96 protein-coding genes, 3 tRNA genes, 1 other RNA gene and 3 pseudogenes (2 of these 103 only partly in view) are annotated in these 115,343 nt (G+C 70.2%); 60 read left to right on the top strand and 43 right to left on the bottom strand.

The features are described from left to right. From ACQUSR_RS15130 to ACQUSR_RS15120, 3 genes are all read left to right on the top strand, one after another. Positions 1–454 carry the 3' portion of a VOC family protein gene (locus ACQUSR_RS15130; protein WP_431047604.1) on the top strand. The gene continues 386 nt to the left of window position 1, outside the view, so 454 of the gene's 840 nt are visible here — the last part of the coding sequence; its start codon lies off the left edge, out of view; it ends in the stop codon at positions 452–454. Between the two features lie 76 nt (positions 455–530). After that, a complete protein-coding gene (locus ACQUSR_RS15125) occupies positions 531–1,412 on the top strand; it encodes a GNAT family N-acetyltransferase (RefSeq protein WP_431043086.1) in 882 nt (293 codons plus the stop codon). 71 nt (positions 1,413–1,483) lie between these two features. Then, positions 1,484–2,725 (top strand): glycosyltransferase, encoded by a 1,242-nt coding sequence (locus ACQUSR_RS15120; RefSeq protein ID WP_431043085.1) that lies wholly within the window; start codon positions 1,484–1,486, stop codon positions 2,723–2,725. A 138-nt stretch (positions 2,726–2,863) separates the two neighbouring features. Here ACQUSR_RS15120 and ACQUSR_RS15115 read toward each other — a convergent pair whose 3' ends face one another. Further along, the gene (locus tag ACQUSR_RS15115; protein ID WP_431043084.1) at positions 2,864–4,279 is read right to left on the bottom strand and encodes a PLP-dependent aminotransferase family protein; all 1,416 of its coding nucleotides are present in this window, start codon (positions 4,277–4,279) and stop codon (positions 2,864–2,866) included. On the opposite strand from ACQUSR_RS15115, the gene ACQUSR_RS15110 reads away from it, so the two are divergent. Together ACQUSR_RS15110 and ACQUSR_RS15105 are read left to right on the top strand one after the other, a co-directional pair. Next, positions 4,278–5,516: an aminotransferase class V-fold PLP-dependent enzyme gene (locus ACQUSR_RS15110; RefSeq protein ID WP_431043083.1), complete on the top strand. Its 1,239-nt coding sequence runs from the start codon at positions 4,278–4,280 to the stop codon at positions 5,514–5,516. The genes ACQUSR_RS15115 and ACQUSR_RS15110 overlap by 2 nt on opposite strands. Then, positions 5,513–6,838 carry an MFS transporter gene (locus ACQUSR_RS15105; RefSeq protein ID WP_431043082.1) on the top strand — a complete coding sequence of 442 codons (1,326 nt, stop codon included), beginning with the start codon at positions 5,513–5,515 and terminating at the stop codon, positions 6,836–6,838. Before ACQUSR_RS15110 ends, ACQUSR_RS15105 begins: the two co-directional genes overlap by 4 nt. Before the next feature lie 371 nt (positions 6,839–7,209). On the opposite strand, the gene ACQUSR_RS15100 is transcribed toward ACQUSR_RS15105, so the two are convergent. The 5 genes and pseudogenes from ACQUSR_RS15100 to ACQUSR_RS15080 form a co-directional block, all read right to left on the bottom strand. Beyond that, positions 7,210–7,821 (bottom strand): hypothetical protein, encoded by a 612-nt coding sequence (locus ACQUSR_RS15100; RefSeq protein WP_431043081.1) that lies wholly within the window; start codon positions 7,819–7,821, stop codon positions 7,210–7,212. Then, positions 7,818–8,297, bottom strand: a complete 480-nt coding sequence (locus ACQUSR_RS15095; protein ID WP_431043080.1) for a hypothetical protein — start codon at positions 8,295–8,297, stop codon at positions 7,818–7,820. Before ACQUSR_RS15095 ends, ACQUSR_RS15100 begins: the two co-directional genes overlap by 4 nt. Positions 8,298–8,446: 149 nt before the next feature. Beyond that, positions 8,447–8,874 (bottom strand): annotated as a pseudogene (locus ACQUSR_RS15090) (tetratricopeptide repeat protein); the annotation flags it as partial. Between the two features lie 45 nt (positions 8,875–8,919). Continuing rightward, positions 8,920–10,092, bottom strand: coding sequence for a serine hydrolase domain-containing protein (locus ACQUSR_RS15085; RefSeq protein ID WP_431043079.1), 1,173 nt, complete (start codon positions 10,090–10,092; stop codon positions 8,920–8,922). Between the two features lie 70 nt (positions 10,093–10,162). Beyond that, positions 10,163–11,506, bottom strand: coding sequence for a transcriptional regulator (locus tag ACQUSR_RS15080; protein WP_431043078.1), 1,344 nt, complete (start codon positions 11,504–11,506; stop codon positions 10,163–10,165). 248 nt (positions 11,507–11,754) lie between these two features. Between ACQUSR_RS15080 and ACQUSR_RS15075 the strand changes: the two genes are divergently transcribed. From ACQUSR_RS15075 to ACQUSR_RS15060, 4 genes are all read left to right on the top strand, one after another. Continuing rightward, on the top strand, positions 11,755–12,246 hold the full coding sequence (locus ACQUSR_RS15075; protein WP_431043077.1) for an ATP-binding protein: 492 nt from the start codon (positions 11,755–11,757) through the stop codon (positions 12,244–12,246). A gap of 208 nt (positions 12,247–12,454) precedes the next feature. Further along, the gene (locus ACQUSR_RS15070; RefSeq protein WP_431043076.1) at positions 12,455–12,622 is read left to right on the top strand and encodes a hypothetical protein; all 168 of its coding nucleotides are present in this window, start codon (positions 12,455–12,457) and stop codon (positions 12,620–12,622) included. A gap of 85 nt (positions 12,623–12,707) precedes the next feature. After that, on the top strand, positions 12,708–13,904 hold the full coding sequence (locus tag ACQUSR_RS15065) for a JmjC domain-containing protein (RefSeq protein ID WP_431043075.1): 1,197 nt from the start codon (positions 12,708–12,710) through the stop codon (positions 13,902–13,904). Beyond that, positions 13,838–14,695: an aldo/keto reductase gene (locus ACQUSR_RS15060; RefSeq protein ID WP_431043074.1), complete on the top strand. Its 858-nt coding sequence runs from the start codon at positions 13,838–13,840 to the stop codon at positions 14,693–14,695. The genes ACQUSR_RS15065 and ACQUSR_RS15060 overlap by 67 nt, the downstream gene beginning before the upstream one ends. Here ACQUSR_RS15060 and ACQUSR_RS15055 read toward each other — a convergent pair. The 5 genes and pseudogenes from ACQUSR_RS15055 to ACQUSR_RS15035 all read right to left on the bottom strand — a co-directional run bounded on the left by ACQUSR_RS15055 (position 14,683) and on the right by ACQUSR_RS15035 (position 21,309). After that, positions 14,683–15,543, bottom strand: a complete 861-nt coding sequence (locus tag ACQUSR_RS15055; RefSeq protein ID WP_431043073.1) for a hypothetical protein — start codon at positions 15,541–15,543, stop codon at positions 14,683–14,685. The genes ACQUSR_RS15060 and ACQUSR_RS15055 overlap by 13 nt on opposite strands. A 408-nt stretch (positions 15,544–15,951) precedes the next feature. After that, entirely contained in the window at positions 15,952–17,949 is a 1,998-nt protein-coding gene (locus ACQUSR_RS15050) for a hypothetical protein (RefSeq protein ID WP_431043072.1), read from the bottom strand. A gap of 204 nt (positions 17,950–18,153) precedes the next feature. Next, the gene (locus tag ACQUSR_RS15045) at positions 18,154–18,852 is read right to left on the bottom strand and encodes a hypothetical protein (RefSeq protein WP_431043071.1); all 699 of its coding nucleotides are present in this window, start codon (positions 18,850–18,852) and stop codon (positions 18,154–18,156) included. 451 nt (positions 18,853–19,303) lie between these two features. Further along, positions 19,304–20,164, bottom strand: a pseudogene (locus ACQUSR_RS15040) (mobilization protein); the annotation flags it as partial. Between the two features lie 740 nt (positions 20,165–20,904). Next, on the bottom strand, positions 20,905–21,309 hold the full coding sequence (locus ACQUSR_RS15035; RefSeq protein ID WP_431047602.1) for a very short patch repair endonuclease: 405 nt from the start codon (positions 21,307–21,309) through the stop codon (positions 20,905–20,907). Between the two features lie 149 nt (positions 21,310–21,458). Between ACQUSR_RS15035 and ACQUSR_RS15030 the strand changes: the two genes are divergently transcribed. Continuing rightward, the gene (locus ACQUSR_RS15030; protein ID WP_431043070.1) at positions 21,459–22,715 is read left to right on the top strand and encodes a DNA cytosine methyltransferase; all 1,257 of its coding nucleotides are present in this window, start codon (positions 21,459–21,461) and stop codon (positions 22,713–22,715) included. Positions 22,716–22,745: 30 nt separating this feature from the next. On the opposite strand, the gene ACQUSR_RS15025 is transcribed toward ACQUSR_RS15030, so the two are convergent. The 3 genes from ACQUSR_RS15025 to ACQUSR_RS15015 form a co-directional block, all read right to left on the bottom strand. Next, the gene (locus tag ACQUSR_RS15025) at positions 22,746–23,609 is read right to left on the bottom strand and encodes an NgoMIV family type II restriction endonuclease (protein ID WP_431043069.1); all 864 of its coding nucleotides are present in this window, start codon (positions 23,607–23,609) and stop codon (positions 22,746–22,748) included. A 13-nt stretch (positions 23,610–23,622) separates the two neighbouring features. Further along, positions 23,623–24,426, bottom strand: coding sequence for an HNH endonuclease (locus tag ACQUSR_RS15020; RefSeq protein WP_431043068.1), 804 nt, complete (start codon positions 24,424–24,426; stop codon positions 23,623–23,625). A 325-nt stretch (positions 24,427–24,751) separates the two neighbouring features. After that, a tRNA-Ser gene (locus ACQUSR_RS15015) sits at positions 24,752–24,836 on the bottom strand. Positions 24,837–24,934: 98 nt separating this feature from the next. On the opposite strand from ACQUSR_RS15015, the gene ffs reads away from it, so the two are divergent. From ffs to ACQUSR_RS14965, 10 genes are all read left to right on the top strand, one after another. Further along, an RNA gene (ffs, locus tag ACQUSR_RS15010) (signal recognition particle sRNA small type) lies at positions 24,935–25,031 on the top strand. An 86-nt stretch (positions 25,032–25,117) separates the two neighbouring features. Next, the gene (locus ACQUSR_RS15005) at positions 25,118–27,910 is read left to right on the top strand and encodes a DNA polymerase III subunit gamma and tau (protein WP_431043067.1); all 2,793 of its coding nucleotides are present in this window, start codon (positions 25,118–25,120) and stop codon (positions 27,908–27,910) included. 449 nt (positions 27,911–28,359) lie between these two features. After that, positions 28,360–28,695, top strand: a complete 336-nt coding sequence (locus ACQUSR_RS15000) for a YbaB/EbfC family nucleoid-associated protein (protein ID WP_431043066.1) — start codon at positions 28,360–28,362, stop codon at positions 28,693–28,695. Positions 28,696–28,785: 90 nt separating this feature from the next. Beyond that, the gene (gene recR / locus ACQUSR_RS14995; protein WP_431043065.1) at positions 28,786–29,385 is read left to right on the top strand and encodes a recombination mediator RecR; all 600 of its coding nucleotides are present in this window, start codon (positions 28,786–28,788) and stop codon (positions 29,383–29,385) included. Then, positions 29,378–30,046, top strand: coding sequence for a DUF5063 domain-containing protein (locus ACQUSR_RS14990; RefSeq protein ID WP_431043064.1), 669 nt, complete (start codon positions 29,378–29,380; stop codon positions 30,044–30,046). The genes recR and ACQUSR_RS14990 overlap by 8 nt, the downstream gene beginning before the upstream one ends. A 285-nt stretch (positions 30,047–30,331) precedes the next feature. Then, positions 30,332–31,603 (top strand): aspartate kinase, encoded by a 1,272-nt coding sequence (locus ACQUSR_RS14985; RefSeq protein WP_431043063.1) that lies wholly within the window; start codon positions 30,332–30,334, stop codon positions 31,601–31,603. After that, a complete protein-coding gene (locus ACQUSR_RS14980; RefSeq protein WP_431043062.1) occupies positions 31,600–32,673 on the top strand; it encodes an aspartate-semialdehyde dehydrogenase in 1,074 nt (357 codons plus the stop codon). The genes ACQUSR_RS14985 and ACQUSR_RS14980 overlap by 4 nt, the downstream gene beginning before the upstream one ends. A gap of 307 nt (positions 32,674–32,980) precedes the next feature. Further along, on the top strand, positions 32,981–33,640 hold the full coding sequence (locus tag ACQUSR_RS14975; RefSeq protein WP_431043061.1) for a SigE family RNA polymerase sigma factor: 660 nt from the start codon (positions 32,981–32,983) through the stop codon (positions 33,638–33,640). Further along, positions 33,637–34,920, top strand: coding sequence for a DUF4232 domain-containing protein (locus ACQUSR_RS14970; protein ID WP_431043060.1), 1,284 nt, complete (start codon positions 33,637–33,639; stop codon positions 34,918–34,920). The genes ACQUSR_RS14975 and ACQUSR_RS14970 overlap by 4 nt, the downstream gene beginning before the upstream one ends. A gap of 175 nt (positions 34,921–35,095) precedes the next feature. After that, positions 35,096–35,938 (top strand): SURF1 family protein, encoded by an 843-nt coding sequence (locus tag ACQUSR_RS14965; protein ID WP_431043059.1) that lies wholly within the window; start codon positions 35,096–35,098, stop codon positions 35,936–35,938. Here ACQUSR_RS14965 and ACQUSR_RS14960 read toward each other — a convergent pair. Then, positions 35,868–37,781 carry a S9 family peptidase gene (locus ACQUSR_RS14960; protein WP_431043058.1) on the bottom strand — a complete coding sequence of 638 codons (1,914 nt, stop codon included), beginning with the start codon at positions 37,779–37,781 and terminating at the stop codon, positions 35,868–35,870. The genes ACQUSR_RS14965 and ACQUSR_RS14960 overlap by 71 nt on opposite strands. A gap of 62 nt (positions 37,782–37,843) precedes the next feature. Between ACQUSR_RS14960 and ACQUSR_RS14955 the strand changes: the two genes are divergently transcribed. Then, entirely contained in the window at positions 37,844–38,674 is an 831-nt protein-coding gene (locus ACQUSR_RS14955; RefSeq protein ID WP_431043057.1) for a class I SAM-dependent methyltransferase, read from the top strand. Between the two features lie 86 nt (positions 38,675–38,760). Next, complete coding sequence (locus ACQUSR_RS14950; RefSeq protein ID WP_431043056.1) at positions 38,761–39,135, top strand: nuclear transport factor 2 family protein; 375 nt, start codon at positions 38,761–38,763, stop codon at positions 39,133–39,135. Positions 39,136–39,178: 43 nt separating this feature from the next. Here the strand turns inward: ACQUSR_RS14950 and ACQUSR_RS14945 are convergent, their stop codons facing one another. Together ACQUSR_RS14945 and ACQUSR_RS14940 are read right to left on the bottom strand one after the other, a co-directional pair. Continuing rightward, positions 39,179–40,456, bottom strand: coding sequence for a cytochrome P450 (locus ACQUSR_RS14945; RefSeq protein ID WP_431043055.1), 1,278 nt, complete (start codon positions 40,454–40,456; stop codon positions 39,179–39,181). Positions 40,457–40,640: 184 nt separating this feature from the next. Continuing rightward, on the bottom strand, positions 40,641–41,144 hold the full coding sequence (locus ACQUSR_RS14940; protein WP_431043054.1) for a carboxymuconolactone decarboxylase family protein: 504 nt from the start codon (positions 41,142–41,144) through the stop codon (positions 40,641–40,643). 134 nt (positions 41,145–41,278) lie between these two features. Here ACQUSR_RS14940 and ACQUSR_RS14935 point away from each other — a divergent pair, with 134 nt between their 5' ends. Then, a complete protein-coding gene (locus tag ACQUSR_RS14935; protein ID WP_431043053.1) occupies positions 41,279–41,917 on the top strand; it encodes a class I SAM-dependent methyltransferase in 639 nt (212 codons plus the stop codon). Positions 41,918–41,957: 40 nt separating this feature from the next. Here ACQUSR_RS14935 and ACQUSR_RS14930 read toward each other — a convergent pair whose 3' ends face one another. From ACQUSR_RS14930 to ACQUSR_RS14885, 10 genes are read right to left on the bottom strand one after another with little or no spacing between them, the layout of a single operon-like run. Next, positions 41,958–42,953, bottom strand: a complete 996-nt coding sequence (locus ACQUSR_RS14930; protein WP_431043052.1) for an aminotransferase class I/II-fold pyridoxal phosphate-dependent enzyme — start codon at positions 42,951–42,953, stop codon at positions 41,958–41,960. Next, complete coding sequence (locus ACQUSR_RS14925; RefSeq protein ID WP_431043051.1) at positions 42,953–44,323, bottom strand: nucleotidyltransferase family protein; 1,371 nt, start codon at positions 44,321–44,323, stop codon at positions 42,953–42,955. Before ACQUSR_RS14925 ends, ACQUSR_RS14930 begins: the two co-directional genes overlap by 1 nt. Beyond that, positions 44,313–44,813, bottom strand: a complete 501-nt coding sequence (locus tag ACQUSR_RS14920) for a CYTH domain-containing protein (RefSeq protein ID WP_431043050.1) — start codon at positions 44,811–44,813, stop codon at positions 44,313–44,315. The genes ACQUSR_RS14925 and ACQUSR_RS14920 overlap by 11 nt, the downstream gene beginning before the upstream one ends. Next, on the bottom strand, positions 44,810–45,487 hold the full coding sequence (locus ACQUSR_RS14915) for an HAD family hydrolase (RefSeq protein WP_431043049.1): 678 nt from the start codon (positions 45,485–45,487) through the stop codon (positions 44,810–44,812). Before ACQUSR_RS14915 ends, ACQUSR_RS14920 begins: the two co-directional genes overlap by 4 nt. A gap of 26 nt (positions 45,488–45,513) precedes the next feature. Beyond that, entirely contained in the window at positions 45,514–46,173 is a 660-nt protein-coding gene (locus ACQUSR_RS14910; RefSeq protein WP_431043048.1) for a hypothetical protein, read from the bottom strand. Beyond that, positions 46,170–46,883 carry an MOSC domain-containing protein gene (locus ACQUSR_RS14905; RefSeq protein ID WP_431043047.1) on the bottom strand — a complete coding sequence of 238 codons (714 nt, stop codon included), beginning with the start codon at positions 46,881–46,883 and terminating at the stop codon, positions 46,170–46,172. The genes ACQUSR_RS14910 and ACQUSR_RS14905 overlap by 4 nt, the downstream gene beginning before the upstream one ends. Beyond that, positions 46,880–47,827: a hypothetical protein gene (locus ACQUSR_RS14900; RefSeq protein WP_431043046.1), complete on the bottom strand. Its 948-nt coding sequence runs from the start codon at positions 47,825–47,827 to the stop codon at positions 46,880–46,882. Before ACQUSR_RS14900 ends, ACQUSR_RS14905 begins: the two co-directional genes overlap by 4 nt. A 16-nt stretch (positions 47,828–47,843) precedes the next feature. Next, positions 47,844–48,872, bottom strand: a complete 1,029-nt coding sequence (locus tag ACQUSR_RS14895) for an acetylxylan esterase (RefSeq protein WP_431043045.1) — start codon at positions 48,870–48,872, stop codon at positions 47,844–47,846. Further along, positions 48,869–49,840 (bottom strand): hypothetical protein, encoded by a 972-nt coding sequence (locus ACQUSR_RS14890; RefSeq protein ID WP_431043044.1) that lies wholly within the window; start codon positions 49,838–49,840, stop codon positions 48,869–48,871. The genes ACQUSR_RS14895 and ACQUSR_RS14890 overlap by 4 nt, the downstream gene beginning before the upstream one ends. A gap of 32 nt (positions 49,841–49,872) precedes the next feature. After that, a complete protein-coding gene (locus tag ACQUSR_RS14885; protein WP_431043043.1) occupies positions 49,873–50,760 on the bottom strand; it encodes a diiron oxygenase in 888 nt (295 codons plus the stop codon). A 721-nt stretch (positions 50,761–51,481) separates the two neighbouring features. Here ACQUSR_RS14885 and asnB point away from each other — a divergent pair. From asnB to ACQUSR_RS14845, 8 genes are all read left to right on the top strand, one after another. Beyond that, on the top strand, positions 51,482–53,698 hold the full coding sequence (gene asnB / locus ACQUSR_RS14880; RefSeq protein WP_431043042.1) for an asparagine synthase (glutamine-hydrolyzing): 2,217 nt from the start codon (positions 51,482–51,484) through the stop codon (positions 53,696–53,698). Further along, the gene (locus tag ACQUSR_RS14875; protein ID WP_431043041.1) at positions 53,695–54,486 is read left to right on the top strand and encodes a CPBP family glutamic-type intramembrane protease; all 792 of its coding nucleotides are present in this window, start codon (positions 53,695–53,697) and stop codon (positions 54,484–54,486) included. Before asnB ends, ACQUSR_RS14875 begins: the two co-directional genes overlap by 4 nt. Then, on the top strand, positions 54,479–55,255 hold the full coding sequence (locus ACQUSR_RS14870) for a hypothetical protein (RefSeq protein ID WP_431043040.1): 777 nt from the start codon (positions 54,479–54,481) through the stop codon (positions 55,253–55,255). Before ACQUSR_RS14875 ends, ACQUSR_RS14870 begins: the two co-directional genes overlap by 8 nt. Further along, positions 55,255–55,536, top strand: coding sequence for a PqqD family protein (locus ACQUSR_RS14865; RefSeq protein WP_431043039.1), 282 nt, complete (start codon positions 55,255–55,257; stop codon positions 55,534–55,536). The genes ACQUSR_RS14870 and ACQUSR_RS14865 overlap by 1 nt, the downstream gene beginning before the upstream one ends. A gap of 120 nt (positions 55,537–55,656) precedes the next feature. After that, the gene (locus ACQUSR_RS14860) at positions 55,657–56,862 is read left to right on the top strand and encodes a hypothetical protein (protein ID WP_431043038.1); all 1,206 of its coding nucleotides are present in this window, start codon (positions 55,657–55,659) and stop codon (positions 56,860–56,862) included. A 32-nt stretch (positions 56,863–56,894) separates the two neighbouring features. Further along, complete coding sequence (locus ACQUSR_RS14855) at positions 56,895–57,107, top strand: (2Fe-2S)-binding protein (RefSeq protein ID WP_431047600.1); 213 nt, start codon at positions 56,895–56,897, stop codon at positions 57,105–57,107. Between the two features lie 27 nt (positions 57,108–57,134). Next, the gene (locus tag ACQUSR_RS14850; protein ID WP_431043037.1) at positions 57,135–57,671 is read left to right on the top strand and encodes a hypothetical protein; all 537 of its coding nucleotides are present in this window, start codon (positions 57,135–57,137) and stop codon (positions 57,669–57,671) included. A gap of 9 nt (positions 57,672–57,680) precedes the next feature. Continuing rightward, positions 57,681–58,943 (top strand): MFS transporter, encoded by a 1,263-nt coding sequence (locus ACQUSR_RS14845; protein ID WP_431043036.1) that lies wholly within the window; start codon positions 57,681–57,683, stop codon positions 58,941–58,943. Between the two features lie 112 nt (positions 58,944–59,055). Here the strand turns inward: ACQUSR_RS14845 and ACQUSR_RS14840 are convergent. Further along, positions 59,056–59,129 (bottom strand) — tRNA-Pro (locus tag ACQUSR_RS14840). 95 nt (positions 59,130–59,224) lie between these two features. After that, positions 59,225–60,151, bottom strand: a complete 927-nt coding sequence (locus ACQUSR_RS14835; RefSeq protein WP_431043035.1) for a metallophosphoesterase — start codon at positions 60,149–60,151, stop codon at positions 59,225–59,227. Between the two features lie 77 nt (positions 60,152–60,228). Here ACQUSR_RS14835 and ACQUSR_RS14830 point away from each other — a divergent pair, with 77 nt between their 5' ends. After that, complete coding sequence (locus tag ACQUSR_RS14830) at positions 60,229–60,693, top strand: GatB/YqeY domain-containing protein (protein ID WP_431043034.1); 465 nt, start codon at positions 60,229–60,231, stop codon at positions 60,691–60,693. A gap of 153 nt (positions 60,694–60,846) precedes the next feature. Here ACQUSR_RS14830 and ACQUSR_RS14825 read toward each other — a convergent pair whose 3' ends face one another. Then, entirely contained in the window at positions 60,847–63,090 is a 2,244-nt protein-coding gene (locus tag ACQUSR_RS14825) for a transglycosylase domain-containing protein (RefSeq protein ID WP_431043033.1), read from the bottom strand. Positions 63,091–63,475: 385 nt separating this feature from the next. Between ACQUSR_RS14825 and ACQUSR_RS14820 the strand changes: the two genes are divergently transcribed. Continuing rightward, a complete protein-coding gene (locus tag ACQUSR_RS14820) occupies positions 63,476–63,814 on the top strand; it encodes a WhiB family transcriptional regulator (protein WP_431043032.1) in 339 nt (112 codons plus the stop codon). A gap of 11 nt (positions 63,815–63,825) precedes the next feature. Here ACQUSR_RS14820 and ACQUSR_RS14815 read toward each other — a convergent pair whose 3' ends face one another. Then, positions 63,826–65,223: an ArsA family ATPase gene (locus ACQUSR_RS14815; protein WP_431043031.1), complete on the bottom strand. Its 1,398-nt coding sequence runs from the start codon at positions 65,221–65,223 to the stop codon at positions 63,826–63,828. A gap of 108 nt (positions 65,224–65,331) precedes the next feature. Beyond that, on the bottom strand, positions 65,332–66,309 hold the full coding sequence (locus tag ACQUSR_RS14810; RefSeq protein WP_431043030.1) for an ArsA family ATPase: 978 nt from the start codon (positions 66,307–66,309) through the stop codon (positions 65,332–65,334). A 72-nt stretch (positions 66,310–66,381) separates the two neighbouring features. Between ACQUSR_RS14810 and ACQUSR_RS14805 the strand changes: the two genes are divergently transcribed. The 4 genes from ACQUSR_RS14805 (at position 66,382) to ACQUSR_RS14790 (ending at position 68,852) form a co-directional block, all read left to right on the top strand. After that, positions 66,382–66,540 carry a DUF4177 domain-containing protein gene (locus ACQUSR_RS14805; RefSeq protein WP_003967454.1) on the top strand — a complete coding sequence of 53 codons (159 nt, stop codon included), beginning with the start codon at positions 66,382–66,384 and terminating at the stop codon, positions 66,538–66,540. Then, on the top strand, positions 66,537–67,001 hold the full coding sequence (locus ACQUSR_RS14800; RefSeq protein ID WP_431043029.1) for a RidA family protein: 465 nt from the start codon (positions 66,537–66,539) through the stop codon (positions 66,999–67,001). Before ACQUSR_RS14805 ends, ACQUSR_RS14800 begins: the two co-directional genes overlap by 4 nt. Positions 67,002–67,134: 133 nt before the next feature. Beyond that, positions 67,135–68,025 carry an NUDIX hydrolase gene (locus ACQUSR_RS14795; RefSeq protein WP_431043028.1) on the top strand — a complete coding sequence of 297 codons (891 nt, stop codon included), beginning with the start codon at positions 67,135–67,137 and terminating at the stop codon, positions 68,023–68,025. After that, complete coding sequence (locus tag ACQUSR_RS14790) at positions 68,022–68,852, top strand: MBL fold metallo-hydrolase (protein ID WP_431043027.1); 831 nt, start codon at positions 68,022–68,024, stop codon at positions 68,850–68,852. Before ACQUSR_RS14795 ends, ACQUSR_RS14790 begins: the two co-directional genes overlap by 4 nt. Positions 68,853–68,969: 117 nt before the next feature. Here ACQUSR_RS14790 and ACQUSR_RS14785 read toward each other — a convergent pair whose 3' ends face one another. Then, positions 68,970–69,644, bottom strand: a complete 675-nt coding sequence (locus ACQUSR_RS14785) for a Crp/Fnr family transcriptional regulator (RefSeq protein WP_003981529.1) — start codon at positions 69,642–69,644, stop codon at positions 68,970–68,972. 226 nt (positions 69,645–69,870) lie between these two features. On the opposite strand from ACQUSR_RS14785, the gene nth reads away from it, so the two are divergent. From nth to ACQUSR_RS14770, 3 genes are read left to right on the top strand one after another with little or no spacing between them, the layout of a single operon-like run. Further along, on the top strand, positions 69,871–70,851 hold the full coding sequence (nth, locus tag ACQUSR_RS14780; RefSeq protein ID WP_431047598.1) for an endonuclease III: 981 nt from the start codon (positions 69,871–69,873) through the stop codon (positions 70,849–70,851). After that, positions 70,848–71,531 carry an NUDIX hydrolase gene (locus ACQUSR_RS14775; protein ID WP_431043026.1) on the top strand — a complete coding sequence of 228 codons (684 nt, stop codon included), beginning with the start codon at positions 70,848–70,850 and terminating at the stop codon, positions 71,529–71,531. The genes nth and ACQUSR_RS14775 overlap by 4 nt, the downstream gene beginning before the upstream one ends. 54 nt (positions 71,532–71,585) lie before the next feature. After that, positions 71,586–72,788 carry a MarP family serine protease gene (locus ACQUSR_RS14770; protein WP_431043025.1) on the top strand — a complete coding sequence of 401 codons (1,203 nt, stop codon included), beginning with the start codon at positions 71,586–71,588 and terminating at the stop codon, positions 72,786–72,788. Positions 72,789–72,828: 40 nt separating this feature from the next. On the opposite strand, the gene ACQUSR_RS14765 is transcribed toward ACQUSR_RS14770, so the two are convergent. The 7 genes from ACQUSR_RS14765 to ACQUSR_RS14735 all read right to left on the bottom strand — a co-directional run bounded on the left by ACQUSR_RS14765 (position 72,829) and on the right by ACQUSR_RS14735 (position 82,136). After that, positions 72,829–73,032 (bottom strand): hypothetical protein, encoded by a 204-nt coding sequence (locus ACQUSR_RS14765; protein ID WP_431043024.1) that lies wholly within the window; start codon positions 73,030–73,032, stop codon positions 72,829–72,831. A 139-nt stretch (positions 73,033–73,171) separates the two neighbouring features. Further along, on the bottom strand, positions 73,172–74,098 hold the full coding sequence (locus tag ACQUSR_RS14760) for an alpha/beta fold hydrolase (RefSeq protein ID WP_431043023.1): 927 nt from the start codon (positions 74,096–74,098) through the stop codon (positions 73,172–73,174). Further along, a complete protein-coding gene (locus ACQUSR_RS14755) occupies positions 74,095–74,556 on the bottom strand; it encodes a phage holin family protein (protein WP_431047596.1) in 462 nt (153 codons plus the stop codon). The genes ACQUSR_RS14760 and ACQUSR_RS14755 overlap by 4 nt, the downstream gene beginning before the upstream one ends. Before the next feature lie 42 nt (positions 74,557–74,598). Then, positions 74,599–75,990 (bottom strand): Na+/H+ antiporter NhaA, encoded by a 1,392-nt coding sequence (gene nhaA / locus ACQUSR_RS14750; RefSeq protein ID WP_431043022.1) that lies wholly within the window; start codon positions 75,988–75,990, stop codon positions 74,599–74,601. Positions 75,991–76,197: 207 nt separating this feature from the next. Further along, positions 76,198–78,183, bottom strand: a complete 1,986-nt coding sequence (gene acs / locus ACQUSR_RS14745) for an acetate--CoA ligase (protein WP_431043021.1) — start codon at positions 78,181–78,183, stop codon at positions 76,198–76,200. Positions 78,184–78,352: 169 nt separating this feature from the next. Beyond that, on the bottom strand, positions 78,353–80,602 hold the full coding sequence (locus ACQUSR_RS14740) for a bifunctional SulP family inorganic anion transporter/carbonic anhydrase (protein WP_431043020.1): 2,250 nt from the start codon (positions 80,600–80,602) through the stop codon (positions 78,353–78,355). A gap of 544 nt (positions 80,603–81,146) precedes the next feature. Next, positions 81,147–82,136, bottom strand: coding sequence for an ATP-binding protein (locus ACQUSR_RS14735; protein ID WP_431043019.1), 990 nt, complete (start codon positions 82,134–82,136; stop codon positions 81,147–81,149). Between the two features lie 101 nt (positions 82,137–82,237). On the opposite strand from ACQUSR_RS14735, the gene ACQUSR_RS14730 reads away from it, so the two are divergent. Then, positions 82,238–83,062 (top strand): oxidoreductase, encoded by an 825-nt coding sequence (locus ACQUSR_RS14730; RefSeq protein ID WP_431043018.1) that lies wholly within the window; start codon positions 82,238–82,240, stop codon positions 83,060–83,062. Positions 83,063–83,443: 381 nt separating this feature from the next. On the opposite strand, the gene ACQUSR_RS14725 is transcribed toward ACQUSR_RS14730, so the two are convergent. Next, positions 83,444–84,280 carry an HAD family hydrolase gene (locus ACQUSR_RS14725; RefSeq protein WP_431043017.1) on the bottom strand — a complete coding sequence of 279 codons (837 nt, stop codon included), beginning with the start codon at positions 84,278–84,280 and terminating at the stop codon, positions 83,444–83,446. 454 nt (positions 84,281–84,734) lie between these two features. Between ACQUSR_RS14725 and ssd the strand changes: the two genes are divergently transcribed. The 7 genes and pseudogenes from ssd to ACQUSR_RS14690 all read left to right on the top strand — a co-directional run. Then, complete coding sequence (gene ssd, locus ACQUSR_RS14720; RefSeq protein WP_431043016.1) at positions 84,735–85,844, top strand: septum site-determining protein Ssd; 1,110 nt, start codon at positions 84,735–84,737, stop codon at positions 85,842–85,844. A 5-nt stretch (positions 85,845–85,849) separates the two neighbouring features. After that, complete coding sequence (locus ACQUSR_RS14715) at positions 85,850–87,025, top strand: TadA family conjugal transfer-associated ATPase (RefSeq protein WP_431043015.1); 1,176 nt, start codon at positions 85,850–85,852, stop codon at positions 87,023–87,025. Then, positions 87,022–87,951, top strand: coding sequence for a type II secretion system F family protein (locus tag ACQUSR_RS14710; RefSeq protein ID WP_431043014.1), 930 nt, complete (start codon positions 87,022–87,024; stop codon positions 87,949–87,951). The genes ACQUSR_RS14715 and ACQUSR_RS14710 overlap by 4 nt, the downstream gene beginning before the upstream one ends. Beyond that, entirely contained in the window at positions 87,948–88,751 is an 804-nt protein-coding gene (locus ACQUSR_RS14705) for a type II secretion system F family protein (protein WP_431043013.1), read from the top strand. Before ACQUSR_RS14710 ends, ACQUSR_RS14705 begins: the two co-directional genes overlap by 4 nt. A gap of 160 nt (positions 88,752–88,911) precedes the next feature. Continuing rightward, positions 88,912–89,121, top strand: a complete 210-nt coding sequence (locus ACQUSR_RS14700) for a DUF4244 domain-containing protein (protein ID WP_431047594.1) — start codon at positions 88,912–88,914, stop codon at positions 89,119–89,121. Continuing rightward, positions 89,108–89,494 carry a TadE family type IV pilus minor pilin gene (locus ACQUSR_RS14695; protein ID WP_431043012.1) on the top strand — a complete coding sequence of 129 codons (387 nt, stop codon included), beginning with the start codon at positions 89,108–89,110 and terminating at the stop codon, positions 89,492–89,494. The genes ACQUSR_RS14700 and ACQUSR_RS14695 overlap by 14 nt, the downstream gene beginning before the upstream one ends. Continuing rightward, positions 89,491–89,805, top strand: a pseudogene (locus tag ACQUSR_RS14690) (Rv3654c family TadE-like protein); the annotation flags it as partial. The gene ACQUSR_RS14695 and the pseudogene ACQUSR_RS14690, both read left to right, overlap by 4 nt. A gap of 135 nt (positions 89,806–89,940) precedes the next feature. Here ACQUSR_RS14690 and ACQUSR_RS14685 read toward each other — a convergent pair. Further along, positions 89,941–92,394: a DEAD/DEAH box helicase gene (locus ACQUSR_RS14685; RefSeq protein ID WP_431043011.1), complete on the bottom strand. Its 2,454-nt coding sequence runs from the start codon at positions 92,392–92,394 to the stop codon at positions 89,941–89,943. A gap of 54 nt (positions 92,395–92,448) precedes the next feature. Between ACQUSR_RS14685 and bldG the strand changes: the two genes are divergently transcribed. The 11 genes from bldG (at position 92,449) to ACQUSR_RS14630 (ending at position 110,545) form a co-directional block, all read left to right on the top strand. After that, positions 92,449–92,790 (top strand): anti-sigma factor antagonist BldG, encoded by a 342-nt coding sequence (gene bldG, locus ACQUSR_RS14680; RefSeq protein ID WP_055472740.1) that lies wholly within the window; start codon positions 92,449–92,451, stop codon positions 92,788–92,790. 88 nt (positions 92,791–92,878) lie between these two features. After that, positions 92,879–93,331, top strand: a complete 453-nt coding sequence (locus ACQUSR_RS14675; RefSeq protein WP_431043010.1) for an ATP-binding protein — start codon at positions 92,879–92,881, stop codon at positions 93,329–93,331. A gap of 711 nt (positions 93,332–94,042) precedes the next feature. After that, positions 94,043–96,439 carry a sodium-translocating pyrophosphatase gene (locus tag ACQUSR_RS14670; RefSeq protein ID WP_431043009.1) on the top strand — a complete coding sequence of 799 codons (2,397 nt, stop codon included), beginning with the start codon at positions 94,043–94,045 and terminating at the stop codon, positions 96,437–96,439. 203 nt (positions 96,440–96,642) lie between these two features. Beyond that, a complete protein-coding gene (locus ACQUSR_RS14665; protein WP_431043008.1) occupies positions 96,643–97,212 on the top strand; it encodes a small secreted protein in 570 nt (189 codons plus the stop codon). 96 nt (positions 97,213–97,308) lie between these two features. Next, a complete protein-coding gene (locus tag ACQUSR_RS14660) occupies positions 97,309–98,877 on the top strand; it encodes a DUF7059 domain-containing protein (RefSeq protein ID WP_431047592.1) in 1,569 nt (522 codons plus the stop codon). Between the two features lie 117 nt (positions 98,878–98,994). After that, complete coding sequence (locus tag ACQUSR_RS14655; RefSeq protein WP_431043007.1) at positions 98,995–99,192, top strand: hypothetical protein; 198 nt, start codon at positions 98,995–98,997, stop codon at positions 99,190–99,192. Positions 99,193–99,457: 265 nt separating this feature from the next. After that, a complete protein-coding gene (gene topA, locus ACQUSR_RS14650; RefSeq protein WP_431043006.1) occupies positions 99,458–102,301 on the top strand; it encodes a type I DNA topoisomerase in 2,844 nt (947 codons plus the stop codon). A 423-nt stretch (positions 102,302–102,724) separates the two neighbouring features. Next, positions 102,725–106,786: a dTMP kinase gene (tmk, locus tag ACQUSR_RS14645; RefSeq protein WP_431043005.1), complete on the top strand. Its 4,062-nt coding sequence runs from the start codon at positions 102,725–102,727 to the stop codon at positions 106,784–106,786. Positions 106,787–107,196: 410 nt separating this feature from the next. Continuing rightward, a complete protein-coding gene (locus ACQUSR_RS14640; RefSeq protein WP_431043004.1) occupies positions 107,197–108,570 on the top strand; it encodes a DNA polymerase III subunit delta' in 1,374 nt (457 codons plus the stop codon). 243 nt (positions 108,571–108,813) lie between these two features. Further along, a complete protein-coding gene (locus ACQUSR_RS14635; RefSeq protein WP_431043003.1) occupies positions 108,814–110,355 on the top strand; it encodes an alpha/beta hydrolase in 1,542 nt (513 codons plus the stop codon). 116 nt (positions 110,356–110,471) lie between these two features. Continuing rightward, positions 110,472–110,545, top strand: a tRNA-Thr gene (locus ACQUSR_RS14630). Positions 110,546–110,673: 128 nt separating this feature from the next. Here the strand turns inward: ACQUSR_RS14630 and ACQUSR_RS14625 are convergent. After that, positions 110,674–110,850, bottom strand: coding sequence for a hypothetical protein (locus ACQUSR_RS14625; RefSeq protein WP_431043002.1), 177 nt, complete (start codon positions 110,848–110,850; stop codon positions 110,674–110,676). Positions 110,851–111,070: 220 nt separating this feature from the next. Between ACQUSR_RS14625 and ACQUSR_RS14620 the strand changes: the two genes are divergently transcribed. After that, positions 111,071–115,343 carry the 5' portion of a hypothetical protein gene (locus ACQUSR_RS14620; RefSeq protein ID WP_431043001.1) on the top strand. 122 nt of this gene lie beyond the right edge of the window, so only the first 4,273 of its 4,395 coding nucleotides appear in the window; the start codon lies at positions 111,071–111,073; the stop codon falls past the right edge of the window.

Genomic DNA, 115,343 nt, shown 5'->3' with positions numbered 1-115,343 from the left:
CGGTATCGTCGTCCAGTTCGTCGAATGGGCCGCGCCAGACGAACCTGCGGCGGACGAGCCCGCGCGGAGTGAGGAGCCCGCCATGCTCGTGATCACCCCCACCGCCGAGAACGTCACCGAGTCCCCGAACGCCCGCATGACCGGTCTGGCCGCCCCCAGCCGGGGCAGCGCGGAACTCAGCACCTGGACCGTCGCGATGGAGGCGGGCCAGACCGGCCCCGAGCACGTCATCAGCCGCGAACAGGTCTGGACGGTGACCGCCGGCGTCCTCGACGTCACCTGCGACGGCCGCACCGAGAAGATCTCGGCCGGCCAGACCTTCGTACTCCCGCCGGACGTGCTCCGCCAGGTCCACGCCCCGCAGGCGGCCGAGGCCCACGTCGCCATGCGTGCGGACGGTGTGGCCTCCGTGCCCGGCACCGAAGGCACCCGCGTCCTGCCCTGGGCCCAGTGACGGCCCGCCGCAGGACCGACCCGACCCCACGCAGGACCGACCCGACCCCACGCAATCACTTCCTGACGGAGACAGCTTGTCCCTGCGCATCACCGCCCTGACCGACCCCGAGGAGACCTCCGTCGGCCGCCGCCTGGCCTGGCTGGCCTCCGGCGCCGACGGCAGGCCCGCCGGGTACGCCTTCCTGCGCCTGTTCACCAGGGAGGGCCAGCGCCACCTCGCCGAACTGGACGTGTCGGTCCACCCCGCCGAACGGCGCGGACGGGTGGGCACCCTGCTGCTCGACGCGGCCGTCGCCGCCGCCCGCCAGGACGGCCGGAGCACCATCATCGCCCAGGCCGCGGCCGGATCCCCCGGCGCCGCCTTCCTCACCGCCGGCGGCTTCCGCGCCGCACTGGCCCTCACGTACACCCGGCTGCCGCTGACCGACGCGGACCTCCCCGCACTCACCGCCCTCGCCGAGAAGCCGCACCCCGGCTACCGGCTGACGGCGTGGGAGGGGACGGTGCCCGACGAACTCGCCAACACGTACGTGGCGTCGCGCCGAGCCATGGACGACATGCCGATGGGCGCCGTCGACTACGGCACAGTGATCTGGGACCTCGATCGGGTACGGGCGGCGGCGAGTGCCGTCTCCGCGCGCGGAGACATCCTCCACACCGTGGCGGCCGTCGACCGGTCGGACGGAGCCATCGTCGGTTTCACCGAACTGGTCGTCCCCGGCGACGGGACGGGCGACGCCCAGCACTACGGTACGGCGGTGCTGCCCGAGCACCGCGGCCGTGGCCTCGCCCGCTGGATGAAGGCCGCCTCGATCGTCGAGGCCCGCGAACGCCACCCCCGCCTCGGCGGCCTGCTGACCGACACCGCCGACAACAACCCGCACATGCGGCGCGTCAACGACGAGCTCGGCTACCTGCCGACGCACACGGCTCACGAGTACCAGCTCGGCCTGTAGGCCAACCCTCCCGGCGGTGCTCGCCGCCGGATCACCGACCTGAGCCGGAATCCGTGGAAATGGGAGTACGAATGCGTGTGTTGCTGTCGGCCTATGACTCGCGTGGGGGCGTCGAACCGCTGGTGGGACTCGCGGTGCGGTTGCGGGAGCTCGGCGCGGAGGTGCGGGTGTGCGCGCCGCCGGACGAGGAGTTCGCGAAGCGGCTGGCCGTGGTCGGCGTGGAGATGGTGCCGACCGGCCCGTCGGTGCGCGAATTGGTGACCGGGAAGACGCCGCCGTCGCCGGGGGGTGTGCCCCGGCGCGCGGCCGAGTTGGTCGCCGCGTTCCATGACAAGGTCAGCGTGGCGGCCGAGGGGTGTGACGTGCTCCTTGCGACCGGCCTCGTGCCGGCCGTGGCAGGTGTGAAATCGGTGGCCGAGAAGCTGGGCATCCGTTACGTGTACGCGAGTTACCAGCCGGTCAGTCTGCCATCGCCGCATCACCCGCCGATGCCGCGGCCGGGGCGGCCGCTCCCGTCGGACGTGACCGACAACCGAGTGCTGTGGGACCGGGACGTCCAGGACGCGCAGGCGGTGTTCGGCGAGGCGATCAACACCCATCGGGCGTCGATCGGCCTGCCCCAGTTGGACAACGTCCGCGACCACGTCTTCACCGACCAGCCGTGGCTGGCAACGGACCCGGTCCTGGCTCCGTGGCAGCAGCCGTCGGACCTCGACGTGGTGCAGACCGGCGCGTGGGTCCTACCGGACGAACGCCCGCTCCCGGCCGAGCTGGTGGCGTTCCTGGACGCCGGCAGCCCACCGGTGTACGTGGGCTTCGGCAGCATTCCCCTGCGCGATCCGGAGGGCGTCGCCCGGGTGGTCATCGAGGCGATCCGCGCGCGGGGCCGCCGTGCGGTCCTCTCCCGTGGCTGGGCCGACCTGGCCCTGATCGACGACCAGGACGACTGCTTCGTCGTCGGCGAGGTCAACCATCAGGCACTGTTCCGCCGGGCGGCCGCCGTCGTGCACCACGGCGGCGCGGGCACGACGACGACGGCCACCTGGGCCGGCGCGCCTCAGGTGGTGATACCCCAGGGGGCGGACCAGCCGTATTTCGCCGGCCGGGTGGCCGACCTGGGCATCGGCGCGGCGCACGACGGTCCCACCCCGACCTTCGAGTCCCTGTCGGCCGCGTTCAAGACGGCCCTGACCTCCGAGGCCCGCGCACGAGCGACCGCCGTGTCCGGCACGTTCCGCACCGACGGGGCGACGGTGGCCGCGAAGCTGCTGCTCGACGCCGCCGGCCAGGAAAGGCCATCCATGTCCGGGTGAACCACGCGACCACGGGACCACGCACTCCGCGTGAACCACGCGACCACACACGTCGAAGGGCCCCACCGCGAACGGTGGGGCCTTTCGACATCGTGCCCGGTGAGGCACTGGCGGAGGTGCCGATGCTTTTCATGCGCCTCACTCCTGCCCAGGGCCGAGATCCGCAAGCGCGGCTCCCAGCCGACGTACCCCCTCGGTCAGCTCGGCGTGGTCGGCGGTGGCGGCGAACCCGATACGCAGGTGAGCCGCCGGCGGTTCGGTGGCGAAGTAGCGGCTGCCGGCGCTCACGGCGACGCCGCGTTGCCGGGCGGCGCTCGTCAGTACGGTGTCGTCCACGCCGGGCGGCAGGCGAAGCCACAGGTGCAGTCCGCCTGTAGGCAGCCCGGCCAAGGTCGCGCCGGGGATCTCCTGGGTGACCGCGGCGGCCAGCACCGCGCACCGCTCCCGGAGCGCCGTGCCGAGAGACCGGACGTGCCGGTCCCAGGCCGGGGAACTGAGCACTTCCAGGGCGGCCTCCTGGAGCGGGCGGGTGACGAAGAAGTCGTCGACCAGGCGCACCGCCCGCATGCGTTCCATCACCGGTCCGCGAGCCACCAGCGCCCCGATCCGCAGGCTCGGTGCCGCGGGCTTGGTGAGTGAGGTCACGTGGATGACCGTGCCGTCGCGGTCGTCCGCCACCAGCGGCCGCGGCACCGCGCCGCCGTGTCCCAGGTGCCGCGCGAAATCGTCCTCGATCACGAACGCGCCCGAAGCGCGCGCCACATCGAGGATTTGCCCGCGCCGTTCGGGCGCCAGCACGGTGCTCGTCGGATTCTGGAACGTCGGCTGGCAGTACAGCAGCCGTGCGCCGGTCATCGCGAACGCGTCGGCCAGCATGTCGGGCCGCACGCCGTCGGCGTCGAGCGGTACCGGCACCGGTCGCAGCCCCGCGGCGCGGGCCGCGGCCAGGGCCCGGGGATAGGTGGGGGACTCCACCAGGACCGGGCTGCCGGGCCCGGCGATGGCCCGGAACGCGATCGACAGGGCGCTCTGCCCGCCGGCGGTGACCAGTACGTCCTCCGGGGCCACGCTGCCGCCGACGATCTGGGCGAACACGGTGCGCAGCGCCATCAGGCCGCCGGCCGGGGCGCGGTCCCAGGCATCCGGACGGCGTGCTGCCCGCGCCAGTGCCGCGCTCAGGGCCCGGGTGGGCTGGAGCGAGCGGTGCATATAGCCGCCGTCCATGGTGATCGTCCCGGCCGGTGGCGGTCCGAGCGGGTCGGCGATCAAGTGGGTGTCGACGGCGCGGTCGGTGAGGGCGACCGTCTGCCAGTCGGTGTCGGTGGCTCCGCCACGGAGCCGGGCGCGTTGCGCCACGTACGTCCCACTGCCCGGACGGGTCACCACCGCGCCCTCGGCGGCCAGCGCGGCGATGGCCCGCGCCACGGTCGCAGGGCCCACCCGGTACTCCTTGATCAGCTCCCGGCTGCTCGGCAGCCGGTCGCCGGGCGACAGCCGGGAGAGCAGCGTACGGAGACTGTCGGCCAACTCACCAGAAGTGCTACCGTCATTCATGTCAGATAACAATAGCGCTACTGCATCTGGTCGGGAAGCACTTCAGCTGGACATCGCCGCTCTGCGGGCCGACACCCCGGGCTGCCGGAACGTCATCCACTTCAACAACGCGGGCTGCGGACTGCTGGCCGCGCCTGTGGTGGACGCGATGGTCGGCCATCTGAACCTTGAGGCGCGGATGGGTGGTTACGAGGCGTCGGCCACCCGAGCCGCCGAAGTCCGCGAGTTCTACACAGAGATCGCCGCCCTCATCAACACCACGCCTGACAACATCGCCTTCGCGGGCAGCGCCACCCACGCCTATGCCAACGCCCTGTCCTCGATCCCGTTCGAGGCCGACGACGTCATCCTCACCACCCGCGACGACTTCGTCTCCAACCAGATCGCCTTCCTGTCCCTGCGCAAGCGTTTCGGCGTACGCATCGTCCACGCGCCCGACACACCCGAGGGCGGGGTCGATGTGGAGGCGATGGCCGCGCTGATGCGGACCCACCGCCCGCGCCTGGTGTCCGCCACCCATGTCCCCACCAACTCGGGTCTGGTCTCGCCGGTCGCCGAAATCGGCCGCCACTGCCGCGAGCTGGACCTGCTCTACCTGGTCGACGCCTGCCAGTCGGTGGGCCAGTTCGTCATCGACGTGGAAGAGATCGGCTGCGACCTCCTCACCGCCACCTGCCGCAAATTCCTCCGCGGGCCGCGCGGCTCCGGATTCCTGTACGTCTCCGATCGCGTCCTGCGTGCCGGCTACGAACCGCTGTTCATCGACATGCACGGCGCCCGCTGGACCGAGCCGGGCGGCTACGAGCCCGTAGGGACGGCGGCCCGGTTCGAGGAGTGGGAGTTCCCCTACGCCACGGTGCTCGGCAGCGCCGCCGCGACGCGCTACGCCCGCAAGGTCGGCATCGAGGCCATCGAGCAGCGCACCCCGGCGCTCGCGGCCCGGCTGCGCGACCGGCTCGAACCCATTCCGGGGGTCCGCGTGCTCGACCGCGGCCCGCGGCTCGCCGCGCTCGTCACCTTCGGAGTGGAGGGCTGGCAGCCGCAGCCGTTCAAGGCGGCCATGGACGCCCGCAGCATCAACTCGGCTCTCAGCTTCCGTGAGTTCGCTCAGTTCGACTTCGGGGACAAGGACGTCGACTGGTGTCTGCGCCTGTCGCCGCACTACTACAACACCGAGGAGGAGGTGGACCACGTCGCCGACGCGGTCGCCGACCTCGTCCGCCAGGGACGGCGATGACAGCAACGCAAACGCGCGCCACGGAGCCGTACCCGGAAAGCCCGGACAGCCTCTGGCGCAATGGCGACTTCCTCAGATTCTGGCTCGGCGAGACGCTGTCGCTCCTCGGCACCCAGGTCACCAACCTTGCCCTGCCGCTGACCGCGATCATCGCCTTCAACGCCACCGATGAGCAGGTCGGTGTCCTGCGGTTCCTGCAACTCGTCCCCTATCTCGGGCTCGCCCTGATCTTCGGGGTGTGGGTGGACCGCGCCCGGCGGCGGCGGATCATGCTCGGCGCCAACCTCGTGCGGATGATCCTGCTGGCCCTCGTGCCCGTCCTGTACTGGACGGACGAGCTCAGCCTTGTCTCGCTGCTGGTGATCGCCTGCGCCGTCGGTGTCGCCTCGGTGCTGTTCGACGTGAGCTGGATGTCCTACGTGCCCACTCTGGTGCGCGATCCCAAGCACTATGTCGAAGCCGGCGCCAAGATGGGGATGAGCTCATCGGCCGCCGACGTGGCGGGACCCGGGCTCGCCGGTGTCCTGGTCGGCGCCCTGACCGCGCCCGTGGCGCTGATCGTGGACGCGTTCTCCTATCTGGTGTCCCTGGTCTCGCTCCTGCTCATCCGCACCCCCGAGCCCCGTCCCCAACCCCCGGCCGCACGACGGCACGTGCCGACCGAACTCCGGGACGGCCTGCGCTGGGTGCTGAAGAACCCGGTCCTGCGGTCGCTGGCGCTCATCGGGTTCTGCTGCAACTTCTCCATGGTCACCGTGTGGACCATGTTCCTGCTGTACGGCACACGTGACCTGCACCTCGGCTCGACGGCCCTCGGCGGCATCTTCGCGACCGCCTCCGTGGGCGGACTGATCGGCGCGGCGATCTCCCGGAAGGTCATCCGGCGCTTCCGGCTCGGTCTCGTCTACCTCATCGCCCAGTCGGCCCTTCTCATCGGCCCGATGCTGATCGTCCTGGCCACCGGCCCCCGGCCGGTGATGGTGGGGATGTTCGTCCTCTCCTTCTTCACCACCTACCTCGGGCTCGGTGTGGCCGGCGTCATCATCGTCAGCCTGCGCCAGGCCAGCACCCCGCAGTCGATGATGGGCCGGATGACGGCGGTCTTCCGCACCCTGCTGTTCGGCGGCGGCGCACTCGGCGGCCTGTCCGCGGGTCTGCTGTCCGGCCGGATCGGCGCCCAGAGCGCGTTGACCGTGGCGGCGATCGGATCCGCCGCCGTGCTGATCGCGCTCGTCCTGTCCCCCGTGAGCCGACTCCGTGGCCTGCCATCGCCACCGGAAGAACCCGTCACGACGGCAGCGGACGGGCAGGCCGCAGGCTGAGACGGAGGAACGCGAAAGGCCCCACCGCAAGCGGTGGGGCCTTTCGCGCATCGTGCCCGGTGAGGCACTGGCGGAGGATACGAGATTCGAACTCGTGAGGGGTTGCCCCCAACACGCTTTCCAAATGTTCGGCCGGGGGTTCTGGGGCGTACGAGACCGTTCTGACCTGCGGTGGAGGAGGGACGAGTGGGGTCTCTGAACGGCGCCGTACGCGGGTGAATGCAACCAAAACTGCAACCACGGATCAGCGCGTTCTAGCTGGTCAGGGTAGCCGCCCGCCGCGGTCCCATTTGAAGCCCACTACGCGCCCAGTGGTTGTGCAGGACAGGCCGACGGACCACAAGTTGAAAGGCGCCGGGTCGAGTGCAGCCCTACCAGCCGGTCAGGTCCACGAGAAGTTCGCAGTGCGGATCGTCCGAGGCCGGCTGATGGTACTGCTCTTCCTCGATGAGGGAGGGGATTGACGCGATCAGCGCGGTAAGCGTGTCGGTCAGGCGGATGTCAGCGCCGATGATGCCTGAGTGGCCGGGATGCTGCACGTAGAGGCGCATCCGGCTGTGGCTCTTCATCAGGAAGCCGATCAGGAAGGGGTTCTCGTCTTCACCGGGGTCGGACAGGGCGCGCAGGACACTGAGCGCTTGGCCCTGTTCGGGCTCCGGGTCCAGGGTGATGTTCTCCGGGTGGAGGCGGATGAGGGTCATCCCCATGGCGTCGCTGATGTCGTCGCTGCTGTAGAGCTGAGTTCCGGACAGGACGGTACGCAGGACGCCAGGGATGTAGCCGGGGGCCACGGTGTTGAGGGGGATCTCGTAGAGGAATGTGTCGCCGCCCTCGTCGTCACCGGCGTGGACGGCGATCCGTACGGCGTCGGGGGCGGGCAGGACTCCGCGCAGGCGGCAGCCTTCGGCGACGGGTGCGTTCAGGTAGTACAGCAGCAGGCGGCTGATGGCCGCCTGCTGCTCTCGGTCTTCGAAGTGGGTCACTCGTTCATCCATGCGGGGCACTTGTTGTGCGGTTGGTTTTTGCAGAAGGCGTTGACGACGCCGATCTTCTGTCCCCTACCGGCGTCGTACCTCCTGTCCTTGGTGTAACGCGCGTACTGGACGATGACGACGAACTTGACCTGCGCCGGCCTGGGGCCGGTCCTGATAGCGACGCCATCGTATTCCAGGCGTCCGTTGTGGTCGTCGTGGTCGACCTTGCCTCGTATGGCTGCGCTGAGGATGCCACATTTGCGGATGTTGTGGCGGGAGGTGAAGTGGTGCCAGCCTAAGTCCCAAGAATTGCCATACCGGGTAACGATCTTGCGTCCCTCGGGGTCAGTCTCCTGGCAGCGGACTCTCTTATCCCAGACTGCTGGTCTGTCCGGGCCTGGTCTGGCCTGCGCGGTGGGCGCAGTCCCGGACAGCAGGGTCGCGGTGGTAAGGGCAGTAGCCGCCAGCGCGGTGAACTTCCTCATGCCGGTGATCACACCAGGGCGGGAGCACTCTTAACAGAGGACTCTGAGACAAACTGGCTTTCTGAATTCGCCAGTTAGTACTGCCACAGTTACGGTTGGTGACCGTGGCGGCGGTAGTGGCTGAGCCGGGCTCGGTGTTGGGGGCGTCGTCACCAGCGTGACCAGTGCTGGAGGTGTTCGGATTCGTGTTGGATGGCGTGGGCGGCGGCCCGGGCTAGTTCCAGCGGTCCAGCGACACTAGACCGCGAGGGTCGATCTGATGGAGGAGATGGCCTTGCGGGTGCGGTCCGAGGTCATTCCCTCCATGAGGGTGAGGGCTTGGGCCCAGGCGGCGACGGCTTCACCGGCGCAGGCTTGGGTGGCGAGGCTCTCGCCGAGGTCGGCGTGGGTGAGGGCGTGGACGCGCCTTTTCGGGGTCTCAGCGGACGAGGGCGTCGCGGCGTTGCTGCTCGGTGCCGACGTGGTCGGCGAGGTCGGTGAGCGTGCGTGCGGTGTGGCTGGCCACGGTGCTGGCGACCGGGCCGCTGACGGGGGAGAAGCTGGGCTGGGGGCCGTCGTCCCGGAGTAAGGCGTCCTCGTGTGATGCTTACGCCCTGGTCAGCTTTCTGATCCTGGCGATCAGTTACGCCAGTGCCCTCCGCACTGCGTCGACCAACGACGCCGCACGCACATCGTCGGGGCCCCCGATGATGTGGTTCATCACGTAGCCAAACGCGATCCCGTGCTCCGGGTCGGCGAAGCCGAGTGAGCCGCCTCGGCCAGTGTGGCCGAAGGCGTTCGGCCCGGTCATGGGGTCGGTCGCGGTGGGCAGCATGTATCCGGAGCTGAACCGGCTCGGCACCACCATCACCTGGTCTGCTCCGCTGGCTTGCTCCTTGGTCGCCGATGCGAGAGTTTCCGGGGTGAGCAGGCGCACGCCGTCCACCTCGCCGATCAGCGCGGCGTACATGCGCGCCAGTCCGCGCGCGGTGCCGATGCCGTTGGAGGCCGGGAGCTCCGCGGCCTGCACTTCGGGGGAGTTGAAGTCGATCTCGGCCGGGTCGGTGACCGCGTACGCCCGGTTGCTGAAGGAGTTCGGGTCGCGCCAGGCGGCGACCAGTTCGCGGAGTTCCTCGGGGATCGACTCCGGAGGTGCGGTGGTGAAGTCGACGTCCGGCTGCTGGTACACCATGCGGCTGACCCGGTCGCGTTCGCTCGCCGGCAGCCCGATGAAGAAGTCCAGCTCCAGTGGGGCGGCAATCTCGTCAGCGAAGAAGCGGCCCGGTGTGCGGCCGGACACTCGGCGGATCACCTCGCCGACCAGCCAGCCCCAGGTCCGGCCGTGATAGCCGTGCGCGGTTCCTGGAGTCCACACTGGACGCTGAGCGGCCAGTGCATCCACCATCGCCTGCCAGCCCAGCGCCTTGGCCAGCGGCACCGGTTCGTCCAGCGTGACCAAGCCGGCTTGGTGGGACAGGAGCCAGCGCACCGGGATCTCCGCCTTGCCGTTCGCGGCGAACTCCGGCCAGTACCTGGCCACCGGAGCGTCCAGGTCCAGCACGCCACGTTGGGCCAGCAGGTGTGCTGCGCTCGCGGTAGCCCCCTTCGTCGCCGAGTAGACCAGCTGTAGCGTGTCTCGCGCCCACGGACGACCGGCGTTGGGGTCGGCCACTCCACCCCACAGGTCCACCATTGGCTGCCCATCCAGATACACGCACACCGCCGCGCCTACGTCCCCGCGCTGAGCGAAGTTCGCCGCGAATGCCTCGCGTACAGGTTCGAACCCGGCCGCGACCTCACCGTCGATCGTCGTCATGCTGGCCATCCTGGCATTGCGGCTGCTCGCTCCGAGGGCGGTCTGTCTCAGCGCGCGCAACGCATGCCGTTCAGGCTGCACCGGGTAGCGCCTTGAGTCGCTCGCGGAATTCACGAGTGGCCGGCACTGACTTGTGTGGTTCGAGCTGCGCGGAAAACTCCTTCAGGCGGTCCAGCGCCCGCACAGAGCTGACCTTGTCTTCGAGGAGCCCAGCGCCGTAGTTCGCGGCGTCGAGCGCGCCATCCAAGTCACCACCGGCAAGCCGGGCCTCGGCCAGACGGCTGGACCGCACGGCCCTGTCCCGAGGCGCCGCCTCTTTGATGGAGGCTTCCAGGGAGCTCGTCGCGCGCTCCACCTGGCCCGAGCGCAGTAGGACCTTGCCCTCGGTCGAATTCAGTTGTGCTTCACCGAACCAGTCGAGCCAGTCCGGGTTCTCCTCCACCGTGTGGCGCTCCCAGAGGGAAGTGGCACGGTTCAGGGCCGTACCAGCCCTCTGGTGATCCCCGTCGCGGGACAGCGCCTCGGCCTTGTGCAGGTAGAGGAAGGACTGGGTGTAGCGCGACAGCGTTCGAGGAGCGTTGTCGAGGGCGGTCGAGATGAGGTCGACCCGCTCGGCGGTCCGGCCGGCCTCGGAGACATGGACTCCCATCTCCGCCAGGATGAAGGCTCCGAAGGCGTCGTCTCCGGCCGTACGGGCGCTGCGCAGAGCTCCGACGTAGTACCGCTGCCCGGCGGACCGCAGCCCGGAGTCGTAGGCTATCCAGCCGGTCAGATGCGACACCCGAGCCGCCAGCGCGTACAGACGGACGCGGATCCTGTCCGTGTACCTGCCGGCGCTGAGAAGCCCAGTGATCAGGGCGAGATCGCCGCGTGCCTGCTCCAGAAGCCGGGCGCCCCCGAGCTGGTCATCGAGTGTGCGGAGTGTGCTGATCCGCTGCTCGATTGTCGAGACCATCTTGTCTGTGACTTGATCGCCTTTGAGCGCGGAGGCGAACGCGGAGGGTGCGTCGACCCAGCTCGCCGCAAGCCCTGTCAGAGCGGCGCCGGTGATGGTGAGAAAGCCTCGGCGATCCAACCGGCCACTGCCCACCAGATCAGCCAACGCTTCAACCGTTCCGGCCTCAGTCCACGGGGCAGTAAGCCCTGTCACTTCCCATACGGGGAGCCAGTGCGGCCATCGTTCTGCCTGCAACTGCGCGTACGGGACACGTAGAAGGTCAGCGAGCACACGCTGAGCATCCGCATCAGGCTCTTGCCCCTGCTCCCACTTCCACACCGTCGTCCGGTTGGTTGCCAGAGAGATGCCGAGAGCCTTCCCGTGTACCCGCATGAGTCGGGCGAACTCGGCTTTCCCCCATCCGCGCGACTGGCGCACGAAGGTCAGTGGGTGGACTGCTAACGGCTCACCGGGCACGTCATCACTCCCGTCATCCCCTCACGTGGTGGTTCGGAGGCTACTGCGCGTGCGGACATGCGGAAGGGCGTCCCCAGGAGAAACCCCCAAGAAACGTTCCGGGCTTGCCTGATCCGGCAGTTGACTGTGCTCAGTCGCACCGGAGCTGCGAGAAGGCGCCGCTCCCACACGGCCACCCAGAACGGCGGCTCCATGACCGTCCCCTGTCGGAGATGGAGTCGCTCCCCACCTTTCCGGAGGCGTCCGCCATGCCTACGCTCGCCACTCGCTTCGCCATCGCCGGAGTGGAAGAAGAGGTATCTCCCGCTCGGAGCAAGGTCGTTGAGAGTGTGCGGGCATGGGGCGTCCCCCTGGATGACGAAGCGGCTCACGCGATCCGGCTGGTCGCATCCGAACTCATCAGCAACGCGGTGATCCACGGTGCCGGGCCCGTCACCGTCGTGCTCCACCACCGCCCCGGCAGGCTGGTAATCGTCGTGGCTGACCGTAGCCAGCAGGCTCCGAGGGCGAGGTGTGCGGGGAATGGCGACGAGAGCGGGCGCGGGCTGGCTTTGGTTGACCACTTCGCGGTGCGCTCAGGCTGGGAGCTCCTCGCACACGGTAAGAGCGTGTGGGCGGAGATCAAGCTTCCGAAGCCGCCCCCGGCCATCCGGGCGGCCGTTCTCCGCAGGTTCTTCGCGGTCCGCTCGTGGCGTGAGACCGGACCCGCAATTCAGCCACTGGCCCTGACGGCCGGCTGAACAGCGCCGTACCCGTACGGCCAGACCTATCCGGCCCCGGAGCGGAGCTGTCGGCGCCTGCCTGTGAATGACGCGCCGCGCCCTCCCCAGCTTCGGGCTGCCCACTGACCGCCGCCCCCACGGCACCCACATCTCCAACGGCCCTGGGGGCGGCCCTTGAACTCTCGCCGGAGCCCTGGCGAGGGAACCGAACAGGAAGGAGCACGAGGTGGCAGAGACCACAGCACCGCCTCCCAAGCGGAGCGGCCTCCTGGTGGCGGTGGAAGAGCTGACCGCCGTCCACGACCGTTACGACAGCCTCCGGTCTGACAACCAGGGGAGCTCCGGAGATTCCCCGTGGCCGGGCGGTGACGGCAACTTGACCGACGTCGCATAGCACCAGGCGGCAGGGGCGAGTGCGGTGCTTTGCGCTCGCCCCTGCCGCGTCTGCACCACATGGCCGAACTCATGAGGAGGCAGTAATGGAACACCAGTTGATCACCGCCATCGAGGCGGCACTCGGGTGGGACGGACCGGGCGAACTCGGCAAGGGATTCAAGCGAGGGCGCATGGGCGACTCCGCACTCACCACCCGCATCCTCACCCCGAACCGCCTGCTCGACATCGCGATGCGCAGGAGCCTGAACCGACCGCAGTTCCGGTGCTTCCAGAAGGGCGAGGAAGTCCACCCGGCCATCTACTACACCGACGTCGTCAGCCCTCGCGGCCAGAGCATCCCCACGGTCAACATGCGGAGCCTGGGCAGGCTGCTGGGAGAAGGCGCCACGCTCATCCTCGACCAGCTCAACGTCTTCGACCCGACCATGGAGGTCGCCTGCCGGGCGCTGCAGTGGTGGTCCCGCGAGCGGGTACAGGTCAACGCCTACCTGACGACGAACGACGCCGCCGGCTTCCCGCTGCACTGGGACGACCACGACGTGGTGATCGTCCAGCTCGCGGGCGAGAAGGCGTGGGAGGTGCGCGGGACCTCCCGAACGGCTCCCCTGTACCGGGACGCCGACCCCAACACCACCCCGAACGAGGAGATCGTCTGGTCCGGCACCATGCGGACCGGCGACGTCATGCACATCCCCCGGGGCCACTGGCACCAGGCAACCCGAACGGGCAGTGGTTCAGGAAAGAGCCTCCACGTGACGTTCGGCATCACCCAGCGCACTGGGGCGAGCTGGCTCGCGTGGCTGGCCGACTGGTGCCGTGAGCGAGAGATCTTCCGGCGCGACCTGGACCGCAGTCCCGGAGCCAGCAGCGCAGCTCTGACGGAGGCCGCTGTTCAACTGATCGGCGAGCGTTCCCCTGCCGACTTCCTGGCCGCCTACGAGCAGCAGACGACGCTGCCTCGTCACGTGCCCTACCTGGACATCCTCGGGCCGCTGGACGCCGTGGTGTGCACCACCCGTTTCCGACCCGAGATCCGGGAGAACGCCGACACCGTCGACATCCTGGCCTCGGGCAAGAAGCTCACTCTCGCGGCCAAGGCCCTGCCCGCGCTGCGCCTGCTGCTGAGCGGCGGGCCGGTCCCGCTGGACCAGGCGGCGGAAGTCGTCGGTGCCGAGGTGGTGGAGGTTGCCGAGATCCTGGTGAAGGAGGAGATATGCGCGACGCTGACCCCCGAATTGTCCTCGGGTTACATCGGTCTCGTCACGAACGCTGTCTCCTGACCGGCGCACTGGACCTCGGCGTCGCCGCGCTCGACACCAGCTCCAACTATCTCGGCTTCCGCTCGCACGAGGTTCTGGCGCGGGTGGCCGGCGATCTGCTGCCGAAGTTCACGCTCTCCACCAAGGTGGGCTACTTCCCGGGTGCGGGGAGGGCGGAGCATTCCTTGGACCCGGCTCGGTTGTACGCGGCCGTGGAGCAGGCGGCCAAGGAACTCGGGCGGGAGCCGGACGTGGTCTTCCTCCACAACCCGGAGCACACCCTTCAAGAAGCCGCTCCCCATAACCGGGACCTATTGGCCCACGCTTGCGCCGCCCTCGACGCAGCGGTGGCGAAGGGGCTGTGCGGCGCTTGGGGCGTCGCGTCCTGGGATCCCTCCCCGCTGCTGGACCTGATCGACGCGACCTTGCCGCAGCCATCCGTCTTCATGGTCCGTGCCGGCCTGCTGGTCGGGACCAGGACGTTCGACGCTGCGGAGGCCGCCGCTGCGGCATGGGCCCTCGGCGGCGATAGGCTCTGGGGGATGAGCCCCTTCGGCGGCAGTACCCGCGCCCCGGTGTGGGACAGGATCAACCCTGGCGTCTTCCTTCGAGACGGCGACAGGCTCTCCCGCGCCCAGGCGGCCTTCCGGGTCGCGTACCACCTTCCGCAGGTCGGCGCCATCGCAGTGGGCACCGACGAGCTCGCCCACCTGGGCGAACTGATGGGCGCCCTGGCCAGCGATGTCGATGAGCGGGCCGTCCGCGAGTACCGGGAGCTCATCCGAGCCCGGACGCGTGGTCAGCCTGCTTGAAGCTCCGCGATGACCTGCTCCACCATCCGGCGCGCGGGCTCCAACCGGGGGTCGTGCGGGTGTGCGCCCGGTCCGAGGATCTTCGAGCACACGAAGAGCGTCATCAGCTTGCCGTCCCGGCTCTCGAAGTCGTGGCGCCGTTCCAGCCGTACGCGATCGGCCAGAGCGGGGACGGCAAGAGAGCTCCCCCACAGCGAGGCGGAATCCAAGCCGCGCGGCGCGTTGCCCCAGTCCTCCCAGTCGAAGAGGGAGAACGTCGGCGCCGTCATGTTGGCCCAGTTCAGATCCGCGTGGGCCGGCACCCACCGCTCGACGGTCGTGTCGATGCCGTCGGCGGGGGAAACGCTGCGGACGGCTTCGGTGACGAGAGCCTGCGTGATGGTGACGGTGTCCGGGGTGGCGACGCGCCTCGTGTCCTGGGCCGCAAGCGCGTCCAGCGAAGCGTTGAACGCCTGCCACCACGAGTCCTGCAGCTTCGGGTCTTCGCTGAGGATCGCGGTACCGATGGGCGCACTTGGCAACAGCTCGGTCTCGTCGGCCCGCCACATCACGGGTTCGTCCGCGTCCCGCCAGACGACACACCCCTGCCAGGTGGGCTGGGCAATGCCTTCGAGACGCGCGGCGCACTCGGTGCCGTTCCAGCCCTGTACGCCGATCTTGTCGAGCCCGCGCCTCTCGATACGGACCCACGTCTGCCGGTCTGTCCGCGTTCCGACCGAGCGGCGTTTGCGTACCACCGTACCCCGGTCCAACTCGACCTGAAGGGATCGCTCTACGTGATCGAGAACGTTGTCGATGGGTTCAACTCGCAAGTCAACGGCGCGCGCAGAAGGTGCCGAGAGCGTCATGCGGGCGACCGTACCACCGGAGCAACGGACCCCATGCGCATCTCGGTCAATGGGGTGATAATGGCACGAGCCTCCTCTCAACCGCACCTGGTACGAGCTGCACTGTGGAGGTTTGGGCCCTGTTTTCGAGCCCGCTGACCGGGGTAAATCTGTTGTAAGGTCTGGCGGCTCGTAGACACAGGGCATCGCGCTGATCAGCGGGTTCTAGGGTCGTCTCAACCCGTGACCGGACGCTCTTGTCTCAGGACCGGTGGCATTTCCTCGTGTCGGCTTCTGGGGCATGACGGCCGGGTTCCGATCTACCGACGGGCAGGGAGCCAGACTTCCTCGAACTCGTCGAGGCGACCAGCCTGCCTGTGCGCAGCCGACGGCTGCGCACAGGCAGGCTGGTGTCGTCGCGGTAGTGGCCTAGCCGCGATGCCCCTCGTCAGGCGGCCGGGTGCCCTCGACGGCATGCTTCAGGCTCTCAACGATATTTCCTGCCTGGACGTTGAGGCGCTCGGACTCGTTGGCCTCCCATGTTGGGCTCATGCCGGCTGCGGCAGCATGGCTGCGTGCTGCATCAGCCAGCGTCGTCAGGTCCTTCGTGAGCGACTCGATCTGGTTCAGCAGAGAACGGACGCCCGCCTTCTTCGTGTCGGCGAGTTCGCGGTCACTGGGTGGTGGCGGCGCATGGAACAGCGGCTGCTGGCCCTGTCTGCCCGCCGTTGGAGGGGGTGCGGGCGCGGTGTACGGGGGCCTGGGTAGGCGCTGGCCCGTGCCCTTGGGGAACGCGTCATCGAACCACGCCTGATCGGCGGCCTTGCCAGCGTCGTCAGTGTTTCCGAAGGCGTCGACGCGTCGCGGATCGCGGCCCTCCTCCATCGCTGCGGCCATCTCGCGCAGCAGCCCAACCGCCTGTGCCCGCCGGGCGTTCATGGCGGCGAGTGCGTTCGGGATACCGCGCCGGGCCCGGGTGCTGGGCCCCGGCTCGTCGTCTGTGCCGCGGTTGGTCTGGGCGCCCATGGAGCCGCGATCGGCGTCGGCGAGTTTGAACGCGGCCAGCCACTGCGGCGCCCGGTAGCGGATCAGCTCGGCGAACGCGTCGTCGTCCTTGTCTGCGATGGCCTGCAGTTGTATGGCGCTCTTGCGGCTGAGGACGACGCCGGCGCGGGCGTTGGCGACCGGGACAGTGTTGTCGTCCACGCGCGGGTTCCACGCCTCCGGCCAGCTCACCGAGCACAGCGCGGAGTAGGCCCGCAGCCGCTCGGCCGTGTGCTGCGAGTTCAGCAGCTCGCCCTCGGGCTCGGCCATTACCTTGCGGATCAGAGAACGGCGGCGGTCTCCTGCGGCCGGGAAGAACTGGGCGAGCAATAGCATGCAGCGCAGGTCACGCTGCTCGCAGATGCCCGCGTCGGGCGGACACTCGTGCAATCGCGTGATCGGCAGGTCTCCGGCAAGCACACCGAACACGGTGCCGTCGATGAGCCCGGCCTCCCGGTACTTCGCCAGCACACGGCGGCCGATCGCGCGCTCTTGGTCGTTCGGCGTGAATCCCAGGTTCGCGTGGATGTGGTCGCGGCGGTTCCTAGCCTGCGCCACCTGGTGCAGCAGCTCGGGCTTGGTGCATCCGACAATGAGCCTGGCATCGACGACGGCGACCTGGAGCGCGAGTCGCGCTGGGTGGTCGTCTGAGTCGGCTTGCTTCAGCTCGGCATTGCGCTCAACCGTCCACCGATGAAGGGCGGCAGTCACGTCCGTTGCCTTGAGCAGCGCCGCCTGGTCGGTCTTGAGGATGTGATGACGGCCCTTCGTCCGGTTGTTGCCCTTGACGGTGGGCCAGGCCCAGAAATTGCCCTCGGGGGTGCGGTAGACCTGCGCGACCATCAGGCAGGGGATCTCTTGCCCGTTCAGCAGGAGGTCGGCGGAGAGGTCGTAGCGGCGGCGGCCGTCGCCTGCGCTGAGCAGCTCCGAGGCGCGGCTGATCACCGCGACGACGCGGTCGGCACTCGTCATCGTGACGCTCAGCGCGGCAGTCGGCTTGCCGTCTGAGCCGTGCCAGACCTCGGTCGGCGGGAGCATCCACTCTGCCGTGGCCGAGGCTGGGTCGGCCGGGGAGCCCCAGCAGGAGTCATTGCGCTCGTTGCGCTCCCAGGTGCTGCCGGCACAGCCGAACAGCCGCACAGACAGCTCCAGGGCCGTTTCGCCGCCGACGCGCACGGAGCGCAGGCGGGTGGGGTGGATGCGTTCACGGCCCTGCTCGGTGGTGATGAGGTGTTCGACGGGCTCGGCGGTGTAGGCGAATGCGGCAGTAAGAGCCTCACGGGGCGCATTGATGCCGTCGGTAGCCAGTGCGGCCTCGACTAGGCGGTCGACGGTGTCGGGTGTGTGCGGATCTGGGTACTCGAATAACGGTTTGGCGGTCACGGTACGGGAGGCTCCAGACGCGTAGAGTAAAAAATATGACGAGATGCTAGCGCCTCAGTGAGGCCGAGTAGGGCTCTTACCTGACGTTGCTGTCCCGCGCGCTCACGACGCGCTGTATGAGGACTGCCGTGAGTCGTCCGGTCCGTCGGCGGGCTGCGCAGCAGCGTCGGCAAGCAGACGGCCGTCCGCACCGGGACGGTGGTCCTAGTGGTCTCCGGTAGCCCTGACTTTGTCGACGCGCACTTGGGGAAGGCCGTCGACAAGGCTCACCGCACGGGCTGACCCCACCGGCCCCTGGGGGTATCGCGAGCCTTCGGCGCACGTGGCGACTGCCTTCTGCAGGCCGGTGAAGTCGGTCTTCAGCGGGCTGAGGCGTTCGAGGCTAGACAGCCTGACGGTCTTCTGGCTCGCGCACCGCTCGTCCAGGACACGGGTAGGCAGGACGTAGAAGGTCCACTGGTCGAGGTCCAGGGGGTCGAGGGTCTGCTTGTCCTGGTGGTGCAGCAGGCAGAAGACGTACACGTCCGAGCGGCGCAGTACTTCGGCTGAGGTGGTGCCGGTCTGGGTGTCCCAGCCGGCGGCCGGTGCGATGGAGAACGAGATCTCCGACAGCTGGGACTGTGCCCACGACTGCAGGTACGCCGCCGACTTCACTTCGACGTGCCACTCTTCGGACGTGCGGATGTCGACGGTGTCCCATTCGGTGCGGGTGCCGGCGGCAGTGTCCAGGGCCGTGGCCACGAGGTACTCGGCCAGGACACCGCGCATGGTGTTGTTGGCCAGGTCGGAGCAAGCCCAGCTCCAGAACTCGCCGAGCCTGCCTACTGTTTCGCCGTTGGCCCGTATCGGCTCGCCGCCGCTGTGGCGCGTGATGACCAGCGGACCAAGATCGGCGGTGCTCATTGTTGTCCTCCTGATGAAGGTCTGGGTAGGTGATGTTCAGCCTGACAGCAGGTACTGACAACGGAGTTGGGCCATTCGCGGGGCCTGGGCCCCGTGCGACTGTTCGCGATAGATGACGCCTGGTCGCGGGGCCTGCCACCAACACCGTGACCGCTGCGGTTGATTCCCGTGGCCCTGCCGGCCTGTGAAAACGCCACAGCTCCGGGAGGCAGGCAGAGGAGCAGGCGCCAACAGTGACGACGATGTGGTGCCAACCATCGCGACCAGAACATCCGGCCACCCTTGGTCAAGGCTCGGTGCTGGTGTCAGCTGTCGCGACCAGTCGCACACCGACCGCCGGACGCTGTCGGGCGAAGACAGCTGACGGGCCCGACCATGAGTGGTCGGGCCCGTCAGTCATATGTCGCCCACTATCCGATCTACCCCAACGGGGTCGGTGTCCTCGCCGTGATCAACGGCGTGGTGCGCGTGGTATCGACGGTGCTGGCATCTGCCGTGCGGCAGCCAGCTGATCGTTGGCGAGGCTGGCCCGGTTAGTTTCCGGAGCCGGTGCGCATCCGGGGAGGCCCGCAGTGCGGCGCAGCCGCCAGACGAGGACGTCGCTAATGGATTCGACGGTGCCCAGTTCCCGGCAGGCGGTGGCCTCGGCGAGCAGAGCGCGGGGGGTGTGGCCAGCGCGTTCGGCGTCGGCGAGGGTGGCGGCCAGGGCGTCCCAGCCGGGCTCGGCCAGGAGGGTCTCGGCGAGTTCGGGCAGGGCGGTGCGCAGGGTGGTGGCGTGGTGGCGGCGCAGGGACGACGGGGCGATGCGGCGGCCACGTGCACGCAGCACCGTGAGGGGTCCGGCGGCTGCCTGCTGGTAGGCGGCGCGTAGGCGTGCGGCGGCCTGCCGGGCGGCCTCGGCTTGCTGGGCGTGCTGTCGCTGGGCGTGCCAGTGTGCGGCGGCAATGGCGAGGAAGAACAGCATGTCGATGACCATCGCGGTGCTGGCCCCGTCCTCGCCCCAGCCGAGCGCGGGCCCGCTGTGGACCAGGCTGCGGGCCGCGCGGCGCAGGTCCTGTGCGTGGCGGAAATTGACTCGGGTGTGGGAGCGGGAGGCCCGTTCGAATGCCCAGGCTGCCTGGCGTAGTTCGTTGCGGGTGTGGAGTGCGGAGGTCTTGGCGAGGGCGTCGAGGACCTCGCCGGTGGCGGCGATCTGGGCGGCTGCCGTGCCGTCGTCGCCGCTGTGGTCGAGGACGAGCAGTGCTGCCCAGGACGCGTGGGCGGTGGTGCGGCGTGCTGCGGCGGGTGCCGAGGGCGCGGACGGCCGCGAAGGTCGGCGCTCTCATCTGGGGCCCGACACTGCACCAGTTCCCAGCGGCACCTGGAGGGCCCGTGCCTGGCCCGAGCAAGAGCGCCGTCTCAGCGGAGCTGACGGTGTACGTCGCCCGCCTCGGCGAACGCCGCATCCCGTTCCGGAACCGCGAGCACGCCGAGGCTGTGGTCTCCCAATGGGGTACGGACAACCCCGACCACTCCGCGGAGGTCGAGGAGTGGGGCCGGGACAAGTGGGAACACAAGGGCCCCGGCGGCTTGCGGGCCATCCGCGACCGCGTGCCCGACCGCCGGATCGTCCACCACGCCCATGCCGTGTTCCTGCCCGGCGGCGAATGGCTCAACATCGGCCGCGATGACCAGTGGTCAGTCACGATCTGGGAGTTCGAGACTGACCTCTACACGGACCTCCCGGTCCGCTGGCACACCACCCGCCGCCCTGGCCAGGAGGCCGAGGCCCAGGTCCGCGGCACGGACAACGACGCCGTTGCCGCCGCATTCGCCGACGCCTGTGCACAGGCCGTGGATCGCGCGAAGGATCCCGGCAAGTACGGAGATACGAATGCCTGGTGGGCATTGCGGACAGGGCCGGACCGCTGCTCGGTCCGGCCCTGTCCGCTCTACGAGATCCCTCTTGGGCTGCTTGCTGAGGCCGGTCTGTCGCCGGGAGCCCGGTGCTGGCCCACAGCTCTGGTTACGGCCGGGAGGGTCGTGCGACGGAGGCGGAGGTGGCTCAGGGCCTCATCGAGTCCGGCCGCCTCGGCTAGCGGGACTGGCAGCGTCGAGAGCCGCAATGATGCGCTGCGTAGCCTCGTCAGGGGGCTCGTGCTCCCACACACGGATGACGGTCCAGCCTGCGGCGGCGAGGGCCTCATTGGCAGCCCGGTCGCGGGCAACGTTGCGCTCTAGCTTCGGTCCCCAGTAGCCGTCGTTGACGCCGGGCTGCCGACCGTGCTCGGGGCAGCAGTGCCAGAAGCAGCCGTCCACGAAGACAGCGACTCGTGCGCGGCTGAAGACAATGTCGGGCCGCGGGCGTGCGCCTTCCAGCGCCAGACGGACATCGACGCGGTACCGCTTCCCCGCAGCGTGAAGCAGCGACCGGATTGCTCGCTCGGGCCCAGTGTCCCGCCGCTTGATCGCGGCCATGTTGCGCGAGCGGCCAGGAGTCGGTGGCGTCGACGCTGCAGGGTCAGTGCTGGGGGTCATCGTCTACACCGTAGCCGAGAGTGTCAGACCCAGGGTGTTTGATGAGTCAGGATGGTAGACCTGTGCAATCCCGACTTGGAGGTAAGAGCGTGGCTGATCTGTCGGCCGTGGAGATCTGCGCGGGCGCTGGTGGGCAGTCGCTCGGCCTTGAGCTGGCAGGATTCGACCACGCCCTCGCCGTAGAGCTGGACGAGAACGCGGTCAACACGCTGCGCGAGAACCGGGACTGGGACGTGCGGTCCGGTGACGTCGCAGATGAACGTGTTTGGAACCCCAAAGAATACGTCGGCATCGACCTGCTTGCCGGAGGAGTGCCCTGCCCCCCGTTCTCGATCGCTGGCAAGCAGCTTGGCGCGACCGACGAGCGTGACCTATTTGCCTGGGCCGTAGAGCTGGCTGGGAAGATGCAGCCGCGGGCGCTGCTCCTTGAGAACGTGCGCGGTCTATCAATGCCTCGGTTCTCCGCGTACCGCCAGCACGTGAAGGACCGTCTCAAGGACCTCGGCTACTGGTCCGACTGGCAACTCTTGCACGCGAGTGACTACGGTGTTCCGCAGCTGCGACCCCGGTTCGTCCTGGTCGCGATGCGTTCCGAGGACGCCCAGTGGTTCGAGTGGCCTGAGAAGACCCCCTGTGACGGCACAGTCGGATCCGCTCTGCAGAAACTGATGGCTGCGAATGACTGGCCGGGCGTCGAGAAGTGGGTAAAGAAAGCGAATGACATTGCCCCAACAATCGTTGGAGGCTCGAAAAAACACGGCGGAGCTGACCTTGGGCCGACTCGGGCCAAGGCAGCCTGGCGCGATCTTGGCGTAGACGCGATGGGTGTTGCCGACGCGCCACCGAAGGCGACGGACCCCGTTGACTTCTTGCCTAAGCTCACTACTGACATGGTCGCGCGCATTCAAGGCTGGGGCGCCGAGCCCGAGTACGAGTGGAATTTCACTGGGCGCAAGACGGCTCGCTACCGCCAGATCGGCAATGCCTTTCCCCCGCCCGTGGCGCGTGCCGTTGGTACGTCGATCGCTAACGCGTTGAACCGCAAGGGCGAGCCAAAGGAATTGGCTGACGTAGAGAACGAGGTCATGCATGACCGCCTCTATCTGGCCTTGAAGAGCGCCCCGACTGCACTCACGGAGAAGGAGTTGGTGAAGCTTTCCGGCGAGAGGATGGACTCATCGACCTTCGAGCGGCGTATGGCCATGCTTGCGCGAGACTTCGTGATCAACGAAGACGACCAGCTCGGAGGTCGTGCGTACCGACTCGTGGGCTTCAAGGGGTTCATCGGGCAAGAAGGCCACGAGCGGCACGTACGGTTCGCCGAGATGCGGTCGCGGATCAGCTAAGCGTTCACGCAGGAGATTTTCGGGGTGCCGCTAGATAGCTAGGTCTAGTGGAAGATCGCTGATGTCGCGGAGGCGTTTCCCGGAGATCAAGGTGTGGAGCATGCTAATCGCCTCATCGTTGTTTGTTTGGTCAACCGCAGCGATTAGTTCTGGCAGGGCGAAGTGGTACACCGTGTCGATATCGCCGGTTCCCAGGGCAAGGGACGCCAGTCTTGAGGGCGTGGGTTCTCCGGTGACGACTACGATGTGCGGCGTGCGTCCCTTCCGGTTCCGGATCACGTTCAAGGCCTCTGAGCGTGCGTTTTGGGCGCGATCACTGCGCAGCGTCCACTTGCACGAGACTATGGCGTGGACGATGGAGTGCTCCTGATTAGCCCTCCTGATGACGGCATATTGGCCAGAGTCCGCGTCTACGAGCTCGTGATTGCGATTGATCGTCTCGTCTGACTCAGGGGCTCGCAGTACCAGGATATCGGGGCTGATTTCATACGAGTTTCCCAGCACGGAGGCCAGTGTTCGGTCGTTCTCGATGGCGCTCGCAAGGTCGGCCAGATGGGTGTACGGTTCGTATTTGGAAATCTGGTACTCGGTGCGGGACCCGCCGACGTTCTCGATGGTCCAGTTGCCCGGGCGGAGCGACTTGAAGGCAGGGAAAATCTCCGCTAGGAACTTCTCTACAGCCTGCTCAAACTGTTTTCCTGCTCGCTGGCCGTCGAGTTTCTTCGGAATCGCTTGAGCGGCGAGGTCCTGCGCAACTCGCAATGCGATTGCTTTGCTGGTATTTTGGCTGCTGTCGGCATTTGAGGCTACGCCGTCAAACGACAGGGACAGAGTGTGCCTGTCGACCAGGTCTTTGTGGAAATTTTCCCTTGCTGCGGTAAGCGCCGATGTCACGTGAGAAACGCTCCTAATTGCTGTATTCGCTGAATTGCTTCTGAAGGTACGTGATGAGGGCGGCTCGCTCGTCGTGGGTGAGAATCCGGGCTTGATCGTAGATTCGGTCAAGCTCTGAGCGAGTTCGCTCGCCTCGCTGCATCCAGCTGAGCAGTGTCCGCTTGTTCTCGCGGCCCAGGCGCCTTACCTGGGCAATAACCTCGTCGTACTGCCTGGGGTCGGGGACCTCGTCTCGTACGGTCTCGTTGCACCGCGCGCACTCGGTTCGCCAGTTATCGGTGTCGTCAGCGGCTGCGCGGGCCCTCAGGCGCTCCTGCGGTATCCGGTGCCCGATGGTGAGCCTGGCCTTCTTGTCAGGCTCACCTGGGTATGACTCCCCGGCCGCAATGCCGCAGACAACGCAGCGGCCGCCGTCGCGGTCGATGACCAGGCGACGCGTGCGAGCGGACGGCGCGAACGGTTTGTGAGCCTTCCGGTCTTCTTCCAGCCAGTACCGGACGCCCTTGATCTCGACGCGGTACTCGTCTGGTTTGAGCGAGCCGTCGTCTTTGCAGGAGGGGAGGACCCACCCCACTGCGCGCAGCGTGCGGAGACGGCGGTTCAGGTGCTCGGACTTGCCGACGATGCTCGGCCCCAGCGCATCGCGGAGCTCGTTCATCGTGAATGTGTCGCCGATCTCCTTGTTGAACCAGAGCCACGCTGCGAGGCGGCGTTCCTGCCCGAAGGGCTTATGGGTGCCGGGGTAGTAAGAGAGCTCCCAGAGCGGAGTCCCGTCCGGGGCCCTGTACTCATCGTGGTCGCTCGCTTCCACAGGCATGTGGGTGAGTATCGCCGGCACGCCTCAGAGTTCGGTTAGGTGGTCACAGCGGTCACGCGGAGCGTTCTAGCGTGAGGATGAGGTCCCTTGTGGGCTGGGCAGCTTCGTCGATGGTCAGCGTGACCATGGGCCGTGCTCAGGCGGTGCCGCGCGGTCGGGCTCGCTGCCGGGCGCGTGGCCGGGCGCATGCTCCGAGACGCCGGCCAGGGGCGGCGAAGCGCTGCGGGACCCTGCCGGGCAACTGCAACCAAAACTGCAACCACGGAACGACGAAGGTCCCGGCCGCTGAGCGATCGGGACCTTCGCCTGCCCTGCTGGGCGGGTGCGGAGGATACGAGATTCGAACTCGTGAGGGGTTGCCCCCAACACGCTTTCCAAGCGTGCGCCCTAGGCCACTAGGCGAATCCTCCGCCGCAAACAATACAAGACGCGAAGCAGTGCTCGCGAACCCGCTTCCCGGAGGGTGGCCGGGGTGCTCCAGCACTCCGTTCGATCCGCTAGGGTGGGGGGCAGCCCCTCACGTGGCGCTATCTCACCGAACTCCCCCAGGGCCGGAAGGCAGCAAGGGTAAGTGGGCTCTGGCGGGTGCGTGAGGGGCCCTTTCGTTGGCGGGGTCGGCAGGGGTCGGCGGGGGTCGTGCAGCTTCTGTGACGGGAGTCACTTGTCAGTGGGTCCCGATATCGTCGTAGGCGTGTCGTCTCTCGCGCTTTACCGCCGCTACCGCCCCGAGACCTTCGCCGAGGTCATCGGGCAGGAGCATGTCACCACCCCGCTGCAGCAGGCGCTGCGCAACAACCGCGTCAACCACGCCTATCTCTTCAGTGGGCCGCGCGGCTGTGGCAAGACGACCAGCGCGCGGATCCTGGCCCGCTGCCTGAACTGCGAGCAAGGGCCCACGCCGACGCCGTGCGGGGAGTGCCAGTCCTGCCGCGACCTCGCGCGGAACGGGCCCGGCTCGATCGATGTGATCGAGATCGACGCGGCCTCGCACGGTGGTGTGGACGACGCCCGTGAGCTGCGCGAGAAGGCGTTCTTCGGGCCTGCCTCCAGCCGGTACAAGATCTACATCATCGACGAGGCGCACATGGTCACCTCGGCGGGCTTCAACGCCCTGCTGAAGGTGGTCGAGGAGCCGCCGGAGCACCTCAAGTTCATCTTCGCGACCACCGAGCCGGAGAAGGTCATCGGCACCATTCGGTCGCGTACGCATCACTATCCGTTCCGGCTCGTACCGCCCGGGACGCTGCGCGATTACCTGGGCGAGGTCTGCGGGCAGGAGGCCATCGCGATCGAGGACGGGGTGCTGCCGCTGGTGGTGCGGGCCGGGGCCGGGTCCGTGCGTGACTCGATGTCCGTCATGGACCAGCTGCTCGCGGGCGCCGCGGCGGACGGCGTGACGTATGCCATGGCCACCTCGCTGCTCGGTTATACGGACGGGTCGCTGCTCGACGCCGTCGTGGACGCCTTCGCGGCGGGTGACGGCGCGGCCGCCTTCGAGGTCGTGGACCGGGTCATCGAGGGGGGGAACGACCCGCGGCGGTTCGTCGCGGATCTGCTGGAACGGCTCCGTGACCTGGTGATCCTGGCGGCCGTGCCGGACGCGGCGGAGAAGGGGCTGATCGACGCCCCGGCGGATGTGATCGAGCGCATGCAGGCCCAGGCCGGGGTCTTCGGGGGCGCCGAGCTGAGCCGCGCGGCCGACCTCGTCAACCAGGGGCTGACCGAGATGCGCGGTGCCACCTCGCCGCGCCTGCAACTGGAACTGATCTGCGCGCGGGTGCTGCTGCCCGCGGCGTTCGACGACGAACGATCGATGCAGGCCCGGCTGGAGCGCCTTGAGCGGGGCGCGTCGGCGGCCGGGATGGCTGGGGCGGCCGGGGCGGCCGCGATGGCCGGGGGGCCCGCCGGCGGACCGGGCGTTGGTGCCGGTGCGGGTGCGCCTGGGATCGGGTACGTGCCAGGGCTGGACGCGCATGTTCCGGTCACCGGCCCGTCCGGCCCGGCCGCCGCGCGCGCGGCGATGGCTGCCGCGCCCGGTGGTCCCGGTGCGGGTGGTGGTCCTGGTGGGACCGGTCCCAGTGGGCCTGGTCCTAGCGGGACCGGTTCCGGTGGGGCTGGTCCTGATGGCGGTTCCGGGGACGTGGTCAGTGGCTCTGGCGCGGGTGGGGCGCCTGGCGCCGCGCCCGGGTCCGGCGCGCCCGACGCGGCGCCTGGGTCCTGGCCCGCCGCCTCGTCCCCCGTACGACAGCCCGTACAGCAGCCTGCGGAGCCCCCGCAGCCCGCGCGGCACGTGCCCGGCGGCGCCGACGCGGGGCAGCGGCCCGGTGCCTGGCCTGCCGCGGTCGCGCCCGGGCAGGGCGGAGGCGCGGACGCGCCGTCCGCGGGGGCGCCGGACGGTGGCGCTCCGGGCGGTGGACAGGACACGGCGGCCGGTCGTCGCCCTGGTGGCTGGCCGTCCGCGGCCGCGCCGGGCTCCGGTGCCGCGGCGGGGACCGGTTCCGGCGCTGCTTCGGCGTCCGGGCAAGGCGTCGGCCAGCACGGTCCGGGCGGGGGCCCGGGCGGTGCGCCGAGCCAGGCAGCTTCCGGGTACGGCGCCCCGGCGGCGAACGCTCAGCCCTCGCAGGCCGCCGCACAGGGCGCGGCGCAGGTGCGGAACATGTGGCCGGACATCCTGGAGGCCGTCAAGAACCGGCGCCGCTTCACCTGGATCCTGCTGAGCCAGAACGCATCGGTCGCCGGGTTCGACGGAACCACCCTCCAGGTCGGTTTCTCCAACGCGGGCGCCCGCGACAGCTTCGCCAATGGCGGCAGCGAAGAGGTGCTGCGGCAGGCGCTGAGCGAGCAGTTCAACGCCCAGTGGCGGATCGAGTGCGTCGTCGATCCCTCGGGCGGCGCCGGTCAGCCGGGCGGCGGCTCCGGTGGCTCCGGCGCCGCGGGCGGTTTCGGCGGTGCCGGTGGATACGGCGGCCCGGGCAGTGCCGGTGGCTACGGGGGCTCGGGAGGCTTCGGCGGCCCGGGTTCCGGCTCGGCTTCGGGCCCGGGTTCCGCGTACGGCGGGTCCGGCCAGGGCACGGGCCACGGCGCGGACGCGGGCGGCTTCGGCAGCCCCGGCTCCGGCGCACCCGGCTCCGGTGGCGCACCCGGCTCCGGTGGTCCGGGCGGCGGCCCGGGCTCCGGCTCCGGCAGCAGCTTCGGCGGTCCCGCTGGGGCCGGTGGTCCCGGCGGCGCGTCCGCCGCTCCGCGTCACCCCGCTGCCTCATCCGCCGCGTCGGCCGCGGCGGCGTCCCCAGCCTCCGCCCCGTCCGGGCCGCCGGCTCAGGGGGCGTCGCAGGCGTACCGAGAGCCGGAGCCCGTCCCCGTCGCCCCCGAGGACGACATTCCGGAGGAGGACGATCCGGATCTCGACGAAACGGCGCTGAGCGGCCACGACCTGATCGTGCGCGAGCTCGGCGCGACGGTGATCGAAGAGATCACCAACGAGTAGGTCGTGGCCCCTGGTCCTGGTCCTGGCCCTGGCCCTGGCGCTGGCGCTGGCGCTGCGCTGGCCACGACCAAGCGCCAAGCGAATCCACGACGCTGTTGGCCGGGGGCCAGGGCCCGGGTCAGTCCCGGGGCCGGAGCCGGAGCCGGTGGCAGGGGTCGGCGCGCGGCGGATCGCGCGTGCCCCGCGCACCCCGTCCGCCCGGACGGCGCGCGCCACCGCGCCCGGCCGTACGGCGCGCCACCGCGCCGGCCCGCACGTCGTGTCACCCCGCCCGCTCGTACCGGGCTCCACCCCGCTCGTACCGGCCCCACCCCGCCCGTACCGCGCGCCATATCCTCCGCCCGCACCCATGCCGCGTACTCCTTCCCCCGGGGTAGCGCGCGGCGCCCGGTGAGCACGTAGGCTCGGGCTATCAAGAATCGAAACTCCATCGACAGCCAGGAGCCTCAGTGATCCCCGGTGGTGGCCAGCCCAACATGCAGCAGCTGCTTCAGCAGGCACAGAAGATGCAGCAGGACCTTGCCGCGGCCCAGGAGGAACTGGCCCGTACGCCGGTCGAAGGCTCGTCCGGTGGCGGTCTGGTGAAGGCGACGGTGACCGGAGCCGGTGAGTTGCAGGGTCTGGTCATCGACCCGAAGGCCGTGGACCCTGAGGACACGGAGACCCTCGCCGACCTGATCGTCGCGGCGGTCCGGGACGCCAACCAGTCCGCGCAGGCCCTGCAGCAGCAGAAGCTCGGCCCCCTCGCGCAGGGACTCGGCGGCATGCCGGGTCTGCCGTTCTGACGGCGGCGCCGCAGACCCCGCGTCGCTGAGGACGCGCCGAGAGATCCGAAGTAGACGCACCGAGAGAACCGAAGAAGGAGAGAGCGTTCCGTGTACGAAGGCGTGGTCCAGGACCTCATCGACGAGCTGGGCAGGCTGCCCGGCGTCGGTCCCAAGAGCGCGCAGCGGATCGCCTTCCACATCCTGCAGGCCGAGCCCGCCGACGTCCGCCGCCTCGCGCACGCGCTGACCGAGGTCAAGGCGAAGGTGCGGTTCTGCTCGGTGTGCGGGAACGTCGCCGAGGCCGAGCAGTGCCGGGTCTGCCTGGACCCGCGCCGCGACCCGGCCGTCATCTGTGTGGTCGAGGAGCCGAAGGACGTCGTCGCGATCGAGCGGACGCGCGAGTTCCGCGGCCGGTACCACGTGCTCGGCGGGGCGATCAGCCCGATCGAGGGCGTCGGCCCGGACGACCTGCGGATCCGCGAGCTGCTCGGCCGGCTCGCCGATGGCACGGTCACCGAGCTGATCCTGGCCACGGACCCCAATCTGGAAGGGGAGGCCACCGCCACCTACCTGGCGCGCATGGTCAAACCCATGGGTCTTAAGGTCACGCGCCTGGCCAGCGGCCTGCCGGTCGGGGGCGACCTGGAGTACGCCGACGAGGTCACCTTGGGGCGGGCCTTCGAAGGGAGAAGACTTCTCGATGTCTGACGCAACGCTGCACGACAGCCACCAGAACCCGGACGACTTCGCGGTTCAGATCTCCGACCAGATCGAGAGCTTCCTCGTCGCCGTCACGGAGGTGGCGAAGGGGGACGAGCCGGACAGCGCAGTCCCCTTCCTGCTGCTGGAGGTCTCGCAGCTGCTGCTCGCGGGCGGGCGGCTGGGCGCGCACGAGGACATCGTTCCGGACGAGCGGTACGAGCCGGACGTCGGCCCCGAGCCGGACGCCGACGACCTGCGTGAGCGCTTCGCCGCCCTGCTGGACCCGGTCGACGTGTACTCGGAGGTCTTCGACCCGTACGTACCGCGCAGCGCGCCCGTCGCCTGCCGGATCTCCGACGATCTCGCCGACATCATCATCGACCTGCGGCACGGCATGGCGCACTACCGCGACGGCCGGGTCAGCGAGGCGCTGTGGTGGTGGCAGTTCTCGTACCTGTCGAACTGGGGCCCGACGGCCTCGGCCGCCCTGCGCGCGTTGCAGTCCCTCGTCGCCCATGTGCGTCTCAACACCCCGCTCGACGAGCTGGACGGTCTGGACACGGACACGGGGGCGGACGGCGGCGACGAGGCGCTGGCGGAGGAGGCCGGGAAGGTCATGGTGGCCGAGATCGCCGGGCCGCTGGGGCTGCGTTCCGACAGGAAGTGACCGCGTTCCGCCAAGAAGTGACCGTGCCGCGCGAGCAAGGAGTGACCGCGTCGTGCGAGGAATCCGCCGCGCGCCCTCACGGTGTGCTGTGAGCTGGGTTACGTTCCCGTGTGCTGCGCCGCGAAGCGGGCAGGGTGCTGGCTGAGCGGGGCGGGGCGATGGACAGGATTCGTCTCGTCGATCATGAGGTGAGCCAACCATCTCGCTATGTGATATGCGGACGGCGTATTCCGCCTGCTCGATAGACTGAGTCGACCGTTTTACTAACAGTTGCGAGGAGCGCACGTGGGCCTTGTCGTGCAGAAGTACGGAGGTTCATCCGTTGCTGATGCCGAAGGCATCAAGCGCGTCGCCAAGCGGATCGTCGAAGCCAAGCAGAGCGGCCACCAGGTGGTCGTCGTGGTTTCCGCGATGGGCGACACGACGGACGAGCTGATCGATCTCGCCGAGCAGGTATCGCCGATCCCTGCCGGTCGCGAGTTCGACATGCTGCTGACCGCCGGAGAGCGGATCTCCATGGCGCTGCTGGCGATGGCGATCAAAAACCTCGGTCACGAGGCGCAGTCGTTCACCGGCAGCCAGGCGGGAGTCATCACCGACTCGGTCCACAACAAAGCGCGGATCATCGATGTCACGCCGGGCCGGATCCGGACCGCCCTCGACGAGGGCAACATCGCGATCGTCGCCGGTTTCCAGGGTGTGTCCCACGACAAGAAGGACATCACCACCCTGGGCCGCGGTGGCTCCGACACCACCGCCGTCGCCCTCGCCGCCGCCCTGGAGGCGGAGGTCTGCGAGATCTACACCGATGTGGACGGCGTGTTCACCGCCGACCCGCGGGTCGTGAAGAAGGCCCGCAAGATCGAGTGGATCTCGTCCGAGGACATGCTGGAGCTGGCCAGCTCCGGTTCCAAGGTGCTGCTGCACCGCTGCGTCGAGTACGCACGTCGTTACAACATCCCGATCCACGTCCGTTCGTCCTTCTCCGGACTGCGGGGCACCTGGGTCAGCAACGAGCCGCAAGGGGATCAGAAGGTGGAGCAGGCCATCATCTCCGGTGTCGCCCACGACACCTCCGAGGCGAAGATCACGGTCGTCGGTGTGCCGGACAAGCCGGGCGAGGCGGCGGCCATCTTCCGGACGATCTCCGACGCGGAGATCAACATCGACATGGTGGTGCAGAACGTCTCGGCCGCCTCGACCGGGCTCACCGACATCTCCTTCACCCTGCCGAAGACCGACGGCCACCGGGCGATGGAGGCGCTGACCAAGACGCAGCAGGAGATCGGCTTCGACTCGCTGCGCTACGACGACCAGATCGCCAAGATCTCGCTGGTCGGCGCGGGTATGAAGACCAACCCGGGCGTGACCGCGGCCTTCTTCGAGGCGCTGGCGAACGCCGGGGTGAACATCGAGCTGATCTCGACCTCCGAGATCCGTATCTCGGTGGTCACCCGTGCCGACGACGTCAACGACGCCGTGTGCGCGGTGCACACCGCCTTCGGGCTGGACAGCGACAGCGACGAGGCGGTCGTCTACGGAGGGACCGGACGATGAACGCCGCTGCCGACCGCGCCGGTAGGCCGACGCTCGCCGTCGTCGGCGCGACCGGTGCGGTCGGCACCGTCATGCTCGGCATCCTGTCGGAGCACGCGGACATCTGGGGCGAGATCCGGCTGATCGCCTCGGCCCGCTCGGCCGGCCGGAAGCTGACGGTACGGGGCGAAGAGGTCGAGGTCGTCGCGCTGAGCGAGGAGGCCTTCGACGGCGTCGACATCGCGATGTTCGACGTTCCCGACGAGGTCTCCGCGCAGTGGGCGCCGATCGCGGCCGCCAAGGGCGCGGTCGTCGTCGACAACTCCGGGGCCTTCCGGATGGACCCGGACGTACCGCTGGTGGTGCCGGAGGTGAACGCGCACGCGGCCCGCGTCCGCCCGCGCGGCATCATCGCCAACCCCAACTGCACGACCCTGTCGATGATCGTCGCGGTCGGCGCGCTGCACGCCGAGTTCGGGCTGACCGAGCTGATCGTCTCCTCGTACCAGGCGGTTTCCGGCGCGGGCAAGGAAGGCGTCGACACCCTGCGCGAGCAGATCGCGAAGGTGGCCGGTACGGAACTGGGCACCCAGCCCGGCGACGTACGGCGGGCGGTCGGCGACACCGGTCCGTTCCCGGGACCGATGGCGCTGAACGTCGTGCCGTTCGCGGGCTCGCTCAAGGAGGACGGCTGGTCCTCGGAGGAGCTGAAGGTCCGCAACGAGTCGCGGAAGATCCTGGGCCTGCCGCAGCTGCGGGTCAGCGCGACCTGCGTCCGGGTGCCGGTGGTCACCGCGCATTCGCTGGCCGTCCACGCGCGGTTCGAGAACGAGGTCACGGTCGCGGCCGCGCACGAGATCCTGGCGGCCGCGCCGGGTGTGGTCCTGTGCGACAACCCGGCGGACGGCGAGTTCCCCACCCCGGCCGATGTCGTGGGCACCGACCCGACCTGGGTCGGGCGGGTACGGCGTTCGCTGGACGATCCGTGCGCTCTGGAGCTGTTCGTCTGCGGTGACAACCTGCGCAAGGGCGCGGCGCTCAACACCGCCCAGATCGCGGAGACCGTGGCGGCGGAACTGGCCGCGTCGTAACGACCGTAGTTCCGGATTCAATGCGTAGTCCCGGATTCAATGTCCGCCACCCGGCAGCCTGTGAAGATTCTGTGACCAATACGATGACCCATGTCACTTGAACTGGATCGACGATCTGTTCGATCATGCGCTCCCCGTCTCGCTGCAACCGGGCAGTGGACGGGGAGCGTCTCTGTCGCCGCCCCTCCGTAGGGCTGTGAGAACGGTGCATAAGGGAAGGGTCGGTGCGCATGGGGGCATTTGATGCATCGTCGAAAGCGGTGCCTCACGCGTACAACCCTGGCAGGGGGAAGCGTGTCCAACAGGCGTGGCAGAGGTATTCGGCATCGCAACGGCCCCACGGCACGGCCGCGCAGCACTGCACCCTTCGCGTCCCCGCACATCGGGCGGCATGCCGGTGATCGCACCCTGGTCCACCGCCCGCCCTGCGCAGCTTCCGTCCCAACGCGGGGAAACTGACGACGCGATGGCAGTGGGCACCACAGTCGACCACCTCACCGAGACCTACCGCGCCCACTACCGGTCGCTGCTCGGTCTCGCGGCGCTGCTCCTCGACGACACCGCGTCCTGCGAGGACGTCGTGCAGGAGGCGTTCATCCGCGTGCACTCCGCGCGCAGGCGGGTCCGCGACCCGGAGAAGACGCTCGCGTATCTGCGGCAGACTGTCGTCAACCTCTCCCGCTCCGCGCTGCGTCGCCGCATCCTCGGGCTGAAGCTGCTGTCCAAGCCGATGCCGGACATGGCGAGCGCGGAGGAAGGCGCGTACGACCAGCTCGAGCGCGACCAGTTGATCAAGGCGATGAAGGGACTGCAGCGCCGCCAGCGCGAGGTCCTTGTGCTGCGCTACTTCGCCGACATGACCGAAGCCCAGGTCGCCGAGACCCTGGGGATATCGCTCGGCTCGGTGAAGGCGTACGGCTCGCGCGGCATCGCGGCGCTTCGCGTCGCCATGGAGGCTCCGGCATGAACCACGAGAACCACCGGCCGGGCGGGGAAGACCCCGACCGGCGACATGATCACGACCACGCTCCGCCGGAGACGACCGGAGTGGCGGACGGACCGACAGGATCGGACGGACCGACAGCGTCGGAGGGACCGGCAGCATCGGACGGACCGGCAGCGCCGAAGGGTGCGGCAGCCCCGAACGGGCTGAGCGCATCATCGGGCGACGGCGACAGCGCCGGTGAACCGGAGGCGGCCGAGGCCACCGCCGGGGCCGGAGCACCCGACGGGTTCGACGAGCTGGCGCTGAGACGCCTGCTCCGGGGGGCCGTCGACGACATCGAAGCCTCACCGGACGCGCTGGACCATCTGCGCCGCGCCGTCCCCGCCCGTCGTACGCGCCGCCGCCAGGCTCTGGTCGGCGCCGCCGCGGCCGTGGTGCTCGGCGGTGCGGCCATGCCCGCCCTGGTGCATGTGGCCACCGCCGGGAACGCCTCCGACGACCGGCCCGCCAACGCGTCCAGCAGCGAGCGCACCCCCGGCGTGCAGGGCGGAGCCCACGGCGAGGGCAGCGACGGCAAGGAGACCGGCAAGCCCTCCCGCCCGGAGGACAAGGACAAGGCCGACAAGGGCAAGAACGACAAGGACAAGGCCGACAAGGACGAGGACCCGAAGGATGACCCCAGCGGTCCCGGCCCCAACCCGTCCGGCACGCTGAGCGCCACCTCGCCCGTGTGCACCCGGGTGCAGCTCGGCGACGGCGGAGCGTCAGCCGGTGCGGCCGACGCCAATGGCCATGTCTACGGCTCCTTCCGTGTCGTGAACGTCTCGTCAGCCGCCTGCACCGTCGACGGCGCGGGCGCGGTCAGCCCCGTCGCCCAGGGCGGCGCCGACGGTACGCGGATCGCGGTCGTCGACCACACGTCGGGCGACGCGGCCGCGCAGTTGCCGGACCCCTCCACCACCACGAGCCAGCTCATCCTCCAGCCCGGCCAGGCCTACGAGGTCAAGTTCGCCTGGATCCCGGCGGCGGGCGGCGGAACCACGGGCTGTTCCAACACCGGGGCCACGCCGACCCCCGATCCCACGCCGGACGGCGGCACGGGCGCCCCGCCCCAGGAGGAGCCCGCCACCGGCGGGGAGACCGAAACCGGTGGCGGCACGGGCGGCGACGGCGGGGGGGAGCCGGACGCCAGCGTGCTGCTGAACTACACGCCGGCCATCGGCGCCCCGTCGACCGCGAGCACGGTTCTCTCCAGCGCCTGCGCCGGGACCGTCTACCGCACGGCACTGCTGGCGGGCTGACGCTCCACCCCGGCGCACCGAGGGACTGCCCTGTCGCGCCGCCCTTTCCCTTGTGGTGGGGCCGCATCGCAGAGGGGGCGATGCGGCCCCACCACAGGAACCTCCGGAACGCCCCGCGTCACCCACGGGCGGGGGCCCGTACAGCGCCGCCAGGACAGGCCCGTACCGTGGTGGTGTGTATCGGTTTCTGCTGACGCCCCGCTGGTGGGCGATCAACGTGTTCGCCGTGCTGGCCATCCCGGTGTGCCTCGTCATGGGCAGCTGGCAGCTCAGCCGCTTCGAGGCGCGCGTCGACTCACACCAGGAGCAGCAGGACCACGCCGCCGACGTCGAGAAGGCCCCGGCCGCGCCGCTGCGCGACCTGCTGCCGGTCACCAAGGAGACCTCCGGTCGGGAGGCGTCCGTCACCGGCCGGTACGACGCGGAGCACCAGTTCCTCGTCCCGGACCGCCGCCTCGATGAGCGCAACGGCTTCTACGTGCTCACACCGCTGCGCACGGACGATGGTGGCGGCAAGGCGGTGCCCGTCGTCCGGGGCTGGCTGCCCGGAGACGCCGACGACAAGGCCCGCCGTGCCGAGGTACCCGCACCGCCTTCGGGTGAGGTGACGGTGACCGGTCCCCTCCAGGCGTCCGAGAACCAGGGCACCGACGGCGTGCACGCGGGCGGTGGCCTGCCGAACGGCCAGCTGGGCATGATCAGCGCGGCATCGCTGGTCAATCTGGTGCCCTACGACGTGTACGACGCGTGGATCACCTCCTCCTCGGCGCCCGGTGCCCTGCGCCCGGTGCCGCCGGCCGTGGCCGAAGGCACCGGACTGGACCTCAAGGCGTTCCAGAATCTCGGTTACACCGGTGAGTGGTTCGTCTTCGTGGGCTTCGTCGTCTTCATGTGGTTGCGCCTCTTCCGCCGGGAGGCGGAGGCGGCCCGGGACATCGACCTCGGCATCACGCCAGAGGACCCTGCGCGGGATCCAGATGACGCTGGGCGAACTCGATCTCCAGCCGGAGCTGCTTGATCCGCTCCTCGACGACGAGTGAGCCGTGCCCGGCGTCGTAGCGGTACACCTCATGGGTGGCGCCGCGCCGCTCCAGGCGCTCCACGTAGTTCTCCACCTGCCGTATCGGGCAGCGGGGGTCGTTGACCCCGGCCGAGATGTAGACCGGCGCCCGCACCTGGTCCACGTAGGTCAGCGGAGACGACGCCTCGAACCGCTCCGGCACCTCCTCCGGAGTCCCGCCGAGCAGCGTACGGTCCATCGCCTTCAGCGCCTCCATCTCGTCGTGGTACGCCGTGACGTAGTCCGCGACCGGCACCGCCGCCAGGCCCACCGCCCACGCGTCCGGCTGCGTGCCGAGGCCGAGCAGGGTCAGATAGCCGCCCCATGAACCGCCGGCGAGCACCAGTCGCGCGGGGTCGGCCAGCCCCGACTCCACGGCCCACTCCCGGACGGCCGCGATGTCCTCCAGCTCGATCAGCCCGACCCGGTGCTTGAGCGCGTCCGTCCACGCCCGGCCGTATCCCGTGGAGCCGCGGTAGTTCACCCGCACCACCGCGAACCCGTGGTCCACCCAGGCCGCCGGTCCCGCCGCGAACGCGTCGCTGTCGTGCCAGGTGGGTCCGCCGTGGATGTCGAAGACCGTGGGGAACGGCCCCTCGCCCTCCGGCTTCTGCACCAGCGCGTGCACCGCACCGCCCGGCCCTTCGACCCATATGTCCGCCACGGGGACGGAATCCGGCGCCTTGAAGCCCGGAGGGTCGAGCACGGTCCGCCCGCTGGTCGACCGCACCTGCGGCGGCTCGGCGGCGGACGACCACAGGAACTCGATCGTGCCGTCCGGCCGGGCCGTCGCCCCCGATATCGTCCCGGTCGGGGTCTCGATCCGGGTCAGCTCGCCCGACGCCAGCTCGTACCGCCACAGTTCGCCGCGCGCCTGGTAGCTGTGCTCGACCAGCAGCGCGGTCCCATCCGGATACCACTCCGCGCCCACGTCCCCCGGCAGGTCGATCGCCAGCGCCGTCTCCTCGCCCGTCAGCGGGTCCCACACCATCGGCTCCCAGCGGCCGCGTCGCTGGTGGCCGACCAGCAGCCGCGCGTCCCCGGAGACCGGCGCGAAGCCCATCACCGACAGACCCAGCTCCTGGGTGCCCTGCTCGGTGTCGTCCAGCTCCGCGACCGGAGAGCCGTCGAGGCGGACGACCCGGATCGCCGAGTGCATCGCGTCACCGTGCTCGGTGTGCTCTATCGCGATCAGGGTGCCGTCGTGCGACAGGTCGCCCACCCCGGCGGACTCGCGGTGCCGGTAGACCTCGCGCGGTTCGCCGCCGGCCGGCACGACATGGATCGTCGATCCCTCCTCGTCGGTGGAGCGCCCGACGACCGCCGTCCCGTCCCGCCCGAGCGCCAGCCCGGCGGGGTACGAAGCCGCCAGGCCGGGCGTGGCCGGCTCGTCCGCCCCCACGCCGGCACCGGCACCGTCCGCGCCGGCACGGTCACCGTCACCGTCCGCGCCGGTACCGTCCAGTCCCAGTCCCAGTCCCAGGCCGTCGCCTGCCGCCGCGGCGAACGGCTGCCGCATCCATATGCCGAACTCGTCCCCGTCGGTGTCCGAGAACCACCAGATCCACTCCCCGTCCGGCGACAGCACACCGTCCGTCGTGCCGTTCGGCCGGTCCGTCACCTGCCGCCGCGCGCCCGTCGCCCGGTCCCACGCGTACAACTCGAACGTGCCCGTCGCGTTCGAGACGAACAGCGCGCGGTCCGGGGCGTCCTCCGCCCAGTCCGGCAACCCCACTCGCGGCGCCCTGAAGCGCTTCTCCCAGTCCGGCATGGACTCTGTGCTCTCAGCCATGCCCCCCATTCTGCGCCGACGCGCGCACAACCCGCTGGTGCCGGCCCGTACCTGTGGATAACCTCCGGCACATGCACAGACCTTCGCCCCCCGACGACTGGCGCGACGCCAACCGCGCAATGTGGGACGAGCGCGTTCCGATACACGTCGCCAGCGATTTCTACGATCTCGACGCCTTCCGCCGGGGCGAGGACAGCCTCCGCGACTTCGAGCTCGCCGAGGTGGGCGACGTCAGCGGCCGCGCCCTCCTCCACCTCCAGTGCCACTTCGGCCTCGACACCCTCTCCTGGGCCCGGCACGGCGCCGCCCACGTCGTCGGCCTCGACTTCTCCGAACCGGCCGTGGAGACCGCCCGCGAACTGGCGGCCGAAGTCGGTCTCGGCCCCGACCGCGCCTCCTTCGTCGCCGCCGACGTCTACGACGCCGCCGAGGCCGTGCCCGACTCCTCGTACGACATCGTCTACACGGGCGGCGGCGCGCTGTGCTGGCTCCCTGACATCGACCGCTGGGCCGAGACCGCCGCCCACCTCGTGGCTCCCGGCGGCTTCCTCTACCTCGCCGAGTTCCATCCCTTCACCGACGTCCTCGACTACGAGACCGCCTCCGGCGTGGCCCACGACTACTTCAGCCGCGAGCCGTGGATCGACGAAACCCCGGGGACGTACACGGACTTCGACGCCGCGACCGTCAACAACCGCAACGTCCAGTGGCAGCACCCGCTCGGCGATGTCGTCTCCGCGCTCGCCGCGGCCGGGCTGCGTATCGAGTTCCTCCACGAGCACGACATGACGCTCTTCCAGCGCTTCGAGTCGCTGCGCCGCGGCGACGACGGCTACTTCAGGCTGCCCGCCGACCGTCCGCGCGTTCCGTTGATGTACTCCCTGAAGGCCTCCCGCCCCTAGCCAGGCGGGCCTCCGGCGCGGGACTTGTCAGTGGGGCACGGCACACTCGGAGCGGGAACGAGGCGTACACACCGAGCGGAGGACCGATGGGCGACATACGCAGGACCGTCGAGACCTATTGGGCGACGGCCCAGGCACGTGACTGGCACGCTTTCGCCGCCACGCTCGCCGCCGATGTCAGCTACGAGCTTCCGCAGACGCGCGAGCGCGTCACCGGCCGGGACAACGTGGTCCGCTTCAACGCCGAGTACCCGGGGGAGTGGAGCCTGGAGGTCGAGCGGATCGTCGCCGACGGCGATCAGGCGGTGTCCTGGATCCGCTTCACCATCGGAGAGGAGGAGACCCAGGGCATCGGTTTCTTCACGGCGGCGTCCGACGGACGCATTCAGACGATCACGGACTTCTGGCCGGAGCCGTACGAGCCTCCGGCCGGCCGTGAGCATCTGGTCGAGCGCTGGTGACCGGCCTGGAATCACTTGCGGCGGCTGTTTCGGCAGAGGCGGGCTACTTCAGCAGCAGGGGCAGCGCGTCGACGCCGTAGACGATGGAGAGCTTCCGGAACGACAACTCGTGCGGCGGGACGGCGAGGCGCATGTGCGGGAAGCGCCGTACGAGGGCGGGAAGTCCCGCACGCAGTTCCATACGGGCCAGCTCGGCGCCGATGCACCGGTGGATGCCGTGCCCGAACGCGAGGTGGGACGGGCTGGCGCGGTGCGGATCGAAGCGCTCCATGTCCGGGCCCAGCCCCTCGTCGCGGTTGGCGCCGCTGAGCGAGCAGAGCACCAGGTCACCGCGGGAGATCCTGGTGCCCGCGATCTCCATGTCCTCCTTGGCGAAGCGCGGGAACGCCACCTGCACGACGGTCAGATAGCGCAGCAGCTCCTCCACGAAGTCGTCCACCACGTCGTCGTCATCGCGCAGCGACGCGAAGTGCTCCGGGTGCTGGAGGAGGACGAGCGTGCCGAGCGCCAGCATGCTCGCGGTGGTCTCCAGGCCGCCCGTCAGCACCCCGTCGGCCAGTCCCGTCAGCTCCTCGTCGTCGATGGCGTCGCCGTGCTCGCGCACGATCATGCCCAGCAGCCCGTCGCCCGGGTTCTCGCGCTGCTTCTTGACGATGTCACGCAGATACGACAGCGAGTCCGATATCGCGCCGAATGAGGCACCGGCCCCGCTGAACAGGTCGAAGCGCGCGGTGCTCAGCCGCTGGAAGTCCTCGCGGTCCTCGTACGGCACCCCGAGCAGCTCGCATATGACGAGGGAGGGGATCGGGAACGCGAACTCCGCCACCAGGTCCACCGGCCCGTCCATCGCCGCCATCGCGTCGAGCCGCTCCTCCACCAGCCCGTGGATCCGCGGAGTCAGCCTGTTCAGCCGGCGCATCGTGAACTCCGGGGTCAGCAGGCGCCGCAATCTCGTGTGTGTCGGTGGATCACTGAAACCGAGGCCGCCGGGATTCTGCTGCGCGGAGATCCCGGCATTTCCCGCAAGGTTGGCGAAATCCGTACTGAAATCGGTTGCCTTGCCGAGTACTGCCTTGCATTCGGCGTATCCCGTGACAAGCCAGCCATTCATTCCAAATGGCAGGGAAAGCGCGCTGATCGGCTCCTTGGCGCGCCGTGCGGCCAGGGCGGGGACGGGGTCGACGCCCTCGCGCCGCAGCGGCATCAGGGTGGACTCCGGCAGAAACGACATCTTGGACAGATCCAGGCTGCCGTTCTTTTGAAGTCTTGAAAAGTACTTGCGGGTCAGCCAGGAGATGATGTTTGAGCGGAGATTAGACATGGCGCCATATTGCCTGCCGAGGCGCACCAAGGGAAAAGTGCCCTGAGCAACCGATGGTGGGTTGTCCGCGACCGCTCACCCTAGTCGCTGAAATGTGACTCGTGCCACGCCGTCAAGGGGTGAGGCAGGGGCGTGCGCGGACCGCGCACGCCCCGGCTCTTCACCTCGCGGAATCGAGTTCGTCCTACGTCCACTGCTCGGCGAACGACTTGCCGGGCAGCGGCTTGCCGACGACGGCGAGGGAGATGAAGAAGTTGACCTGGCCGATCGCGATCGTCAGCGTGGCGAGCGCCTTCGCGTCATAGTGCTCGGACACCTCGGCGTACAGCTCGTCAGAGACCCTCTCGCCGTCCGCGGACGGCCGGAGCACGGCCTCCACCAGCGCCAGCGCGGCACGCTCGGCGTCGGTGAAGTACGGCGCGTCCCGCCAGGACGCCACCGCGGCGATCCGCTCCTCGGACTCCCCGGCCTTGCGCAGGTTGCCCGAGTGCATGACGGTCAGGTAGGTGTTGCCGGCGATCTGGCCGGCGCGCAGGTGGACCAGGCCGATCGTGGTCCGCGGAACCGACTGGTTGCCGGTGGCCTTGAACAGCCAGTTGCTCACCTCCGCGAGCTCGGGGACGAGCTCGGCGGGGTCGGACATCCGCGAACGCGTCATCTTCTCCGTGGCGGTCGCATGTGCTTCCATGGCCGGTCTTCCTTTCGGGATGCTCAATCCGTCTTCAGTGCCATGACGGATCGCGGCGGACGAATGTGACCGGAGAGCGAAACCATTCGACACGGATCCGCGTTGACCGGCGATCATCGGAGTAGGTTTCAGGGGTGTTTGACTACCTCTCGCGCACTCTCGCCGCGTACAGCCACAGCGTCGACAAGTACGAGACCGCCACCAAGGGCATGGTCCCGGACGCGGAACTCGACACTTTCGCCATGCTGCTGCCCGACCCGGCGGGGCCGGTCCTGGACGCCGGCTGTGCCTTCGGCCGCGACACGGCCCTGCTCGCGGCCCGGGGCATGGCGGTGACCGGTATCGATCTGAGCGAGCCCTTCCTCGCCCGGGCCCGCGAGCTCCACCCCGGCTTCGACTTCCGCCGCATGGATGTGTGCGAGCTGGACTTCGCCGACGGCGCCTTCGCGGGCGTCTGGTGCCAGGCCACGCTGCTGCATCTCAAGGACGAGCACGTGAAGGAGGCGTTGTCCGAGTTCCACCGCGTGCTGCGTCCCGGTGGGGCGCTGTTCGTCAGCTTCAAGGAGGGGGAGGGCGAGGAGGAGTTCGTCGAGTCCTTCAGCGCCGACGCCGCCCGCTTCTTCCGCTACCAGACCGCGGACCGGGTCCGCCGTCTGCTGGACACCACCGGCTTCGCCGGGCCCGATGTGCGGGTCGTCAACGAGCGGAAGCGCTACGGAGCCGGCCACCGCGACCTCAACTGGGTGACCGCGTACGCCCGTACCCCCCTGTGACCCGTCCCGGGGACGAGCCGCGGCCGGAGTGACGGAGGGGCTACCGTACGGGCGCCAGCGCTCCGGCGGCTCCGGCCGCCAGCCGGGCCACCCGGTCGGCGGCCAGCACCGCGCCGGCCGTGTCGATGCCGGAGAACGCGAGCCGCACCGATCCCCGGTCCGCGTCGAACGCCGAACCGGGCCCCACCATGAGCTCCTGCTCGGCGAGCGTCGCCAGCACCTGTTCTTCCGCGGCGCCCCGCCAGGACAGCAGCAGGGACATGCCACCCCCGGTGAACTCCCAGCCCAGCAGTTCGCCGAGCCGGTCCGTGAAGATCTGCCGCGACTCCAACGTGGGTTCGACACAGGACCGGTACAGCGACGCGAGTGTCGGCCGGTCGAGGAACCCCGCCCAGGCCCGCTGCCAGACCGTGGCAGGCCCGCTGCCGCGCAGCGTCGGCGGCACGGTGTCCTCGTCCGGCACGGTGGCCCATCCGAGCCGGCTGCCACCACCGCACAGCTTCGCCAGCGACGTCACGCCCCAGCAGCCGGGCGGCAGCTCCTCGGGCGGCGCGAACCACCGGTAGACCTGGTTGACCACCACGTGGTGGCCCGCCCGGGCCAGTTCGGTCAGGGCGGCACGTCCGGCCGCGTCGAGCGAGCGCCCGTCGGGGTTGCGATACGGACTGGTCACCCAGACCGTCACCCGCTCCGCGCTGCCCCGCGCGGCGCCGGGCAGCTCCTCCCAGGGCAGCGCGCGCACGGCCGCCACCCCCGCGAGGACCAGACCGATGTCGGCGAAACCCGGCCGTTCCACCAGCGCCGTGCGGGTGCGTCCCGCCCAGCCCCCGGCGAACTGGCGCACCCCGCCGGTGACCACCGTCCGCCCGAGCGGTGCGCCGAACAGCTCGGCCAGCCGCTCCAGCAGCGCCGGGTCACCGTGCGGAGGTGGTGTGCCCCAGCGATCCGGCCTCTCCAGTGCCCGGTCGTGTGCCGCGCCGAAACGGCGCACCAGGGCCTGCGGCCAGGGCCGGGGCGGGCCGGTGAGATCCAGCATCAGCCCTGGCCCGCGGCGACCGCTCGGGCACCGGCGATCAGCTCCGCGGGCAGCACGTAGTCGACGGTGGCGAGGAAGGTCTCGTCCTCGATCCTGACGTACTGGCCGGACGGGGTGTCGAGCCGCTGGATGCCCGGATCCACCTTGAGCGCCTTGGGACGGCCGGGCGCGGCGGGCGACAGCGGGCTCGGCCCGCCCGCGAGCAGGTCCTCGGCGATGTCCACCGGCACCAGGCGTACGCAGGTCCAGGGGTTCAGCTCGAAGGGCTCGGCACCCTCCCGGTCCGCCGACGGGGCCGCGCTCAGTGCCAGCCGGTCCCGGTAGTAGCCGTACGCGTCGACCGCCAGCCGCACGGCGGAGACCAGTCCGCCGCGCCGCCGTCCGGCCTCGAAGGCGTGCACCGTCGTGCCCAGGCAGCGCCGCTCCCAGTCCGGCTCTTGCGGGTCCGGCACCGGCTCCAGGGTCCGTACCGAGGGCATGGCCCGCAGCCGCTCCTCCTGCGCCGCGGTGAGGACCGAGCCGGCCCGCAGCTCAGCCACGATGAAGCCGAAGAAGCCCTCGAGACCACCCTGCCGCAGCCGCGCGGCGAAACGCGGAACGTCGAACTCCGGCAGGGAGAGCGCCATCAGGAGGTCATTGGTGTCCTTGGCGGTGACGAAGTAGTCGCCCGCCGCGTTGTTCACGACACAGCCGAGGTTCTCCTCCGGTGCCAGGACATGGAGTCCGGGGGCTCCCGCCGGCAGCTGCGCGGTCAGCCCGAGCCGGCTGCTGTGCCGCACCGAGTAGTCGCCGAAGTGGATGTCCACGTTCAGCAGCTGCTCGGCGCCGTCCGGTACGACCAGCGGGAACTGCCCGTACACGAGGTTCTCGCTCGGGTCGTACTTGATCCAGGGCAGCTCGCCCTTCAGGTACTGGTAGCCGAACTCGGTGCGCAGCGCCCGCACCAGGACGCTCGCCTCGGCCCGGGTCCGCACGAACACGTCCAGGTCGCTGAAGTCGCGGACGCCGGGGTCGGAGTAGGTCGCGCGGGCCCCCAGCCCCTTGATCGCGAAGAACTGCAACCCCGCGTCGCGGGCGATCTTGTCGAGCATCTCCAGGTTGGCGTCCAGCACCTTGTGCATGCGCTGGAGGCTGTCCGCCTTGGGACGCATCGCGGCCATGCACTGCCGTACACCCGGGCGGTCCGCGTACGGGGCGAGCCGGGACATCACCAGGGTGCGCATCCGCAGCGTCTCCAGGAAGCGGGCCGCCTCCCGGGCTCCGAGCGAGGCGATCGCCGACAGCGACCGCTCGACGCTGAACAGCGGCTGGAGGCTGGAGAGGCTGCGCAGTGCGGCCAGGTCGTCGAGGACGGGGGACTTAGCGGCCATGGTCGTCTTTCCTCGTGTTGTCTTCGTACGGGGGGATTCCGTGCGTGGCCAGCGACCGGTTGAGATAGCCGGCGACGCCGGTGATGTCCTCGCCCACCCAGCCGGGGGGCGTGTACTGCCGTGCCTGCTCGGTGGAGGTGAACTCGACCTCGGCGGTGCACAACCCGCGCAGTGCGCCGTCGTAGACGTCGACGACGATCGTGTGCGGACCGTCCGTGATCCGGTAGCGGTCCTTCTCGACCCGCGCCGACGCCGTGGCGGGCCACAGCGCGTCGAAGTCCGCCGCGCCGATCTCCCGTTCCACCTCCACGCGGGTCAGGCCGATACCGCTCTTGACCGTCAGCGTGTGGTGGCCGGACGCCCGTCGGACCCGGACCTCCGTGCCGTCCTCGGTGATCGCGACGTATCCCTGCCGGACGCGCTGCGCGGTCGCGGCGACGGGTGGGACGAAGCCGTGGACGAGGAACTTGCGCTCGATCTCGCAGGTCATCGAAGCACCCCCGGCAGTCCGGTGCCGGCCTCGGCGAGCAGCCGGGGCAGCTCCCGCATGTCCTCGAACACCACGGTGCCCGGCCCGGCCAGCCGGTCGCGCGGTGTCAGCCCACCCGCGTAGCCGAAGCAGCGCATCCCCGCCGCCCGCGCCGCCTGTGCGCCGAATCCGCTGTCCTCCACCACGGCGCACGACTCGGGGGCCGCGCCCATGCGCGCCGCCGCGTGCAGGAACAGGTCCGGGGCCGGTTTGCCCCGGGTGACCTCGGTGGCGCTGAAGACGCGGCCCGCGAAGTGCTCGTACAGCCCCACGTGCCGCAGGGAGTGACGCAGCTTGGGATGGGTCCCACTGGAGGCCACGCAGGTGGGCAGGTCGAGGGTGGCGAGGGCTTCCGCGATCCCGTCCACCGGACGCAGGCGGCTCTCGAAGGCCTCCCGCAGGCGCCGGTGGAACTCCTCGTCCCACAAGGCCGCGGTGGCCGCCCCGAGCCGGGCGGCGATGATGTCCCTGATGGAGACGGCGGACTTCCCGACGAAGAGCTCCACCACCTCCGAAGGGCTCACGGCCCAGCCGAGCTCGGCGCCGAGTTCCGTGTGGATCTCGACCGCGAGCGGCTCGCTGTCGACCAGCACGCCGTCGCAGTCGAAGATGACGAGTTCGATGGGGGCGAACACGGAATTCCGCTCCTCCTGGCCGGCGTTCAGTGGACTACCCCCTGGCGTACGAGCAGATCGCGGATCGCGGTGACCTTCTCCGCGCCCAGACGGCGCTTGGCGATCTCCGCCTCGTCCTCCGTGTGGTGCCCGTACTGCCACCACGCCTCGCCGGTCTCGCTGTTCATCACCACGAAGCGGTCCTTGGCGGCCGGGCCGCGGACGATCAGCGAGGTGGTGTCGGGCACCGCGGCGACCGAGTGCACCAGGGTGTGCCGGATCACGTAGCCGGTGCCCGGTGTCTCGTCCCGGACCAGGCAGGGCGAGCCGATCGTGGTCTCGGTGGTCAGGTCCTCGTAGTCGCCGTACAGGTAGTGGCGGTAGCTGCCCGCCAGCACCCGGTTGCCGAAGGTCCAGCGGTGGTTGTGCGGCCGGTCGAACTCGCGGTTGCGGAAGACGTGCAGCCGTACGCGCACGCCGCTCGCGGCGTCGTTCACCAGAACCACCCGGTCCAGTTCCTGTAGCCGCTCGCTCTGCACCAGCAGCTCCGGCGTGGCCAGGACGTGGTCGAAGGCCGCGGTGAGCCATTCGGACGTGCTCAGTTCGTCCAGCAGCTCCGCGAGCTGGTCGTGGAGGACCGCGAGGTCCTCCCAGTCGAGCTTGGCCAACCGGGCCGGGTCGATCAACGCGTCCCCCGTGACAGTCATGCCTGTACCTCTTCCTTCCTCACGTGCACCACGTGGTGTTCCGGTCGCTCCTGCGGGTGCCGCGGCACCCTCTGCTGCTCGGCGATCCAACGCCGCGCCTTCTCCTGGATCTTGGGGAGCATCTCGGGCGCCTCCAGCATCCGCGGCAGCAGCTCCCGCTCCGTGGTCAGCGCCCGCAGCATCAGGTTCACCGTGATGCCGTGGCCGGGCCGCTTGATCACCTCGATCGGATCGCCCGGTGACACCTCGCCCTCGGTGAGGACGCGGAGGTAGGCACCCGGCGCGCCGTTCGCGATGAACCGTTTGACCAGGTCAGGGACGTCCCAGAAGCCCGCGAAGACCCGGCAGGGCTTGCGGGGGCGGATCACCTCGAAGACCGCCCCGCCGATCCGCCAGCGCTCACCGATCTCCGCGCCGGTGATGTCGAGACCGACGGTGGAGAAGTTCTCGCCGAAGTTGCCGGGGGAGACGGTGCGGCCGAGCTCCCGCTCCCAGTAACCGGCGTCCTCGCGCGCGAACGCGTACACCGCCTTGTCGACGCCGCCGTGCGCCTTGGTGTTGACGATCAGGTCCCCTTCGAGCCCATGGGACCGGGCCATGACCGGGCCGGGCACCGGCCGCTTGTCGATCCCGCTGCGCCCGTTGGACGTCCACGCCCCGGTGCGCTCCACACCGAGGTTGACGGTGAGCAGCCGGGGTTCCGCCGTCACCTCGGTCCGCCCCAGTCGGCGGTGACGTTCGGCACGCCCGTGGCCACGCCCGGGACGTTCATGACCTCCAGCAGGTGGGTGATCACGGTCAGCAGGTCCCAGCGGTTGGGGTGGTCGTACGGCAGGCGGCGGGTGGCCGCCAGCACCTCCGTCAGCCCGACCTCCTCGCCCGCGGCCCGGCGCGTGGCGAGCTCGCCAGGGGCGCCGGGCACCCCGGCGAGCCGCTTCCAGCTGAGCTCGTAGTCGAAGTCGTGGGCCGGGTGGTCGCGTTCGAGCGTGTCGAAGGCGGCCAGCACCTCGGGGAGGGCGTCGTGATCGGCGCGGATCCGGTCGCGCATGAGGGCGCGGCGGTCCTCGTCGCACAGGACGGCGATCTCCCGGAACACGTCGATGGTCTCGTCCGAGCAGTGCATGAAGTTGAACAGGCCGTTGACCACGCCGAGTTGGTGGCGGAGGTGCTCGGGGCGGCGCCCGTGGGGGTCGGCGGGGCCCTTGAGGGAGTTCAGGCGGATGGCGGCGGGCATGCGGCCCGGCTCCCACTCGGTGTCCTTCAGGACCAGGCAGACCGTGTCCGCGGTGGGCAGGATCAGGTCCATCGCCTCGACCCTGTCGCGGGTGGCGATGTTGAAATGGTGGCGCCAGACCTCCCGTATGGTCATCCGGTCGTGGCGGAAGACCACCACGTCGACCGGCCGGAACCCGGCGCCTGCCAGGGCCTGGACCGCGGAGCGGAGCCGACGGCCCGCGGTGGCCTCGGCCTTGAGCATGCACAGCGTGATGCCGAGCATCCGCGGCAGGTCGCCGCCGAATGTCCAGCAGCTTTCCCGGAAGTACTGCTCCACGGAGTAGAGCCGCGCCTTCTCCGGCGACCAGGTGACCTGCCCGAGGACTTCCTGGTCGACCTCGCTGAGCCGCTTCTGGTCTGGCAACGCTTCGGACAGCACGTACGCTTCCCTCTCTTCAGGACACCGGTGCCGCGCCGGACGGCACCGCGTGGATACCGGTGCGGGTGTCGAGAACCCTGGTGAGGAACTCCACCTCGGCCCGGCGCTGGTAGCCGTTGGGCTCGGCGTGTCCGGCGAACGGCCAGACGCTGATCTGCTTCGGCCCGGCGTAATGGTGATAGGTCGCCGCGACGGAGGCCGGGGAGCAGACCTGGTCGCGCAGCCCAAGGGAGAACAGGGCGGGGCACACGGCCCGTTCGGCCAGCGCGACGCCGTCGAAGAAGGCCAGCGTCTCCAGGGCGCGCTCGGCGTGCTGCGGATGGAACTGGCAGAAGCGCAGCAGCTCGCGGTAGGGCTGCCGGTCCGGGAACTGCGCCGGGGCGGTCACGTCGCACAGGAACGGGGACTCGACCAGGGCGGCCGCCACCCTGTCGTGCAGGGCCGCGGCGGCGAGTGACAGCAGGCCCCCCTGGCTGCACCCGGAGACGGCGATCCGGTCGGGGTCCACCGCCCGGTGCGCGAGGGCGGTGTCCACCGCGCGCACGGCGTCGACGTAGGCGTCCCGGTAGTAGTACTCGGCCGGGTCCAGCAGGCCGCGGGTGACGAAGCCCGGTATCTGCGGGTGGATCTGGCCCACCGGATCGGGGGTGTCCCCGGGCCGCAGGTTGGCGCCGCCCTGCCCTCGGGTGTCGACCACCAGGGTGGCCAGGCCGACCGCGGGCCACAGCAGCCAGTCGAGCGGGGCCCCGCGCCCCTCGCCGTAGCCGAGGAACTGCACCACGCACGGTACGGGGGGCCGTGCGGCCGGATCGCCGGCCGCGGCGTGCCGGGGCACGATCAGCCAGGCCGCGATGCGGTGGCCTCGCGCGCCGGCGAAGGAGACATCGTGGACGGTGGCGGCCGTCAGCGCGGTGGGGGTCTCGGTGAAGACCGGGTCCAGCGGGTGCGACTCCGCTGTGCGGGTGTCCCGCCAGAAGGCGTCGAACCCGGCCGGTGTCCGGTGGGCCGACCGGAGCCCGGCGAGCGCTTCCGGGAGCCCGTTCATGCACCGACCGCCGAGGCGTCCTGCCAGGAGGAGAGCAGCACGTTGGGGAAGATGCGCTCGATGCCCGGTTCGTTGAAGCGGAGGGTGTGCGTCAGCACGCTGAGCAGGTCCCAGTGCTGTCCGGGGTCGGCGACGCGCGCTCTGACCGCCGCCGCGACCTCGGTCGCGGGGACCTCTCGACCCGCGGCCCGGGCGCGCGCCAGGTCGCCCACGTGCCCCTCGGCACCGGCCAGCCGCCGCCAGCTGTTCTCCAGGTCGAGGTCGTGCGCCGGGACCTCGGCCTCCAGGGCCTCGAAGGCCGCGACGGCCTCGGGCACCGCGTCGAATCCGTCCCGGATCCTGGTGCGCAGCAGCTGCCGGCGGTCCGCGTCGCACACGATGGCGATCTCGCGCATCACGTCGATCGGCTCGTCCGAGGTGTGGGTGAAGTTGAACAGGCCGTTGACGGCGCCGAGTCGGCTGCGCAGGTGTTCAGGGCGGCGCTGCGCCGGGTCCGACGGTCCCTTGAGGGCGGTCAGCCGGACGGCGGCCGGAACGCTGTCCGGCGTCCACCGCTCGTCCCTGAGCACCAGCAGCACCGAGTCGGCGGTGCCGAGGACGAGGTCCATCGCGTCGATCCGCTCGCGGCTGGCGAAGTTCAGCTGGAAGCGCCAGGTCTCCCGGACGGTGAGGCGGTTGTGCCGGAAGCGGACCACGTCGACCGGGCGGAAGCCGTTGTCCCGCAGGGCGTCGAGGGCCGGGCGGTAGCGGCGGCCGGCCGCGGCCTCGGGCTTGAGCACGCACAGGGTGGTGCGCAGGACGTCGTCGAGGTCGTCGCCGAAGAGCCAGCTGCTCTCGCGGAAGTAGTTGTCCACCCCGTAGAGCTGTGCCTTGGTGTCCGAGCGGGTCACCGTCCGCACCAGGGCGGGCGGGATGTCGTGGAGTACGTCGGAGGCGGCGGCCGTGCCGAGGCTGCTGTCCGTGTTCACCGCGGTGCGGTCCTTCCGATTCGGTCGAGGGCTCACAGGGAGAGCCCGGTGGTCAGCCCGGCTGCCTGAAAGGCGTCGAGAGTCGCGGGGTCGTCCAGGGCGCCGACCTCCGCGAAGTAGCGGACGGTGGTACGGCTGGCGTCGGCTATGGAGGCCCGGACGGTCAGGGCCGGGTACGACTCGGCCAGTACGGCTTCCGCCTGCGCGGCGGTGAGGCCGGCCGTGAGCAGGGAGCGGGCCGTCGCCGGGTAGTCCGGTTCGAGGAAGGCCGTGACCAGCTCGGGCAGCCAGGGCCCTAGCCGCTGCCGCTGGCCGGGGCTCAGGGAGTGCCAGAAGTGCTTCAGCACGCCGCGGAAGTAGGCGTGGTGCTTGCCCTCGTCCTCGGCGTGGTCGCGGACCACGTCGCGGACCGCGGCGGGCAGCCTGCGGTCCTGCGGGAGATCGGCGAGGATGGCCGAGATGAGTGTCTCGCTGACGATGCAGAACGCGAGGGACTCGGTGCCGCGCAACTCGGGCTCCATCGCCGCCCGGATCTCCTCCAGCCGCCGGATGAAGGCGGGTTCGGGCAGCCGGTGGGCGATCCCGGTCTCCGCCGCGACCTGGGCCATGAGGTCATGGGAGAACTGGGCGTGCCACGCCTCGTCCGTCGAGATCTTGAAGGCGTCCTCCCGCATGGCGGCGCACAGGTTCAGATCGTCCCGGCCCCGGCTGAGGTCCACGGTCACGGGCAGTACGGCGACGGATTCCAGCTCCGTGGTGAAGTGCAGGTAGTGGTAGAGCCGTTGGACGAGGATGCGGTGCACCGTCTCCGGAGCGGCGCTGCGAACGATCGGGTGGGACACCACGGGAACGAGTTCGGGCGGGAAATACACCTGGCCTTCGGCCGCCTGTGAAAGCACTCGACGTGGCTTGACGCGCACGCTTGCACGCTGATCCCAGTTACCGAATTTGCTCTGGTACTCACCAGCTACCGCAGACTCCGGACAAGCAAATACTGACCGTTTTGCGGACATGACAGCGAACCCTAGATCAAGTTTGGTCAACAAGTAAAGGAAAAAGACAGAGACATTCTTCGGCGACGAGAGAGTCTGGTGCGGATGTCCTGACAATCAAGGTGTTCACAGTTTCCGGTGCAGCCTGTGACAGAACGGGCGAGTGGGGCAGGGAAAAAAACCGGCCACCGTCAGTCGCATGGCCGGAAATTGTTCCTTGGAATGTGTTGACCCGTCATGTCTCGGTCAGTTAGAAAGATCGCCGACAGGTTCGAGATCCATCCGGACCTGCTGCACGGGGGTACCAACACCGCGTTCTTGCTCGTTCCTTGAGTGCTGCGGGTTGTGCTGATGGATGTTCCAGTGAGCCACGGGCGCTGTTCGCCCGTCTGGCGGGTCTAGTCGACGTCAGTACCACCCATGCGGAATTGGCCCCTCCATATTTCCTGATGGAGGAGGTGAAAGCCATGAAGAAGTACACCAAGCCGTCCGCCAAGAAGGTGGGCACCGGCACCATCCTTTCCAACGGCGTCTGATGACCCGTTGTGCGTCACGCCCGGCAACGGGCGTGACGCACCTTCTTCAGTACTCTCGGGCCCGTTTTCGCGGCGGCCCTGCTTATTCGTTGTCCGTGAACGGGGTGGGAAGAATGTGCGGCATTGCTGGTGTGGCCCGGATCGACGGGAGCGCCCTGTCCGAGGAGGCCGACGGCCTTCTGGAGGCATTCGCCCACACGCTCGCCCACCGAGGGCCCGACGACCGGCGGCTGCTGCGCGAAGGGCCGGTGGGGATGGCCTTCAACCGGCTCTCCCTGGTCAACCCCGAGGACGGCGCCCAGCCCCTGGTCAGCACGGACGGCAACGTCGCCCTGATCGTCAACGGCGAGATCTACAACCACCGCGAGCTCGCCGCCGGGCTGCCCTCCGGCACCCGGCTGACCACCGGCTCCGACTGCGAAGTCCTGCTCTATCTCTACCAGCGCGACGGCCTGCGCTTCCTCGACCGGGTGAACGGCATGTTCGCCTTCGTCCTGTGGGACCGCGCACGCCAGGTCCTGCTGATGGGCCGCGACCGCTTCGGCATCAAGCCGCTCTACTACCACCGCGACGGCGAGCGCGTCGTCTTCGCCTCCGAGATCAAGGCGCTGTTCGCCGACGCCGCCACCCCGCGCCGCCTCGACTGGAACCGCGCGCTCGGCGAGTACGACATGAACGCCACACCGGCGTTCGTGCACGGCCGCATCACCACCTGGTTCGAGGACATCGAGATCGTGCCGCCAGGTGTGATCATCGAGACGCGGCTGCGGGACGGCGGGACCACCGAGCACCGTTACTGGGAACTGCCCGGCCCCGACGCCGACTCCGACATGACGGACGAGGACTACGTCGCCGCGTTCCGCGACCTGCTCGCCGCCTCCGTCGCCGACTGCGCCACCGCCGACACCGACCTCGGACTCTTCCTCAGCGGAGGCATCGACTCCGCCGCCGTCGCGGCACTCGCCCCGGGCAGCGGCCTCCAGACCTTCACCGCGCTGACGCCGGGCACCGTCCTCAACGGCGACGCGCGCGGCGGCCACCGGACCGCCGAACTCCTGGGCCTCCCCAACCACCAGGTGCTGATCGGCTCCGACCGGGTGCCGAGCCCGCAGGAGTGGCGGGACCTGGTGTGGCTGGCGGAGACCCCGCTGGTCGGAGCGGAGATCTTCTACAAGTTCGAGATGCACCGCTTCGCCCGGCAGAACTTCCCGGAGATCAAGGGCATGCTGCTCGGCGCCGCCGCCGACGAGATCAACGGCGGCTACATCCCGCGCTTCGCCGGCGAGGGCGGCGACTGGGACGACTTTGAGTCCAACCTTCGCGACCTGTACCGGCGGCAGGCGCTGGAGCGCAACCCCAAGCTCGGGCACTGGTGGGAGCACGACGGTGTTCCGCTGCTCAACGACGCGGCCATCGACCCCGGCTCGCCGTACGCGGCCGACCCCTACGCCGGGTACCTCACCTGGCAGTACCGCACCCTGGAGCAGTACAACGTCTGGCACGAGGACCGTACGGCGGCGGGCAACGGCACCGAGGCCCGGGTGCCCTTCCTCGACCACCGCCTCGTCGAACTCGTGGCCCGGATACCCGCCCACCGGCGCGCCGCACTGCTGTGGGACAAGCGCATCGTGCGCGAGGCGATGAAGGGCGTCCTGCCCGAGGAGATCCGCACTCGCCCCAAGGGCTACTTCTTCTACGGCGAGGGCGCCCGCCACACCAACCGCGCCCTCACCCGGCTCCTCGCACAGGACGGCGCCGCCCTGCTGGAGCAGGCACTCTCCAGCGACAACGCGCGCCGGTACCTCAGCGCCGACGGCCTGCGTACCGCTCTGGGCCAGCTCACCCGCAGCCCCAGCACGGGCAATGTCGAGCTGCTGCTGAGGATCGTCAACCTCGGCCTGCTGGAGGTCATGAGCGCGCAGCCGCCGGCGCCCCCGGTGCGGGCCGCCGCCCGTCCCACCCCGGTGGAACTGGCCGTACGGGACTGGGAGCGCACGGCCCCGGAGATCGTCGCCCAGGTGGTCACGGAGCCGGAGATCGACCAGGAGCGGGTGTACGCGCTCGCCGACAACGTCCTGCTCGCCACGGTGCCCGCCTCCCCCGACTCCTGGTTCGTGGTGGTCGACGGCGGCTTCGAGTACGAGATCTCGGCCGCGGACGACGCCGCCTGGCTCGCGCTCCTGCAGAGCCTCGACGGCACCCTGAGCCTGGCCGAGACACTGGCCAAGACGGGCGGCGAACTGGCGGACGTGGCCGAGCTGTTCCAGGAGGCGCTGGCCCTCGGCCTCATCACCGCGGAGCCCGGCGCCGGGGAACCGGCCCAGCGATGAGCACGTCGCCCCCGGCTTCCCCCGCCGCCGGTCACACCGGCTTCCTGGCCCGCGCCTTCGACCGTACGGCCTGGCCGCCGCACCATGTCCGGCTGCTGTCGGCCGCGGTCATGGCAGCCTTCGCCGTGGCGCTCTGGTGCCAGGGCGGCATCTGGCGTGCGGCCGCCGCACTCGTCGCCGTGGACGCGCTGGCCGGGCTGCTGCCGTGGCGGATGCCCCGTACCCTCCGCACCGGAATCGCCTACTGGGGCGAGAACGCGATCGCCCTCGCGGTGCCGATCTCCTTCATCGCGGTCGCCGCGGGCACCGGCGCGTCCTGGCTCACCCAGGGCACGGACTGGTGGTGGTACCTCGTGGCGCTCGCGCTGGCCGCGGTGCTGCTGCTGGCCGGGGGAATGAACTTCCGTCTGCTGTTCTCCGGGGATCTGGCCTTCCTGATGGGGCCCAGCACACCGCTCCAGGCCAGGACACGGGCGACCACGGGGACCCTGGCGCCGTTCGGCGAGGAGTCGCTGTACCGGTCGGTGGCCGTCACCGCGTCCGGCCCCGCGGGCATCGCGGTCTCGCTGCTGGGCGCCGCCGCCTTCATCGCCCGGCACCACGTCGGTGACAGCAAGTGGCGCAAGGCCCCGCGGGTCCTGGCCGTGGAACTGCTGGCAGCGCTGTCCCTGCTGGCCCTGGTCGCCTTGTCCGGCTCGATCTACCCGGCGCTCCTGGCCCACCTGGTCAACAACGCGCCGTCCGTACTGCTTGAGCTCCAGCGTTCACAGAAAGAGAGCCATGGCTGACAACTCGTCGTCCCATCTGCCGGAGTTGCGCGCCCAGGGCCTGCTCCCGGACGCGCCCCGATGCGTCTACCAGGCCGGCTCCATCGTGCGCGGCTGGGGCAACCCGACCAGCGACGTCGACCTGTACGTCATCACCGACCAGGAGTGGAGCGGCCGGGTCGACGGTGCCCCCATTCCGCTCGGTGCCGACATCTTCCACTCCATAGAGACCTACGTGGAGGGCACCCGCTGCGACATCAGGTACCTGACGGACGCGCAGGTCGAGGCGGTCCTGGCGAAGGTCTCCCACGAAGCCTTCGACAGCGCCGTGGGCGAGGGCGTCCAGCTCGACCGCCAGGAGACGGTCCTGCTGGAGTGGCTCCGGCACGGTGTGGCACTGGAGAACGAGGAGTGGCTGCGGCGGCGTTCGGACGAGCTCAAGGCGTCGGCCTTCGGCGCCGTGCTGGTCCAGCGCGGCCTCAACTACGCCGATTCCCGCGTCGAGGACGCCGTGGGCCAGATGTCGATCGGTGATCTGGAGAGCGCGGTGCTCTCGGCGCACGTGGCCCTGGGGTACGCGGTGGACGCGCTGCTCGCCTCGCACGCCGAGTACGGGCAGAACCCCAAGTGGCGGGCCAGGAGATTCCGTTCCGTGGCGCAGTCGGTCCTCTCGTTCGAGGACTACTGGGCGCTGGAGACCATGCAGTCCTTCGATCCCGCCGACCCCGCCGCGTGGGTCAACGAAGTCCTTCCCGTGTGCCGCAAGATCTCGATGGAAGTGATTCTCTGATGGCAGAACAACCCCACCTCTCCGTCGACCAGATCCCCTCGTACCGGCCCGATGTCCGGGTCCGAAACGTTCGGGGCGGATTCCTGGTGGCCGTGGCCAACAACGCCTTCGAACTGTCCGAGACCGCGAGCTTCATCTGGAAGCACATCGACGGACGGAACTCGATCGCCGATATCGGGCGGCTGCTGGCCGGCGAGTACGACATCGATGAGGAAACCGCGACCGCAGACACCAAGGAAATTCTGGAATATCTCGCGACGACCGGCTCTGTCGTCTTCTGACGAATGCACCAGGTCAGACGTGGTGGTGGGCCGCGAGACGTACTTGATGGGAATACGATGAACACTTCCATACTCACAGCGAACAATTGGCTGACCCCAGAGCGCACCCAATCCGCCTCCGTGACCTGGAACCAAGGCCGGCTTTCCCTTTCCGCCCCGGCAGGCGCAGGGGCCACGGGCTCCGACAGCTACTTCGTGCCGAGCCTGCCGGTCGAGGTCCACTGCCACGGGCTGGGTGACGTCGACTTCTCCGACTTCAGCCGCATGGACCTGAAGGAGCTCAACGAGGCAGCCCGGGCCGAGGGAATCATCTGCATTCCCACGCTCTACCTCCGGCAGGAGCGGCTCGACGACTTCGTCCGGTTCATGGACGTCTTCTCCGGGCAGCGCGCGGACGGGGAGCTTCCGTATATCGGAGCGATGGCCCTGGAGGGCCCGCTGGTCGCCAGCTTCGGCGGCACCCCGGCCAGTTCCGTCTGGGCGCCGTCGCGCGCGGAGTGGGACAAGCTGGCGTCCTGCGGGCCGCTCGGCCTGGCCTACATCATGCTCTCGCCCGACGCGCTGACCCCCGGCTCGTACGTCGCTCCGGCGCTGCCGGCCGGCTACCCGGACCTGGCGTGGATCGTCACCACCCTGGTGGAGCGCGGAGTGCGCCCGGCCCTGGGCCACTTCACCCGCGAGGACCCCCAACTGGGCGCCGACTGCGTGGAGGTGGCCATCAGCGCCGCCGAGGCCGCGGACTTCCCCGGAAGGGGCGTCCGAGTGATCACGGACCACCTCTTCAACGAGATGCCCTTGCTGATCAAGCACGCGTTCCGCACCTCCCGGGCGAAGGCCGAGCGAGACCGCGTCATCGCCTCGTACGACCTGCCGTCCTGGAACCTCACCGACCTGCACGAGCAGGCCGGGCCGGTCCCGGCGGCGATCATCCGCGCCGCCCACGCGGGGCGCATCACCGCCTGCCTCAACTTCGACGGTGAGCACGTGGACTTCGCCATCGCGCAGCGCGCGGTGGAACTGGCCGGGCCCTCGAACATGATGCTGATGACGGACCGCAGCGACACCCCGAACCTCGGCGGCCAGCATCTTCACCGCGACGCGGAGAACTCCCTCTGGTACCAGCACGAGGGCGTGGTGGCCGCCGGCACGCAGCCGATCGACAAGCAGATCGCCAACGTGCGCGGCCTCGGGGTCTCGGAGTCCGACATCTGGCACCTGGTCTCCTTCACCGCCCACCGCACCTTCTTCCCGGAGGCCGATCTCCTCGGCCGGCAGCCGGAGCGCGGCTGCTTCGTCGTGGACGGCAAGCGGATCGCCGTCGGCTGAGCCCACGGCTCGAAGGGGGTGCCCCGGTGGCGATGTTCGAACCCGATCCCGACTGCGTCGTGTGCGTGTGCCACTCGGTGTCCGAGGCCGAGATCGTCTCGGCGATCAGGGGCGGGGCCGACTCGGTGGACGGCATCGGCGACCGCTGCCGCGCCGGCACAGGGTGCGGGAGCTGCGTCGAGGCGCTCCATGAACTGATCGACGACTTCTCCGTCGCGGATCACGAGAAGGCCGTCGGTCACTGACCAACGCCGATGAACAGGGGCACACAGATGGGTACGCCCACCGACGAGGCAGACCTCAGGGCCTTCATGAGCATGCTGCCACCCGCCGCCCGCATGCGCGTGGCCGAGATCGCGCGCGGCCGCCCGGAACTCGACACCCGCCGGATCGAGTGCGCCGAGACCCTCTACCAGCGGGTCACCGGCCGACGGCCGTCCATCACCCTGGATCACGCCCGGTCGGCCACGGCGGCCTTCGAGGACGGGACGTTGAGCGGCATCTGGTGCGGCGGGACTTCGGCCTTCCCCGCTCCCGGCGAGGCGCGGACGGAGCTGCGCGCCCTCCACCGGGCGTTGATGGTGCACGGCGTGCTGTACCTGGCCGCGGGCCACCCCGGGCGGGAGAGCGCCGACACCGGGGAGAGCGCCGACGCCGCGGACGAACTCCTCGCCGCCCTTGCCGCGACGGGTTTCCACTCCGCGCACGTCGGTCGTGGGACCGGCGGGATCTGTGTACTCGCCTTGAAGAAGTCCCGCTGCTGCGACGACGGGCCACGCCGGATCTATGACAGCCATGCCGTCCTGTAGGAGCTCACGATGACGTACTCGCCGCGCCCCGCACGGCAGGGCCACCCGGTGTTCTGGCGGCTCTGGACGGCACACACCACCAGCGCCTTCGGCACGGCTGTCACTACCGTCGCGATGCCGTTGGTCGCCGTCCTCGAACTGGACGCCGGTCCCTTCGAGGCGAGTCTGGTGGCGGCAGCGGCCATGTGCGCGTGGCTGCTGTTCGGGCTGCCGGCCGGGGTGCTGGTGCACCGACTCCCGCTGCGCCCGGTGCTGGTCGCCGCCGACCTGGTCCGGGCCGCGGCCCTGGGGTCGGTGCCGGTGGCGGTCTTCCTGGACGCGCTCACCCTCGCCCACCTCGTGCTCGCGGCCTTCGTACTCAGCGTGGCGAGCGTGATCTTCGACGTCGGCTACTCGACCTACTTGCCCGCGGTGGTCAGCAAGGACCGGCTGACCGCCAGCAACAGCCTGCTGCAGGGCAGCGAGTCGGTCTCCCAGGTGGCGGGCCCCGCGCTGGGCGGCAGCCTGGTGCATGCCCTTGGCGCGGCGTACAGCCTGATCGCGGACGTGGTGAGCTACGTCGTCTCGGCGGCTCTGCTGCTGACCGTGCCGTCACCGCGCCATGAGGCGCCGGAGAAGGCGAAGCGCAACATGGCGGCCGAGATCCGTGAGGGCATCGAGTTCGTCCGACGGCATCCCGTGATCCGCCCGCTCGTCCTCGCCGGCACCGCCTTCAACTTCGCCACCGCGGCCTTCGAGGCGCTCACCGCCGTCTTCCTGATCCGCACGGTGCAGACCAACTCCCTCACCGTCGGTTTCCTGATCGCCAGCATGGGCCTGGGCGGTGTCATCGGCGCGGCCGTCACGACTCCCCTGGTCAACCGGCTGGGCACCACCCGGGTCGCGATCGTCACCCTGATCGTCAGCCCCGTCTGCGCCCTGATGATGCCGCTGACCTCCTCGGGCCTGGGCCTGGCCCTGTTCACGCTGGGCAACCTCGGCTGGGGCGCCTGCACGGTGACCTTCGCCATCATCGGCCGCACCTACCGCCAGACGGCCGTCACGCCGGACCTCCTCCCGCGCGTGATGGCGACCGTCCGGTTCGTCTCCTGGGGCGTCTTCCCCATCGGTGCCCTCCTCGCCGGAGTCCTCGGCGAAACCGTCGGCAACCGTGCCGCCCTGCTGATCTTCGGCCTCTGCACGCTCCTGATACCGGTCCCCGTCCTGTGCTCACCCCTCCGGAAGACCCGCGACCTCCTCCAGGTCGACCTCACCCCGTCCGAGCGTGTCTGAAAGGCGGATTGAGGGACCGGTAGTCATGCGGTGAGCCACGCGGTGAGTCACGCACAACAAGCCAGAGGCCCCATCCGCGAGCGGATGGGGCCTCTGGCCTTTTGCTTCACCGTCGGGGTGGCGGGATTTGAACCCACGACCTCTTCGTCCCGAACGAAGCGCGCTGCCAAGCTGCGCTACACCCCGGTGCAACGAGCTCTACTCTAGCCCACGCGGAGCCAGAGACGAAATCCGGTTTTCGCGCCCGCTTGTGCAGGTCAGGTCGGGTCGGCGGGGTCGGGTCAGTCGCGGGCGGTCAGGGTCAGGAGGGTGGCCTCCGGGGGGCAGGCGAAGCGGACCGGGGTGTAGCGGTTGGTGCCGCAGCCGGCGGAGACGTGCAGGTAGGAGGTGTGGCCGCCGGCCTGGTGGGTGGAGAGGCCCTTGACCCGCTTCGTGTCGATGTCGCAGTTGGTGACCAGCGCCCCGTAGAAGGGGATGCACAGCTGTCCGCCGTGGGTGTGGCCCGCGAGGATCAGGGGGTAGCGGTCGGCGGTGAAGGCGTCCAGGACACGCAGGTACGGGGCGTGGACCACGGCCAGGGAGAGGTCCGCGCCCGACTCGGGGCCGCCCGCGACCTCGCCGTAGCGGTCGCGCTTGATGTGCGGGTCGTCCAGGCCGGTCAGGGCGATCTCCAGGCCGTCCAGCTTCAGGCGGCCGCGCGCGTTCGACAGGCCGACCCAGCCGGCCGCGTCGAAGGCGTCGCGCAGGTCCTCCCAGGGGTTGTGGATCGCGCCGACCACCGGCGGGTTGCCGTTCAGGCCGTGCCGCCCGGTGGCCTTCTCCATCAGGTACTTGGCCGGGTTGCGGAGCTTGGGGCCGTAGTAGTCGTTCGAGCCGAAGACGTACGCACCGGGGTACTCCATCAGCGGGCCCAGCGCGTCCAGCGTCTCCGGCACGCCGTCCGGGTCCGAGAGGTTGTCGCCCGTGTTGATGACGAAGTCGGGGCGCAGCGCGGCGAGGGACTGCAGCCAGCGCTGCTTCTTGCGCTGGCCGCCGACCATATGGATGTCGGAGACCTGGAGAACGCGCAGCGGTCGCATTCCGCGCGGCAGTACGGGCACCGAGACCCGTCGGAGCCGGAAGGAGCGGACTTCGAAACCGGCGGCATAGGCGAGGCCGGCGGCGCCGACCGCCGTGATTCCCAGGGGTACTCCGTATCGCGCGCGCATGCGTCCCATCGTCGCAGACCCCCGCGGTGGACGAAATCTTCGGGTGATTACCGGCCAGGGCTGGCAGACTCATGGCCATGACCACGCTCAAGTCCAAGCTGCACGACGACCTCACCGCGGCGATCAAGGCGCGCGACGAGCTGCGCTCCTCCACTCTCCGGCTCACTCTCACCGCGATCGCGAAGGAGGAGGTCGCGGGCGACGCCGCCCGTGAGCTCTCCGACGCCGAGGTGGAGAAGATCATCGCGCGCGAGGCGAAGAAGCGCCGCGAGGCCGCGGAGGCGTTCGCGCAGGGCGGCCGGGCGGAGCAGGCCGAGCGGGAGCGGGCGGAGGGCGAGCTGCTCGCCGACTACCTGCCGAAGCAGCTGACGGACGACGAGCTGGACGGGCTGGTCGCGGAGGCGGTCGAGGAGGCCAAGGCGGGCGGCGCCGAGGGGCCCAGGGCCATGGGTGCCGTGATGAAGATCGTGAACCCGAAGATCGCAGGACGCGCGGAGGGCGGCCGGGTGGCCGCCGCGGTGAAGCGCCGACTCGCGGGCTGACGGGCTGAGGCCGGGGGCCGGGGCCAGTCGGCCCTTGCCCCGAGCCCCGGCCAGTCCGCGCCGGGCGCCCGTACTGCGTACGGCGTACGGGCATGTCGCGCCGGCGCCGCGAAGACGCGAGGCGCGGGCCCGGCCTGGGCGGGGCCGCAGGCCCTACCGCTGCCTGCGGCCGTGCCCGCCGCCGTTCTCGTTTCCGCCGAGGATGTCGCGCGGGTCCCAGTCCCCGTCGGTGCCGCCGATCAGGTCCGGGGGGATGGTGACGTCCGGCCACGGGCCGCCGATTCCGCCGCTCCCGTTGCGGCCCGGCTTGTCGTCCCCGCGGCCGTCGCGAGGCGGCTTCTTCTGGGCCGGGTCCTTGATCGGTACCGTCACGAAGCCCGGCGCGGGCTTGCCCTCGAGCGCCCCCGCCATGGCCTCACGCCAGATCGGGCCGGGCACCTTGCCGCCGAAGACCTTGTCCCAGGTGCGTCCGCCGATGCTGATCTTCACCATCCTGCGCTCGTGCCGCGGGTCGCCGACCCACACCGCGCCGGCCAGGTTCGGGGTGTACCCCACGAACCAGGCCGCGTAGCGCTCGTCGGTGGTGCCGGTCTTGCCCGCGCTCGCCCGGCCGCTGAGCCCCGCCTCCCGGCCCGTGCCGTCCTCGACGACGCCCTTGAGCAGCGTGGTGACGGTGTCTGCCGTCTTCTGCGACATCGCGCGTGAACACTCGGTCTGCGGCACCTTGAGCTTCTTGCCGCCCGGTGCGGTGATCGACTCGATGGCGACCGGGGTGCAGTAGACGCCGCGGTTGGCGAAGGTCGCGTACGCGGTGGCCATCGTGAGCGGGGACATCTCCTGCGTCCCGAGGGCGATCGCCGGGCCCTGGTCCAGCTTCTTGCCGTCGGCCCGCGCGACGCCCATCCTGTCGGCGAGCGTGGTCACCGGGCAAACGCCGATGTCGCTGATGAGCTGCACGTAGTAGGTGTTGACGGACTTGGCCGTCGCCTCCCTCATGCCGTACGGACCGACCTCCGTGGTGTTCTCGTTCGACACGGAGTCGCTGCCGCTCCACGAGCCGTCGCACGTGCGCACCGGGCTCGGGTACGGCATCCGGTACGGCGACGGGTAGGACTTGGTGGGCTTCACTCCCCGTTCAAGCGCGGCGGCCGCGACGATCGGCTTGAAGGTCGAGCCGGGCTGGTAGCCCACGCCGCCGCCCATGTCCTTGTCCACGGACAGGTTGATCGGGGTCTCGTTCCCCTTGAAGCCGTAGGGCCGCGACTGGCCCATGCCCACGATCCTGCCGGTGCCCGGCTCGACGAGGGTGACGGCGGTGGCCACCTCGTCGCTCGCGTAGACCTTGTCGCGTATGGCCTTCTGCACCGACTTCTGGGCCTTGGGGTCCAAGGTCGTACGGACCGTGAGGCCGCCCCGGTTCCAGCGCTTGGCCCGGTCCTCCCGGGTCTTGCCGAACACCGGGTCCTTGAGGAAGACCTCGCGGACGTAGTCGCAGAAGAAGCCCGCGCCGTCCACGGCGGTGATGCACCCGTTCTTGGGCTTGCTGACCTTGAGGCCGAGCGGCTTCTTCTTCGCCTTGTCGGCCTCGGCCTGGGAGATGTTCCTCACGTCCGCCATGCGCTGGAGCACGGTGTTGCGGCGGAGGGTCGCCTCGCGCGGGTCGTTGACCGGGTCGTAGCGGCTGGGCGACTGGACGAGGCCGGCCAGCAGTGCCGCCTCCTCCAGCTTCAGGTCCTCGGCGTGCTTGCTGAAGTAGCGCTGGGAGGCGGCCTCGGCGCCGTACGCCTGCTGCCCGAAGAAGGTGATGTTCAGGTAGTTCTGCAGGATCCGCCGTTTGCCGAGTTCCTTCTCGATCTGGATCGCGTACTTCAGCTCCCGGATCTTGCGGCCGATGGTCTGCCGGGTGGCCTCGCGGACCGCCTCGGCGTCGTTGCCCGCCTCCTCGACGAAGACGTTCTTCACGTACTGCTGGGTGAGCGTGGAGGCGCCCTCGGAGACGCCGCCGCCCTGCGCGTTCTTGTTGAGCGCGCGCAGCACGCCCTTGAGGTCGACCGCCCCGTGCTCGTAGAAGCGCGCGTCCTCGATCGCGACGATCGCCTGGCGCAGATACGGGGAGATCTTCTTCAGCGGCACCTCGGTACGGTCACGCGAGTAGACCTTCGCGATCTCGCCGCCCCGGGCGTCCAGGATGGTGGTCCGCTGGCTGAGCGGCGGCGTCTTGAGGTTGGCCGGAATCTCGTCGAACTCCTCGACGGTCCCCTTGGCCGCCAGCCCGAGCGCTCCCACGGCGGGCAGGGCGATGCCCGCCAGCACGGCACCGGCGAGCACGCTGACGCCGAGGAACTTCGCGGCCTGCTGTGTGGTGGAGAGGCCCCCGCCCGAGCGCTTCTTACCCATGGCCGAAGCCTACGTGCCGAATCGCCGGACAGGGGCCCAGGTGTTCGCATACGCTGTTTTACGCCAGCCACAAATGTGCGACCTCGCTTCATCCCCTTCATCACTCAAGTGAGTGATGAGACCTGCCCCAATTGGCGGGGTATGGCGTTGAACGTTCCCTGTGGCTCGGATGAGTCGTCCCGTTATGTCGGGAAAGCCCATAATGTCGTCAGCTCACTCCGTTGGGTGATCTGCCGCGTACGCATAGTCCGTTCGGGCCATTCAAGATTGGGCCCGCAGGGGCTGTTGCGCCCTGCCTGCCTTCCGTAACGTCCTCAACTGGCGACGGTGCATATGCCGTTTGTCGCCGTGGGGGAGCCTCGATTCGGGAGAGGACGGCGCCAGCATGGGCTGGGTAACCGACTGGAGTGCGCAGGCCGCCTGCCGCACTACCGATCCGGATGAACTATTCGTCCAAGGCGCGGCACAGAACAGAGCCAAGGCGGTGTGCACGGGCTGTCCGGTGCGGACCGAGTGCCTGGCTGATGCCTTGGACAACCGTGTCGAATTCGGCGTATGGGGTGGAATGACCGAGCGTGAGCGGAGGGCGCTGCTGCGCCGCCGGCCGACGGTCACCTCATGGCGGAGACTGCTGGAGACCGCGCGCAGTGAGTACGAGCGCGATGCGGGCATCCTGACCGTCGAAGACGAGGAAGAGTACGGCAGTTTCGCTGCCGCGGGCTAGGTCGTGCCGGCTCAGCCGGCGCGCTGCTCCTCCGGCTGGACCGCGAGGCGTTCACCGATCGCCCGCAGCCCGTCCAAGTCGTGCACATCGCCCGGGAGTGCGGCCACCTCGGCGACCGGCACCTCGGGGTGCAGAGCCGTGAAGCGGTCGCGCGTGCGCTGCTCACGTGCCAGCACCTGCATCCGCTCCGCGTGCAGTCTCAAGAGCCCTGCGGCGAGCTGTTCCGCTGACGTGGGGGAGTCGTCGTCGGGAGCGGCGTCCGGGCCGGGATCCGGAGCCGATGCGCTCCGCTGCTCAACCTTCCCGGAAAGGCGATCGACAATGCGGCGTTCGCCAAGATTTTCTACTCCGCCGACGCCCGCCGGATCGTCTGCCCCGGTGTCCGTCACGGCGTCTGCCTCAGCGTCCGTCACGGCGTCCGTCTCGGTCTCCGTACCAGCGTCCGCCTCGTGCGCCCCCTCCGCCGGACGATCCGTCAGCATCTCGGCGGCGGCCAGCGCCCGTTCCGCCGAGAGTTGGGCCGCACCGCTGCCGTGCACCCGGTTCAGCACCAGCCCGGCCAGCGGCATCCGGTCTGCCGACAGCCGCTCGACGAAGTACGCGGCCTCCCGCAAGGCGTCCCGCTCCGGGGCGGCCACCACCAGGAACGCCGTACCGGGTGCCTGCAACAGCCGGTACGTGGCGTCGGCGCGGGTGCGGAAGCCGCCGAACATGGTGTCCATCGCGGTGGCGAAGGTCTGCACGTCGCGCATCAGCTGACCGCCCAGCAGCTTGCCCAGCACCCCGGTCATCATCGACATGCCGACATTCAGCACCTTCAGCCCCGCCCGGCCGCCGACCTTGGCCGGCGCCGTCAGCAGCCTGATCAGCTTGCCGTCCAGGAAGGAGCCGAGTCGTTTCGGCGCGTCGAGGAAGTCCAGTGCCGACCGGCTCGGCGGCGTGTCGACGATGATCAGGTCCCATTCGTCGCGCGCCCGGAGCTGGCCCAGCTTCTCCATGGCCATGTACTCCTGCGTGCCCGCGAAACCGGCCGACAGCGACTGGTAGAAGGGGTTCGCCAGGATGGCGCGGGCCCGCTCGGGTTCGGCGTGCGCCTCGACGATCTCGTCGAAGGTGCGCTTCATGTCGAGCATCATCGCGTGCAGCTCGCCGCCCGCGGCCGTGTCGATGCCGCTCACCCGGCGCGGGGTGTTGTCGAGGGAGCCGATGCCCATCGACTGCGCGAGCCGCCGGGCCGGGTCGATGGTGAGGACGACGACCTTGCGGCCGCGCTCCGCGGCCCGAACACCGAGAGCCGCGGCCGTCGTCGTCTTGCCGACCCCACCGGAACCGCAGCACACCACGATGCGGGTCTGCGGATCGTCCAGCAGGGCGTCGGCCTCCAGCCGGGGTGCCGTGTCCATGGTCATGCCGCCCACCTTCTCCCGCACGGCCCGCCCCGCGCGTCCCGCTCATACCGTACGGACACCTGCCCACACCGTACGGGCGCCGTCACTCGAACCCGGATCCGGCCGCGGCTATTCCGGCCACTGCTTGCGCAGATCGGCCGCGAGCCGGTACAGCCCCGCCAGGTCGACCCCGTCGCTCAACAGCTCCAACTCGTATGTCGGCAGGCCCAACCGGGCGAGCTCCGCCCGTTGCGCGTGCTCCAGGGCGACCCGCTCCGCGTGCTCGCGTGCCTGCTCCAGTAGCGGGTCGACCAGGCGCTCGGCGAGCCCGCCGCGGCGCGCGCCGCCGAGACCGGCCCCCGAGAGGGCCTTGGCGATGGCCGTACGCCGTCCGTTCGCGGCGATCTCGACGGCCGCCAGGTCGAGGACCGGGGGGCGGACCATGTTGATGACGACCCCGCCGGCCGGCAGGTCCTCGGCGCGCAGCTCGGCGATGCCGTCCGCGGTCTCCTGGACCGGCATCTCCTCCAGCAGCGTCACCAGGTGGACGGCTGTCTGGGGCGACTTGAGGACCCCCATGACGGCCTGGGCCTGATGGTGTATCGGGCCGGTGCGGGCGAGCCCGGCCATCTCGTCGTTGACGTTCAGGAAGCGGGTGATCCGGCCCGTCGGCGGCGCGTCCATGACCACGTGGTCGTAGACGAACCGGCCGTCCCGGCCCTTGCGGCGCACCGCCTCGCACGCCTTTCCGGTCAGGAGGACGTCCTGGAGCCCCGGTGCGATCGTCGTGGCGAAGTCGATCGCGCCGAGCTTCTTCAGCGCGCGTCCGGCCGACCCCAGCTTGTAGAACATGTGGAGGTAGTCGAGCAGCGCGAACTCGGGGTCGATGGCCAGGGCGTGGACCTCGCCGCCCCCGGGACCGACCGCGATCTTGCGTTCTTCATACGGCAGCGCCTCCGTCTCGAAGAGCTGTGCGATGCCCTGGCGGCCTTCGACCTCGACCAGCAGGGTGCGCCTGCCCTCGCTCGCGAGAGCCAGCGCGAGTGCGGCGGCGACCGTGGTCTTGCCGGTTCCGCCCTTGCCACTGACGACATGGAGCCTGCTCACATGGCGGAGCCTAGCCAGTCGCCGTGAGGAGTACGCACCAGCCCCCAGGAGAGAGGCATTACAGTCAGCACCATGACCAAGTGGGAATACGCGACCGTGCCGCTGCTCGTGCACGCGACCAAGCAGATCCTGGACACCTGGGGCGAGGACGGCTGGGAGCTGGTCCAGGTCGTGCCGGGCCCGAACAACCCCGAGCAGCTGGTGGCCTATCTCAAGCGGGAGAAGGCGTGAGCGCGGTCGAGGAGAAGCTCGCCGAGCTCGGGCTGACCCTGCCGGAGGTCGCGGCGCCGCTCGCCTCGTACGTGCCGGCGGTACGCACCGGTTCGTACGTGTACACCGCGGGCCAGCTGCCGATGGTCGAGGGCAAGCTGGGCGTGACCGGCAAGGTCGGCGCCGAGGTGACGCCGGAGGAGGCCAAGGAGCTGGCGCGCACGTGCGCGCTGAACGCCCTGGCGGCCGTGAAGTCGGTGGTCGTCGACCTCGACAAGATCGTCCGTGTGGTCAAGGTCGTCGGTTTCGTCGCCTCGGCCCCGGACTTCACCGGACAGCCGGGCGTGATCAACGGCGCGAGCGAGCTGCTGGGCGAGGTGCTGGGGGCCAAGGGCGTGCACGCGCGGAGCGCGGTGGGCGTCGCGGTGCTGCCGCTGGACGCGCCGGTCGAGATCGAGTTCCAGGTCGAGGTCGCGGACTAGTCGAGGTCGCGGACTGGTCGAGGTCGCGGACTGGTCGAGGCCGCGGACCAGGGGGCGCGGGCCGAGACTCGCGGAGTGGGCCGCCGGAATGGTCCCCCTCGAACATCCGCGCGTAACCGCATAGCATCCGGCCATGTCGTCCATGACCCATGGGACCAATGGCCAGTGGTATCCACCTGAGTGGCCAGACCGCATCCGGGCGCTCGCCAACGGCGAGCTGACCCCGGTCTCGCCGCGCCCGGCGGCCACCGTGCTCCTGCTGCGGGACGGCGCCGACGGCCCGGCTGTCTACATGCTGCGCAGACGCGCCTCCATGGCCTTCGCCGGAGGCGCGTACGCGTATCCCGGCGGCTCGGTCGACCCGCGTGACGAGGGCGGGGTGGCCTGGTCCGGGCCCAGCCGCGCCGCGTGGGCGCGGCGGCTCGGCCTCGGCGCCGACGAGACCGCCGCGCAGGCCGTGGTGTGCGCCGCGGTGCGGGAGACCTTCGAGGAGTCGGGCGTCCTGCTCGCCGGGCCCACCCCCGGCACGGTCGTCGCGGACACCACGGGTGACGACTGGGAGGCCGACCGCGAGGCGCTCGTCGCCCGGGAGCTGTCGTTCGCCGACTTCCTGGGGCGCCGCGGGCTCGTCCTGCGGTCCGATCTCCTGGGGGGCTGGGCGCGCTGGATCACCCCGGAGTTCGAGCCGCGCCGTTACGACACCTGGTTCTTCGTGGCCGCGCTGCCGGAGGGGCAGCGCACGCGCAACGCCTCCACCGAGGCGGACCGTACGGTGTGGATCCGGCCCCAGGACGCGGCTGACGGCTACGACAGGGGCGAGCTGCTGATGATGCCGCCGACGATCTCCACGCTGCGCGAGGTCGCGCCGTACGGCACGGTCGCCGAGGCGATGAGCGCCGCGGGCGGCCGGGACCTGACGCCCGTCCTGGCGCGGGCCGCCCTGGTGGGCGGGGAGCTGGTGCTGAGCTGGCCCGGTCACGAGGAGTTCACCAAGCACATCGAGAAGGGCGGCCCGGCCACATGACGTACGCAGCCTCGCTGCCCGGACAGCCGCGCGGCGGTGCCGTCGGCGGCCCCGCCACCGCCCGCGCCGTATGCGTACTCGCGCCCAATCCCTCCGCGATGACGCTGGACGGCACCAACACCTGGATCGTGGCGGAACCCGATTCCGATCTCGCCGTCGTCATCGATCCCGGACCACTCGACGAGGGCCATTTGAGCGCCGTCGTCGACACCGCCGAACGCGCGGGCAAACGAGTGGCGCTGACGCTGCTCACCCACGGCCACGCGGACCACGCCGAGGGCGCGGCGCGCTTCGCGGAGCTGACGCGTACGCGGGTACGGGCCCTGGACCCGGCACTGCGGCTCGGTGACGAGGGCCTGGGCGCGGGTGATGTGATCACGACCGGCGGGCTTGAGCTGCGGGTCGTCCCGACCCCGGGACACACCGCCGACTCGCTCTCCTTCCACCTCCCGGCCGATGCCGCCATCCTCACCGGGGACACCGTGCTGGGGCGCGGTACGACGGTCGTCGCCCACCCGGACGGGCGGCTCGGCGACTACCTCGACTCACTGCGACGGCTGCGCTCGCTGACGGTGGACGACGGGGTGGACACGGTTCTGCCCGGCCATGGGCCGGTGCTGAACGACGCGCGCGGCGCGGTGGAGTTCTACCTCGCGCATCGGGCGAACCGGCTGGCGCAGGTCGAGACGGCGGTCGAGAACGGCTACCGCACGGCGCCGGAGGTCGTCGCACACGTCTACGCGGACGTGGACCGGTCGCTGTGGCCCGCGGCGGAGCTGTCGGTGCGTGCGCAGCTCGACTACCTGCGGGAACACGGGCTGATCTGAGACGCGGCAGGACGCGAACGCCGCCCGTGCCCGCGCCCCGGGCGGAACCCGGGGAACGCGGAGGGGCGGCGTCCGTACTGCCGACGGCCTGCTGTCAGCCGGTCTCGTGCCGGCGGGTCAGCGCGACCGCTTGGCCAGGCGCTCGACGTCGAGCAGGATCACGGCCCGCGCCTCCAGGCGCAGCCAGCCGCGGCCCGCGAAGTCCGCGAGCGCCTTGTTGACCGTCTCGCGGGAGGCGCCGACCAGCTGGGCCAGCTCCTCCTGGGTCAGGTCGTGCACGACGTGGATGCCCTCCTCCGACTGCACACCGAAGCGGCGCGACAGGTCGAGCAGCGCGCGGGCCACACGGCCGGGCACGTCGGAGAAGACCAGGTCGGACATCTGGTCGTTGGTCTTGCGCAGCCGCCGGGCCACGGCGCGCAGCAGCGCGGTGGCGACCTCGGGCCGGGCGTTGAGCCAGGGCTGGAGGTCACCGTGGCCGAGGCCGAGCAGCTTCACCTCGGTGAGCGCGGTCGCGGTGGCGGTGCGAGGGCCGGGGTCGAACAGGGACAGCTCGCCGATCAGCTCGCCGGGGCCGAGCACGGCCAGCATGTTCTCGCGACCGTCGGGAGAGGTGCGGTGGAGCTTCACCTTGCCCTCGGTGACCACATACAGGCGGTCGCCCGGGTCGCCTTCGTGGAAGAGTGCGTCCCCGCGCGCGAGGGTGACCTCCCCCATAGAGGCGCGCAGCTCAGCGGCCTGCTCGTCATCGAGCGCCGCGAAAAGCGGGGCGCGCCGCAGAACGTCGTCCACGAGATCTCTCCTTGTCGACATGCACAGGGGACCGTGGTCTCCATGATGCCGGACGGTAAAACAGTGCGATCAATCACAAGTTTGACGCACCGGTGCAAGGGACCGTACGGCAGGGGTCCGATTGGGGGGCCTATTTCGTGCGGCCGGGCCGGATGTCAGTCCCTGGGCTTACGCTGGCCGGGTGTCCAATACGCCGGTGAGAGCACAGGGCAAGGGGGCCGGACGGGTGAGCGGGGCTCGTAATTCTGCTGTGGGCGAACAGTCGCCTGGCGCCACGGAGAAAGCCGTGAAACGGGACAAAACCACCAAGGCCGCGCGTCCGGACGAAGCCCCCGAGGCTCCGGCGAAGACCGCGAAGACCGCGAAGCCTGTGAAGGCAGCGAAGACCGCGAAGCCGGTGAAGGCCGCGAAGCCGGCGAAGATCACGAAGGCCGCCAAGCCCGAGTCCCGGGTCGCCCTCGTCCGCCGGGCCCGCCGGATCAACCGCGAGCTCGCCGAGGTGTATCCGTACGCCCACCCCGAGCTGGACTTCGAGAACCCCTTCCAGCTCCTCGTCGCCACCGTGCTGTCCGCGCAGACCACCGACCTGCGCGTCAACCAGACGACGCCCGCGCTCTTCGCCGCCTATCCGACGCCCGAGGACATGGCCGCCGCCGATCCGGAGGAGCTGGAGCAGCTCATCCGGCCCACCGGATTCTTCCGGGCCAAGGCCAAGTCGCTCCTCGGCCTCTCCGCCGCCCTGCGGGACCGCTTCGGCGGTGAGGTTCCGGGCCGTATAGAGGACCTGGTGACGCTGCCGGGCGTCGGCCGCAAGACGGCCAATGTGGTCTTGGGCAACGCGTTCGGCGTCCCGGGTGTCACTGTCGACACCCACTTCGGGCGGCTGGTGCGGCGCTGGAAGTGGACGGAGCAGGAGGACCCGGAGAAGGTCGAGGCGGAGGTCTGCGCGCTCTTCCCGAAGAGCGAGTGGACGATGCTCTCGCACCGGATCATCTTCCACGGCCGCCGCATCTGCCACGCCCGCAAGCCCGCCTGCGGCGCCTGCCCGATCGCACCGCTCTGCCCGGCGTACGGGGAGGGTGAGACCGATCCGGACAAGGCGAAGAAGCTGCTGAAGTACGAGATGGGCGGGCAGCCGGGCCAGCGGTTGCGACCTCCGCCGGACTTCCCCGGCAAGCCGGCCGCGCCGCTGGGGGCTGCCGAGTGACGAGCACGTTCGGCGGCGGGGTGGGGGTCAGCGCGCAGGGCCTGCCCGGCTGGCTGCTGCCGGTCGCGCGCGCCGCGGAGACCGTAGAGCCCGGGCAGCTCAGCCGCTTTCTGCCGCCGCCGCACGGTGGTCGCCAGTCCGCCGTGCTGGTCCTCTTCGGAGAGCGGGACCACGCCCCTGAGCTGCTGCTGATGGAGCGGTCGGGTTCGCTGCGCTCCCATGCCGGACAGCCGTCCTTCCCGGGCGGGGCGCTGGATCCGGAGGACGGGGATCCGGAAGGCGAGGGGCCGCTGCGGGCGGCGTTGCGCGAGGCGGAGGAGGAGACCGGGCTGGACCCCTCCGGGGTGCAGGTCTTCGGTGTGCTGCCCCGGCTCTACATCCCGGTGAGCGGTTTCGTCGTCACTCCGGTGCTGGGCTGGTGGCGCCGGCCCAGCCCGGTCGCGCCGGTCGACCCGGCCGAGACGGCGCGCGTCTTCACCGTTCCGGTGGCGGACCTCACGGATCCGGCGAACCGCGCCACGGCCGTTCACCCGAGCGGACACCGGGGCCCCGCGTTCTGCGTCGAGGGCGCACTCGTCTGGGGCTTCACTGCCGGGGTGATCGACCGGATCCTGCACTTCGCTGGCTGGGAGCGGCCCTGGGACCGGGACAGGCACGTCCCCCTCGACTGGCGCGCGTGAGAGCGTGGACCCCGTGCTGTGTTCCGCCCGGCGACCCTTGCGAGGCAGATTTCGGTGAACGTGCTGGACGTCCTGCTGCTCCTGGCCGCCGTGTGGTTCGCCGTCGTCGGGTACCGCCAGGGCTTCGTGGTCGGCGTGCTGTCGGTGACCGGTTTCCTCGGCGGTGGCCTCGTCGCCGTCTACCTGCTGCCCGTGGTCTGGGACTCGGCGAGCAAGGAGGGATCCTCACCGGGTTCGTTCGGCGCGATCACGGCCGTCGTCCTGGTGATCGTGTGCGCCTCGGTCGGGCAGGCCGCCACCACTCACCTCGGCAGCAAACTGCGTCGGCACATCACCTGGTCGCCTGCCCGTGCCCTGGACGCGACCGGTGGCGCGCTGGTGAACGTCATAGCGATGCTGCTGGTCGCGTGGCTGATCGGCTCCGCGCTGGCCGGGACGTCCCTGCCGACGCTCGGCCGGGAGGTCCGTAACTCCAAGGTGCTGCTCGGGGTCTCCCGGGTGGTCCCCGAGCAGGCCAACACCTGGTTCAGCGACTTCTCCTCCGTGCTCGCGCAGAACGGCTTCCCCCAGGTCTTCTCACCCTTCGCCAACGAACCCATCAGGGCCGTCCCGGCACCGGACCCCGAGCTCGCGCGGAGCCCGGTCGCCGGCGTGGCCAAGCGGAGCATCGTGAAGGTCGTCGGCACGGCCTCCGGCTGCGGCAAGGTCCTCGAAGGCACCGGCTTCGTCTTCGCCCCGAACCGGGTGATGACCAACGCCCACGTCGTCGGTGGTGTCGACGAGCCGACGGTGCAGATCGGCGGGGAGGGAAAGCTCTACGACGCGGATGTCGTGCTCTACGACTGGAAGCGCGACATCGCCGTCCTCGACGTGCCGAGGCTGCGCGCGCCCGCGCTCCGGTTCACCGAGGGTGACGCACGCAGCGGGAACGACGCCATCGTCGCGGGATTCCCGGAGAACGGCGGATTCGATGTCCGATCGGCCCGGGTGCGCGGCCGTATCGATGCCGACGGCCCCGACATCTACCACCGCGGCACGATCCGCCGCGATGTCTACTCGCTGTACGCGAAGGTTCGCCCGGGCAACTCCGGTGGCCCGCTGCTCACCCCCGAGGGGCGGGTGTACGGCGTGGTCTTCGCCAAGTCCCTGGACGACGCGAACACCGGATACGCGCTCACCGTGGACGAGGTGCGCGAGGACATCGAGCAGGGCCGTACGGCCGAGCGCAGGGTCGACAGTCAGGGGTGCGCGCTGTGAACCGGCCGAGGTCCGCGCTGTGACCTGCTGAAGGTCCGCGTCAGCGGCTGCGCGGATGGCGCAGGCGCGCCGAGACCCAGCGAGCCCTGCGCCGGATGATCCGCGGAATACCGATCCGCGGATCATGGTCGTGGTCTTGTCGACTCCGTCCGGGTGGCGACCCCAGGAGGTGCCCGGTCGTGGTGGTGTTGACGTCGGAGCCGCGGTCGCGTGGTGCGTCACGGTAGTCGTGCGTCCAGCCCATACACCGGACTGTGCCCGGGTCCCGGGGTCCGTAATCGCGGAGGGGTGCGTCAGTTGGCCTATGCGCCAGGCATTTACCCGCGGGTACGGCGGAGGGTTGTCGATCCCGCGTCGGCCGTCCGCGAAGCCCCCGGCCCCGGTCAGCGGTCGGGTTCGGGGTCCTTCAACCAGTTGATCAGCTCTGTCGAGAAGGCGACGGGGTCCTCTTCATGAGGGAAGTGTCCGAGCCCGTCGAAGAGCCGCCAGCGGTACGGCGCCTCCACGTACTGCCCGGAGCCCGCGGCGCTGCGCGTCCGCATCACCGGGTCGAGTGAACCGTGCACATGCAGGGTCGGCACCCGGACCGGCAGCTTCATTCGTCGGTTGAACTGGAAACCATCCGGCCGGGCCAGCGACCGCACCATCCACCGGTACGGCTCGATCGAGCAGTGCGCCGTCGAGGGGATCAGCATCGCCCGCCGGTAGGCGTCCACCACGTCGTCGTCCGGGGGCACCGGCCCCGACCAGTCCCGGAGGAGCCGCCCCACCAGCGCCGCGTCGTCCGCGACGAGTTGGCGCTCGGGGATCCACGGTCGCTGGAATCCCCAGATGTGGCTGCTCGCCGCGGACTGCCTGACGTCCGCCACCATCGCCGAGCGCCAGCGCCGCGGGTGCGGCGACGAGGCGACGGCGAGCCGCCGGACCAGCTTGGGGCGCATCACCGCCGCCGTCCACGCCAGGTATCCGCCCAGGTCATGGCCGACCAGCGCGGCGTCGGGCTCGCCGAGTGAGCGGATCACGCCGGTGATGTCGAGGGCGAGGTTGGCAGGGTCGTAGCCGCGAGGTGTGCGGTCACTGCCGCCGACCCCGCGCAGATCCATCGCCACCGCCCGGAAACCGGCCTCGGCCAGGGCCGTCAGCTGGTGCCGCCAGGTCCACCAGAACTGCGGGAACCCGTGCAGCAGCAGCACCAGCGGGCCGTCGCCCGCCTCGGCGATGTGGAAGCGCGCGCCGTTCGCCGCGACATCCCGGTGGGTCCAGGGGCCGTCGAGGCGTACGACCGCGCCGGCGGTATCGGGAGCCGTCATGCAGACGAGCGTGTCACATCGGCGGCCGCGACATGGGTGTCGACGGCAGCGCGCGGATGCGGTTTGACGTTCGACAGTACGGCGGCCGTCTGCTTGGCCGAATCAATGGACTTCTGCGGGGGCTTGACCTTCTTGAACTTGGCCACGGCGGAGAGCCCGAGCACGATCGCGAGCAGCCAGTAGATGCCGCCGACGATGAGGAAGCACCAGACGAGCCCGAGATCGGTCCACGCATGGAAACCGTAGGCCAGGGCGAAGCTGAGCACGGGCAGGGAGAACAGGATCAGCACCCCGGCCACGATGATCGCCCCGCTGCCGATCGCGGCGCGCTTGACGTCCTGCCGGAGCTCGGCCTTGGCCAGCGCGATCTCGTCGTGTACCAGCGCCGACAACTCGCTGGTCGCCGAAGCCACCAGCTGGCCGAGGCTGCGGTTCCCGCCGTCTTCGGCTGCGCTCATCGCCATCTCCCTCTGCTTCGCGTGGACGTCAAGCCTCTCAGATCATGCCGGACCGCCATCACCGGTGCCCCTGGCGGCGGCCGCTTCGGCGAGGCGGCGGTGTTCGGCCGCCTTGGCTTCGTGGATGACGGCCATCCGCAGGTGGTACTCCGGATTGCCCTGCTCGTAGATGTCGGGGATGCCGTCCAGGTCCTCGTCCCGGTCCTCGTCGGCGCACAGCTTCTGATACCTGTTGTTCCGCAGCTTGAGGAGTACACCCGCGAGCACCGCGGCGAGCAGCGAACCGATCAGCACGGCCGCCTTCACCTCGGCGGCGAGTGCCGGGTCCTCGGGGAAGGCCAGTTCGCCGATGAGCAGCGAGACGGTGAAACCGATCCCGGCGAGGGAGGCGACGGCGAACACATCCGCCCAGGCCAGGTCCTCGTTGAGGGTCGCCTTGGTGAACCGGGCCGCCAGCCAGGAGCCGCCGAAGACGCCTATGGTCTTGCCCGCCACCAGGCCGAGGACGACACCGAGGGTCTCCGGCCGGGTGAAGACATCCGCCACGGCGTCACCGGAGATCGAGACCCCGGCGGCGAACAGCGCGAACAGCGGTACCGCGAGGCCGGCCGAGAGAGGTCGCACCTGGTGCTCGATGTGCTCGGCGGGGGAGCGCTCCTCGCCGTCCCGCATGGTGCAGCGCAGCATCAGGCCCATGGCGACACCGGCGACCGTGGCGTGTACCCCGCTGGCGTGCATCAGCGCCCAGATCACGACGGCCAGCGGAACGTAGACGTACCAGCCGCGTATGCCCTTGTGGTGCAGCAGCCAGAAGACGGCCAGGCCGGCCACGGCCAGGCCGAGAGCTGCGAAGTCGATCTCCTGGGTGAAGAAGATCGCGATGATGAGGATCGCGAACAGGTCGTCGACGACGGCGAGGGTCAGCAGGAAGGCCCGGAGCGCGGCGGGCAGCGCCGTGCCGATGACGGCGAGCACGGCGAGGGCGAAGGCGATGTCCGTCGCCGTCGGGACCGCCCAGCCCTCCAGACTGCCGCCACCGGTGGTGTTGACCACCGTGTAGACGAGCGCGGGTGCGGCCATGCCGCAGATCGCCGCGATGACCGGCAGCGCCGCGGCCTTGGGGTCCCGCAGTTCGCCCGCGATCAACTCGCGCTTGAGCTCGATGCCGGCGACGAAGAAGAAGACGGTGAGCAGTCCGTCCTTGGCCCACTCGGCGATGGACAGGCGCAGATGCAGCGACTCGGGGCCGAAGGAGAAGTCCTTGACGTCGTCGTAGACATCGTGGAGCGGGGAATTGGCGCAGACCAGAGCGACGATGGCCGCGAGGAGCAGCAGCACACCGCCGACCGTCTCCGTACGGAGCGCGTCGGTGACGAACCTGCGCTCCGGGAGGGACTGACGTCCGAGGAACTTGCGGTCGTTGGGCGCGGCCACAGCGGCTGACCTCCTGAAGTCGGACGGGCGGGTACACGTGTGCTGTGTGCCGACCAGACTTCCCGGCGCGCCTCTGATTCTTGTCGCGATTTTTACGCGTCAGGGACTTACTTTAGCCGGTATGGGTGAAGGGCGCCCCGGCGATTGTGGACACCCTTCCTCCGATTGCTGCTCTGACCTGGTGGTTTCCTCGGCCAGGTGGTCCGGTCAGTCCTCGCCTGGGGCGCTGGGGAGCTTGCTCTGGATCAGCTCCATGACGGAAGAGTCGGTGAGCGTGGTGACATCACCCAGTGCGCGGTTCTCGGCGACGTCGCGCAGCAGCCGCCGCATGATCTTGCCGGAGCGGGTCTTGGGCAGCTCGGCGACCGGCAGGATCCGCTTGGGCTTGGCGATCGGACCGAGCTGCTTGGCGACATGGCCGCGCAGCTCCTCCACCAGCCCGTCCTCCGACTCTGCGGATGCCGCCGCCGTCTCCGCCGCGCCGCCGCGCAGGATGACGAAGGCGCAGATGGCCTGGGTCGTCTGCGGGTCGGTCGCGCCGACGACCGCCGCCTCGGCCACCTTCGGGTGCGAGACCAGCGCCGACTCGACCTCGGTGGTGGAGATGTTGTGTCCGGAGACCAGCATGACGTCGTCGACCCGGCCCAGCAGCCAGATGTCGCCGTCGTCGTCCTTCTTGGCGCCGTCGCCCGCGAAATAGCGGTCGGTGAAGCGCGACCAGTAGGTGTCCAGATAGCGCTGGTCGTCGCCCCAGATCGTACGGAGCATCGACGGCCACGGCTCGGTGAGGACGAGGTAGCCGCCGGAGCCGTCGGGCACCTCGTTGGCATCGTCGTCCACGACGGTGGCGGAGATGCCCGGGAGCGGGGTCTGCGCCGAACCCGGCTTGGTCGCGGTCACGCCCGGCAGCGGGCTGATCATGATGCCGCCGGTCTCGGTCTGCCACCAGGTGTCGACCACGGGCGTGGTGTCCCCGCCGATGTGCTTGCGGTACCAGATCCATGCTTCGGGATTGATCGGCTCGCCGACCGAACCGAGGATGCGCAGACTGCTGAGATCGAACTTGGCCGGGATGTCGTCGCCCCACTTCATGCAGGCGCGGATCGCGGTGGGGGCGGTGTAGAGGATCGTGACGCCGTACTTCTGGACGATCTCCCACCAGCGGCCCTGGTGCGGAGTGTCCGGCGTGCCCTCGTACAGCACCTCGGTCGCGCCGTTGCTCAGCGGCCCGTAGACGATGTACGAGTGGCCGGTGACCCAGCCGACGTCGGCGGTGCACCAGAAGACGTCGGATTCCGGCTTGAGGTCGAAGACCGCGTGGTGTGTGTACGACACCTGGGTGAGGTAGCCGCCGGTGGTGTGCAGGATGCCCTTCGGCTTACCGGTCGTGCCCGAGGTGTAGAGGATGAACAGCGGGTGCTCGGCGTCGAACGCCTCCGGGGTGTGCTGGTCCGACTGGCGGTCCACCAGGTCGTGCCACCAGACATCGCGGCCCTCGGTCCACGCGGTGTCCTGCCCGGTGCGGCGGACGACCAGGACGCTGCGTACGTTCTCGGTGCCGGGCCTGGTCAGCGCCTCGTCGACGGCGGGCTTGAGTGCCGACGGCTTGCCGCGGCGGTACCCGCCGTCCGCGGTGATGACCACGCGCGCGTCGGCGTCCTGGATCCGGGTGGCGAGGGCGTCGGCCGAGAAACCGCCGAAGACCACGGAGTGCGGGGCGCCGACGCGGGCGCAGGCCAGCATGGCGACGATCGTCTCCGGAATCATCGGCATGTAGATGGCCACCCGGTCGCCGCTGTGGACGCCCAGCTCGGTGAGCGCGTTGGCGGCGCGGGAGACCTCGCGCTGGAGCTCGGCGTAGGTGATCGAGCGGCTGTCGCCGGGCTCGCCCTCGAAGTGCAGGGCGACGCGGTCGCCGAGGCCGTTCTCCACATGGCGGTCGACGCAGTTGTACGCGACGTTCAGCTTGCCGTCGGCGAACCACTTGGCGAACGGCGGATTCGACCAGTCCAGCGTCTCGGTCGGCTCGTCGGCCCAGGTCAGGCGGCGTGCCTGCGCGGCCCAGAAGCCCAGCCGGTCGGCCTTCGCCCGCTCGTACGCCTCCGCGGTGACGTTGGCGTGCCCGGCCAGATCGGCAGGCGGTGCGAAGCGGCGCTCCTCTTTGAGGAGGTTGGCCAGGCTCTCGTTGCTCACGACATCTCCCATTCCCAGGGTGCCCGTTGTGTCCCGGGTCATAGCTCATCAGCCGGTGGCGGGCCCTGACAAGAGTTCTCGGTAAAAATTGGTTTAGACCTGTTGGTTGTTCCTCTCCTTCGTCGGCGCCGCCCCGCCCGGTCACCCCTTCTGGGCGTACCGCCATTCCTCAGAGCTGTACGGCGTCCAGTGCGTCCGGCACCTCCGGTCGCACAGCTGTGAACGTGCCCGATGCTCGGTCCAGGACATAGGCCTGCGCCTCCCCCACGTGGAAATACATTCCGTGCAGTGCGAGCGAGCCCGCGGCCACTCGGCGCGCCACGCATGAGTGGGCCAGAAGGTGGTCGAGCTGCTGCACCACATTGACGAGGGCCAGCCGCTCGGCGTCGTCGGTGACCGGCCGGTCGGTCAGCGTGATCTCGTTCCGCTTCTGGCGCCGGCAGCGCTCCATACGGGCGAGGCTCGGCCGCCCATGCCGCAGCCAGCGGGCGAGCGGTGTCTGTGCGCCGGGCTCGTTGGACGAGCCGAGTAGTGCCTGCATCGCACCGCACCCGGAGTGGCCGCACACGGTGATGCTGCCCACCTCCAGCACCTCCACCGCGTACTCGATCGCCGCGCCCACCGAGTCACAGGCGGCATCGCTGCCCGGCGGCGGCATGAGGTTCCCGACATTGCGCACCGTGAACAGATCGCCCGGCCCGCTGGAGGTGATCATGCTCGTGACCAGGCGCGAGTCCGCGCAGGTGAGGAAGAGCTGGGTGGGTTTCTGGCCCTCGCGCGCAAGTCGCGCCAGCTCGTCCCGCACCAGTGGGGCCGTGTTGCGCTGGAACGCGCTCACCCCACCCAGCAGTTGGCTGCCCCCCGGCGGGGCGGACGCGGCGGGTCGGGTGCAGTGGTGGTTGTGCCAGGGCGTCCAGGGGCGGCACGCGTGGGCGCTGGCGGGCTCCGCGATCGGCTGGCCGGAGGGGCCGCTGACGGTGACCCACCCTTTATGCGCACGGTGAGAGTTCGACCAAGACTGCAGCGCGTCGTACGCGGCGTGGTCCATGAAGGATCCGCCCAGCTCCACCACGACGTTCGTGCCCGGCGGTACCTGAGCCAGAGCCCTGGTCAGCCGAGGCACGGCCAGGAAGGTCAACTGACCGTCGACACTCACCCGGTGACCGCCCGCCTCGTCGGTCACGGTGATGCGGGTATGAGTGAGACGGCGAAGCGCCGTGAAGACGGCGACAGTGACGCCCACGGCCACCGCTGTCAACACTCCGAACAGGACGACCGCGCTCAGCGTGGCCGCGTACACCGGAAACTCGCGGTGCCGCTGCACATGCTTGATATGGGCGAAGCTCACCATCTTCACCCCGACGACCATCACCAGCGCGGCAAGCACGGCGAGCGGGATGAGCTCCAGTACCCCCGCCAGGAGACCGGCGCACAGCACCACCCAGATCCCGTGCAGAACGGTGGAACGGCGGCTTCGGGCCCCGGCCTTGACGTTCGCCGATCCGCGGATCGCCCCGCCTGCTACGGCCAGGCCGCCCAGCAGCCCGGAGACGATGTTGGCGGCGCCCTGACCGACGAGCTCGCGGTCCAGTCGGGCAGCCGGAGCGCGACACGCGTCCGGCCGGGTTGTCTGCAACCTGTCGATGGCGACGGCGGACAGCAGGGACTCCATGCTCGCGACCAGTGTCACCGTGAGCACGGCAGCGACCAGCCCGAGCACCGGCCCGTCCGGCAGCCCGGGGACCGCGTGCAGCTGCCAGGACGGCAGGTCCACGCGCGGCACGGACATCCCTGTCCCGGCGGCGGTGGCGGTTGCCACAGCGGCCAGAGGCGCCGGGACCGCACGGGCCCATCGCCCCGCGTCGCCCGGGAGCCGCGGCCAGACGGCGAGCACCCCGACGGTGACGGCGCCGATCAGGAGCGCACTCATATGAGGATGCCGCAACTCTCCAGGCAACGCGGCGAGGCTGCTGACCGCTGAGTTGCCGGGCTGCTCCCCGAGCAGCACGTGCAACTGGCCGATCGCGATGACGACGCCGATGCCCGCGAGCAGGCCGTGGATGATGGCAGGGCTGATCGCCAGCGCGGCGCGCGCCACTCTCAGTGCCCCGAGGGCGAGTTGCGCAACGCCTGCAAGAACGGTGATCGCGCACGTCGTGCGCCAGCCGTACCGCTGGATCAGTTCGGCAGTGACCACGACGAGGCCGGTGGCCGCCCCGGTGACCTGCAAGGGAGCGCCGCCGAGCAGGCCGGCGACGATCCCGCCCACCGCCGCCGCCACCAGGCCGGCCTGCGCGGGGGCGCCGGTAGCCAGGGCGATGCCGAGCGACAGCGGAATAGAGATAAGAAAGAGGACGATCGAGGCGGAGATATCCCGGCGCCAGGCGCGCCTGTCGATCCGGGTCAAGAGCTGCAACATACCCGTCTCCTCCGGGGCTGCGCGGCCGCTGACCTGGTCACTTCGGACTGGCCTCGGCCGTGTGTCACGGTGGGTGATGGTTCGGTAACTCTCAAGCGCTGGTAAATGAATCGTAATGCCGAGTAAAGGCAGTGAGAAGCTTTTTGATCAATCAGTCCACGCGTTCCATCGAACGAGTGAATCTTCATGTGAAGCGGAATATCACCGCTTGCTCGTCTTGTGGCTGCGAGGTCGTGCGGCGTTCTGCCGACACGGACAAGCCGAGACGCGGGGGAATGACGGCGGCCGGGAACGGCTCGCCGCGGCGGCGAGCCGGATGGCGGACTCGCAGGTCGGCGCGCACGGGCGCAAGGAGAGGGGGCCGGTACCCGCAGACGGGTGTGAGGGCCTGGTGCCGGCGAGGATGGTCAGAAGCTGCTGCCCCGCGGCCGGGTCGTTCGGGAAGCAGGCTGAGAGGGCTGGACGCCGGAGAGCGTCCGGCGCGGGGCTGGGCGGCCCGCCTTGCTGATCAGCCGCCCAGCGCCCTTGCGGCCATCGGGTCCGGTCAGGCCGGCTGGGGGGTGGCCATGGCCTGTTCGTCGAGGACGAAGGCGGGGTCGACCTGAGCGGCCAGGTCGACGCCTGTCCGCTCGTTGCCCCAACTCGCCGCGTTCTTCAGGTGGAAGTGCACCATCTGGCGGCTGTAGCGCCGCCAGTCCCGCTGCGCGTACGACGCGTCCACCGTCTCGTGCAGGGTCCGCAGAGCGTGCCGGTTGGTCTCCTCCAGCTGGCCGAAGGGGCGTGGGCGGCCCTTTTCCATGGCGCGTACCCAGTCGGAATGGCCGACCGTGACGAGGAGGTCCTCGCTCACCTCCTCGCGCAGGAAGTCGAGATCGTCCGGGCCCTGCACCTTGTTGCCGACGACGCGCAGCGCGACGCCGAAGTCCCGCGCGTATTCCTTGTACTGGCGGTACACGGCGATGCCTTTACGGGTGGGTTCGGCGACCAGGAAGGTCATGTCGAACCGGGTGAACATGCCGGACGCGAACGAGTCACTGCCCGCCGTCATGTCGACGACCATGAACTCGCCGCGGCCGTCCACCAGATGGTTGAGGCAGAGCTCCACCGCGCCGACCTTGGAGTGGTAGCAGGCCACGCCCAGGTCGGATTCGGTGAAGGGACCCGTGGCCATCAGCCGGACCTCCCCGTCGTCCAGGCGCACGGTCCGCGCGCACGCCTCGTACACCGGGTTGTCCTCGGCGATCCGCAGCAGCCGCGATCCGACACCCGGCGGCGTGGTCTTGATCATCGTGTCGGCGGAGGCGATGCGGGGGTTCGAACCCCGCAAGTAGTCCTTGATCAGTGGAAGATGGGCGCCCATCGCAGGCAGTGCGGCGGCTTCCACCTCGTCGAGTCCGAGAGCCGCGCCGAGGTGCTGGTTGATGTCCGCGTCGACGGCGATGACCGGGGCGCGGGTGGCGGCGAGGTGGCGGATGAAAAGAGAGGACAGCGTCGTCTTGCCGCTGCCGCCCTTGCCTACGAAAGCGATCTTCATATTCAGGAAGACTAGTGGGAATGGGGTGGCGCAGGGCGGGGACGCGTGAAGAAGACCACTCCAAAGGAGGGTGGGCCGCCTAGGTGCGTAGGGTCATACCCATGAGTAGTACGACAGCTGATCCGCTCGCCGCTCTTGGCGCCCTGCCCGGCGTGCCCGATGCCGTGGACGCCGTGCGCATGGCGGTCGACCGGGTTTACGGTCACCGGGTCATGCGCCGCCGCAGCAACGAGGTGACCTCCGAGGCCGCGCTGCGCGGCGCGCGCGGTTCGGCGGCCCTGGCGGGAGCTGACTGGGCGCTCGAAGAGGTGCGTCGCCGTACCGATTTCGGGGTCGAGGGCGAGCCGCGGATGGTGGGAGCCGCGCTGCGCCTGACCGCAGAGGCAGGGCAGCTGCTGAGCGTGTGGCGGCAGTCGCCACTGCGGGTGCTGGCCCGATTGCACCTGGTGGCGGCTGGCGGCGCCGAACCGGACGACACCGTCGGCCGGCCGCGGCTGGCGGGGGAGCCGGTCGACGAGCCGCTGATCGCGCTGCCGCTGCCGGGCGCGGACGAGGTGGCGGGGCGCCTGGACGGTCTCGCGCGGCTGCTGCTGGCGGGTACGTCGGCGCCGGCGCTGGTCAAGGCGGCCGTGGTCCACGGTGAGCTGCTCGCGCTGCGTCCGTTCGGCTCGTGCAACGGGCTGGTCGCCCGGGCCGCGGAGCGCGTCGTGCTGGTCGACAGCGGTCTGGACCCCAAGTCGATCTGCCCGTCGGAGGTCGGTCACGCGGAGCTGGGCCGTGACGCCTACCTGGCCGCGCTCGATGGCTACGTCTCGGGTACCCCGGAGGGTGTCGCCGCTTGGATCGTGCATTGCGGGAGGGCGGTCGAGCTTGGCGTCCGGGAGAGCACGGCCGTGTGTGAGGCCCTCCAGCGCGGCGCCGCCTGATCAGGGAACTCGCGGTGAACCTGATCAGCGTGGGCAGGGGCCTTGGCCGGACGCGGACCGGCGGGGCGGCCTGAAGGGCGGTTCAACAGGTTGCGGCGGTACCCACCATCTCGGTACCGCCGCTGGCATGTCCGCCGGGTTACCAAGCGTCCTCGAATGTTCGCCCATCAGGTCGGGGACTTGGCCCGTTACCTGGTGCGGCTGGCCCGTAATCGACGGGTCGACGTCGCGTGGGTGCTCGGCTTTCATACTTCGGTCCGTGGGGCCTTGGTGCGTTCGGGGGATCCTCCCGGATTCCCCTGGTCTCGCGGGCCGTCAACTCCTTTCTACCTCAGTCATGGGTGAATCGGAAGTGTTCACCGTGGATGACTGCATTCAGCATCAAATCTGGGCATACGGCGTGCGTCGTCGGTGGGCGTACCAGACGAGCCCCGCAGCCGCGGCGGCTGCGGCCACGGTGGCGCCGACGACCAGCACGGGGCGCGGCGGCATCGACAGCGACGGCAGGCGCTGCTTGAGCCGGACCGGCCGACTGAACGAGAGGATGGGCCAGCCCCGAGCGGCGGCCTCTCGGCGCAGCGCCCGGTCGGGGTTCACCGCGTGCGGGTGGCCGACCGCCTCCAGCATGGGCAGATCTGTGGCGGAGTCGCTGTAGGCGTAGCAGCGATCCAGGTCGTACCCCTCCGACTCGGCCAGCTCGGCGATGGCTTCCGCCTTGGTCGGGCCGTACGCGTAGTACTCCACCTCGCCGGTGAAGACGCCGTCCTCGACCACCATGCGGGTGGCGACCACACGGTCCGCGCCGAGCAGCTCGCCGATCGGCTCCACGACCTCGGCGCCCGAGGTGCTGACGATCACGACGTCACGGCCGGCGGCGTGGTGCTCCTCGATGAGCGAGGCCGCCTCGTCGTAGATGATCGGGTCGATGAGGTCGTGCAGGGTCTCGGCGACGATCTCGCGGACCTGCTGGACGTTCCAGCCGCGGCAGAGTGCCGAGAGATACTCCCGCATCCGTTCCATCTGGTCGTGGTCTGCGCCCCCCGCGAGGAAGACGAACTGGGTGTACGCGGTCCGCAGCGCGGCCCTGCGGTTGATCAGCCCGCCTTGGTAGAAGGACTTGCTGAAGGTGAGAGTGCTCGACTTCGCAATGACCGTCTTGTCCAGGTCAAAGAACGCGGCTGTCCGAGGCAAGGAGTGGTTTTCCACGATGCCGAGCATAGGGGCCCACCATTCGGCGTAAGCTGGGGCGCGTGGGTTTGCCTGAGAAGGCTCTCGGGTACACCATGGAAGTCACGGATCGTTCGCGACCGTGCTAACCCGGTCCGACTCCTCCCCCCCCGAGTCGGCCGTGGGGACGACCCCCGCTCTCCCCCCCGGCGGGGGTCGTCGCATGTCCGGACGCGTTTTCACTCTTCTCATGCGCTCTCGCTCCCTTCATGAGGCCCCGGCGGGCCCGCGCAGACAAGATCGTGCTATGTGACTGCGGGTAATCGCCAGAGTGCTCTCCGGAAGTCACCGGTATAGGTGATTGGGATATTCACAACTGATGAGTTGTCCACAGTTTTGAACCAAGATCAGCAAGATTTCCCGGATCACCGCATCGTGATTCTCATCAATGTCGGCGCGCGATGTTCGCAGACGTGAAAGCGCGTCACGAGATGGGGGAGGGACCGTGCCGGGATCCATGACGCCCGAACGGCTGTCGGCCGCCGAGGGGCACCAGCCCAGGCCGCTGATCGTCACGGAGGACGAGGAACTTCTCGACGACCTGTTGCGGCTGTGCGCGGCCGCCGGCGCCGAAGCCGAGGTCGCCCATGGCGCGCCCACACGCGGGGGCAGTTGGGAGGGCGCGCCGCTGATCCTCGTCGGCGACGATTCCGTACACCGGCTGCGCGGGCGCGCCCGTAGAACAGGGGTGCTGCTCATCGGCAGGGACCTCGACGACCACAGCATCTGGCAGCGGGCCGTGGAGGTCGGCGCGGACCATGTGCTCTTCCTGCCCGATGCCGAGACCTGGTTGGTGGACCGGATCGCCGACGTGGCCGAGGGCGCCGGTCCCCAGGCGGTCACCATCGGCGTCATCGGCGGCCGTGGCGGCGCGGGTGCCAGCACCCTCGCCTGTGCTCTGGCGGTGACCGCCGCCCGAACCGGTCGGCGCACCATGCTCATCGACGGTGATCCGCTCGGCGGCGGCCTCGACGTGCTACTCGGCGGCGAGCGAGCACAGGGGCTGCGATGGCCCGCGTTCGCGGAGTCGCGCGGCCGCGTGGCCGGGAGCGCCCTGGAGGAAGCACTGCCCGAGCTGCACTCACTGCGGCTCCTCAGCTGGGACCGCGGCGACTCCGTGATCATCGCGCCGGACGCCATGCGATCGGTCCTGGCGGCGGCCCGGCGCCGGGGCGGTGTCGTGGTGGTGGACCTGCCGCGGCGGGTCGACGAGTCGGTCGCCGAAGCGCTCGCGCAGGTGGATCTCGGACTTCTGGTCGTTCCCGCCGAAGTGCGCGCCGTCGCGGCCGCACACCGGGTGGCATCGACCGTGGGCATGGTGTTGCACGACCTGCGGGCGGTGGTGCGCGGCCCCTTCAGCCCGGGCCTGGACGACGAGGAGGTGGCGCGCCTCCTCCGGCTGCCCTTGGCCGGAGAACTGCCCCAGGAGCCCGGGCTCGCGGCCTCCTTGGACGACGGCAGTCCCCCGGGCGGCAGCACCCGCGGCCCACTGGCCCGTTTCTGCACCGAATTCTGGGCCCGTGCCCTGCCCAGCGAAGGGGGTGGCGTGGCGTGAGCCCCATGAGTTCTCCCACCCCCGCGACGCCCACCCTGCTGGACGCGGTGCGAAGGCGGCTGGCCGCGAGCGGTGCCGAGCCGACCCCCGCCCGGGTGGCGGCGGCGTTACGGGAAGAAGGACGTCTGCTCGGTGACACGGAAGTCCTCGGCGTTGTCACATCTTTGCGATCCGAACTGGTCGGCACCGGAGCGCTGGAGCCGCTTCTCGCCGCACCCGACGTCACCGACGTCCTGGTCACCGCTCCCGACCAGGTGTGGGTGGACCGCGGCCGCGGCCTGGAGCGGACAGAGATCCGCTTCACCGACGCGGCGGCCGTCCGCAGGCTGGCTCAGCGGCTCGCAGCGGTGGCCGGACGGCGGCTGGACGACGCGCGGCCATGGGTGGATGCCCGGCTGCCGGATGGGACACGGCTGCACGCGGTGCTGCCGCCCGTCGCCGTCGGCTCGACGTGTCTGTCGCTGCGCGTCGTACGGCCACGCGCCTTCACCCTCGACGAACTCGTCGCGGCCGGGACCGTGCCGCCCGGCGGCGAACAGTTGCTCACCGACGTACTCGACGCCCGCCTGTCGTACCTCATCAGCGGCGGGACCGGATCAGGCAAGACCACCCTCCTGAGCACCCTGCTCGGGCTGGTGGGGGAGGACGAACGGATCGTCCTCGCAGAAGACTCGGCCGAGCTCAGGCCGGACCACCCGCATGTCGTCCGGCTGGAGACACGCCCTGCCAACCAGGAGGGCCAAGGCCTGGTGACGCTGCGGGACCTGGTCCGGCAGGCGCTGCGGATGCGTCCGGACCGGCTCGTCGTCGGAGAGGTCCGCGGGGCCGAGGTCACCGATCTGCTCGCCGCGCTCAACACCGGCCATGAAGGGGGCTGCGGCACGGTGCACGCCAATGCGGCGGCCGATGTGCCAGCCCGTCTGGAGGCGCTCGGCTGCACGGCCGGACTCGACCGGGCCGCACTGCACAGCCAGCTCGCGGCCGCGCTCTCGGTGGTTATCCACCTCGTGCGGGACCGCGGCGGGCGGCGCCGGATCGCCGAGCTGCACGTACTGGAACGCGATCCGGCGGGTTTCGTGACGACGGTCCCAGCCGCCGTCTGGGGCCCTGACGGCTTTGAGAAGGCGTCCGGGTGGCAGCGGCTCCAGCACCTGTGCGTACGGGGCGGAGGAACGGCATGACGGGCCTGGGAACTGCACCGGGCACGCTGCCGCTGTACGCCGCGCTGCTGTGCGCGGCAGCCGCCGCGGCCGCCTGGCTGCTCACAGGACAGGACCAGGAGCTGCGCAGGACCAGGCTTCTGGTCGCCGGCACGGGCGCGGCCGTCCCCGGATCCGCCCGGCCGCCATGGCGCAAGGCAGATGCCGCAGTGGCGTTCTGGGACCGCTGGCGGGTCCGGTACGGCCGGCGGCTGGGCCGTGAGCTGCTGTGTCTGCCGCTCGGCTGCCTCTTGGCCGTGGTCAGCTCCTCGGCGATCCCGCTGGTCGCCGCGGCCGTCGCCGTGCCCCTGGTCGGGCGTCGGCTGCGGGCGCGGGCCCTTCGCCTGGAGCGGGAGCGGCGAGCCGAGGGCGTGATCGAGCTGTGCGGCGTGGTCGCGGGCGAGCTGCGCGCCGGACGGCATCCGGGTGCGGCACTGCTGGCCGCCCCCGCGCACGGCCTCGGCGAGCGCTGGTCGCTGGTGGCCGCCGCAGCGCGCTTCGGGGACGACGTACCGGACGCACTGCGCCTGGCGGCCCGCACACCCGGCTGCGAGGGGTTGACCGGCGTCGCGGCGTGCTGGCAGGTGGCGGTCGATGGCGGCGCCGGCCTGGCGGCCGGACTCGACCGGGTGGGAGCGGCGCTGCGTGCCGAGCGCGATCAGCGGGAGCGGCTGCGTGCCCAGTTGGCCGCGCAGCGCGCGGCCGGAGTCGTCCTCTCCGCGCTGCCGGTGTTCGTGCTCCTGCTCGGCACCGTGCTCGGCGCCGATCCGCTGCGGGTTCTGCTGCACACCCCGGTCGGCCTGGGATGCCTGGTGCTGGGCGGACTGCTCCAGTGGGCGGGCCTCGCCTGGACCGCGCGGGTGGTGAGGGGAGCGGCACCGCCCGATGAGGCGAAGGGGCAGGGATGAGCGGCGAGCTTGTCCACAGGCTGGGGGCGGCGTCGGCCGTCGCGACGGCGGTGGCCTGTCTGGCGGCGGTGATCCATCAGGGTCGGCACCGGCACGTGGCGCGGCGCCGGGTGATGGCGATCTTGGGCCCGGACCCTGGCCGGGCGAGGGTTCCGCACGGCCGGTGGCGCCTCCCCGACCGGCTCGGCGCACTGCGCAGTTGGCTGCCGGCGGCCGCTGCCGTGCTCACCGTGATCATCCTCCTCGAAGGGCTCCGTGGGTGCGTGGCCGGACTTGTCGCGGCGTACGGGGTCAGGCGGTGGCAGCGGTGGCGACGGACCCGTACGGACATCAAGCCCGGGACGGAACAGCCCGTGGCGCCGGAACTGCCACTGGCAGCCGATCTGCTGGCCGCGTGCCTGGCGGCCGGGGCGAGCCCGCGGGAGGCCGCCGAGGCTGTGGGGAAGTCGCTGAACGGCGAGGTCGGCCGACAGTTGAGCCGGACGGCCACCGAACTGCGGCTCGGGGGAGCCCCCGCCGAAGCCTGGGGGCGTGTGGGTGCCCTGGCCGGCGCGGACCGGCTCGCGAAGCATCTGGAGCGCGCGGGTACCACCGGTGCTCCCGCGGTGGACGAGGTCTCCCGGCTCGCGGCCGACTGCCGCGCCGCACAGGAGCGGGCCGCCGCCGCACGGGCCGGGCATGCCCAGGTGCTCTCGACCGCCCCACTGGGCCTGTGTTTTCTGCCCGCCTTCCTGCTCTTGGGGGTGGTGCCGATGGTCGTCGGCCTCGGCAGCGGGCTGGCGGCCACCGGCGCGTGGTGATGCGAAGGAGGGATGGCGTGATGCCGACGGACGGAAGTGGCGGACGAATACGAGCGACGGCGAAAGACGGTGGGCGACGGCAAGCGCTGGACGGCAACAGCAGCTGCTGGATGGCAACGGCAGCAACGACAACGACATGACGATGCAAGGGGGGGACCTGATGGTCAAGCGATGGTGGGCGCGGCGGAGGGACGCCGTATGGGGGAGCCTGCGCGCGCGGGCCGAGGCGGGGATGTCGACCGCCGAATACGCGATGGGAACTGTAGCGGCATGCGCTTTCGCCGCCGTGCTTTACAAGGTGGTGACGAGCGACGGGGTCAGCGCTGCGTTGCGCTCGGTGATCGAGAGGGCGCTCGATGCGCAGTTCTGAGGTGCGCCGTGCGGACGGGGCGGCCGCCGACGAAGGGTCGGTCACCGCGGAGGCGGCGCTCGCCGCTCCCGTTCTGGTGCTCTTCGCCGTGGCGCTGATCTGGGGCCTCATGGCCGCGTCCGCGCAGATGCGATGCGTGGACGCGGCACGAGCCGGGGCCCGGGCGGCGGCACGGTCGGAGACGACGGCGGCGGCAGTGGCCGCCGCCCGGTCGGCGGCCCCGGAAGGGGCGAACATCCTGCTGCGGCGCGAGGGCGAGCTGGTGCGGGTCCGGGTGGAAGCGCACGCGGCTGGTCCGGGGCCACTGGCGGTCCGGCTGCATGGCGAGGCGGTCGCGCTCGCCGAGGACACGCTCGGGGAGGCGGGCGGGTGAGCCTCCGTGGGGATCGCGGCTCGGCGACGGTGTGGGCGGCGGTGGCGGCGACCGCACTGTGCGTGCTCTTCGCAGCGGTGTTCACGATGGGCCAGGTGATGGTCGCCCGCCACCGGGCGGGTGCTGCGGCGGACTTGGCGGCGCTCGCGGCGGCGGACCACGCGCTGGAGGGCCCCGCGGTGGCCTGCGGCCACGCCAGACGGGTGGCCTCGGCACAGGGGACAAGCGTCGTGCGGTGCGGGGTGCGTGGCGAGATCGCCGATGTCACGGCGCAGGCCCGAGCCGGACCCTTCGCCCCGCGAGTGCGCTCCAGAGCGGGACCGTCGGACACCCCTGGGGCCTTCGAGGACCCAGAGGCCCCTGCGGCGTCCGACGGCCCCGTAGCGCGTACCGGCCTTTCGGGCGCAGCGTCCCATGCCGGTCCGGTCCGTCGGCTGTCCCGGCCGCTACTCCGGTGCCGGGACGGGCGCTCCGGCCAGGAGGGTCGACAGGAGGCGGATGGCGGCCCGCTTGTCGAGAGGGTCGTTGCCGTTGCCGCACTTGGGGGACTGGATGCACGACGGGCAGCCGGACTCGCACTCGCAGGACGCGATGGCCTCACGGGTGGCTGTGAGCCAGCGCGCGGCGGTGTGGAAGGCGCGCTCGGCGAAGCCCGCGCCGCCCGGGTGGCCGTCGTAGACGAAGACGGTGGGCAGCAGAGTGTCGGGGTGCAGCGGCACCGAGACACCGCCGATGTCCCACCGGTCGCACGTGGCGAAGAGCGGCAGCATGCCGATCGAGGCGTGCTCCGCGGCGTGCAGCGCACCGCCCAGAGCCTCGGGGGAGACCCGGGCCCGGTCGAGCTGGTCCTCGGTGACCGTCCACCACACGGCGCGAGTACGCAGCGTCCGGGGCGGCAGGTCGAGCTTGGACTCGCCCAGCACCTCACCGGTGATCAGCTTTCGGCGGAGGAACGACACGACCTGGTTGGTGACCTCGACGGAGCCGAAGCACAGCCGCGCCTCGCCCCACGGCACCTCGGTGCTGGTCTCCAGGATGGAGATCGCGGTGGTGTCCCGGGCCGTCGTGGAATACGGAGGATCGGCCGCAGTCACGAGCGCCACCGAGTCGTCGAGATCGAGCCGCCTGACCAGGTACGTGCGCCCCTGGTGCAGATGGACGGCCCCGTCGTGGACCGTGGTGTGCGCGGCGGAGGCGTCCACGGTCCCGAGGAGGCGGCCCGTCGCCTCCTCGACGACCTGCACGGGACGGCCGCCCGCGCCACGGATGTCGGTGAGGTCGGCCGCGCGCTCCCGGCGGGTCCAGTGCCAGGCGGTGGCACGCCGGCGCAGCAGCTTGCGCTGCTCCAGCTGGGGCATCAGCCCGGCGGCGGCCGGGCCGAACAGCTCGGCGAGTTCCGGTTCGGTCAGGGGCAGCTCGGCGGCGGCCGCGCACAGGTGGGGTGCGAGGACGTACGGATTGTCCGGGTCGAGCACGGTGGACTCCACCGGTTGCCGGAAGAGCGCGTCCGGATGGTGGACGAGATAGGTGTCCAGCGGATCGTCCCTGGCCACGAGGATCGCGAGCGCCCCCTCGCCGGTGCGGCCCGCCCGTCCGGCCTGCTGCCACAGGGACGCGCGGGTACCCGGGTAGCCGGTGATGACGACGGCGTCCAGACCGGCGATGTCCATGCCGAGTTCCAAGGCTGTGGTGGCGGCCAGCCCGAGCAGCTCACCCGAGTGCAGGGCACGCTCCAGGGCACGTCGCTCCTCGGGCAGATAGCCGCCCCGGTACGCCGCGACACGGGCGGGGAGCGATCGGTCCACTGCGGCCAGGTGCTCTTGGGCGATCAGGGCGATGAGCTCCGCGCCGCGCCGGGACCGGACGAAGACGACCGTACGCACGCCCTGCACGGCGAGGTCGGTCAGCAGGTCCGCCGACTCGGCGGTGGCGGTGCGGCGGACCGGCGCCCCCCGTTCGCCGTGGAGATCCGTCAGTGGCGGCTCCCAGAGGGCGAAGACCAGCTCCCCGCGCGGCGAGGCGTCCTCGGTGACCTCCACGACCGGCAGACCGGTCAGCCGGGTCGCGGCGTGGGCGGGCTCGGCGGCGGTGGCCGAGGCGAGGAGGAAGACGGGAGAGGAGCCGTACCGGGCGCAGACGCGGCGCAGCCTGCGCAGCACCTGCGCGACATGCGATCCGAAGACGCCCCGGTAGGTGTGGCACTCGTCGATCACGACATAGCGCAGGGCGCGCAGGAAGGAGGACCAACGGGCGTGACCCGGGAGGATCCCGAGATGCAGCATGTCCGGATTCGTCAGCACGTAGTTCGCGTAGCCGCGGATCCACTCGCGTTCTTCGACCGGCGTGTCGCCGTCGTAGACCGCCGCGCGCACCGCTGTGCCGAGCGGGTCGGCCAGCTCGGCCACGGTCCGCCGCTGGTCGGCGGCCAGGGCCTTGGTGGGGGAGAGGTACAGCGCGGTGGCGCCCCGCCCGTTCGGGGCCTCAGAACCGTCCAGCAGGGCGCTGAGGACCGGCGCCAGATAGGCGAGGGACTTGCCTGACGCGGTGCCGGTGGCGACCACCACGGATTCCCCGCGCAGCGCGTGACCGGCCGTACGCGCCTGGTGCACCCACGGGTGCTCGATCCCGGCGTCGCGGATCGCGTCGATCACTTCCGGCCGGATCCCATCGGGCCACTGGGCATGGCTGCCCGCGCGCGGGGGCAAGTGCTCCGTATGAGTGATGCGTGTAGCCCGGTCCGCCCCGCCGGCGAGCCGCCCGAGTACGGTCCGGGGTGAGCGGCGTATGCCCGCATGCCGCGGGAGTTGGTTGTGGGCCATCGACACCGAGTGTGTCACTGGTCTGACGGACAATGGGCTCAAGGCGTCGTGCACGCCTGCTGGTAAGTGATTGAATGCCATCGCGGCTGCCGATCCATGGGGGGCGACCGCTCGATGCAAGGTGCTGGAGGATCCGTGGACCTGTCCCTGTCGACCCGGACCGTTGGCGACCGCACGGTCGTCGAGGTCGGTGGCGAGATTGATGTATACACCGCGCCCAAGCTGCGCGAGCAGCTGGTCGAGCTTGTCAACGACGGTAGCTACCACCTGGTCGTCGACATGGAGGGCGTCGACTTCCTCGACTCCACCGGGCTCGGCGTGCTCGTCGGTGGGCTCAAGCGGGTGCGTGCCCATGAGGGCTCCCTGCGCCTGGTCTGCAACCAGGAGCGCATTCTCAAGATCTTCCGTATTACCGGTCTGACCAAGGTGTTCCCGATTCACACCTCGGTCGACGACGCCGTTGCGGCGACCGACTGATCGGTCTCCGCGGGAGGACCGCAGGGGGTCCCGGGTGAACCTGCCCGGCCCCCCTGAGACGCACGCCCGTACATCCGAGGGGGATGGCATGGCCACCGTCGAACTCCGCTTCAGTGCCCTGCCCGAGCACGTCAGGACAGCACGTCTGGTCGCGGCGGCCGTGGCGCGCCGCGCCGGGGTGGACGAGGCCGCACTCGACGAGGTCCGGCTCGCGGTCGGTGAGGCGTGCACACGGGCGGTCGGGCTGCACCGGAGCAGTGGAGTGTCCGCCCCGGTGCGCGTCGTGCTGACCGAGGAGGAGAAGAAGTTCTCCATCGAGGTCGGTGATGAGGCGCCCCGCAGTACCGGCGCCGGGTCGGCTGCCTCCGGCGGCCATGGCGCGACCACCGGCGGCCCCGACGAGGCCGCCGCCGAGAGCGACGACGAGATGGGGCTGGCCGTCATCAGCGGGCTGGTCGACGACGTCGAGGTGTCGACGAGCGAGGCCGGCGGCGTCATCCGCATGAGCTGGCCCACGACGCCCGCCCCTGCTCTGTCGTAGCGAGCCGCTTTCCACCGACGTAAGCGTCACCCGATTGGCCTACGGGGCCAGCGGCCGCCGCTCTGGCGCCGCTCTGTGGCGTGGCCACTCTCTGGCGCGCCCCGCTGACGCGACCCCTCCGGCGCGCCCGCTGACCCGGCTCCGCCTCCGGCGCCCCCGCTGACGTGCCCGTCCTCCGACGCGCCCCGCCGACGTGGCCCCCTCCGAGGCCCCCCTGGCGTAGCCACCCCTCTGGCGTGCTCCGCTGATGCGGCCCGTCGCTCCGGCGCGGAGCTGTCGTGAGCTGCCGTGAGCCGTCGTATGGAGCGTTTCTGCGCCGTTGTCCGGCCGACCCCGCCACCCCTCATGTGGCCTGTCCCAGCTCTTCGGGCTGCCGCGCCCGTCCGGCGTGCCACACCTGCCGCGGTGCCCTCACCACCACCGCCCCGAACAGGTCCGTTCATCGGTTTCCGAGATCATTCGATGATCGCTTTATGGATCACTTCGTGATCGTCAGCGAAATACGCGCTTTCCCTCCTCCGGGGGAATTGTGGAGCCCAAACCTATTGATCTTCGCTGGTGCAGGCTAATTCCCTTTCCGGCACCCTGTTTTGATCAGGTGAGGCTCCCTACAATCCGTCCACATCTTGAGCTCAGGACGCCTGAGCGTGGCGGCTGTTCTGCGGTCGCAGAACTGCTGCGCGCCCATGTGCCAAACGTCAAGGAGGACGAATGGCGGGGCCTCTCACCCCTCATCAGCTGGACCTACCCCACACCCTGGCCGCCGCGGAGCTGACCGCCGACAACCGTGTGATCGTGCTGGTGATCGCGGCCGTCGCGGTGGCGGCGCTCGCCGTCGCCGTGGTGCTCGTACGACAAGTGCTCGCGGCGGGCGAGGGCACGGACAACATGAAGAAGATCGCCGCGGCGGTGCAGGAGGGCGCCAACGCCTATCTGGCACGGCAGTTGCGTACGCTCGGCGGTTTCGCCGTCATCGTGTTCTTCCTGCTCATGCTGCTGCCGGCCGACAACTGGTCGCAGCGCGCGGGCCGTTCCGCGTTCTTTTTGATCGGCGCGGGATTCTCGGCGGCCACCGGCTATATCGGGATGTGGCTCGCGGTACGCAGCAATGTGCGGGTGGCCGCGGCCGCGCGCGCGGCGACCCCGGCGGAAGGCGAGCCGGCACGGGATCTGACGGCCGTTTCGCACCATGCCATGAAGATCGCGTTCCGTACGGGTGGCGTGGTCGGCATGTTCACCGTGGGGCTGGGCCTGCTGGGCGCCTCCTGCGTGGTGCTCGTGTACGCCGCCGACGCCCCCAAGGTGCTGGAGGGCTTCGGCCTCGGCGCCGCCCTCATCGCGATGTTCATGCGGGTCGGCGGCGGCATCTTCACCAAGGCGGCCGACGTCGGCGCCGACCTCGTGGGCAAGGTCGAGCAGGGCATTCCGGAGGACGACCCGCGCAACGCCGCGACCATCGCGGACAACGTGGGCGACAACGTCGGCGACTGCGCGGGCATGGCGGCGGACCTCTTCGAGTCCTACGCCGTGACGCTGGTCGCCGCGCTGATCCTCGGCAAGGTGGCCTTCGGCGACTCCGGTCTCGCCTTCCCGCTGATCGTCCCGGCCATCGGCGTCGTCACCGCGATGATCGGGATCTTCGCGGTGGCGCCGCGCCGCACCGACCGCAGCGGGATGACCGCCATCAACCGCGGCTTCTTCATCTCCGCCGTCATCTCGCTGGCCCTGGTGGCGGGCGCGGTCTTCGCGTATCTCCCGTCCTCCTACGCCGACTTGGACGGGGTCACGGATCAGGACATCCTCACCCACGGGGGCGACCCGCGGGTGCTGGCGCTGATCGCGGTCGCCATCGGCATCGTGCTCGCCGCGCTGATCCAGCAGCTCACGGGCTACTTCACCGAGACCAACCGGCGGCCCGTCCGCGACATCGGCAAGACCTCGCTGACCGGCCCCGCCACCGTCATCCTCGCCGGCGTCTCCATCGGCCTGGAGTCCGCCGTCTACTCGGCGGTGCTGATCGGTCTGAGCGTCTACGGCGCGTTCCTGCTCGGCGGCAGCAGCATCATGCTCGCGCTGTTCGCGGTCGCGCTCGCCGGTACCGGCCTGCTCACCACCGTGGGCGTCATCGTCGCCATGGACACCTTCGGCCCGGTCTCCGACAACGCCCAGGGCATCGCCGAGATGTCCGGTGACGTGCAGGGCGCGGGCGCGCAGGTGCTCACCGACCTCGACGCCGTCGGCAACACCACCAAGGCCATCACCAAGGGCATCGCCATCGCCACGGCGGTGCTGGCCGCGGCCGCGCTCTTCGGCTCGTACCGCGACGCCATCGCCGAGGCGGTCGACGACGTGGGCGTCCAGGTCGCCGGGGAGCTGAACCTGAGCCTGGACATCTCCCAGCCGAACAACCTCGTCGGGCTCGTCCTCGGCGCCGCCGTCGTCTTCCTCTTCTCCGGGCTGGCGATCAACGCCGTGTCGCGGTCGGCGGGCGCGGTGGTCTACGAGGTCCGGCGGCAGTTCCGCGAGAAGCCCGGGATCATGGACTACACCGAGAAGCCGGAGTACGGGCGTGTCGTCGACATCTGCACCAAGGACGCGCTGCGCGAGCTGGCCACGCCCGGACTGCTCGCGGTCATGGCGCCGATCACGGTCGGCTTCGCGCTCGGCGTCGGCGCCCTCGGCTCGTTCCTGGCGGGCGCGATCGGCACCGGGACGCTGATGGCCGTCTTCCTCGCGAACTCCGGCGGCGCGTGGGACAACGCGAAGAAGCTGGTGGAGGACGGCCACCACGGCGGCAAGGGCAGCGAGGCCCACGCCGCGACGGTCATCGGCGACACGGTCGGCGACCCGTTCAAGGACACCGCGGGCCCGGCGATCAACCCGCTGCTGAAGGTGATGAACCTGGTGGCGCTCCTGATCGCGCCGGCCGTGGTGAAGTTCTCCTACGGCGACGACTCCAGCCCTGGGCTGCGGGCCGGCATCGCCATCATGGCCATCCTGGTCATCGTGGGCGCGGTCTACGTGTCCAAGCGGCGCGGAATCGCCGTGGGTGACGAAGTCAACGCCGAGCGGATCGCGAAGCAGGCCGACCCGGCGGTGGTGTCGTAGCCGAGAGGGCCCATCAGCCCCTCAACAGGCGGGCGGACAGTGCGGATTGACGCGCTGCCCGCCCGTCCGCATGACGAGTTCCCGGACACATCGGGCTTGGTGCAAATGGCTTCATTAGCTGCCGTACGGGACGCTCGCCCGGCGGCCTTCGTCCTTTGGGAGTGTATGTTCCGGGGCCGAGAGCCATGGAAGGGACCAATCCGGTGAACAAGAAGCTTGTGGCGGCACTGTCCGGCGGTGCGGCACTCGTACTGGCGCTGACCGGCTGCAGCGATGACGACGACGAAGGCAAGAAGAAGGCCGACGCCTGGGCCAAGCAGGTCTGTGACGACATGCAGCCGCAGCTGAAGAAGATCGTGGACGCCAACGTCTCGCTCGACAAGGCCAAGCACGAGCCGGACCAGAAGAAGTACCAGACGGTGGCCCTGGCGGCCTTCGGCCAGATCTCGCAGGGGTACAGCGGTCTCTCCAAGGCGGTCAAGGACGCCGGCGCGCCGCCGGTCGACGACGGCGCGAAGCTCGAGAAGGACACGATCGCCAAGCTCGACGCCGCCGCCAAGGGGTTCACGGAGCAGCGGACCGCGGTCCAGAAGCTCGACACCTCCGACAAGGGCAAGTTCGCCGAGGGCCTCAAGAAGGTCAGCGCCAACGTGGAAGTGGTCAACAAGTCGGGTGCCGACGCGCTGAAGGAGCTTCAGGTCGGTGATGTCGGCGAGGCGATGGCCAAGCAGCCGGGCTGCCAGAAGACGGTGACACCGACGCCGACCAAGTGACCGGTGCCGCGTTAAAGGGGTCATGCCGGGCGCGGCGGCGCGGGGGCTGCGCCGATTGTCAGTGCCAGCCCTGACAATGGGTCCGTGAGTACGCACCTGTCCAGCCGCCTGCCGACCGCCGACCCTGCCCGTACCGCCCGCCTCCGCGACGCGCTGCGCTCCGCCGACTTCACCGCCGAGGGCCTGCTCGACCTGCTCGGCGCGCCCGCCTACGCCGCCCTCGCGCGCGGCGAGACGGTCCCCGCCGAGCGAGCCACCCGCGGGGACGGCGCGCTGGAGACGCTGGTGCGGCTGTTCCTGCTTCAGCGCCCCGTGCCGTACGGGCGGGCCCGTGCCGTGCTGCCCGTCGATGACTGCCTCGCCGACGGCTGGCTGGTGCGGTCCGGAGCCGACGCGCCCGGCGCCGGTGCGGTACGGGCCGGTGACACCGACGACGCCGTGCGCGCGGTCGTGGACGTGCGGCCGTACGGCGGGCCGGAGGGCCAGGACTGGTGGATCGTCTCGGACCTGGGCTGCGCGGTCGGCGGCGCGGGTGGCATCGGTGGCCACGGCCCCACCGGAGTGGACCGTTCCCAACTGGTCCTGGGCGTCGGCGGGGCGTCCACCACGCTGGCCGGTCTGACGGTCCGTGTGCCGGTGGGCAGGGCACTCGACCTCGGCACGGGCTCCGGCATCCAGGCGCTGCACGCCGCCCAGCACGCCACGCACGTGACGGCGACGGACCTCAATCCGCGCGCCTTGCGGTTCGCGCGGCTGACGCTGGCGCTGTCCGGGGCGCCCGAGGCCGATCTGCGCGAGGGCTCCCTCTTCGAGCCGGTCGGCGACGAGACGTACGACCTCATCGTCTCCAACCCGCCCTTTGTGATCTCCCCTGGCGCCCGGCTCGTCTACCGCGACGGCGGGCTGAGCGGCGACGCGCTGTGCCGCACGCTGGTGCAGCAGTCCGCGGCCCACCTCAACGACGGCGGATGGTGCCAGCTGCTCGCCAACTGGCAGCACGTCGAGGGCGAGGACTGGCACGACCGGCTGCGGTCCTGGGTGCCGCGCGGCTGCGACGCGTGGATCGTGCAGCGCGAGGTGCAGGACATCACGCAGTACGCCGAACTGTGGCTGCGCGACGCGGGGGACCATCTCGGCGACCCCGCGCGGTATGCCGAGCGGTACGACGCGTGGCTGGCCGAGTTCGAGGCCCGCAAGACCAAGGCCGTGGGACTTGGCTGGATCACGCTGCGCAAGACGGGCGCCGATCGGCCGTCGATCACCGTGGAGGAATGGCCGCACCCGGTCGAGCAGCCGCTGGGGCCCGCCGTCGTCGCCCACTTCGAGCGCCAGGAGTATCTGCGGACGCACGACGACGCCGCGCTGCTCGCCGCGCGCTTCCGGCTGGCCGACGAGGTGGTGCAGGAACAGGTCGGCCTGCCGGGGGCGGAGGACCCCGAGCACGTGGTGCTCCGGCAGAACCGCGGCATGCGGCGGGCGACCAAGGTGGACACGGTCGGCGCGGGCTTCGCGGGCGTCTGTGACGGGACGCTCAGCGCGGGCCGCATCCTGGACGCGATCGCGCAGCTGCTCGGCGAGGACTCGGTGATGTTGCGCGACCGTACGCCGGAGTCGATCCGGCTCCTGGTCGAGCAGGGGTTCCTGCTTCCGGTGACCGACGAGTAGCGGGGTCTCCGCAGCTGTGGTCGGGCAATGTGGCCGGGAAGCGTCTGGACAGACCGGACGCGCGCTGTTCACCCGGGGTTCTCGTGGACGTCTTCCCCGGGTGGCATGCTCCCCCGCATGGAGAGCGGACCCGCGATCTTCGCCGGTACGGCGTTCACGCTGTTCGGCTTCAGCCTGCTGCTGTGGACGGCGGTGCGCGTCCGGCTGCGCCAGCCGGTGGCGGAAGGTGCGCATCCGGTTGTCGGGCCGTTTCTTTCTCTCCTCATCGGCACCGCGGCGCTGGGCGGCGGAATCTGGTACCTCGGATACGCCTGAGCGGCCCTCGCCACGGCGATGGCCCGGCCCGGATCACGGCGGTGTGTAAGCCGTGGATCACGGTGATGCGCCGACCCGGATCACGGCGGTGTGCCGGTCCGGGCGGCAGACAGGACGCTTGTCGGGTTACCGTTCGAGTGGCGTTGTGGGCTTTTTCCGTTTGACACGGGGGCGGGATGTACCGTCACACTCCGCAGCGTCACCGTAATGACACGGAGCCGTAGAGGTCCCGTTCACCGAGCGTCGACCGGAGAGAAGAGCGAAGTTGTCCCCGACCAGCGAGACCGCGCAGGGCGGTCGCCGACTCGTCATCGTCGAGTCGCCCGCCAAGGCGAAGACGATCAAGGGCTACCTGGGCCCTGGCTACGTCGTCGAGGCGAGCGTCGGGCACATCCGCGACCTGCCGAACGGTGCCGCCGAGGTGCCCGAGAAGTACACCGGCGAGGTGCGCCGCCTCGGCGTGGACGTCGAGCACGACTTCCAGCCCATCTACGTCGTCAACGCCGACAAGAAGAGCCAGGTCAAGAAGCTCAAGGAGCTGCTGGCCGACTCCGACGAACTCTTCCTCGCCACCGATGAGGACCGCGAGGGCGAGGCCATCGCCTGGCACCTCCAGCAGGTGCTCAAGCCCAAGGTCCCGGTCCGCCGGATGGTCTTCCACGAGATCACCAAGGACGCGATCCGCGAGGCCGTCGCCAACCCCCGCGAGCTGAACCAGCGCCTGGTCGACGCCCAGGAGACCCGCCGGATCCTCGACCGCCTCTACGGCTACGAGGTCTCGCCGGTGCTGTGGAAGAAGGTCATGCCGCGGCTGTCGGCGGGCCGCGTCCAGTCCGTGGCCACCCGGCTCGTCGTCGAGCGCGAGCGCGAGCGCATCGCCTTCCGCTCCGCCGAGTACTGGGACCTGACCGGCACCTTCGCGACCGGCCGCGCGGGCGACAGCAGCGATCCCGGCACCTTCGGCGCCCGGCTGACCACCGTGGACGGCCGCCGTGTCGCCCAGGGCCGTGACTTCGGCCCGAACGGGCAGCTCAAGACCGATGTGCTGCACCTGGACGAGGCCGCCGCCCGGGCGCTGGCCGCCGCGCTCGCCGACTCGGCCTTCGCCGTCCGCTCGGTGGAGTCCAAGCCGTACCGCCGCTCGCCGTACGCCCCGTTCCGCACGACCACCCTCCAGCAGGAGGCGAGCCGCAAGCTGGGCTTCGGCGCGAAGGCGACCATGCAGGTGGCGCAGAAGCTGTACGAGAACGGCTTCATCACCTACATGCGTACGGACTCCACGACCCTGTCGGAGACCGCCGTCTCCGCCGCCCGGGCGCAGGTCACGCAGCTGTACGGGGCCGACTACCTGCCGGAGAAGCCGCGCACGTACGCCGGGAAGGTCAAGAACGCGCAGGAGGCGCACGAGGCGATCCGGCCCTCCGGCGACCGCTTCCGCACCCCGGCCGAGACGGGTCTGACCGGCGACCAGTTCCGGCTCTACGAGCTCATCTGGAAGCGGACCGTCGCCTCCCAGATGAAGGACGCCGTCGGCAACTCCGTCACCGTCAAGATCGGCGGCCGGGCCTCCGACGGTCGGGACGCCGAGTTCTCCGCCTCCGGCAAGACGATCACCTTCCACGGCTTCATGAAGGCGTACGTCGAGGGCGCCGACGACCCGAACGCCGAGCTGGACGACCGCGAGCGGCGGCTGCCGCAGGTCGCCGGGGGCGACGGGCTCACGGCGCGGGAGATCACCGCCGACGGCCACGCCACCAAGCCCCCGGCCCGCTACACCGAGGCATCGCTGGTCAAGGAGCTGGAAGAGCGCGAGATCGGCCGTCCGTCGACCTACGCCTCGATCATCGGCACGATCCTCGACCGCGGCTACGTCTTCAAGAAGGGCACCGCACTGGTCCCGTCCTTCCTGAGCTTCGCCGTCGTCAACCTGCTGGAGAAGCACTTCGGCCGGCTGGTCGACTACGACTTCACCGCGAAGATGGAGGACGACCTCGACCGCATCGCGCGCGGCGAGGCCCAGGCCGTGCCGTGGCTGAAGCGTTTCTACTTCGGCGAGGGCGCCGGAGAAGGCGGCGCCGCCGAGGCCGGGAACGGCGACGGCGACCACCTCGGCGGCCTCAAGGAGCTGGTCACCGACCTGGGCGCGATCGACGCCCGCGAGGTCTCCTCCTTCCCCGTCGGGAGCGGCATCGTGCTGCGCGTCGGCCGCTACGGCCCGTACATCGAGCGCGGCGAGAAGGACACGGAGGGCCACCAGCGCGCCGACATCCCCGGCGATCTGGCGCCGGACGAGCTGACGGTGGAGCACGCCGAGGAACTGCTGGCCAGGCCGAGCGGCGACTTCGAGCTCGGTACGGATCCGGAGTCCGGCCACGAGATCATCGCCAAGGACGGCCGATACGGGCCGTACGTCACCGAGGTACTGCCCGAGGGCACGCCGAAGACCGGCAAGAACGCCGTCAAGCCGCGGACCGCCTCGCTGTTCAAGTCCATGTCCCTGGAGACCGTGACGCTGCAGGACGCGCTCAAGCTGATGTCGCTGCCGCGGGTGGTGGGCACGGACGCGGAGGGCGTGGAGATCACCGCGCAGAACGGCCGCTACGGCCCGTATCTGAAGAAGGGCACCGACTCGCGCTCGCTGGAGAGCGAGGAGCAGCTCTTCACGATCACGCTGGAGGAGGCGCTCGCGATCTACGCGCAGCCCAAGCAGCGTGGTCGGGCCGCGGCCAAGCCGCCGCTGAAGGAGCTGGGCACCGACCCGGTCAGCGAGCGTCCGGTCGTGGTCAAGGACGGCAGGTTCGGCCCGTACGTCACGGACGGCGAGACGAACGCGACGCTGCGGACCGGCGACAGCGTCGAGACGATCACGCCTGAGCGCGGCTACGAGCTGCTGGCGGAGAAGCGCGCCAAGGGCCCGGCGAAGAAGACCGCCAAGAAGACGGCGGCGAAGAAGACGGTCGCGAAGAAGGCCCCGGCGAAGAAGACGGCGGCGAAGAAGACCGCCGCGAAGACGACGACGGCCAAGAAGACGACGGCGAAGAAGGCCGCGGCCAAGACCGCGTCGGCCAAGCCGGCCGCGGCGGAGCCGGCACCGGTCAACGGGGAGTAGCTCCTCGCTCGCCGCCGCGGCCGGCACTGTCCGGCCGCGGCGGCGCGGCGGCCTCTGTGGCGCGGCGGCCTCTGTGGCTGCCGGGCCGAACCGGGGTTGCCGGGCCGAACCGGGGCTGCCGGGCCGAACCGGGGCTGCCGGGCTGGCTTGGGCCGCCGGGCCGGACCGGGGCCGACGCGCGGGGACTCGGTAGGCGGTGCGCGCATCGGGTACGCCGATACGCCGTACGCGCACGCGAGCCAGCCGACCACGCGCCCGTGCAGCCCCCGCCACGGTCCCCGCGTACGGCATGTGATCACGACGACACCCGTGCGCGTCCGGCGCGCCGTGGAAAACCGCCCGTACCACGGGAATCCACCCCGGCCCGCCTCTTTGTTCGGGCGCGAGGCCCGTGGATTAACACGATCCGGATAGGCTGGCGGGATGACGCGATCCGAGCAGCCAACGGACGTGACCGCCGCCTCCGGCGCCCTTGCCGCGGACTCCCGCGAGCGTGCAGTACGGGCTCTGCTGCGCTACCAGCCGCTGCGGCGGCTGTGGGGCGCCCAGCTCGTCAGCACCGTCGCGGACGCCTTGGCGGTACTCGTCCTCCTGCTGCTGTCACTGCAGGCCGCCGTCGCCGACGGCGCTTTCGGCGGCGGTTACCGCGGCGCGGCCTTCGCCGTCGCCACGGTGCTCGGCGTACGGCTCTTCGCGACCGTGCTGTTCGGCGCGGTGCTGCTCGGGCCGGTCTCCGCGCTCGTCGGGCCCTCCGGCCCGCTCGACCGCCGGTGGACCATGATCGGTGCGGACGGGGTGCGGCTCGCGCTGCTCGTCGTCGCGCCGCTGTGGATCGACTGGACCCCCCAGGACGCGCTCGCCTGGCTGCTCATCACGGCCTTCGTCGTCGGTGTCGCCGAGCGCTTCTGGACGGTGGCCAAGGACGACGCGGCTCCGGCGCTGCTCCCGGCCCCGCCCGCCGAGGGCGCCGCCGTCCGGCCGCTGCCGGACCACCTGGACGCGCTGCGGCGGCTGTCGCTCCGTACGACGTTCGTGGCACTGCCGATCGCCGCCACCGTGCTGCTGGTCGCCACGCTCTTCGGCAACCTGCTCGGCTCCGGCATCGGATGGTTCCACGACCACCAGGCGGCGCTCGGGTCGTATGTCGCGGCCGGGCTCTTCGCCGCGGCGGTCTCCCTGGTCGTCTTCCTCGAACTGCCCGGCGCGCAGACGCCCCGCGCGCGCTCCCCGCTGGAGGGGTTGCGCCGTCCGCGGCTCGCCTCCGGCCCTGACAAGGGCCGCACCGGCGCCCTCCCGCACCTGGTACTGGCCTGCGCGGCGGTCGCCGGTGCCGTCGCGGCGGCGGTCGGCGTCGCCGCGCTCCAGGCCGTGGACCTCGGCGGCGGGCCGGTCGGCTTCTCGCTGCTGGTGCTGGCGCTGACCGGCGGCCCGGTGCTCGGGATCCGTACGGCACCGAAGCTGCTGCCCGGGCTCTCGCGGCGGCGGATGCTCGCGCTGTCCATCGCGCTGACGGGCCTGGCGCTGCTCGTGGCGGGGCTGGTGCACGACGCCACGACGGTGCTGCTGATCATCGCGGTCGCCGGACTGTCCGCGGGCGTCGCGGCGCAGATCGGCCACACCCTGCTGGACCAGGAGACGGACGAGCCGCGCCGGGTCCGCACCACGGAGCACCTGCACGCTGTGGTCCGCGTCTTCGTCGGCCTCGGCGCGGTCGCGGCACCGCTGCTCGCCGCCGCCATAGGGCCGCACCGGCTGGTCAACGGCGACTTCGTCTTCGCCCACGGCGGCGCGGCCTTCACGCTGATGCTCGTCGGCGCTCTGCTGCTGCCCGTCGCCGCGCTGATCCTGGGCAAGACCGACGACCGGCAGGGCGTGCCGCTCCGGCGCGACCTGCGCGAGGCGCTGTTCGGCGGCGAACCGGCCGAGGCGCCGGCCGCCACCGGCTTCTTCATCGTCCTGGAGGGCGGCGACGGCGCGGGCAAGTCCACGCAGGTCGAGGCGCTGGCGGAGTGGATCAGGGGCAAGGGCCACGAGGTGGTCGTCACCCGGGAGCCGGGCGCGACCGCGATCGGCAAGCGGCTGCGTTCGATCCTGCTGGACGTGTCGAGTGCCGGGATCTCGCACCGCGCGGAGGCCCTGCTGTACGCGGCCGACCGCGCCGAGCACGTCGACTCCGTCGTCCGCCCCGCCCTGGAGCGCGGCGCCGTCGTCATCTCCGACCGCTACATCGACTCCTCGGTCGCCTACCAGGGCGCGGGCCGCGATCTGGCCCCGACCGAGATCGCCCGTATCTCGCGCTGGGCCACGGACGGCCTGGTGCCGAACCTGACCGTGCTGCTCGACGTCTCCCCGGAGACCGCGCGGGAACGGTTCACCGAGGCGCCGGACCGGCTGGAGTCCGAGCCCGCCGAGTTCCACCAGCGGGTACGGGCCGGATTCCTCACCCTCGCCGCCGCCGACCCCGCCCGCTACCTGGTCGTGGACGCGGGCCAGCTGCCGGAGGCCGTGACCGCAGTGGTGCGGCACCGGCTCGACCAGATGCTGCCGCTGTCGGAGGCGGAGCTGAAGGCCTTGGAGGAGGCCCGCAAGGCGGCCGAGGAGGAGGCCCGCCGCAAGGCGGCGGAGGAGGCCGCGCGGAAGGCCGAGGAGGAGCGGCTGGAGCGCGAGCGCCAGGAAGCCCTGGCCAAGGCGCGTGCGGAGGAAGAGGAGCGCAAGCGCCGCGAGCTGGAGGAGGCGCGGCAGCGCGAGGCCGAGCGCCAGGCCGAGGAGGCCCGTAAGCGAGCCGAGGACGCCGCCCGGCGGGCCGAGGAGGAGCGTCGGCGCATCGAGGCCGAGGACCGGGCGCGTGCGGAGGAAGAGGAGCGGCGCCGCCTCCAGGCCGAGGAGGAGGCGCGGCAGCGGGCCGAGGCGGAAGCGCGCCGCCTGGAGACGCAGCGGCAGGCGGAGGAAGCGCTGCTCCGGGCGGAGGAGGCCCGCAGGGCTGAGGAGGCTCGCAGGGCTGAGGAGAGCCGGAGGGCTGAGGAAGCACGGAGGGCTGAGGAGGCTCGCAGGGCTGAGGAGAACCGGCGAGCTGAGGAGGCCCGGGCGGAAGAAGCTCGGCGGGTGGAGGAGAGCCGGCGGGCGGAAGAGGCCCGGAGAGCGGAGGAAGCGGCCGCGGCGGCTGAGGCTGCGGCGGGCTCTGCCGATGCGGCTTCCGGCGCGTCCTCCGCGTCCATCGCCTTCGCGCCCTCTGCACCCTCCGCGTCCCCCGCGTCCGCGGCCAATGCCGCGTCGGTGGGTTCCGTGCCGGTGTCTTCGGAGTCCGCCGGGGTGAATGCGCCTTCCAGCCGGAAGGCGGCGTCGACTGACGAGACGACGGTGGAGACGCCGTCGGTGGCTCCCGCGGGGCGCGACGCGTCGGGCACGGCAGGCGACGCGGCGAAGACGGCCGACGCGCCTGTGACGACGTCCAAGACGGCTGACGCGACCGAGACGGCAGGCGTGGCGGATGCGGCCGAGACGGCCGAGACTGCGGAGGCGGCCGAGACAGCCAGGGTGGCAAAGACGGCAAAGGCGGCCGAGAGGTCCACGGCGGACGGGCGGCGGGATCCGCGGATCTCCGCTGACGAGGCCCCGACGGTGGAGACACCCGCGGTCGCGCCGCGGAGCGCGCCGCCCGCGGAGACCGGTACGGCCGGGGAGGCGGCCCCTGCCGCTGGTGGCGGCGCGCCGGACCCGGCCGACACGACGGAGACCGTCCAGACGCCGCGCGTGGACCCGCGCACGGTGCGCGGTGACGACGCACCTGGGGAGTCCGGCGTACCCGGTGCGTCTGGTGCCTCCGGTGCCTCTGGTGGATTGAGCGGACCTGGCGCGTCCGGCCCGTTCGGGGCGGCGGCTGACGAGACCGCCGTACTGCCGTCCGTAGGCCACGAGCCCGCTGCCGCGTACGGCAGTGGGCACACCGTGGGGCGCCCCGATCCGACGGAGGAGACGACGGTCCTGCCGTCGGTACGGCCGGGGGACACCCACGGTGACGTACGCTCCGGTAGCGCGCACGGTGGGCAGGGGCACGGCCCTGCCGATGCCGAGGAGACGGCCGTTCTTCCGCAGCCCCCTGCGCCTCCCGTGCCTCCCGCGCCTCCGGTGGCGCCTCCGGCCGTGGGTCCGGCCGACGAGACGGCGGTGCTGCCATCCGTCCACCCGGACCGGCCTGCCGACCCCACGGACCGGGTGCCGTCGTGGTTGTTCCGGCCGGAGGACGGGGCGGCCGCCCCTGCGGCGGGGGACCCGGGCAACGAGCGGACCCGTGAACTGCCCCATGTGGACCCGGCCCAGGCCGCCCAGCCGTATGAGGAGCCCGGACACGCCGCCCCGCAGCCTCGGGGCCGTCAGCGGCGCCGACCGGAGTGGGCGGAGGAGACCCCGTTGGACGACCTGCCGACGCTGGCCGACGAGCTTCTCGGCGGGTACGACGACGAGGACGACATCCGCCGCCACCGCTGAGCCCTGCCACCGCTGAGCCGCAGGGCTCCGCCCGGAACCGGGGCCCTCATCGCCCCCGGCCGGGTTCCCCGGACTCTGTCGGCGACTCTGCCGGGAAGGCGCCCAGATGCACCCCCGGCGGGCGGGGCCTTCCGCCCGTCGGGCGCCGACGCCCTGAGCAGTGCGGCGCCCTGAGCATTCCGGTGCCCTGAGCAGTCCGGTCATCGGCCCTCATCCGGCGGGGGACCCGCCGACGAATCCCCGCCCCCGGACGCCGGGGCGGCCTCAGGGGCGTGCTCGGGCGCGGGGCCTCGCGGCGAAGGAGACCGCACGCGGTCCGGCCGGTGTTGTCAGTGCCGTGCCCCACAATGGAGATCCCCGCGGGACGACCGTGCGGGGATGACCGCGAGAACGCCATGCGGGAGGCGACGATGACCGTGTGGGACGACCTGGTCGGGCAGGACCGGGTGGCCGCCCAGCTCACCGCTGCCGCGCGGGACGCGGACGCGCTGGTCACCGCCGCGGCGGCCGCGGCGGCCGAGAGAGCGGGCTCCCGCGCGCCCGCCGCTACGGGCACACCCGGCACGCCCGCCCTCACCGGTACCCCAGGCGCCCCCGGGTCCGACGCGCATGCCCCCGGCCCCGGGTCTGACGCGCACGTCCCCGCCCCCGGGTCCGACGCGCACGCCGCCCCCACTGCCCCCACCGCCGCGTCGAAGATGACGCACGCCTGGCTCTTCACCGGCCCGCCCGGTTCAGGGCGGGCCACCGCCGCCCGGGCGTTCGCCGCCGCGTTGCAGTGTGTGAGCCCGGACCGGTCCCTCGGCGGGGTGCCCGGCTGCGGGTTCTGCGACGGGTGCCACACCACTCTGGTCGGCACGCATGCCGACGTGGAGATCGTCCGTACCGATCTGCTCAGCATCGGCGTCAAGGAGACCCGGGAGCTGGTGCGCCGTGCTCAGCTCTCCCCGGCGGGCGGCCGCTGGCAGGTCATCGTCCTGGAAGACGCCGACCGGCTGACCGAGGGCGCCGCCAACGTCCTGCTCAAGGCTGTCGAGGAGCCCGCCCCCCGCACCGTGTGGCTGCTCTGCGCACCGTCTCTCGAAGACGTCCTGCCGACGATCCGCTCCCGATGCCGCCACCTCACGCTCCGTACGCCCCCGGTCGGCGCCGTGGCGGACGTCCTCGTCCGTCGAGACGGCATCGATCCGGACCTCGCCGCCACCGTCGCCCGCGCCACCCAGGGCCACATAGGGCGGGCCCGCCGCCTCGCCACCGACGAGCGGGCCCGATCCCGCCGGGCCGCGGTTCTCAAGCTGCCATTGCGCGTCGATGACGTGGGCGGCTGCCTGAAGGCGGCGCAGGAGCTGATCGACGCGGCGTCCGACGACGCGAAGCAGCTCGCGGAGGAGGTCGACGCGAAGGAGACCGAGGAACTGCGCGCCGCGCTGGGCGCCGCCGCGGGCCCGGGGGGGCGGCTGCCGCGCGGCACGGCGGGGGCCATGAAGGAGCTCCAGGACCGGCAGAAGCGCCGCGCGACCCGTACGCAGCGCGACACTCTCGACCTCGCGCTGACCGACCTGACGGGGTTCTACCGCGATGTGCTGGCGCTCCAGCTCGGCTCGGAGGTGGCGATCGCCAACACGGATGTGCGCGACGCTCTGGAGCGGGTGGCGCGCGGGTCGCGGCCGGAGCGGACACTGCGCCGTATCGAGGCGGTGACGGCCTGCCGCCAGGCCCTGGACAGCAACGTGGCGCCGCTGCTGGCGGTTGAGGCGATGACGATGGCCCTGCGGTCGGGCTGACCCACCGCCGCAGCCCGATCGCATGGCTCGACCGCCGCGGCCCCATCGCCCCGCGCCCCCGAGCCCCCGAGCCCGTCCCCTCTCCCCTTCTCTCCCTCCCGACACATCAGTGGGTGCCTCGGGAGGCGGATCAAGGCGGCCTGTCACCCGTACGGGTGGGTCCGTTTACGCATGGAGCGTAGTCGCCCGGATACTCTCCGCACAGTCGATGTCGTGCAGTGACGGACCGAAAGGCGCCGATCGATGGACATCAGCCGCAGACTCCGCAGCACCGGCACGGTGCTGGCGGCAGCGGCCCTACTGATCTCGGGGTGCACGTCGGAGGACTCCGGCGCCCCCTCGGGCACGAACCGAGGTGCCGAGGCGGGGCCTCCGGCCTCTCTCAAGCGCTACTACGAGCAGAAGCTGGACTGGCACGCCTGCGACGCGACCGGCTTCGAGTGCGCCACGCTCAGGGCCCCGCTGGACTACGGCCGGCCGGACGCCGCCGACGACCTGAAGCTGGCGGTGTCCCGCAAGAAGGCGACGGAGCGGGGCAAGCGGATCGGTTCCCTCATGATCAACCCGGGCGGTCCGGGCGGCTCGGCGATCGGCTATCTGCACGGATACGCGGGCGTCGGCTATCCGGCGCCGGTGCGGGCCCGGTACGACATGGTGGCCATGGACCCGCGCGGGGTGGCGCGCAGCACGCCCGTGGAGTGCCTCACCGACCGGCAGATGGACGCGTACACCCGGACCGACCAGACCCCGGACAACGGGGCCGAGGTCGACCGGCTGGTCGCGGCGTTCAAGGACTTCGCGGGCGGCTGCGAGCGGCGCAGCGGAGGGCTCCTCGGCCATGTCTCGACGGTCGAGGCGGCCCGCGACATGGACGTACTGCGGGCGGCGCTCGGCGACGAGAAGCTCACGTACGTGGGCGCCTCGTACGGCACCTTCCTCGGGGCCACGTACGCCGACCTCTACCCGGACCGGGTCGGACGGCTCGTCCTCGACGGCGCGATGGACCCCTCCCTGCCCGCCGAGCGGGTGAACCGCGACCAGACCGCGGGCTTCCAGACGGCCTTCACCGCCTTCGCCGAGGACTGCGCGAAGCAGGACGGCTGCCCCCTGGGCACGGGGGGCCCGGCGGCAGCCGCGACCCGCCTCGCCGCCTTCTTCGGCCGGCTCGACCGCGCGCCGGTGCCGACCGGCGACCGCGGCCGCGACCTCGTGGAGTCGCTGGCCACCACAGGTGTGATCGCCGCGATGTACGACGAGAGCTCCTGGCCCCAGCTCCGCTCGGCCCTGCGAGCCGCCATGGACGGCGACGGTGCCCCCCTCCTCCAGCTCGCCGACCTCTACTACGAGCGGAAGGACGGTAAGTACGCCAACCTCATGTACGCCAACTCCGCCGTCAACTGCCTCGACCTGCCCCCGTCCTTCCGCACCCCCGGCGAGGTGAAGAGGGCCCTGCCCGCGTTCCGCAAGGCGTCCCCGGCCTTCGGCGAGGGGCTGGCCTGGGCCTCCATGAACTGCGCCGCGTGGCCCGTCCGCCCCACCGGCACCCCGCACGCCCTACAGGCCAAGGGCGCCGCCCCCATCCTGGTCGTCGGTACCACCCGCGACCCGGCCACCCCGTACCGCTGGGCCAAGGCCCTGGCCGCCCAGCTCGACTCCGGCACCCTGCTGACGTACGACGGCGACGGCCACACCGCGTACGGCCGCGGCAGCGACTGCGTCGACACGGCGATCAACACCTACCTCCTCAAGGGCACCTCCCCACCGTCAGGCAAGCGCTGCGCCTGACCAGGGCCCACTCCTGACCTGCACGGACACCCGGCGTAGCGCCCCGTACGGAGCACCCCCGGAAACTGTGTAAACTTGGCGGCGCTGCGGCTGCCAGTCTGGTCATCCCGCAGCATGCCGCCTTAGCTCAGTTGGCCAGAGCGACGCACTCGTAATGCGTAGGTCAAGGGTTCGATTCCCTTAGGCGGCTCCGCGAAGGCCCAGGTCAGATACGCGCTGACCTGGGCCTTTTGCTTGCTCCGGGCATGACGCGTCACACGATCGGGGTGCCGTGGGATGTCTTGCGTGAGCGATGCGTGAGCGGAGCGGGCCGGTGGCCTACTGTTGGGGCTTCTTCCGCTTGTCCTTCTTCTTGCCCTTGGCCTGGGCTTTCGCCTTGACCTTGGCCTTCTTGGCGGCTTTCGCGGCCTTGCGGGCGGCCTTCTCCGCCTCGGCCTTGCGCTGGAGCGGGACCAGCTTGGCGGTGACCTCGGCGGCGCTCTTCCCGACGTGCACGCCAGCGGTACCTCATTGAACCTCTCCGACGGTCCCGAAGTATCGCTGAATGAGCGGCAGCTGCGGCCGTACGCCACGTCCGTGGACGTGACCACGGCGTTCCTCACAGGGAACATCCGTATTGGTAGATCACACGGATCTCTCGGTGCGAGCAGCACTAACCCTTCGGCTGCCCTATGCTCACCATCGGTGATCCTGCGTCAGACTGTGAGGGCGGTCCGTGACGGCATCAGACAAGAGTGACTCGACTGTTGGCTCGGTGCCCGTCCCACATGAGATTACGATCGCGGTCGATCCGGCTGTTCAAGCGGCGCTGGCTAAGTGGCTCACCGAATCCGGGACGATCCTGCACTTCGACCGGTGGATCACTCCGGGACTGAGCGGTGCGCTCCTCGCCACTGTGGTTCTGAATACTCCTGGTCGTGCCGCAGTCGGGCTGATCATGAAGATCTGCCCACCCGGCAAGGTGACTGGCAAGGAGGCCCAACGTCACGCCGAGGCGCTTGAGGCGTCCCCTGCGTTTGCCGCCACCCATCTGGTGACTCAGCCGGTTGAGCCCATCCGGGGCTCGCGCGGCTGGTCGATCATGTTCCAGGAGGTTGCTGGTGGGTCGCTGCGGGCGATTCGACCCCTCTCAGCGATCCAGGGTGTTGACCTTGCTCAGGTGACGGCAACTGTGGTTCGTTCCGTCCTATTGGATTGGAATCCAACCCCCAGTACCCAGCCAGTTACCGCGGTCGACTTCTTCCGTGATCTGCTAGGCAGCAGAATCGACAAGGGCGGTCCCATGGACCAGCTTGCCGAACAGATGGCGTATGGATCGGACCCTGGGAGCCCCGCACCGCTCTGGGTAACAGGCCGGACCGGTAACGTTGTGCCCAATGCCCTGGCGTGGACGTCTACGGATTCTTGGCCGGAGGCAGCCAGCAATGAACGTCTCATGGTCGTCGTGGGACATGCGCACGGAGATCTGCATGCCAACAACATCCTGATTCCGCAGAAACCCCTCCCCAACCCGTCCGGGTATCGGCTGATCGATCTTTCCGCTTACGCGGGAGACGCTCCACTTGTCCGAGACCCCGGCCATTTGTTGCTATCAATGCTCATGGATGAGGTCGCCGACTTGGGCGACCTCAAGCGCCAAGCTGTCTCAGAGTTTCTTCTTGACCCATCGCTGGAGCGGTCGGACTACCTGCAGGTGTCTGGGCTGCTTGAACTGATCAAGGCAGTAACTGAGGTCGGCGATCAGTTTGCCTCACAGCTGGGTCTCCTCGATCATTGGCAGGATCAGGCTCAGCTTGCGTTGGCTGCGAATGCGTTGATGTTCGCCGCGCGACTCCCCGATGTATCGATGAAGCAGTGGTGCTTCGAGTTGGCCTGCGAGGTGCTAGGAAGGTTCTGCACTACCCAGGGCGTCGAAGTGCCAGCTGACGCACCGAGCGCATCCCTCCTGGGAGCGCAGGAGCCAGCTCCCTTCGACGCCGTGAAAGCCTTCGAAGCGTTGGCCGTGGCCTGTGCACACTGGTCGGCAACGCACACCACAGTTTTGGTCGTCGATTCCGCCCGACTCACCCCAGAGTCGCAAGCGAAGATTTCGTCGTTGCGCTGGAGGGTTGTGGTTGACCTCAATTCGTCAACGGACATTGACGGCGGTTGGGCGGCTGCGCTCGGCTTGCCTGGTGATCGACGGCTGGTCACTATGGGACAGGACCCGCTGTTCGGTCGATCGAGCACTGTTTGGCTTGCAGCGGCAGGTCTCAGCGACATGGACCCCATCGACCCCGTGGCCGAACTCCGACAGTGGCGCTTCCGGCATCGCCGTTTCGTCGCCCAGGCTATTGAGGCCGTGTCGCAGGTCATGTCACACCCGGCAACGGTGGTGTGCCTTGGCGAACCACGAGGTGCGGAGCGCGCCGTCGTAGAAGCTTGTGTCGATGCCTTCGGCGAGCGGGTCAGTGTGCTCGTAGTTTCGACAACGGATTCTGGAGATCTCTCCGAATATGCGGCGGAAACTATCTCATGCAATCCAGACGAACTTTTACTTGCCATTCCTGAGGCGGCTTCCACCGTCAAAGCTGCCCGAGTAGCCACCCTTCCGGGACAAGACGGCCCTGTCGTGCTGCCGCAGGAGTTGATCAGCCGGTATTCCGACTGGATGGAACTGCTGCACTCTGAGGTCGGCGTCATCGGTGAACGCGATGCCGAGTCCGACGCATTTTACAAAGGCAGACCCATCACGTGGTTCGAACTGGGATTGGGCCTAGACGTCGATCGCGCAGAGACGCAAAACCTTATCAACGAAGTGCTACGGCCGAGCCTCCGGCAACGCAACACTCTGCGGGTTATGCTGACACATTCCCCAGGAGCTGGCGGCACTACGATGGCTCGCCGAGCAGCTTGGGACCTGAGGGCTGAGTTTCCCACCGTCTACGTGCGTGGCTCTGTTGACGAGACGGTGCTCGTACAGGCTGTGGGCGAGCTGGCACAACTATGTGACACCTCCGTGCTGGTGGTGGCCGAGCTAGTTCCAGACTCCACTCTCCGTAGCGTATTTGAGGCGTTGCGTGCGAGTTCCATCCCGGCCGTATTGCTCATCACTACTCGACGCGGCTCAAGTCGTGGCAAGCAAGCTCCTTCCAATAACTCGGAGGGGGAACGTCGGTATCGAAGCCAGCACGTGGGTGCACTGGCAAGCCGAGCTGAACGGCAAGAGATGGCCCGGCGATTCAGCGAGCTCGCCCCGGATCGAGGAGCCGAGCTATTCGAGCTCGCGGCGCGTGCAGGTGACAACAATGTCCCATTCTTCTATGCCCTGACAGCCTTCGGTGCAGAGTTTCAAGGGCTGCGCAGCTACGTCGAACAATTTATGACGGACTTGTCTGAGGTTGAGCGTGAGGTCGCGATCTTCATCAGCATGTCGCACTACTTCTGCGGAGTCCCGGTCCCGGCCGACCTATTCGCGGAGAGCTTGAATGTGCCGCTGTCTGAGTCGGTCCGCTTGGACAGGGAAATCACTTCGACATTGGCCGCTCTCCTGGTTGAGGAGCCCAAGGGGGCCTGGCGTACGTCACATAGTCTCATCGCCGAGGAGATACTGCGGCAGTTGCTAGCTCCTTCTGTTTCTGCGCCGGGGAGTGAGGACTGGAAGGCCGCTCTCCCGACTTGGAGTCTGCAGCTCATCGACTTGACCGCCAATGTCTTTGGTCAGCGTCTACCGGATGACATGAAGGTCATTTTGGACCGCCTCTTCACAACTCGTGAGAGCCGGGATTCGCTTGATATCGAGACTCCCGCGAACGCGACGTACACCGAGCTCATGCAAAACGTCTCCTCTTCCGGCCGGATTCAAATTCTGAGAGAGCTTGTTTCCGCTTTCCCCGACGAGCCCCACTACTGGGCGCATCTGGGTCGCCTTCTCTCCTATGATGCAGGTGACTTTGTAGAGGCCCTCGATGCTATGGATCGGGCGATTTCGCTCTCACCCAAGGATCCTCTCCTGCATCACATGCGGGGAATGGTATTCCGTAATGAGATGCGCGCGCGGATTCGTGACCGTAGCGGGAGTGCTGCAGGGAAAGAAGAGGAGGTCCTGGCTCTCTGCCAATCGGCAGGCGACGCGTTTCGTGCGGTGTCCGAACTTGACGACACCACTGAATACGGTCATATCGCGTTGGCGCAGACGAACATTTCCGTTATCGAGTTCGGCTACGGAGTGTCCGGATGTAGCAAGTACGCCCAGTTCTTGGCTCGTCCGTCCGCCGGCAGTTATCGAGATCTGCTCGCCGAAGCTGAGGGAAGCCTAGAAGCAGCTAGAGAGATCCGAGGATCCGACCGGGCGTCTTACTCCGCCGAACGTGCGGAGAACCAGCTCAAGGAGCTCTACGACGACTATTCCGGCCTGCTCCAGGGGTGGCGCAACCTCCTCGAGCGAGCTGACTTGGCAAAGCCGCCGATCCGTCGCAGATTGGCGCGGGCCTACCGGAATCGGGCTGGCTCTTGGCGCAAGGCACCGATTAAAGACGTTAGGCAGGCCGTAAGTCTGCTTCAAGAGAATCTAAAGGATAATCCGCGAGACTCGCGAAGTCTTCTGGAATGGCTCTGGGCCGCCCGCTTTACAGATGCCTCTCTCGATCAGGCTGCCGATCTGGTCGGCGGCTGGGCCAGCTCCGAAGGAACCCGCGAGGCGCTCTTCTACGATTATGTTCTTTCATTCCTCCTGGCCATGTCAGGCCAGAGTGCCGCGGTCGCTGACTATCAGCGCAAACTTGAGCGAAGTCGTGAACGCGCTGCATGGTTTGGCAACAGGCGGTTCCCCTATGAGTGGCTGGGTGAGGGGAGTGGGATCGCGGGTTTGGTACATCATTCGGATCTGGCTGGATGGGATCGCAGAAGTGGAAGCCCGGAGCCCACGATTCTGCGACGGGTCCCTGGTCGAGTGAAGTCGATCAATAAACCAACCGCAGGCACGATCAGCATCGCGAATGGCTTGGAAG

Source organism: Streptomyces sp. P1-3 (assembly GCF_050613155.1).
GTDB lineage: Bacteria > Actinomycetota > Actinomycetes > Streptomycetales > Streptomycetaceae > Streptomyces.
This window is presented reverse-complemented; position numbering and strand designations above follow the sequence as displayed.

Coding starts and splice junctions, on each gene's coding strand:
- ACQUSR_RS15120 (WP_431043085.1), top strand. CDS start 1,484: ATGCGTGTGTTGCTGTCGGCCTATGACTCGCGTGGGGGCGTCGAACCG.
- ACQUSR_RS15110 (WP_431043083.1), top strand. CDS start 4,278: ATGTCAGATAACAATAGCGCTACTGCATCTGGTCGGGAAGCACTTCAG.
- ACQUSR_RS15115 (WP_431043084.1), bottom strand. CDS start 4,279: ATGAATGACGGTAGCACTTCTGGTGAGTTGGCCGACAGTCTCCGTACG.
- ACQUSR_RS15105 (WP_431043082.1), top strand. CDS start 5,513: ATGACAGCAACGCAAACGCGCGCCACGGAGCCGTACCCGGAAAGCCCG.
- ACQUSR_RS15095 (WP_431043080.1), bottom strand. CDS start 8,297: ATGAGGAAGTTCACCGCGCTGGCGGCTACTGCCCTTACCACCGCGACC.
- ACQUSR_RS15085 (WP_431043079.1), bottom strand. CDS start 10,092: ATGACGACGATCGACGGTGAGGTCGCGGCCGGGTTCGAACCTGTACGC.
- ACQUSR_RS15075 (WP_431043077.1), top strand. CDS start 11,755: ATGCCTACGCTCGCCACTCGCTTCGCCATCGCCGGAGTGGAAGAAGAG.
- ACQUSR_RS15065 (WP_431043075.1), top strand. CDS start 12,708: ATGGAACACCAGTTGATCACCGCCATCGAGGCGGCACTCGGGTGGGAC.
- ACQUSR_RS15060 (WP_431043074.1), top strand. CDS start 13,838: ATGCGCGACGCTGACCCCCGAATTGTCCTCGGGTTACATCGGTCTCGT.
- ACQUSR_RS15055 (WP_431043073.1), bottom strand. CDS start 15,543: ATGACGCTCTCGGCACCTTCTGCGCGCGCCGTTGACTTGCGAGTTGAA.
- ACQUSR_RS15045 (WP_431043071.1), bottom strand. CDS start 18,852: ATGAGCACCGCCGATCTTGGTCCGCTGGTCATCACGCGCCACAGCGGC.
- ACQUSR_RS15035 (WP_431047602.1), bottom strand. CDS start 21,309: ATGGCCGCGATCAAGCGGCGGGACACTGGGCCCGAGCGAGCAATCCGG.
- ACQUSR_RS15020 (WP_431043068.1), bottom strand. CDS start 24,426: ATGCCTGTGGAAGCGAGCGACCACGATGAGTACAGGGCCCCGGACGGG.
- ACQUSR_RS14990 (WP_431043064.1), top strand. CDS start 29,378: ATGTCTGACGCAACGCTGCACGACAGCCACCAGAACCCGGACGACTTC.
- ACQUSR_RS14980 (WP_431043062.1), top strand. CDS start 31,600: ATGAACGCCGCTGCCGACCGCGCCGGTAGGCCGACGCTCGCCGTCGTC.
- ACQUSR_RS14970 (WP_431043060.1), top strand. CDS start 33,637: ATGAACCACGAGAACCACCGGCCGGGCGGGGAAGACCCCGACCGGCGA.
- ACQUSR_RS14960 (WP_431043058.1), bottom strand. CDS start 37,781: ATGGGGGGCATGGCTGAGAGCACAGAGTCCATGCCGGACTGGGAGAAG.
- ACQUSR_RS14955 (WP_431043057.1), top strand. CDS start 37,844: ATGCACAGACCTTCGCCCCCCGACGACTGGCGCGACGCCAACCGCGCA.
- ACQUSR_RS14950 (WP_431043056.1), top strand. CDS start 38,761: ATGGGCGACATACGCAGGACCGTCGAGACCTATTGGGCGACGGCCCAG.
- ACQUSR_RS14945 (WP_431043055.1), bottom strand. CDS start 40,456: ATGTCTAATCTCCGCTCAAACATCATCTCCTGGCTGACCCGCAAGTAC.
- ACQUSR_RS14940 (WP_431043054.1), bottom strand. CDS start 41,144: ATGGAAGCACATGCGACCGCCACGGAGAAGATGACGCGTTCGCGGATG.
- ACQUSR_RS14930 (WP_431043052.1), bottom strand. CDS start 42,953: ATGCTGGATCTCACCGGCCCGCCCCGGCCCTGGCCGCAGGCCCTGGTG.
- ACQUSR_RS14925 (WP_431043051.1), bottom strand. CDS start 44,323: ATGGCCGCTAAGTCCCCCGTCCTCGACGACCTGGCCGCACTGCGCAGC.
- ACQUSR_RS14920 (WP_431043050.1), bottom strand. CDS start 44,813: ATGACCTGCGAGATCGAGCGCAAGTTCCTCGTCCACGGCTTCGTCCCA.
- ACQUSR_RS14910 (WP_431043048.1), bottom strand. CDS start 46,173: ATGACTGTCACGGGGGACGCGTTGATCGACCCGGCCCGGTTGGCCAAG.
- ACQUSR_RS14895 (WP_431043045.1), bottom strand. CDS start 48,872: ATGAACGGGCTCCCGGAAGCGCTCGCCGGGCTCCGGTCGGCCCACCGG.
- asnB (WP_431043042.1), top strand. CDS start 51,482: ATGTGCGGCATTGCTGGTGTGGCCCGGATCGACGGGAGCGCCCTGTCC.
- ACQUSR_RS14875 (WP_431043041.1), top strand. CDS start 53,695: ATGAGCACGTCGCCCCCGGCTTCCCCCGCCGCCGGTCACACCGGCTTC.
- ACQUSR_RS14870 (WP_431043040.1), top strand. CDS start 54,479: ATGGCTGACAACTCGTCGTCCCATCTGCCGGAGTTGCGCGCCCAGGGC.
- ACQUSR_RS14865 (WP_431043039.1), top strand. CDS start 55,255: ATGGCAGAACAACCCCACCTCTCCGTCGACCAGATCCCCTCGTACCGG.
- ACQUSR_RS14855 (WP_431047600.1), top strand. CDS start 56,895: ATGTTCGAACCCGATCCCGACTGCGTCGTGTGCGTGTGCCACTCGGTG.
- ACQUSR_RS14850 (WP_431043037.1), top strand. CDS start 57,135: ATGGGTACGCCCACCGACGAGGCAGACCTCAGGGCCTTCATGAGCATG.
- ACQUSR_RS14845 (WP_431043036.1), top strand. CDS start 57,681: ATGACGTACTCGCCGCGCCCCGCACGGCAGGGCCACCCGGTGTTCTGG.
- ACQUSR_RS14835 (WP_431043035.1), bottom strand. CDS start 60,151: ATGCGCGCGCGATACGGAGTACCCCTGGGAATCACGGCGGTCGGCGCC.
- ACQUSR_RS14830 (WP_431043034.1), top strand. CDS start 60,229: ATGACCACGCTCAAGTCCAAGCTGCACGACGACCTCACCGCGGCGATC.
- ACQUSR_RS14825 (WP_431043033.1), bottom strand. CDS start 63,090: ATGGGTAAGAAGCGCTCGGGCGGGGGCCTCTCCACCACACAGCAGGCC.
- ACQUSR_RS14820 (WP_431043032.1), top strand. CDS start 63,476: ATGGGCTGGGTAACCGACTGGAGTGCGCAGGCCGCCTGCCGCACTACC.
- ACQUSR_RS14815 (WP_431043031.1), bottom strand. CDS start 65,223: ATGACCATGGACACGGCACCCCGGCTGGAGGCCGACGCCCTGCTGGAC.
- ACQUSR_RS14805 (WP_003967454.1), top strand. CDS start 66,382: ATGACCAAGTGGGAATACGCGACCGTGCCGCTGCTCGTGCACGCGACC.
- ACQUSR_RS14795 (WP_431043028.1), top strand. CDS start 67,135: ATGTCGTCCATGACCCATGGGACCAATGGCCAGTGGTATCCACCTGAG.
- ACQUSR_RS14790 (WP_431043027.1), top strand. CDS start 68,022: ATGACGTACGCAGCCTCGCTGCCCGGACAGCCGCGCGGCGGTGCCGTC.
- ACQUSR_RS14765 (WP_431043024.1), bottom strand. CDS start 73,032: ATGGGCTGGACGCACGACTACCGTGACGCACCACGCGACCGCGGCTCC.
- ACQUSR_RS14760 (WP_431043023.1), bottom strand. CDS start 74,098: ATGACGGCTCCCGATACCGCCGGCGCGGTCGTACGCCTCGACGGCCCC.
- ACQUSR_RS14755 (WP_431047596.1), bottom strand. CDS start 74,556: ATGAGCGCAGCCGAAGACGGCGGGAACCGCAGCCTCGGCCAGCTGGTG.
- ACQUSR_RS14740 (WP_431043020.1), bottom strand. CDS start 80,602: ATGTTGCAGCTCTTGACCCGGATCGACAGGCGCGCCTGGCGCCGGGAT.
- ACQUSR_RS14735 (WP_431043019.1), bottom strand. CDS start 82,136: ATGAAGATCGCTTTCGTAGGCAAGGGCGGCAGCGGCAAGACGACGCTG.
- ACQUSR_RS14730 (WP_431043018.1), top strand. CDS start 82,238: ATGAGTAGTACGACAGCTGATCCGCTCGCCGCTCTTGGCGCCCTGCCC.
- ACQUSR_RS14725 (WP_431043017.1), bottom strand. CDS start 84,280: ATGCTCGGCATCGTGGAAAACCACTCCTTGCCTCGGACAGCCGCGTTC.
- ACQUSR_RS14715 (WP_431043015.1), top strand. CDS start 85,850: ATGAGTTCTCCCACCCCCGCGACGCCCACCCTGCTGGACGCGGTGCGA.
- ACQUSR_RS14710 (WP_431043014.1), top strand. CDS start 87,022: ATGACGGGCCTGGGAACTGCACCGGGCACGCTGCCGCTGTACGCCGCG.
- ACQUSR_RS14705 (WP_431043013.1), top strand. CDS start 87,948: ATGAGCGGCGAGCTTGTCCACAGGCTGGGGGCGGCGTCGGCCGTCGCG.
- ACQUSR_RS14700 (WP_431047594.1), top strand. CDS start 88,912: ATGGTCAAGCGATGGTGGGCGCGGCGGAGGGACGCCGTATGGGGGAGC.
- ACQUSR_RS14695 (WP_431043012.1), top strand. CDS start 89,108: ATGCGCAGTTCTGAGGTGCGCCGTGCGGACGGGGCGGCCGCCGACGAA.
- ACQUSR_RS14685 (WP_431043011.1), bottom strand. CDS start 92,394: ATGGCATTCAATCACTTACCAGCAGGCGTGCACGACGCCTTGAGCCCA.
- ACQUSR_RS14675 (WP_431043010.1), top strand. CDS start 92,879: ATGGCCACCGTCGAACTCCGCTTCAGTGCCCTGCCCGAGCACGTCAGG.
- ACQUSR_RS14670 (WP_431043009.1), top strand. CDS start 94,043: ATGGCGGGGCCTCTCACCCCTCATCAGCTGGACCTACCCCACACCCTG.
- ACQUSR_RS14655 (WP_431043007.1), top strand. CDS start 98,995: ATGGAGAGCGGACCCGCGATCTTCGCCGGTACGGCGTTCACGCTGTTC.
- tmk (WP_431043005.1), top strand. CDS start 102,725: ATGACGCGATCCGAGCAGCCAACGGACGTGACCGCCGCCTCCGGCGCC.
- ACQUSR_RS14640 (WP_431043004.1), top strand. CDS start 107,197: ATGACCGTGTGGGACGACCTGGTCGGGCAGGACCGGGTGGCCGCCCAG.
- ACQUSR_RS14635 (WP_431043003.1), top strand. CDS start 108,814: ATGGACATCAGCCGCAGACTCCGCAGCACCGGCACGGTGCTGGCGGCA.